This is a genomic window from Paenibacillus arenosi, from assembly GCF_014841135.1.
GTDB lineage: Bacteria > Bacillota > Bacilli > Paenibacillales > Paenibacillaceae > Paenibacillus_B > Paenibacillus_B arenosi.
The window spans coordinates 1-109,085 of record NZ_JACYTN010000017.1 but is presented as its reverse complement, the minus strand read 5'-3'; the positions used below and the strand labels follow the sequence as shown (position 1 = coordinate 109,085).

Here is a 109,085-nt window from a genome sequence, read left to right as displayed (position 1 = left end):
AATGGACGACAGGGAAAAAGTACGTAGATCTCAATGCGTACCATACTTGGCGACGTCCTCAAACCAAATAGTGGATAAACCATTTTGACGGCGAGGAATTTACACATAAATATGGACTTGACCCTAAAATGGGCATTTTCCCTTTAAATAACTGCATTTTTGTCCACAGTCTATATCTACTGTCTATTTTCTATTGCCCACTGTCCACTCTCCACTCTCAAAATCTCGCATCCTCACGACACCATTTCAAATCAAACCACCACCTATAACAGTTTTAATGCCTGCTGTTGTATTTCATACCTAGCAATCCGTTTCCCACCAGGCTCTACTATTGCGCAGAACAGACCTTTCGCTTGTAATGATTGCAGCAACCGCACCGCAGTACGATGACTGACTTCTAGATGACTTGCCACATCCACAGGTTTGAGCGGACGGGCTAGTCTGCAAGCGAGTCGGATCACCTCATGCTCGACTACTTGCTTTAACTGAATCGGCTCTGCCCCTGAGAGATAGCGACTTAACACCATACGCAGCAGCGTTTTGCAGAGCTCAGGCTTATGAGCAATGTCATCATAAGAAAATGAAATAACTTGATAGCCCATAGCCACTAGAAAGGTTTCTCGATTCAACTCGTAGCTATATTTTTGCCGATCCATATCTCGCACATGCGGTCCAAATCCCTTAATTTCTATAATCAACTTCACCGCCGGTGACAACCATGCAAAATCACAAAAATAAGGTTGACCTCTCCAATCTACCACTTCGTATTCAGGATGCAAATGATCAAACTTCCCTTGCAAGGGCCACCATACAAGTTGACAAAACAACTTTTCTGCATGCTGATGACCACGTTCTAGCCTCCCTCTCCTCTCGCCAGTTCTTCGCTTTATATGGCTCTGAATAAATTCATGATGTGCTTCCTCAAAGTTCATGGTAATCACCTTCTCCATGTAACGATTTTTACCTTATAACAAAAAAACGTCCCGCTGCATTCTACTTGAGAATGAAAACGGGACGTTCTTCGTCTGTATGATATTATAGCAGGATTCGATCGTTTGCTCCAGATAATAACAATTACTTTCCCTGAATTCACTCTACCAAATAAGCTATACTGAATGAATTCTGTGATAGACCTTTGACCTTGAACCTTTGTGAGCAAGGCATACTACATGTACTTACGAAATGCTCTCGACTAAATCCTCTCAACTAAGTCGAACACCACTAAGATGGGTCCTATTAAATTGAATTTTACTTATTAAGGGAGCGCTTGTAATTTCATCTCATCTAAAGATTCTAACATTTATCTCAGGCTAAAATCTATCAATATTTCTCAGACACCAGCTTCGCCTGCGTGAACAACAGCAAATAGTCTCTGCCGCCAGCTTTCGAATCCGTACCCGACATGTTGAAGCCGCCGAACGGATGAACACCTACTAACGCGCCTGTACACTTACGGTTGAAGTACAAATTGCCGCAATGCATCCGTGCACGTGCATACTCCAAATGCTCTCGTTTTGCACTAAATACAGCTCCAGTCAAGCCATATTCCGTATCGTTGAATATGGCAATTGCTTCTTCAAAGCTATCCGCTTTACACAAAGCAAGTACAGGACCAAAGATCTCTTCTTGCATAATACGTGCACGTGGAGCCACATCAGCAAATACGGTAGGTTGAATGTAAAATCCGTTACCCTCTGCGATAGAGCCACCAGCGACTAAACGACCTTCTTCCTTGCCAATCTCAATATATTGAAGGATTTTTTCATAGGCATTTTGATCAATAACAGGGCCAATCGCAACATTTTCCACAGCTGTACCTACTGCCAATGCTTTCGTTTTTTCGATGACAAGTTCAACAACAGCATCGTACACATCAGCATGGATAATTGCACGCGAGCCTGCAGAACATTTTTGACCTTGGAAGCCAAATGCGGATTGTACAATCGCAGTAGCCGCTTCTTCAACCGGCGCACTATTATCGACGACAATACCGTCCTTGCCACCCATTTCAGCGATTAGACGCTTGATCCAGATTTGACCAGGTTGAGTACGAGAGATACGCTCATTAATCCGTAAACCTACCTCACGCGAACCTGTAAAGGATACGAAGCGAGTACGCGGATGATCGACAATTAAATCACCGATTTCTGCACCTGAACCAGGAATAAAGTTAATAACGCCAGCAGGAAGACCAACTTCCTCCATCAGCTCAACGAACTTCGCTGCAATTACAGGTGAAGTAGATGCTGGCTTCAGCACGACCGTATTTCCAGCAACAACAGCAGCAGCTGTCATGCCTGCCATAATCGCCAATGGGAAGTTCCATGGTGGAATAACGACGCCTACACCTAGTGGGATATACGTCAATCGGTTATCTTCGCCTTCCAGCACTGTCAAAGGCTGTGGCCCACTTAAGCGAATCATTTCTCGACCATAGAACTCTAAGAAATCTATCGCTTCTGCAACATCTGCATCCGCTTCTCCCCAGTTCTTGCCGACTTCATAGACGAGCCAAGCGGAGTATTCAAACTTCCGTCTGCGCATAACAGCCGCTGCCTTGAACAGATAGCCTGCACGCACTTCTGGATCAACATACTGCCAAGTCTGGAACGTAGCATCTGCAACTGCGATCGCACGCTGTGCCAGTTCCGCATCTGCTTGAGAAAGATGCCCGATTACTTCGTCTTTATTACCAGGGTTGATCGAAATAACCTGCTTCTCCGTTACGATCTTCTCTCCATTTATGATAAGTGGATACGAGCGTCCAAGCTCACTTTTCACTTGCTTCAATGCTTGCTCCATCGCTTGTCGATTAGCCTCTACCGTAAATGCTGTGAACGGTTCGTTGCGAAATGCTGCTATTGTCATCGATAAATTCCTCCTATGAATTCATTATGATTTGAATAAGGACTTCAGTACGAATAACACATTAGCGGGACGTTCAGCCAAACGACGCATAAAGTAGCCATACCAATCGTCCCCATAAGGCACGTATACACGCATGGTGTAACCTTCATCAGCTAACTGCTGCTGTGCTTGCACCCGAATGCCATACAACATCTGAAACTCGAATTGACTCTTCGGAATGCCCTTTTCCTTAACGAACTGCTTCACATGCTCGATGATAGCTTCATCGTGTGTGGCGATAGCTGCGTAATTACCGTCAAGCAAATGCTGCTCGATGATTCGCTTAAAATTGCGATCCACATCTTCTTTACGTGGAAAAGCAACCTCATGCGATTCCTTATATGCACCTTTCACTAGACGCAAGTTAGGACGATACACGGCAAGCGCGGAAATATCATCTGCACTCTTATAGAGATAGGCTTGAATAACAAGTCCAATCGTCTCTCCGTATTCCTTCCGTAACTGTTCAAATATTTCGATGCTTACACGGTTACGCGCGTAATCTTCCATATCGATTCGCACAAAGTTGTTGTACTGCTTCGCTACATCCAAGATCATGCGCATATGCTTCATGCACAGCTCCACAGATATATCAAGCCCTAACTGCGTCATTTTCAAAGACAAATGAGAGTTCGCACCGCTGCTTGCAATCTCATGCAAGGTACGGATGCAATAATCAGTTGCTTCACGCGCTTCCTCTGCTGTCGTGATGAACTCTCCAAGATGATCGAGTGTTGCGACGATACCTTTCGCATTCAATTCTCTAATCGCTGTAACCGCTTCCGAAATTTGCACGCCAGCGACGAATCGCTTTGCTCCAAAGCGGAGCCCATACTTTTTGGCTGTGCGGTTTGCAGCTCTATTTTTAGATAAAAACAAAAAGGTGTTCCGCAATAGACTTTCCATCTACTAAAACGCCTCCTAGCCCTTTCAATAGTGTTTAATTTTTGAACACTTTTTCAGCTATTGATTAATTATAATCACATGTGGTTTATTTTGTAAATACATATACAGGAAGTAATTCATTTCACAATCTACGGAAAGTGGAAAGACCGTTGCAAACCAATACTACGTTTGACATAATATGGACAACAGCTTTTGTGGGAGAGGACATATGTGATATGAAGCTAGAAATGAATCAACAGGAACCTGTCCAATCATGGACAGCGTTAGAACAGCATGCGTTGCTTAATGGACTGCTCGACACGATAAATGATGCAGTCACTGTCGTGGATAAGGATGGAATCGTCCTCTACTGGAATCATCAAGCAGAGATTATGTACGGCATTTCTCGTGTATCGATTATTGGAAAGCGTATTGCAGCGTTTTTCCAACGGGAATCGATTATGCTGTTTCAAGTAATGGAGAGCGGGACGGAGATTCGTCAGCTTTATCATGAACCACGCCCAGGCGTACACGTCATGATCAATACGAGCCCCATTTTCGACGTGAAAGGTCAACTACTTGGAGCAATCGCAATCGAGAGCAATATGACCTCATACGTCAAATTAAGCGCGGAAATGTATCGAAAGTCCGACGGTGAAAAGTTTGTTTCTGTAGTGGCTCCATTTAAGCCCGAACAACTGAATCGAGCAAGACTCGTCGTGGAGCGTAAACGTCCACTGCTGCTTGCAGGTGAAGTCGGATCAGGAAGACGCAGCTGTGCGGAGTGGATATATGATCAATTAGAATTGGAAGGTCTTTTCGTCACCATGAGTTGTGCGAACATTCCGGAGGGCATGCTCGAAGCCGAGTTGTTCGGCTATCAAGGCGAAGGTGATAGCGAGCGGCCAGGGAAGCTAGATCAAGCGGAGAACGGCATCCTATTCCTTAAAGATGTCGATCAGCTCCCCCTGCCTGTACAAGAGAAGCTGCACGATATGCTGACTAGCGGCAGCTATAGCCGCATGAAAGGCAGTGTGCAGCTCACTTGCCGCTGCCGCATCATCGCAACGTATACGGGTGCAGCGCAGCGCGAGGAAGATGCCGAGCTGCCGGTAACTTGGCTGCCTGCGCTGTACTACACGTTCGTGCAGCACCATGTGCCTGCTGTACGCGAACGTGTAGAAGAGCTGCCGCAGCTGTGCAATTTGTACATTGCGGAAGCCGCAGATAAGTACGGCTTCCCGCATCCTGTGCTCCAGCACGATGCTATGGCACAAGTTGCGGCCTACGATTGGCCGAACAACTTGCCGCAGCTGCGCAGTGCGATGGAGCATGCTGTCCTCGCCGCCCAAGATGCGGGCGCGAGCGCTATTTCAGCGAAGGAGCTGCCGGACTATGCACGGCTGACGACGCTCGCTGAGCTAACCGAGGATGAGCTGCCATTGAGCGCTCATTCCGAGGAGATGGAGCGCAGCCGCATTGGTGATGCGCTGAAGCGCGCCCAGGGCAACAAGGCACGAGCTGCCCGGATGTTGGGAATATCGCGCGGCGCTTTGTATTACAAGCTCCGCCAATATGAGCTTGAATGACAGAAGAAGAACCACCACAACAAATGATGGGTTCTAATGAAGGTTGTCATCATCATTTGTTGTACAGACTGAAATGAAGCCAAACTTGTAGGTAGAATGAATTTCTATCACAAGATAAGAAGGCCACCCTGCTCTAACATAACAGAGCTGGATGGCCTTCTTTCATACTATTACTACTTATTTAGAATCTATTAGCTTCTTCAAGCGCAGTAGCAGCGTTGCCGCCTCCGCGCGAGTAATCGCTTCTGCAGGTGCGTATCGTCCATCCTTCTTGCCTTGAATGACACCATGCTTCTGTAATGCTAGCACAGAACGCTTCGCCCAATCGGGTATAGCAGCAGCATCTTGGAACGCACTTTCCTTCCCCTGCTCCTCGCTTACCGTATCCCATTCCATAACACGCGCCACAATGGCTGCCAGTTCAGCACGGCTAACTTGTTCTTCCGGGCGGAAAGTTCCGTCCTCATAACCAACGATCCAACCTTTTTCCACCGCTAATTTGACCGCTGCAATTGCCCATGCAGCAATATGCCCACTGTCTTTGAAGCGCAATGTCTCTACTTGCTTCGCCTCCACACCTGACAATCGCGCCAGCAGCACAGCAAACTCTGCTCGTGTTAACGTTTGCTCAGGCTTAAATGCAGCATCCGTTATACCTTGCACCAAACCTTGAGCATACGCTTCACAAATACGAGCGCCTGCCCAATGCTCGCTCACATCTAAAAATAAACAAGGCTTCAGCATAGAGGAATCTTGCTTATCAGGTCGATCAGACGTCTCTTTGCGTACAATAAATAGAGTGTAGTCCGACTTATCGCCATTTTCGGCTTTCACCGTAAACTTAAATTCATTTTGTCCCAGCTTCAACGGCAACTGCTTCTTGCCTTCCCACTGCTTGCTATCTATCCAAACCGTGGCTGCCTTATGATCTGGCTTTACTTCCATTTCGATTTGTTCTTGCACCGTTGTGAATTCATAGCGTCCTGCTACCTGGCTCCATACTGCTTCCGACGCTGTGTGCTTTCCTTGTTCGAACAACTGCACGGAAGCAACAGCCTTATTACTGGATAATGCTGCCCCACCAATCGGACCTCCATAGGAAGGCTGTTTCCGTGGTTGAACCGAAGGCTGATTAGGCAAGGTTACTTTAACGATTAACGGCACCCCTGTCAGTCCCGTCTTATCCTGCGCCGTCACTTCGAATTGATATGTCTTACCAGCTGTTAAGCCGCTACTCCATGTATGCGAATATACTTGCCCTGTAACCGTCACAGGGGATAACACATTGCTTGTCTCACGAATCCGATAGGCTGCCACACCATCTGTATCGACAGCAGCTGGCCATAACAATGTTAACGTGCTTTCACTCACATCTTTATATTGCACAATAGCTCCTGCTGACCATTGCGGTGCTTTTACTGGAACCGTGACAGGCGGATCAATTGGCGGCACGACCACATCAGGCAAAGTGACGACTGTTAGGAGCGGTGCACTAGGCAGACCTTTTGCATCCCGAGCCTTTAATTCAAATTGATACGTCTTGCCAGCCTCAAGTCCGCTGTTCCATGTGTGCGAATATACTTGCCCTGTGACTGATACTGGAGCCAATGCTCCGTTCGTTTCGCGAAGCTCATAGGCCAATATCGCATTTGCACCTATGGCAGCTGGCCATGACAATGTCAACGTGCTTTCATCTACATTGGATGGATGCAGCGACGCTCCTGCCGGCCACTGTGGGGGCAGTTCATCTGGTGGATCGATTGGTGGAACTTCCACAGTAGGCAATGTTACCAGCTTCGTCAAAGGTTCACTTACTGATCCTTTTTTATTTTTCGCCCTCACCTCGAACTGATACGTACCTCCTGCCAACAATCCTGTGCTCCAGCGATGTGCAAGTACGTAACAAGGTACGCTTACTGGCGGTAGCAATCCATTTTTCTCGGTAATCAGATAGTTTGTAATATCCTCTTTCCCTTTCGCTGCTGGCCATGACAGCGTCATGGAGCTTGACGTTACATCAAGCGGCATCAAAGCTGCCCCCACAGACCATTGTGGCGGGTCCTGTTCATCATCTTCAATCTGAACAACTATCTGGCTCGGCGAGCCAAGCTTGGCACCGCGGGTTGGTGATGATAACTTTACAGTGAAGCTGCGCTCAGCATTACGCCTGTTATTATCGATTACCGGAATGGTTATCGTCTTCTCCGTCTCACCCGCTGCGAAAGTCAATACACCTGTCGAAGCGACATAGTCAACAGCCGCCAAGCCCGTACCGTCAACAGTCTCATATACGACACTCGTCACACTTTGTCGATCGCCAACACGCTTCAATTGCAATTGAACTTGTCCTGCATGTTCCTGTACTTTGATTACCTCTTGTCCGAATTGGAATGTACTTGAAGAATAATTTGCGGTGTAGAGGAAATGTTCATCCAAATAGCTCGCATCAGCAATGGAAACATCGAGTTTTCCGTCACCTGTAAAGTCTCCAATTGATACCATGGACCTAGAAGGACCAAAAGTATTCAACTTGTCTAGCAAAGTGGAAGAAAATGAGAACGTTCCATTTTCATTAAGCAATACCTTGAATGCTGTATGAGTAATGAGTAAGAGGTCTGGTTGACTATCTTGATTGATATCATGAGCAATAATGGATTTAATATGATAGCGATCTTCGCGTAAAGATTTACTCCGTAGGAAGGAAGAAGAAGCGTCTCCATAATAAATTTCAATGTTATCTTTTGATAATGCCACAATATCATCATATCCATCTTTGTCAAAGTCTTCTGTAGTCACACTTGTTAAACTTGCATGCCTCAATTGCACTGCTTTCGCAAATGTTCCATCGCCTTGATTCGTGTATGCAGTCAATTTATTGTTAGTGGAGACAACAACGATGTCCTCTTTCCCATCACCATTCCAGTCTCCACTTCCTTGTTCATAAAGTGATCCCGTTGCCTGAGAACGAGCTATCTCTGTAAATGTATAATTTGTACTGCCTTGCAGCAATACAAGCTTATGATCTATAGTACTATATAGAATATCAGTTATTCCATCATCAGAAAAATCTGCTACCCTGAGTGCAGTAACATTAGGTAGCGTAAGAGTTGTTTTTTTCATAGAACTTGCATTCGTCATGTTCGCTTCAACAATACAGATTTCTGTATCATGCCTATAAATGAAATCCGCAATCCCATTACGATTCCAATCGGCTGTACTATGAATACTCCCTCTACAAGTACCAGACGCTACAAATATACCCTCTGTCGGTAACACTTCAGCATAGTTGAGCATTTGATATGTTTTATCATGGCTCTCTGTAACAAAATCTTCAATTCCATTTCCATCGATGTCCGCTGTAAACACGGTGGATTTCACCCAATTTTTCGAGTATAAGTACTTTAAATAATTAAAGTTCTTTTCAGGCAGTGTTGAGGTATCACCAATCGTAACCACTTCTGATAATGGTTCGCTTTTTTCACCTAATGTATCTACAGCAACCACTTGGAACTGATAAACTTTTCCACCTTGCAATCCACTTGTCCACGTGTGGCTGTATACATCCGCTGTTACCGTCTTAGTCGGGAGGGCTTGATGTACTTCACTAATCTCATAAGCCTCGATTCCATTTGAGTCCAAAGCTGCTGGCCAAGCCGCTGTTAACGAAGAAGAGCTAACATCTCTAATCACGAGCTTTCCATCACGTGGCCAATTCGGAGCAGTATCTACAGGTGGCGTCGTATTATCGTCTTGAATATGAATCATGATTGAGGAATTGCGACCTAGAGTATCACCTGCATTAGGTTGCGATAAATGTATAGAAAAGTTTCTTCCTTCACTAGGAATGTCACTGCCTAGCCGTGGAATAGATATCCAAGCCTCAGTCTCACCTGCTTGGAACTCTAAGATTCCTTTCTTGTACAAATAATCTTTTCCTGCAAGAGCCGTATCATTTTTTGTTTGGTATCCTAATTTCGTATGTGGCTTACTTCCTCCCGTTCTCACTACTTTGACTTGCACCGTTTTACGATTCTCTGATACAAACTGCTCACGGCTTTCGAATTGAATTCTCCCTTCCAGTGGTTTCATATTTATAAATACTTCAATGAAAGCAGATGTAAATCCTATAATGTCTGTTTTTCCATCCATATTAAAGTCTGTAAATATTTTGGGCTCGTAATAGTTCGAAGGAAATGTAATTGGAAACGCTGGAACTGTTTTTTGTCCATTATGGTTCCAATACAAACTCCATGAATTATTTTCCTTTACCATAAAATCGACGTATCCATCGCCGTTATAATCACTAAGGTCTACAATGTCTCCATTTTGCGTGAAATCGATTGTAGTAACTCGTTGAAATGTAGATTTTTTATCCCCGTGATAGATAAGGAGCTCGTTGGAAGGTGGATTAAATACAATGTCATCTAGTCCATCTTGATCAACATCCTTTATATCTAGGAATGATTTCTCATATGCCTCTATTCCGATATCTTTCACTGCAGCCTGCTGGAAGGATCCATCACCTTGGCCCGTAAAAGAAAACACATAGCTATGAGGACCCTGGTAGTTAACAAATGCAAAGTCTACAATACCATCCCCGTTCCAATCTCCTGTTGCGATACGACGAATATATGAATCTTCATAGTAATTATTATATTTATGTTCACCTATCTTCTCGAATGATAAATTGCTGCCACCTTTGTAATATTGCACATGAGAACCGTTGCTTAAAATAATATCCTTTACCTTATCGTTATCGAAATCAACGATTACAAAACTTTGAACATAGTTACGTGCTTCAGATGGAGGAATAGAAATGGTATGTTTCAACTCATAAGAACCGCTGTTATTCATGCTAAAAACTACGATCCCTTCGCTATCAATATTAATAATCTCCAGTCTTGAGTCACCAATAATATCACTAAGTTGAATCAACCTTGCTATATGAGGCGCTGGAACTTGAATCACTTCTTTAACAGTTGTACCATCTATCTGGTTTTTACTCACTTCAATAGCCCTGTTATTTAACTCGACAAAATCGCTAACGTTATTACCATCAAGGTCACCAACAGTTGAAAATTCAAATTTTTGGGATTGAGCAAATTGATGCTTGAGCTTAAATATTTCATTCGATATACTGGCCACCTGCTGCGGCTGTGCCTTCTGTTGTTGAGCCTGTACCAAGTTGGGCGGTAATGCGATTGTAAGCATCATGAGGACTGAGAGCATGAGTGAGATACGACGATAATAACTGCTCTTTGACATTCTACATTTCTCCTTTTCTCTTTTTATTACGATACATTCCGTAACAACAGTCTATTCACCCCAAGAAGATAAAAATTATACAAACAAGTATAAAAATGTGTCGGAAGTATAATAACATATTCACTCTTACATATGTATATATTGTCAAAAATAGTGATTAAATCACATAATTCAGCATTAATTTTGTTTTTTATCGATTCAGGCATGTAAATCTTGCTACTAATGGTCACTATGTAGTCCAATTCCCGTGTGCCATACATTGTTGCATGAACTTCGAACGGTTAAAAATAAATAAAGAACAAAAATAACCGCTTCCCGATAAAATGCCGGGAAACGGTCACAACATAAAAGTATGTTTTTCGTAGTGTCTACTAGACAGAGTTGTTGCCACTAGCAGCTAGCTTTCGTGTTTACCGATGTCAATGTTGATGGCTATGAATGTGTTCGTGACTATGTCCACTGTGATCATGACTATGATCGTGAGCGTCTCCCGCTTGCGGCCCAACTTTACAAATCAAATCCCCATGCTCAACTGAGGAATCTTCAATTTGAACCGCAGTATGTGTAAGCTCATACTTGTCCTTCAAGAGCCTTAGTACCTCATTTAACACAGGGTAACTATCCGTCCCGTCTTTGACCTTCAAATGGCAGCTCAATGCGTCGAATCCTGAGGTTACCGTCCAAATATGGAGGTCGTGAACATGAATAACACCTGGAATACCTGCCAGTGTCTGGCTTACTTCCTCCGTATCTATTCGAGAAGGAGCACCTTCCATTAATACATTAACCGAATCCCTCGTCACACGCCATGCACTTATAATAATTAGAATAGCTACGATAATACTAATAATCGGGTCTGCTACATACCATTCGAACTTCCACATAATGAATCCAGCTACAATGGCACCAATCGAACCGAGCATATCACCAAGTACATGCAAATAGGCACTGCGCATATTCAAGTTGTTTTTAATATCGCCTCTCATCAATACGTAAGCGGCTGCAATGTTTGCTAATAGACCAGCAAATGCAATCCCCATCATCGACAAGCTCGCTACTTCCTGCGGATTTATAAGTCGTTCATAAGCTTCCCATAGGATAACGCCAGAAATAAGAACGAGTGTAATACCATTTATAAATGCAGCTAAAATTTCAAATCTGTAAAATCCATAGGTCTTCTTCGGCGAAGGCTTTTTTGCTGCAAAAATCATCGCAATCAAGCTGAGCAGCAGCGATGAAGCATCGCTAAGCATATGCCCTGCATCCGACAATAACGCAAGGCTATTTGTAATGATGCCCCCCACCACTTCCACGATGAGGAAGACGAATATAATAATTAAGGACCAGAACAGCGCTTTCTTATTCGCGCCCCTTCCATGTGAATGCCCATGATCGTGTCCGTGAGCATGGCTATGTCCGTGATGCAAGCCCATAGTAAGTTCCCCTTTCGTTCCATAACATTTCCTTTTGTTACCCACATTATACCGTTTGTTATTATAATATTCAAGTAATTGTTTGATTGTTGTTGGAAAATTGATTTCTTCCCCATAGTTAACCGTCCTCATAAGCTTTAGCATTTACTCTTTGATCCTTATTGATCCCTTAATCTTTAGTATTTAATCTCTAGTACTTAACCTTTGATTTTTAACCTTTATCTCCCGCAACCGGTTACAGCAAAAAGACCGTCACTTATCGTAACGGTCACATTGTTGAATTACCTTATCATTTTAAACTCATCTTCTTCACGCTCTCAAAGAGGCTTCCTTTTTATGAGCGTGAAGATTGGATAGGGTAAACCGACTGTGTGGCAAAAAACATTCCTGCAAAAGTGCAGGTTTTTAGTACTTCATTTCCATTTATAAGGACAAAGCCTGCATTTATGCAGGCTTTTAGCCCAATATGGTGAGGATTCAGCGCATTTGAAGGCATAAAGATGCACATTTGCATCTTTTCACCTATAATTGCCACCTCATGCCTCAAAAGGATGTACATTTGCAGGAATAACACTTTCATCCCCATCAATCCCAAATAACCTATTTCGCATCCACCAAATCAATAAGCGAAGAGTATCTCCGCTTATCGAGTGTATCGCTTATCTTCGCGTACTCTTCGTCCAAAAGCCGCCGTGTAACTGCGTCGGTTCATACGTTACAATAAACGCCTTCGGTTCTATTTCCAATATCGACTTGTACAGCTTCTTTTGATTTTTTCGCTTTGCCAGCACTTCATACATCATACGATCTCCATCACGTCCATGCCCGATCCAAGTCGTGACGCCATAACCGGAATCACGAAGTTTGTTCGCTAATTGGGTGGTCTCTGGATCGTTCACGATTATGCGCAAAGTCACGTAACCTAGCGCTATCTTTTCTTCTATCCATGTCCCAACAAGGACACCAAGACCGTAACCTACCGCATAGACGATCAAACTAATCGGCTGATCCAAATATTGCAGCACCATATTAAGCCCCAATACATAAATCGTAATCTCAATACAACTTATGCCTGCTGCATAATATCGTTGGTTCTTCAATGTCAAAATCATTCGCAGTGTGAAGAACGTGACATATACAATTTGGATGACAAATATGGAAATAAGGATTTCAATCATAAATCTATTCGCTCCTGTCAATGATCACTACTGTTCGCTACATTACCCCACTTAAGTGTTTTCTAACCTTGTAAAATAAGGAAACGAAGCACTTTCGCAAATAACTAGCTCAACACTAGAGTCAATCAAGAGCATCCACCGCCTATCTCTGAATCTGAATCTTTACTGCATTATTTACATGCATCTTCACATGAATCTATACTGCATCATTTACTGTATCAATGATTATAGAAATGAATTATCCATTTTACGCCGATAACAAGAAGCATTAATCCGATCGATACGGTCAGCTCACCCATAGCGCCGTATATATCACCAGATAATCCGCCGATCCTTCGCTGGACCACACAAGCTATCCAATGCGTTACACTAAGCAGAATAAGAATAAGTATTAGTGAACCAGCAATTCCCCATATCCATGAATCCTGCATAGTAATAACCGCCAATATCGTAGTTGGTTCATACAGCCCCGCGTACGAAAGAACAGCAGTGATAAACACACATATGCCAAATAAAACTAGCATAACGATTGCTGATACGAGCAAATGCGTACGGTTCGTCCCCATAAAATAGCGACCTAAACCAGATTCCGCTTCGGTATGTGGATACACGACAATCGCCCATACCATGACATAGCGGCTCATAATAAATGGCAGCGCGACAAGCGGACTCCAACTATTCATTTCGAATAGTGCACCGATAAATGACCATTGCATAAGCAGAATCAGTACACAAGCAAGTACACCCATTGCACCTACTCGACTGTCCTTCATGATTTCGATAACTTTGTCACGATCACGGTTGCTTAACATGCCATCTGCTGTATCCATAAGCCCATCCATATGCAGCCCACCTGATAACACCACCGCAAAAAATACGAGCAACGCGGCCGCTGGATATGCTGGTAAAACTAGCTGGAGAAGCGCTCCTGCAAGCCATATGCACAGTCCAATTGCGGCGCCTGCCAATGGAAACCAGATGGTGCTAAGCTTAAGCACTTCAGGCGTGAATGGTACTTGCTTGCGGATAGGGATCCTCGTCAGAAATTGCAGCGCAGCGATGGCACTATAGAAATGAGTTTTCATAGCTGTACCATCCTGCTCTTCAGTTCAATCGGTATCCCAGCTGTAACAAGATACACCTCGTCAGCCAATGAGGCTACGCGCTGATTCAACCTGCCCGCATGATCGCGGAATGTTCGTCCTAGCTCGTAAGCAGGCACAACACCACTGCCTACTTCATTTGTAACGAGAATAACAGTCCCTTGTTTGCTAAATTGCCCTACAGCCTCTTCTAATTGATCAATTCGATCAGCTAGCAATTGATCTCTATCTGGCCGCTGCTCAACGGCCAACAGCTCATTCGACAACCAGACTGTGAGACAATCAACTAGCACATAAGAGGATGTTTCCTGCCGCAGCTGCTCTGGCAAGTCCACGGAACATTCTTTACCACTCCAAACATAACCACTGCTGGCTCTATCCTGTTTATGCCTGTTTATACGCTCTGTCATTTCCTGATCAAAAGGCTGTGCAGTAGCATAGTAACAACTCCCTGCTGGAGCTAACTTCATCATATACTTCTCAGCAAATGTACTCTTTCCGCTGCGAGCACCGCCTGTTACAAGGATAATGCGATGGCTGCTCATGCTTCCTTCCCCGATACACCAGCTTGAGCGAATGTAGCCATTTCGCGCATAATCGAGCAGGCAGAATCAAGCAACGGAAAAGCAAGCACAGCTCCTGTTCCTTCACCTAGGCGCATATTCAAGTGCAGCACAGGCTGTAGTTCCATTTCACGGAGAACGGCTAGATGCCCTCTTTCCTCTGACAAATGAGAACTTATCAAATATGGATGGACATCAGGAACAAGACGAACAGCCGCAAGTGCAGCAACACTTGAGATGAACCCATCAATAACTATTGGTACACCATGCTTCGCTGCACCAATAATGACACCGACCAAACCACCAATTTCAAGCCCGCCCACTTTAGCTAGCACATCCAAAGCATCATTTGGATCTGGCGTATTTACATGTAATGCTTGGCGCACAACATCACATTTATGCTTCCACAACTCATCACCAATACCTGTCCCTCTGCCAACTGTATCTTCAGGATGCAAACCTGTAAATGCACACAGCATAGCTGAGCTTGCAGTCGTATTGCCAATTCCCATTTCCCCAGTAGCGATCAATCGATAGCCTTCACCAATCAATTGCTCTGCAACTTCGATGCCCACACGGATCGCTGCTTCCGCTTCTTCGTGGCTCATAGCTGCTTCCTTAGCCATATTCGCTGTACCGCGCTTTACTTTGCGTGACAATAGATTAGGGTGCTCCAAATCAGCATTTACGCCAATATCAACACAATACACATCCGCACCTGCTTGTCTTGCAAGCACATTAACAGCGGCGCCTCCATGGACAAAATTCATCACCATTTGTGGGGTTACTTCAGCAGGGAAAGCACTCACTCCCTCGGCACATACTCCATGGTCACCCGCCATGACAATGACAGCACGCTTTTCGATATCAGGAACAAGCTGCCCTGTGATTGCAGCAAGCTGCATCGACAACTGCTCTAACACCCCAAGACTTCCTTGCGGCTTCGTCAATTGATTCTGATGATCAAGTGCAGCTTGGCGCACTTCATCATTTAATTTTGGAATAGCTGGAATCCAATTTGTTTGCATCATGTTCATTTCACCTCATCAAATTCTTTCACCTAATACCATTGCATTCCACGATAACCAAAAAAACTACTCTACCGACGTATATAACTCTTCTGGACAAAGAAGCACTTGCGGACGATTCACTTTCGGATGACTGACAATTTCAGCATGAACATGAAACACCTGCTCGAAGCATTCCCTCGTAATCATCTCTGCCGCACTTCCTTGACCATGTATAATTCCTTCATTTAGAACCGCGATTCGGTCACAATAAAGCGCGGCCAAATTAAGATCGTGAAGAACAGAAACTACAGTCAATCCGCATTCCTGCTGCCAATCGCGAATAATATCCATAAATTGCATTTGATAATGAATATCTAAATAAGTCGTCGGTTCATCCAGCAAAATAATACTCGGTGATTGAGCCATCAGCTTGGCTAGTGCGACACGCTGACGCTGCCCCCCACTCAATCGATCAATTCTGCGATCTGCTAATTGTTCCAACTGCAGCCGTTCCATAATATGATCGATAAATGGACCACTATCTTCATTTTCCGTTCCCCACCACGATTGATAAGGAAACCGCCCCATTTCGACAACTTCACGAACGCTATAGTGCAGTGGAGGAATCGTTTCTTGCTGCAATACTGCCATTAAGCGAGATAGCTCCTTGCGCTTATACGCCCCTAAAGGGCGACCATACAATTGAACTTCACCAGATGTCGGCTGTTCAGCACGGGATAAAATAGATAACAACGTTGATTTCCCGCTACCATTCGGACCAATAATCCCTAACCATTCACCTTTGCGTATTTCCAGGGAAATATCCTGTAACACAGGCAGCTTACTATAACCATGCGTAATAGCCTGTGCGGATAAAATGACCTCTCCTAGAGGAGCTGGTCGAGCATCGGCCATTTGAGCGAAGTGGTTCATGCTGTTTTGCTCTCTCATAGTCATCCCTCCTGTGACTTACGCTTGTTGCGGATAAGTAAAAAGGCGAAAAATGGCGCGCCAAGGAATGAGGTCACGACGCCCAATGGAATTTCTGTCGGAGCCAGCAGCGTACGAGCGATCGTATCTGCCCACAGCACATATAAGGCACCTCCCAATGCGGACATCGGAATTAGGAAACGATAGTCGGCCCCAATGATCAATCTTAGCAAATGCGGCACGACTAGCCCTACGAACCCGATCACACCCGCAACAGAAACGGCTGCCGCCGCTACAAAAGTTGCTGTCAGCAACACAATCCATTTCGTCCGTTCCACATGCAGTCCCATATGCGCTGCCTGTCGCTCTCCCAATGCAAGCATATTTAGAGAACGGGAGTATGCAATAAGTACAATAAGCCCTCCGACAAAATACGGCAGCAATATTCCCGCATATGACCAACCTCGCATTGCCAGGCTGCCCATTGTCCAGAACAAAATTTCATTAATTCCGTCTTGCGACATAGCAACCAAGAAAGAGACAATCGCTCCAAGGAAGGACTGCATGACCACTCCAGATAAGATTAGTGTCTGGATCGGCAGCTTCCCATTCTCTCTGGCCATTCTTAATACAACAAACAAAGCCATAACCGCTGTTACAAAGGCTGTAACTGGAATTGTCCATTGCCCCAGAAATGCATATTGCAATCCAAAATAAATCAGCAGTGCTGCTCCTACAGAAGCACCCGAAGATATGCCTAGTGTATATGGATCAGCTAATGGATTGCGCAGCACACCTTGAAACGCAGCACCCGATACACCAAGCGCACCACCTACTAGCAGCGCCATAATGACTCGCGGCAAACGAACATGGATCATTATTTGTGCCGAGGAAGGGTCCCATGTAACAGGAATGTATTCTCCTACCCATGGCAGATGGTGCAATAATATACGGACGATGTCTCCAAGCGGCAAATCGACAGATCCAACCGCTAAACAGATAACAATGGACAAGAGGAGCAGCGAAATACCCGCTGCTCCTGCTCCAATACCCCTGTGCTTTTTAATCCGTGCATGTTGTTGAGTAAAAGTTGTCATTCGTCTGTCATCCCAACTTATTTTACTTGATCCGGGTGGATAGCTTTAGCAATCGATTGCAGCGCATCAGCCAATCTTGGACCTGGACGGCTAATCGTGTCATCCTCGATACCGATCACTTGATTATTTTTCAGCGCATTCATCTCGCTCCAGCCTTTACGCTCACGAATAATCGTCTCAAGTGGCTTATTTGTATCGTAATCTTTCACGCCTTTTCCATATAAAATAACGTCTGGATTTTTCTTAATAATCGTTTCTTCATTGATTTGGAACCAACCTGTTTGATCAGCAGCAATATTAACGCCGCCAGCGATTTCAAGCAATTCATGCATGTACTCGCCGCTTCCTACTGTCCAGCCTGGGGAGAATTCCATATATACGTTCTTTTTAGGCGCATCTTTTACGCTAGCTTGTACATCCGCACGGACTTGCTTCATATGATCCGTTACTTTCTTCGCATCCGCTTGACGGTCCGTAATGAGTCCATAAGTTTCTACGCTGTAAATGACACCGTCATATGATTTGGGATCCAACTTGAATGTACGGATTCCCATATCACGGAACTTGTTAACAGCCTCATCCTTCATTGCAATGCCTGTAAATACAACATCTGGCTTCGCAGCAATAATAGCTTCTACATTCGGCTCCAAGCCGCCCATTTTGGGCTTCGTTGCAGCTGCTGCTGGATAATCATCATGATCAGATACACCTACGATCTCTTTATCCAAGCCAATTGCAAATAGCATTTCCGTATCTGCTGGAGAAACAGACACAATTCGTTCAGGTGCCTTCTCAAATGTGAACTCCTGCCCTGTCGCATCTTTAATTTTCAGAGGATAGGTTGTCTTCAATTCTTGGTCAGCAGGCTTCGACTCCGGAGCTGGCGTCTCAACTTGACCTTTAGTCTCAGCTGGCTTCGCCGTATTTGCTCCACCGCAAGCCATAACTGTTAATGATAATGCCACAATAGTTAGTACACTAAGTATGCGTTTCCAATTTCCAAGCTTCATAACCGGTTTCTCTCCTTATTTTCCATGCAATGTAGTCATTCTGTCGTCTCAAGATGCAATATATACACGAACGCAATTGTTTCGACTCTTATATTGTAGATGAAAATTTCAAGCCTATGCAACTCCCACCCTACTTGAATACATGTTTGATTATAGTAAGTACCTTTCGTTATGACAAGGAAAATGATCATATCGCTAGTCATTTTTCCAATTTATAATAAATAAACAGCAAAAACCTCGCTGGTTCCTTCATACTAATCGCTACAATTATTGCTACAAAGGAATGTACCCATCCAAAGTTATGCCTGAGGCCAAAACACTGCAACCTTGTACAACGAATAGCGTCAAAATAATGAAAGGGGCGTTTACATCGAATAATGAATAAAGAAATTTGTACTTCTTCACTACATCTGCATACCCTCTAGAAAACGATCATATATCTAAGACGCAGTAAAATGCAGTGCCGCACCCGGCCACTTGCGCACCTTCATTTCAACTTCTACTTCTTTGCCACAGTCACTTTTTCATTTCATCCAGCAATCCAAACTTCGTATGATAAGGAAGCGCTTCTAAATAAGTATTTTCAAACTAATCTCATAAAAGCGCTCACTATAACAACTCTGTTAAATGTTGTATAATAATAAGACTTTCTTTATTCTGCTTATCTATCTGTTTATTCATCTGCCTATTAATAAATCATCATTACCCATTAAAGGAGGAGCCACCTATGCCGGTGCAGTACAAGACAGCTTGGGCTTCACTAAGCGCCGCCATTCTCGTTACCGTCTATTATTCTTGGAATCTTCTTGCTCTTAAAGGAAATATAACGCTGCATAGTTCAGAAATGATGTCGTTAGCACGTAACGTATTCGGATTCACGATTATTGTCCAAATGCTAATCATATTCATCCATTTCGTTTCCAAAGATGAGCCTGATCTCAAAGAGCGAGCTCGTTTTATATCCCTTCGTTCGGGACGTATAGCCCTCTTGTTTTTAATTGTTGCTGTTGCGTCTTGTGCCGCTTATCTCATTTATGTCGCAGATACACGTTCCCTGCTGCTCTCGCCGCTTATTAGTGCACATTTGCTCGTTAGCGTATTGCTTGCAGCATGGATAATAAGATACACCGCTGAGCTATGGATGTATCATCGTGCACGGCACCTGAGCGTAGAGACCCCAGCTTCACCCAATGATTCTAATCCATTTCTAACCTAAGGTGCTTCAACTGTTGAAGCACCTAACATAAAAAAAGTCCCTGTTCACCACCTATGGTGCAGGGACTTTCACATGTATGATCCAATTAAAATTCAGTTACCAATTCTGCTGCTGTCTTACGCGGGCGTACAGGACGCACCTCATCTGGATAACCAATAAAGAGATTGCCGATAATCTTCTCTCCTGGCTTAATACCTAACGCATTTCGGTAAAATGGCAGATTGATATAGGCGCCGGTATGCCACAGCATGCCTACCCCTTCTTCCCATGCGAGGAGTTGAAGATTTTGTACAAGGGCACTAACTGCCATCACATCTTCTTCCCAGATGTTCGGGCGAGGATCTTCAGGCATGACAACGACAAGAAATGCAGGAATATGATTCACATAGTCACGATACTTTTGCTTTTGTGCTTCATCTCCTTCTTTGAACTTACCTAACTTGATAACAGACTCCACTAGCTTATCTGAGTATTCCTGCTTCCCCTGCTCACCAACAAAGATAAACCTCCAAGGCTGACGCAAACCATGATTAGGAGCATACACAGCGTCATCCAACCAACCGAGAACCTGTTCTTTCGTAACCGGTGTATTTTTAAAATCATAAGTAGAGCGACGACCACGAATCGTTTCTTTAATAGACATTACGATAAGCCTCCTTATTTCTCCTCTTACTCCATTATATTGATAACGATTATCAATATCAAACTATGTTTATGTTTTTTTCGATATGGACTACAATATAAGTATATATGCAAAGGAGGCACCCATCTTGAAATTTATTGATAATCAAGGAATTACCGATCCACGTATTAATTTAGCAATTGAAGAGTTTGTGCTTAAGCACCTTCCAATGGATGGAGACAGCTATCTTCTCTTCTATATAAATGAGCCGTCGATTATTATCGGGCGTAATCAAAATACAATTGAGGAAATTAACACGGATTATGTCAAAGAGCAAGGTATTCATGTCGTTCGCCGCTTATCCGGCGGTGGCGCTGTCTATCATGACCTTGGCAATTTAAACTTCAGCTTTTTAACAAAGGATGACGGCGAATCCTTCCACAACTTCCGTAAGTTTACGCAGCCTGTTATCGATACACTTCGTTCGATGGGCGTAGAAGCTGACCTCACAGGTCGTAATGATATTCAAGTTGGCGAGCGTAAAATTTCCGGAAATGCTCAATTCTCAACTCGTGGCCGCATGTTCAGTCATGGGACACTTTTATTCGATTCGCAAATGGAGCATGTTTCATCCGCGCTTAAGGTAAAAGCAATAAAAGTCGAATCCAAGAGCACAAAGTCCGTTCGTTCTCGTGTAGCGAACATCACGGAATTTATGTCGGACAAGCTATCCATGGAGGAGTTCCGCGATTCCTTGCTGCGCCATATTTTCGGGATCGAGCCTGAACAAGTTCCCCAGTACAAGCTGACGGAAGAAGACTGGGCAACCATCCATAAAATTTCGGAAGAGCGCTACCAGAACTGGGATTGGAACTATGGCTACTCTCCAAAATTCAATGTACAAAATGCCAAGAAATTTACGGGCGGTATCGTAGACGTTCGCCTAGATATTAAAGACGGACTCATCGAGTCGCTAACGATTTTCGGAGATTTCTTCGGACTTGGTGAAGTAAAAGACATTGAAGAACGTCTTGCAGGCGTTCGTTACGAAGAGCAAGCTGTTCGTGAGGCACTGGCTGATATGGACATTCCTTACTACCTTGGCCGCGTTGAGCGTGATGAATTTATTCATTTGCTCATGCTAAATGACTAATCTTTAGAGGCTTCTAAAATGAACAGTATGTAACCCAGAGGTTTGGTCAGATAGAAGGTACCTACCCTTCCTGACAGCTTCTGGGTTATTCCGTATTCTATTACTTGTAGAATACATCTATTCGATCATCATCCACATCGCTATAATAGAAATGGACCTTTATCTTTCCGCGTTCATACATTGCAGGCTTCTCTAGTGCGTACAGATAAATGTTTGAATAACCTAACAGCTTATGAGTGTCGGAGGAGACTATAACGCCATATGAAACGCGATTGGATTGTTTACGTGACTTTGTTGTTCGTCGCCTTTATCTGGGGAGCGAGCTTCATCGTCGTACAGGTAGCTGTACAAACGCTGCCCCCGTTAGCTTTTAATGCAGTTCGTTTTATCGGATCAGCCCTATTATTTCTAGTTGTCCTGCTCTGTTCACGAGTCAAGCTGAAAGATAGACTTTCACCAAAGCTAGCCTTGCACGGAATGATATTAGGTGTCTGTTTATTTGCAGCGTATGCCTTACAGACCGTGGGCTTGCTTCATACGACAACGACCAACACTGGATTTATTACAGGAATATCGGTTGTACTGGTGCCTTTTTTTAGCGTCATTCTCACACAGCAAAAGCTAGCTTTACCTACTTGGATCGCTGCTGTACTAGCACTTGTTGGACTCTATCTATTAACGTTTAACGGTCAAGCGTTTCAATGGAACTATGGCGATATGCTGGTACTGCTTTGTGCAGTCTGCTTCGCGCTTCATATTGCTTTCACGGGGATATACGCATCCTTGCATGACACTATTGCCTTAGTTACGATTCAATTAACTACAGTTGGTGTGCTTTCAATGATAAGCTCGCTTCTATTAGAACCGCTGCAATCACCAGCTGAGCTTATGGAGGCTGTATTAGATCCCCAAGTATTATTCGCCTTAGTTGTATCGATAGGGTTATCGACTGCATTCGCTTTCTGGGCACAAACTTGGTGTCAGAAGCATATTTCAGCTGCCCGTGTTGCACTTATTTTTGCAACAGAACCTGTATTCGCCGCCATTACTGGCATCGCATTTGCAGGAGAGAAGTTGGGCACATTGGCGGTATGGGGGTGCATTTTTATATTTTTCAGCATGATTGTTGCAGAATGGAAATGGAACCGGCACCGAGATACAATAGAAAAAGAAGCTTCCATGTGATTAACATAAATAACCTATATAAAGTATAGAAAGTATAGAAATCAAAAGCAGAGGGAGAAACCTACTATGTACAAATTAATTGCTATCGACGTTGATGATACATTGATTACTGATGATAAAGTCGTTACGGAAGGTACGAAACAAGCCTTAATCCAAGCGATTGAGCAAGGAACAGCTGTTACACTCGCTACGGGGAGAATGTACGCTTCTGCGCGCAATATCGCGCTGCAAACAGGATTGAATGTGCCGCTTATTACGTATCAAGGCTCTCTTATTAAAAATGTCATTAGTGGCGAAGTACTTTACGAGTGCGCAGTACCTGATGATGCAGCTATGAAACTCTTTGAATATTGCGAGGAGAAGGGGCTTCATTTGCAACTTTATGTGGATGACCAAGTATACGCACAAGAAAAAAATGAGAAGCTAATCGCTTATTGCGAGCTGTCTAACATTCCTTATACGATCGAGCCTGACTTTAGAGGGGTGCTGTCACGCTACCGTTCAACGAAAATGCTTATTATTGACGATCCGGCTCTGCTAGATGAAGTTGCAGCACAACTTCGCGGCTTGCTTGGGCCAGATGTTCATATTACTAAGTCTAAGCCGCATTTCTTGGAGATTACTCACCGTGAAGGTACAAAAGGCCATGCACTTCGCTTCTTGGCTGAGCATTTCGGCTGCACATTGGCAGAGACAATCGGGATTGGCGATTCATGGAATGACCATGATCTTATTGAGACAGCAGGACTCGGTGTTGCGATGGGCAACGCTGTTTCTTCCTTGAAGGAAATTGCCGACTATATTACGCTGTCCAACAATGAAGAAGGCGTACGTCATGCCATTGAGAAATTTGTATTGAACAGAAGCGAAGCGTAAAGCTACAACGTTCTCCGCTATAAAAAAGAGCCTTCATGATTCACAACGGCAGCATCCGTTCATTCGTTGCTGCGCGATTGTGATTGTGAAGGCTTATTTGACAATGAAGATGTGCCTTAACGCTGAAGATTGTTATTCATCTGCTTAATTTTCATTCTCCAATAGCCATTCATCCCTAGCCAAATAACAAGGTAACTTCCAATAAAAATAAACAGCATGCTTAGAAAAGCTTCTCCTGTGAGCTTCGACCATCCATTCATCACATTGACAGCTACGTAGCTGGGAAAAATAATTACGAAATGCGTGATCGTCTGTCTTAGCAACGACCATTTATCAATACGGAAGCAAAGCGAAGCTGGACCGAAAACCGCACCTAATAGGACATATCCGCGCATACATCTATTGAGCCAATCGTAGCTAACTAGTTGCCCCTCCATCGTTTGGATACTTATGAATGTATGAATCATAGCTGCTGCTAATCCAAATACTGCACCAAACACTATGCGTTGAATTTCATCGGTCACTTCACTGCATCTTATCAGTACCGTCGTTTCTTCACATCGTTCATCCAATTTCACTTCAATCTTCATGATAAAACCGCCCCTTCTCTCTAGGCCTATTATAATCAGTAGCGAATTTGAAAGATAGAATTGTAACACAAGCGGAAATTATAGAGGCATAAGATGTCGTTTAAGCAAAATGAAAGGAAAAAACGATCTCCTCGGCTGCTGGCTGCGTCAATATCAATTGCAGCGCTATGCGTACCATCAGAGATCGTGTGGTTTAGGGGCTATGCAGTTTAGAAAGCTCTCATTCTCATATCTTACTCTAAACTTGCAGCTCCATTCCAAATGACGCAAGTTTCACATGAGTAGGCAGCTGATAATCTGCGCGAACGTCTACACCATGTGACATATGCGTAAATATCGTTCGTCGTGGCCGAATCCTTTCAACTAACTCCAAAGCCTCGACCATATCATAAACAGAGCGTGTGTGATACGCAAAAGGCTCCTTATAAAAATTTGTACCGATGATTAGCATATCTAACTCCTCAAAATGCGTAAGTTCCTTTTCACCTAGATCGATCGCATCCGAAGCATACAGCCAGCTAACCTTCTTCTCTTCCCCACCAGTGTCGACGTTGTTACGATCAAAACGATATGCATAAGAGTAGCCGTTTTTACCATGGTTCACTCGAATTGGTGTTACAATCCAATCTTCCCACAACCACACCTCTTCGATAGCGGTAAATGTAATATGAGCTGACAGCCACGGATACATCGTTTGTATCGTTTGCAGCACTTCAAGCGGCGCGTATACTTGTCCACGTCGTTCCAGCCAACGGCAGCAATCTGCATATGCAGGTAAGCCGGCAATATGATCTTGATGGGCGTGCGTCACTAAAATACGATCGATCCACCGTTTACCAATACGCTCCATTTGTTCAGCCCAATCGGGCCCGCAATCAATGAGCAGATGCGTATGGTCATTGTCTGTAGAAGCTGTGTGTTCCAATAAAACGGAGGAACGAAGCCTGCGATTCAAGCGGCTGTCTCGCGCCTCTGCACACACTTCACATTCGCAATATACTCGCGGTACTCCAAGCGAATCACTTGTTCCAAGAAACTGTATTCTCCACAGGGAAGAAACATCAACAGGATATCCTGCTATAGAAAATGAAGAATTCATTGATTTCACTCCTTGTCTTGCTAGTCACCATTTCTATCACACATATTGCTTTGAACAACGCCGTAAATTGTATATCATAATTAGTATAAACGGTTGTAAATAGAAACAGAAGCTCCAGCTCTTTAACGGAGACGATACAGTAGGAGGAGAATATAAAGATGAAAGTAGAAATTGTAGCTCACCGCGGATATGCTGGGGTATTTCCTGAGAACACGATGGAAGCGTTTCGTCGTTCCTTGTCGCTTCGTGCAGACAGCATTGAGTTAGATATTCACCACTCACGAGAGGGAATTCCTATCGTCATTCACGATGACACACTGGATCGCACAACAACCTCAATAGGAGTGATTCGCTCACTTCCTGTGTCGGAAATTCAAGCAGCAGATGCGGGTAGCAAGTTTAAAGTTGAATTCTCAGGTTGCAACGTGCCACTGCTAGAAGAAGCATTGAAGCTGTGCCAAGATTGTGAAGCAGGTTTGCAGCTGGAGATTAAAGAACAGATCAATGAAGATGAGGCACGAGCTCTGCTGCACCTACTATCGGTCTACAACATGAGCAAACGCACCATGATCATTTCTTTTTACAAACAAAATTTAGACCTGCTGCGTCGCCTTGACGTGAACATCGAGCTGGGCTTTCTAACGACAGATCCGATTGCATTGGAAACATTAGTTCCACTCACTCCATCCTGTCTTTGTGCCCACTATCCGTTGCTGCTGGAACACCCTGAGCTAATACAACAAGCACGTAAGTTGAATGTGGATGTAGCCGTTTGGACAATTCGTGATATCGAGACAGCGAAGCAGCTTGTAGAACTAGGCGTATATCGACTTACATCCGACATTCCATTACATCATCAAGATCTGCAACAATGATCGAATGGGTGACCAGTATCGTAGAACACCGTATCACTGAGACTGAGTCCCCCGCACGAGAGCTGGCCTAGTTGATCGTGAATAAGTTACACAATCCTATTTTTGATAAAGAAGGAGATTATCATGAATTACGTAGTTGTAACAAATCATAGAACGGAGTACCCTAATCCCCTCTTATTACATAAAGGCCAGTCTATAACGATTGGTGAAAAATACATGGGAACGGAAGAATGGGATAACTGGTACTTCTGTACAACATCGGACAACGAAAATGGAGGCTGGGTTCCAGGACAATTGATTGAATTCAGAGAAACACAAGGGATTGTGTTAGAAGATTATTCTGCTAAAGAATTGAATATTAATGCAGGCGAGAATGTTGTCGGCCTAAAAGAACTCAACGGTTGGGTGTGGTGTGTAAGAGAGCTTAACTCCGAAGAGGGATGGGTACCAAAAGAAAACCTAAAATCCTATGATCTCCTCTAAATGAAATTTGAAAGCAAAGCGCCAAGTCTTCTCCTTGGAAAATCGGGAACTTCCCATAAGGAGTAGCTTGGCGCTCTTTTACGTTCATCAACTAGGATCTATTAATACCAGCAAGTACCTCATACCAAATTCCTCGTCTGCTGTACAAGGTGTTGCGCACTTCGTCCCAACCACCTAAATCATCAATCGTGAACAACCCTGCCGGTTCTATAAATGTACCTGCCAATTTCGCTTCAACTTGCTCATTCACTGGACGGAATCCCGCTTCAACCCACAGCTGCTGAGCCTTTTCACTGCGTAAAAATTCAACAAATGCTTCTGCTACTTCACGAGTGCCATGCTTATCGACATATCGATCAACAATAACAACCGGATTCTCAATACGAATCGTATGCTTAGGAACGATAATTTCATAGTCTACACCTTGCTTCACTCGTGCTTTAAGCTCATTCTCATACGTCACAATTGCGTCACCCACGCCATATTCGAAGGCTGCCATCGAAGCACGACCGCTCTTATCCATTGAGATAACTCGATCGTGTACTTGATGCAGCAGTTGCTTGGCATAGTTCGGTCCATCGACTCCTTGTTCAGCAGCCATTTTCAATCCTGCACCGTATATCGCATTAATATCCCATTGTGCCCCACCAGACGTCTTCGGATTCGGGTACAACACATCAACATCAGAACGGGTAAGATCCATCCAATCTTTAATATGAAGTGGATTACCCGCTCTCGTACCGATCACGGCGATGGAGCGCGTCACCATTCCTTGATAAGGGTCTCGCTGTTTCCAATCATGTGGGATCAGCTCTGCATCAACAAGTTTGTCGATATCCCCTTCCATAGCCAACAAGGCTACATCTGCCTCCATCCCGCTTGCGATCGAACGCGCTTGAGTGCCAGAAGCTTCATAAGATTGCTGGAATTCTACCGTCTGCCCCGTTTTCTCTTTCCATTCCGCTTGGAACGCTGGAAGAATAGGCTGAAGTGCATCTCTTGCCACGGAATAAGCACCCAGGACAAGCGTCACAGAGTTGTTGCCACTATTAACGGGCTGCACATCAACGGCTTCATAGGCCGAATCAGCCGCAGGGGAACTGCAAGCAGTGACGAATACCAATAAGAAGAGCATGCATACTTGCATGAACCGAGTACAAACACGTACTGCTTGAGGCTCCATCTGCTAATGCTCCTTTCCCTCGTTAGATCATGATAGGCATCGGATCTTCTTTCAGTGTGTTCTCTACTACCGAATGGCTATCGCCATCAAATACATACACACGATGTATTAGAACTTGCACCGTTTCCCCTATATGCAGCACAGGACTTTCCAAGCTGCGATATGTCTTTAATAGCAAGTCTCCTACAGCAACCTCGATCATCCATTCACTTCCGCGGAAGTGCATCGCTTTTACAATTCCATTTTCGCTCGCGGATGCAAGCTTCAATTCACCAGGTTGACCTACTTCAATATATTCAGGTCTGATCAACACTTTCGTATTCGATTGTGCTGGCACTTGCCCGAATCCTTTCAGCTGCCCGATACTTTCTAACAACGTAGACTCTCCTATAAACTCAGCCACAAACGGTGTTCGTGGAGACTTGTAAATGTCCCAAGGCGTACCCTTTTGCTCAACAGTACCTTGCTGAATAATCATAATTTCATCAGCGACTTCAATCGCTTCATCTTGGTCATGCGTAACGAAGATAGACGTAATGCCAACACGTTCAATAAGAGACTTTAGCCAACTGCGCAGCTCTTTGCGAATCTTAGCATCGATTGCCGCAAACGGTTCATCTAATAACAGCAGCTGCGGTTCTGGGGCAAGTGCGCGTGCAAACGCAACGCGTTGGCGCTGACCGCCCGACAATTGGTGCGGGTATCGCTTCTCCACACCGCTAAGCCCTGTAAGTTCAAGCAGTTCGGCTACTCTTGCACGAATACGTGCTTTGGGCCACTTTTGAATCGTCAATCCGAAAGCAATATTGTCATAAACCGTCATATGCTTGAATAAAGCATAATGTTGAAATACGAAACCAATGCCGCGTTCCTGAGGAGGAACATCGTTCATCACTTTTCCATGAAATAATATCTCACCGCTATCAGGGTATTCCAAACCTGCCAACATACGCAGCACCGATGTCTTGCCGCCCCCGCTCGGACCAAGTAGACCGATCAACTGCCCTGTTTCAATCGAGAAGTTGACGTCACGTACAGCATGATATTGTCCGAACCATTTATTCAAGTCGCGTACTTCAATGTGCATGCGTATGCACTCCCTTCCGTCTCTTCGCCCATTCCATTACAAGTAACAGGGTTATCGAACATACAGCAAGCACTAATGCCACACTGTTTGCCGCGGCAATATTGAAATTGTCTACATCTTGATACACGAGAGTTGTCATTGTCTGTGTCTTATTCATGATGTTTCCTGATACGACGAGTACAGCTCCGAATTCGCCCAGCGAGCGTGCTACCGTTAAAACGACTCCGTAAGTAACCCCCCATCGAATAGAAGGCCACGTTACTTTCCAAAATGTCGTCCAACTGTATGCCCCCAGCATGGATGCCGCTTCTTCTTGCTGTGTACCTATTTCCTGTAATACAGGTGCAATTTCACGAATCATTAATGGAAACGTTACAAATAATGTAGCGAGTACCATGCCTGGAAAAGCATATACGATAGGCATGCCTAAGTCTGAGAAGAAAGCGCCCATAACAGTCTGCGGTCCAAGCAGCAACATAATCATAAACCCGCCAATTACGGGAGATACGGCAAAAGGCAAATCTATCATACTATTTAAAAAACGTCTGACTCGAGAACTGAGCCATTGTCCCCGAACGAGCATAATAGCTGTCAACACACCAAACAGTGTATTAAGAAGGGTAACGACCACTACAACAGATAGCGTTATCCACATGGCATGAAGAGCCTCAGGACGAAGTAAAGCCTGAAACAGTGATTGTACGCCATGATTAAAAGCTCCAATGACAATCTGTACGAGCGGGATAATTAACAACAAAATAAACACAGAATACGTAATCAAGATGAGAATCTTAGAAGAAGTAGATGATTTCTTAGAGGTTAATGTAGTTGGTGCAGTTGACATCATCGTCCCTCCTTCGCTTGCAAGGTATTAATAAACCATAATACAAGGAACGACAACGTTAATAATATGACAGACACAGCCGCAGCACCTTGTGGATTGTCACTCTCGATCTCTCCGAAAATATAAACCGATGCAATCAAGGTCTTACCAGGAATATTACCTGCAACGAGAACAACTGCGCCGAACTCAGCCATAGCTCTTGAGAAGGCAAGCATCCCACCGCTAATAATGCCAGGGCGCATCTGAGGCAGCAGCACTTGGTAGAATGTACGCCACTTAGAAGCACCTAATGTATGGGCAGCTTCCTCCTGCGTCTTATCTGCTTCTTCCAACAAAGGCTGTACCGCTCGAATGACGAATGGAAACGTTACAAATACCATGGCGACTACAATAGCAGGTTCCCCGAATACGATTCGGATACCTATAGCATCTGCCCACTGACCAACAGAGCTGTTGGGCCCAAGCAGAAGCAAGATCATCAGCCCACCAACCGCAGTCGGCAGTGCAAACGGCAGATCGACTAAACTGTTCAACAACGTGCGACCTGGGAACTGATAGCGATGTAGTACCCATGCTGTGATTGTACCAATCACCATATTAATAACCATGGCTAACAAAGATAATCGGAGCGTCAGCCACACAGCTTTCCAAGCTAATGGATCTGAGATACTCTCCACAAACATATTCCAACCAGCTGATAATGAATGAGCATATATTCCTGTAATCGGTAAAATAATGAGCAAGAACATATATAACAGCAGCGTTGTCCGAAATCCCCACAACGCTCCTTTATGGTTCAATACTGCATTCATGAAACATCCCCACCCCACATGGTTCTAGATTCATATATCTTTATACATAATAATTCCTACCAACTTACTTGGAAATTGTATTATTAAATATTACCAACTCGGACGGGATTCGTCAATACTTTTAAGCAAACCTGATAAAAGGTATTAGTCGTACTTATACATGTATCTAAAAATGTACATAACAAAAAACAGCTCCCACCCATTCTCTTACAAAGTAAGCAAGAGAACCGAGAGCTGTTTAATACCTCGCTGCATCGAATTAATATGGCGTTGGCTGACCTTGGAGCTGGTTAACTTCACGTTGAAGCCTCCGAACCTGAGCTTCCAACAACGACACTCTACGCTCCAGTTGATAATAGTTCACTGGAGGTGCTGGTGGTACAGGTGGTGGCGGTGAAGGTGGGTATCCAGGCTGAATCGGAACGGGAATGTCCGGTCCAACTGGTATTTTGATAACCTGCCCTGGATAAATAATTGCATTCGGACCAAGCCCATTCACAAGCGCAAGCCTTGCAACAGATACCCCAAAGCGATTCGCTATTAGGGATAACGAATCACCAGGCCGTACTACATAATCAATCACTTACAATGACCTCCTGCCCATTTCAATGTATTGCTTTGTAGCAGCATCGCAGCAATACACTAAAAAGAAAGGATGCGGCGATGCTGCAAGATGCTCTACTCCTATACAAGCAAGTGACATGATACACAGCAATTGAATGAAAGGTAGATTTAGCAGACGTTATGGATGACGCAAATATACGTCTCTTTATCGTCCCTATACGATATGTGGGCAGATGCCATTACGTGAATCCTATGCGATGCGGGCTGTATCGATGATGATGAACACTATTAGTGGAAACTTAGTCCACTCGTACGTTCAACTATTCCATCTGTAGAACATGTTATTAAGCGGATTGTGCTGCTTCTTCAAGCGCTCTTCTGCACAAAAAGCGAACATGAGCGGCCGCAGCTGGCTTAATCTCATCAAAGGTGACTTGATCTTGAATGTAGAAGGAAATGAAGCCGTGTATGGATAAAAATAAACTTCGCGGGATATGGTGCCGTTCTTGCTCAGTTCTCAACTGACTATGAAGCGACTGCCTCACAATCGTAGAGAACATCTCGAGACATCGTCCTTGCTCTGCGCGAGCATAGCATAACAGTTCCTCGTCTCGTGTCATAAACATAATTTCATAATGATGTGGATTATTAAGACCAAATGAAACAAATTCAAGCATAACCTGTTCAAGCTTTGACATACCATCTGTTGGTGATTGGTTAATAACTTTTTCAAACAAACGGCCCAATCGCTTGAAGTCATCTTGAACAAGTGCGGAGAACAGCTCCGCCTTGTCCTTAAAATGATAATAAAGCGAACCATGACTATAGCCTAGTTGCTGGCCAATACTGCGCATTGAGATTGCTCGATACCCTTTTGTAACGAATAGGTGCCTTGCCACTTCCAAAATACGATCACGCGACAACTCCTGCTCTACTGCTTTTCTTGGCATAGCGGATTCTCCTTATTCTCCCTCAATGTAGTACACAGCTTCTCCCCTTTGAATCATAGCTTGACCTTGCGTTAAATCGGTCATCCAAGCAATGAAACGATCTGCTTCGGATACGACTGGCAGGCAGGTCAAGATGACTTTATCAGTAAACTGTGTCTCGCCCATTCTCGTGCCTCGATTGCGCAATTCATTTTCTAATTTGCCTAGCCATGTATAATCAACTTCGACTAATACTTGCTGGTGCAGCACCTTTGTGATAGGACCTGCTCCTTCAATAGCAGCTACCGCACCGTCTGTATAAGCACGGATAAGCCCCCCGGCACCAAGCATAATACCGCCAAAGTAACGCGTAACGACGATAACAACATCTTTTCGATGCTGGTTCTTCATAACTTCCAGAATTGGTTTGCCTGCTGTTCCGCTAGGTTCACCATCATCAGATGCCTTCTGAATCTCATCTCTCTCGCCTATTATATAGGCTGAACAGTTATGTGTGGCATTCCAATGTTTCTTCTTAATTTCTTCAATAAATGTAATTGCCTCTTCTTCTGTCTTAACCGGCTTGGCATAACCGATAAAACGAGACTTCTTAATAACGATTTCTTTACTGCCGTATTCACGTACAGTCTTGTAAGTTTCTAGCATGACTTTCACCTTCCACAGATTGCCAAGAAAGCAGCTCTCCTTCTGACTGGAGAACTGCTTTCTGCGGCAGATTGTGTATCTAAGCTGTATATCTAATGCCGCTGGCCTATCTTCTCCGTCTCAATTAGTTGGATAGACGTGCTTCAAGCTCGGCTTTTTCTTTCTCATATCCAGGTTTGCCAAGAAGCGCAAACATATTTTTCTTGTACGCTTCCACACCCGGTTGGTCAAATGGATTTACGCCAAGTAAATATCCGCTAATACCGCATGCCTTCTCAAAGAAGAGAACGAGTTGGCCGAATGTGTACGGTGTCATATCAGGAATCGTTACGATCAAGTTAGGTACTTGTCCATCCGTATGAGCTAGCATCGTTCCTTGGAATGCTTTCTTGTTAACAAAGTCCATCGTCTTGCCTGTCAAGAAGTTCAGGCCGTCCAAGTCCTCTGGATCTTCGTTGATCGAAATATGATGCGGAACCTCTTCAACTTGGATAACCGTCTCGAACAGGTTGCGTGTACCTTCTTGAATAAACTGTCCCATCGAGTGCAAATCTGTAGAAAAATCTACGGATGCTGGATAAATCCCTTTATGGTCTTTACCTTCACTCTCACCGTATAGCTGCTTCCACCATTCCGATACATAGTGCAAGGACGGCTCATAGTTAACGAGAATTTCTGTCGTCTTGCCTTTACGGTACAATGCATTACGCACTGCTGCATATTGGTAGCTCAAGTTCTCTGCTACATTCGGATTGCTGTACTCCGTTGCTGCGTCTTGAGCACCTTTCATCATGTCATCAATGTTAATGCCTGCTACTGCAATTGGAAGCAAGCCTACTGGTGTCAATACAGAATAACGTCCGCCAACATCATCAGGAATAACGAATGTCTCGTAGCCTTCCTCATCAGCCAACTTCTTCAACGCGCCCTTCTCACGGTCAGTCGTAGCGAAAATACGGTTCTTCGCTTCTTCCTTACCGTATTTCTTCTCCAATACTTCTTTGAAAATACGGAATGCGATCGCTGGCTCTGTTGTCGTACCAGACTTGGAAATAACGTTAATCGAGAAGTCTTTACCTTCGATAAGTTCCAATAGATGCGTTACGTACGTAGAGCTGATGTTGTTTCCTGCAAAATAAATTTCCGGTGTCTTACGCTTGTCCTTCGGAAGCATGTTATAGAACGAATGTCCCAACATCTCAATCGCTGCGCGAGCACCTAGGTAAGAACCGCCGATACCAATGACGATGAGAACCTCAGATTGCTGTTGAATGCGAGCTGCCGCTTCCTTCACACGAGCAAATTCTTCTTTATCATAGTTAAATGGAAGGTCGATCCAACCTAAGAAGTCAGATCCAACTCCCGTCTTATTATGTAGTTGTTCATGTGCCAAGCGAATTGGCTCAGCGAAGTAATCAAGTTCATGCTGTCCTACGAATCCAAGTGCTTTGCTGTAATCAAAGTGTATGTTGTTCGGCATATCATACACCCTCCTTCAATTTGGTTGACTTTGCCACTTTAACCCATGAAAATGAATATACGTTAAGGATACTGGATTTCGAAATGAAACACAAGGGAACAAGCCGCCTTGTAAGGGTTTACATGATAAAACATATTTATTATTGTTCTTAGACTCGTACTTTTCGAACATGCGTGGATAGCAACTTGAAAAATATCACGCATACGCGCACACGCGTAAAAATGTTCCACCCACCATATGTTTGAGTATACAGGAACGAGCTGTGTTACTATAGATGTAAGTTCATTTCAATTACCTAGTTACTATGCGGTTTTATTTATCGTCATGCTGCACGTTAGCCACTCCCATTATGGAGGCCAGCATACCGGCATACAAATACAATGAGGTGACCAATGATGAAAAAAGTAGCTGTTCTTGGCATGGGCACAATGGGCGCCCCTATGGCACGCAACTTGCTGGAAAAAGGATTCGAAGTAATCGTCTATAATCGAACGATAGAAAAAACGACCCCGCTAGCTGCATTGGGAGCATCTATCGCCACCACACCTAAACAAGCTACTGCTGAAGCGGACGTTGTAATAAGCATGGTCAGTGATGATACATCTATTACTCATATTTACGATGGACCTGAGGGAATTCTTGAAGGGCTGCGTCCTGGAACTTATGTCATCGACAGTAGCACCATTTCACCAACACTCGTTATGCGATTAGCTGAAGATTGTCATACAAAAGAAGCGATATTTTTAGACGCTCCTGTAACAGGAAGTAAACCTGCTGCAGAAGCTGGCACACTGCTGTTTATGGTTGGCGGTGAATCTGCTGCTCTAGAAGCAGTTCGTCCTGTGTTCGAAGCGATGGGCAGTAGAATTGTCCATATGGGTGCGACAGGTAACGGTTCTATTACGAAGCTTGCCCATAATGCCATCGTAGGCATTAACAACGCTGCATTAGCAGAGGGATTCTCTATAGTAGCCAAAACGGGTGTTAACCCAAGTGCCTTTTTAGAGGTTGTACAAAATGGAAGTGCCGGTAGCAAGGCTGCAGATTTGAAAGGGCAAAAAATTGTAGACGGTAACTTCGACAATCAGTTTTCCTTGCAGTTAATTCTCAAAGATTTGAAACTCGCTTCTGTACTTACAGATTCGATCCAAACCCCAACTCCGATGCTGGAAGCTGCAAAAAATATGTTCCAAATCGGACATGCATCTGGTTATGGGGAAGAAGATCTCTCCGCTGTTGTTAAAGTATACGAACAGTGGCTTGGCCACAAAGTAAACAAAGAACATGAGCCAACATCGGAATAGCAATATAGGCGATATAGTAACAAGAAGAAGAGCCCGGTATGCATTATGCACCGGGCTCTTTTCATTACTGCTTATATATGATCCTATTGTAAAGTGAACCGTTCATCCGATGTCTGTCTTAGCTGTTTAGCCGGTTCTGCCTGTACAATTCCACTATTCCGCAATGTAGGAACAGCAGTAATCTGTTACTTCGTGCACCCGCAACTTGAAGCTTGCATTCGCTGGCACGTAGAACTCGCCTTCACCTTCGATGCTCAACCACTCTGTCTGATCAGGCAGCAATATATCTAACTTGCCTGCTTGAATCTCCATTAACTCTTTTACATCTGTACCGAATTCGTAGTCACCAGGCATCATAATGCCAAGTGTCCTCTTCGTTCCATCTGCGAAAAGAATCGTGCGACTCGTAACTTTACCTTCAAAGTACACATTCGCTTTTTTCAAAACGGTTACTTCTTGATAACGATCTGCAGCAACAGTTGAATTTGACATCGGAATCGGCCCCTTTTTATATAGGAAATGGATTATCGTTTATGTTTCAATAGCGAACTATCGGAACTACGAGAACAATGAATTATAGCAAGCTTTTAACGCGGCTTACTACGTTTTCAACTGTAAAGCCATATTCGCTCATTACGCGGTCGCCAGGTGCAGATGCGCCGAATGTAGAAATACCAATGATGCTTCCTTTGTCACCTACATAGCGATCCCAGCCAAATGGGTGACCCATTTCAACTGCAAGGCGTGCTTTAACTTCTGGAAGCAATACGGAATCTTTGTATTCCTGAGATTGCTTGTCGAATAGATCCCAGCTCGGCATGCTGATAACGCGAACTTGGATGCCCTCTTCTGCCAATGCCGCTTGTGCACGAACAGCAAGCTGTACTTCAGAACCCGTTGCAATAATTTGTGCTTGTGGTTTGCCGTCTTTTGCATCAGACACCACGTAAGCACCACGCTTAATACCTTCGCGCGCATTTTCAACGGAACCTTCCAAAATCGGCAAGTTTTGACGAGTTAGTACAAGCGCCACTGGGTTCGCTTTGTTCTCAACCGCATAAGCCCAAGCTGCAGACGTTTCATTTGCATCAGCTGGACGAATCACTGTCAAGTTCGGAATTACGCGGATAGAAGCCAATTGCTCGATCGGCTCATGCGTAGGACCATCTTCACCAACAGCGATACTGTCATGCGTCAATACATACGTTACAGGCAAGTTCATCAATGCAGATAGACGAACTGCTGGACGCAAGTAATCTGTAAATACGAAGAACGTACCACCGAATACTTTAACACCACCATGCAATTGCATACCGTTCATAGCTGCAGCCATTGCGAATTCACGAACACCGAAGTAGATGTTGCGACCATCGTATTGGCTTGCATGGAATACTGGAAGACCTTTCAAATGCGTCATTGTAGAGCTTTCCAAGTCAGCAGAACCACCAGTTAGGTAAGGTACGTTTGGCGCAAGACCGTTCAAAGCATTACCAGAAGCAACACGAGTAGAAACTGCGCTGTCGCCTACTTGGTATTTTGGAAGGTTCGCATCCCAGTCCGCTGGAAGTTCGCCAGCAGCAGCAAGCTTGAATTGCTTAGCAAGCTCTGGATGAGCTTTCTCATAGCTGTCAACTAGTGCATCCCACTCGCCGTTCGCAGCGATACCAGGTTGCTTAATTGCAGCGTTGAAGTGAGCATAGATTTCTTCAGGAACGAAGAATGGCTCGTGCTCCCATTGGTAGAACTCTTTCGTCAATTGTGCTTCGTCAGCACCAAGCGGAGAACCGTGCGTACCGCCATGGCCGCCTTTACCTTGCTTGTTCGGGCTACCGAATCCGATTACCGTCTTCACTTCGATAAGTGTCGGCTTGCTTGTCTCAGCTTTAGCTGCTTGAACAGCTGCCTCGATAGCAGCAAAGTCGTTGCCGTCTTCAACAAGAAGCGTTTGCCAACCGTATGCATCGAAGCGTTGACGTACGTTCTCACTGAAGGACAAGTTCAACTCGCCATCAAGAGATATATCGTTGGAATCATATAGAACAACCAATTTGCCAAGCTTCAAGTGACCTGCCATGGAAGCTGCTTCGTGAGAAATACCTTCCATCAAGTCGCCATCGCCGCAAATTGCGTAAGTATGATGATCAATCACATTGAAACCTTCACGGTTATAAGTAGCACCCATTTGTGCTTCTGCCATAGCCATACCAACTGCCATAGCGATACCTTGACCCAATGGACCTGTTGTAGCATCTACACCAGCAGTATGTCCGAATTCTGGGTGACCAGGTGTCTTGCTTCCCCATTGGCGGAAGTTCTTAATATCGTCGATAGATAGGTCATAGCCGCTCAAGTGGAGCAAGCTGTACAACAGCATCGAGCCGTGTCCTGCAGACAAGACAAAACGGTCACGGTTAATCCAAGTTGGGTTAGCCGGGTTGTGTGTCATTGCCTTTGCAAATAGATGGTACCCCATTGGTGCTGCCCCCATTGGCATACCTGGGTGTCCGGATTTAGCTTTCTCAATAGCGTCGATTGCCAGCGTACGAATCGCTGCAACAGAGCGTGCATCAAGGTTAGATTGCGCTGCTGTCATTATTGATTTCCTCCTTCTATGTCTACAAGAGATTCCAGCACGATAGGGGACTCGTATACACGATGACCCATAACATTTTGCATTATTGTAACATTAGTTGATTCGCTTTTCCACTTCAAAGTGTTAATGAATATGTCGTTTTGACAAATTCACTTTGATAAAGTCAATTATACCTTATTAAACTTGATTTGGCTACTCGTTTATCGTTTTCTGGGGCGACCTCTAATATACGAGCGTTTTTACACATTATACTAATATAATAAAAGCTGCTTTCTATATGAAAGCAGCTTTGGTGCAACGTTGCCAAACTACTTTGTTGAAAGATCGAATCTTTCTCATGGTTAAAATGGATGGAATTGGCGGCATGAAATCAAAAACCTACTTCAACATATCCAATGATTTGAGAATTTCTTGAATTAGCTTTTCTTGCTCTCCTAGGAAAGCCGTGAAATCTGCGGAGTTCTTGTAGCCGTCTTCCCATCCATTCGCCTCAAGCTCTTTTTTCCACTCCTCAGAATCTGAAAGCTGCTTGATTTTCCCTTCCCAATATTTCACCTGTTCCGCATTCATATCCTTTTGACCGAACAATCCACGCCAAATAACGAATTCTGCATCAATTCCTTGCTCTTTATAAGTTGGGATATCCTTGAACTCACCTGACAGACGCTCAGGAGCAGAAATACCAAGCACTCTTACTTGCCCTGCTTCAATAAACTCACTTAATCCGGAAATATCAGAAGCAAGCACATTTGCAGTACCACCTAACAGCGCAGTCAAAGCTTCCCCACCACCATCATAAGAAATAAACTTAATTGTCCTCGGATCAACACCTGCCTTATAAGCAGGCAGCATCGCAATCAAATGATCCTGAGAACCTGGTGCAGAGCCTCCTGCCAAAATAACGGAATCAGGGTTAGACTTCAAATCTGCAATGAGTGACGGCAAGTCTTTGTATTTTGAATCCACTGGAACCGCGATAGCCCCATAATCTTTGGTCAACTGGGCGAGAGGTGTAAGATCTTTATGGGAATATGCGCTTGTGCCTTCTTTTTTGTAATGATTGATAATGATTGGCGCTGAGGGTAGGAACAACTTGTAGGGATCTTTTTTGTCTTTTGTGATGTAATCCGCGAGGCCGACTGCTTGTCCTCCTCCAGGTCGATTCTCTACGAGGATAGGTTGTTCTACTAATTTCGTGTTAGCCAAGGATTTAGACAATGAACGTGCAGTCAAATCCAATCCGCCTCCAGCACCCGAAGGGGCAACAATTGTAAATGGCTTCTCTGGATAGTTTGCAGCTGATGAGTTTGAACCACTTGGAGAGCAGGCTGCAGTAGTTAACGTCACAACTGTGATCATTAAGGAAATCCACCAAAAACGCTTATTACGATTCATATTTATTCATCCTCCCCAATTTAAGCAAATCTCAATGACAACGCTTTCAAAGATTGGATCGATGATAACACACTTGCAAATCATTCCAAGTATTTTGTTCATTTTGGACATAAGTGTTTTAAAAATAATATATTTCTTTTTGCTCACACCGCATTTCAAGCCTTGAGCGATCTTGGAAGTGCTATAATCGTGCCATATACAAAAAATCACATTCCACAGACAAGGTGTGTTGCAGATGGCCCTTCTCATTCGTATTTATGCCGTAATTTTCGGGATAGAAACAATGCTGTATATGACGCGTCCGACTATCTCCCTGCTCGGCACACAGCTTGGAGCTAGCACATTCGATATCGGAATGCTGACCGCTTCCTATGCTTTTTTACCTGTCATATTTGCCATTTACCTAGGTAAAATGACAGATCGTATCGGGGATAAACTCCCTAATATGGCGGGTGTAATAGGAATGATGATCGGACTATTTCTCCCCTATGTTTGGCCTTCATTGACTGCTCTATATATTTCACAAATGATTATTGGCATCTCACGGATTATGGTAACGATCGCTCTTCAAAATATGGTCGGGAGAATTGCTCCCCCCGCACAGCGTGATCAATATTACGGCTGGCTCAGCATGTCTGTAGCTTTAGGTGGTGTGTTCGGTCCCATACTCGGCGGATATATTGCGCATCATACTTCTTATGTACATACCTTCTTCATTTCCGTTCTAATCGGAATCATCCCATTTATACTATCTTGGTTTATTTCTGGTCAACGGGAAGAACGCTCACTACCAGCTATAAATGCCAAAATAAATCGTTCAAATACAGATGGATCATTTGGCTTACTTCGAAGCTCTACGCTGCGCAAGGCACTCTTGTCGAGCGCTTTAGTCTTATATTCTCGCGATATTTTTGTCGCCTACTTCCCTCTTCTAGGTGCGGAGTGGGGAATGTCCGATATTGGAATCGGATGGATTATCGCAATCCAAAGTATGGCTATGGTGGCTGTTCGCCTGTTCCTGTCTCCACTAACGAAAAGATACAGCAGAGAGCTTGTTCTAATTGGCTCCATTTTAATTGCCGGCATCGCATTTATGCTCGTTCCGCTCACGACTCCTTTTATTTTAATGGCGATCATTAGTACTATAATGGGTCTGGGCCTTGGATGCGGTCAGCCGTTATCGATGACTACTATATTTAATGCATCACCACCTGATCGTACAGGTGAAGTTCTTGGATTGCGCTTATCTACCAATCGCTTGTCACAAGTGATTGCACCATTATTTTTTGGCTTCATTGGTACGTCCGCTGGCATTGTTTCCGTATTTTATTTAAGCGGTGTCTTTCTCATTGGAGGGGCAATCCTTACTCACACACCTTCATCTAAAGTTAAGGAGCGAAGCAATAACAGAGCGCTATGACTATTGATTTGACTTATGGAGTTTGGTGCTGGATTGGTAAAATGAAAATAAGTCCAGCACCTTTTCAACGGGGCTGGACTTATGTACGTGTATGTAATTACTCCCCTTACCATAAGCACTCTTTTACAAAGGAAGCATGTTCTGACGTTCTGCTTTTGGCCGGCAATCTTTGCACAAGCCAACGATAGTACCATTTTCTCTTGCATAGAAAATCAGCTTCTTGGATGGAGTTTTACAAAACGAACATTTTTGTCCCGTCTGTTGCAACGGTTTCTCTTTCGATCGTTTCGTAATTGGAATGACGTTTGCCTGAGAACGATCTCGCTGCTTTTTGACCACCACACCATATACGACAGCTGCGATGGCACATACAATAACAACAAGCCATACAGTTGGCACGCAACCTCCCCCTTTCCTCTTGCCAAAGAAAGAGCCAGACGATCCTATAACACATTTCGTCCGGCCCATTATTTCAAACTTATTCTTTCCTAGCTGCTAATTAAAAACAACGGTCTTGTTCTGATGAACAAGAACACGATCTTCAGCATGCCATTGAACAGCACGCGCTAATACGACACGCTCAATCGTACGTCCAATTCGTTTTAGCTCATTTACATCCGCACTGTGTGTAACACGGCTAACGTCCTGCTCGATGATCGGACCGCCATCCAACTCTTCCGTAACAAAGTGAGCTGTAGCTCCGATCAATTTTACCCCACGTGTGTAAGCTTGATGGTATGGTTTACCACCAACAAACGCAGGAAGGAAGGAGTGATGAATATTAATAATTTGGTTTTTATATACCTCAATGAAACGAGGCGAAATAATCTGCATGTAGCGCGCCAAAATAATAACATCTGCTTTACCTTCTACTAATTCGATCTGGCGACGCTCTGCTTCTGCCTTTGTATCAGGCGTAACTGGAATGTGATGATATGGGATGCCAAACGACTCTACGTAGTCTCGCATATCATTATGATTACTAATAACCATAACGATCTCAGCATCCAAGTCCCCTGCTTGCCACTGCCACAATAGCTCTACAAGGCAGTGATCTTCTTTGGAAACGAAAATAGCAAGACGCTTCTTATCACAGACTCGTGTAATGCGCCACTGCATTTCGAACGATTCCGCAATCCCTGCAAAGTCCTTCTTCAACTGTGCAAGGCGCTCTCCCAGCTCAGCCATATCGAATTCGATACGCATAAAGAACATGCCGCCATCTGGATCCATCGTATATTGATCAGATTGAACAATATTTGCGTCATACTCAAACAAAAACTTAGACACCGCTGCGACAATCCCAGCTCGGTCTGGGCAAGAGATCAGCATTCTACCGCGATTCAAACGCTCCCTATCTGCTTCCAGACGAGCTTGTGTCATTGTATGTTGATGTGTCATTTATTTCTCCCCCACTGGATAACTTCTTATTTAGAAATGACTTTGCTGCCAGCAAACCAAACGCTCAAACGCTGATTCACTTCTTCTTCTGACAGTTCCGGGAACAATCCAGCTGCCATAATGGTGTCATATAGACGCTCCATTGGCTCACGTGGGTCAGCTTTGCGTGCCTTCGCATCGGACTTAATAACATCCCAAGTATCCAGAACAAAGCCACGACGATCTAGGCCCTCCTTATTCATCAAGGTGTCAATGCGCTCTACATCCTCGATGATGGATGAACCAAAACGCTCCAATACATTGCCGCGCAGAAGCGCGATCTCAGCTTCATACATCGGGCGCTGTTTCTTCGGATCTTTACCAATCCATGGAGTCTCCAAAATAAATGGACGTCCTTGCAGCGCTTCATGGTGAACGATACGATGAATGCCTTCAAACCCAATCCATCCTGCTCCGATTGGTGCATGGCGGTCTTTGCGAGCTCCTGTTGGATTTTTGCTATCATTTAAATGCACAACTGCAATACGATCCAGGCCAACGAGGCGATCAAACTCTGCTAATACACCATCTAGATCATTAACGATGTCGTACCCAGCATCATGTACGTGACAAGTATCTAAACAAACGGTCAATCGATTGTTTAACTCTACTTTATCGAAAATCGTCGCAAGCTCCTCAAAGCTACGTCCCATCTCTGTACCTTTGCCCGCCATCGTCTCCAGTGCAATATTAACATCCGTGTCTTGAGTATTACTGAGTACTTCATTAAGCCCTTCAGCGATACGAGCCAGTCCATATTCTGCATCTTTATCTGTATACGCACCAGGGTGAAGCACGATTTGCTTCACACCAATATGATGCGTGCGTCGAATTTCTTCTTGCAAAAAGTTCACAGCTAGCTCGAACGTGTCCGGCTTGTACGAACCAAGATTAATAATATACGGAGCATGAACGACAATTTCTTCGACGCCGTTCTTCTCCATAAGCTGCTTGCCTTCTTCAATATATAGGGACTCGATAGGTTTGCGTCTAGTGTTCTGAGGTGCACCCGTGTATATCATGAACGAGCTGGAGCCGTATGAAGCAGCTTCCTTTGCCGCTGTGAGCAATCCTTTATCCGAGAATGATACGTGAGAGCCAATTTTCAGCATAATACAACTCCTTTTATCAACTAATTGTACCTATTTTACAGGTTATATCGAAATAAATCTAGGAATGCGGTATAATTCGAAGTGTCATATGTAAATTCAGGAAATTCACAAGAGGTGAGCCTAATGCACATCATGTTTTCTTTATTTCCTTTAGCGGCAACTCGACCTAGTGACGGGTTTCTCAACACGATCACCGTATGGACGTTTATTCTAGTTGGCCTAATGGCCATTGGCGGCTACTTTATGTTTCGCAAGTTCCTTAAAGTTCTTCCTATGCGCGATGGCAAGTCGAAGCTCGATTGGCAAAATTATTGGGTAGAACGCAGTCGTCCATTATGGACAGAAGAGTCCAAGGCACTGCTAAATCTATTTGTTGATCCTGTACCCAACGCATTTAGAGACATAGCCAAGCATACAATTGCTGCTAAGATTGGCCAACTTGCAGTGGAAAGCGGTGCCTCACAGGTAACTTATGACCATTGTATAGAGGGCTATATCAAGGCTACCCCTCAGCGCGACTATAAATACCTAATCAAGAACTTGAAGCGCCACAATATTGATTACAGTGCTTACGAGCACTTACTGCAATCATAATTTTATCAAGTAGATATGTGCTTATAGGCATGTCTACTTTTTTGTTGTGATAGACTGTAACAAACACTAAAATTTGGTGCAACACTTACTGAATTGGTTATGAATTTACTATCATAATCGTTAGGGAGTTGGTTTCAATTGAAAATGTTACTCAGCGGCGGTACAGGTCTAATTGGAACAAAGTTAGCTGAAAAATGGCTGCACGAAGGACATGAAGTCATCATACTAACCCGCTCTGTGCCAGCAGTTGACCACTCATCTCGTACACGCCAATCGATTTATCTCACATGGTCTCAGCTAGCTCAAATGCCAGCCATTGTAGAAGATGTAGACGTAGTTGTGAATTTAGCAGGCGAGACTATTAATCAGCGTTGGAATGATAAGACGAAGGACCGAATACGCAAGTCTCGTCTAGAACCAACAAGACAAATAGCGGACTGGGCTTCTAAGCGCAATGGAGTTCTGCCCTTATTAATTTCAGCTTCTGGCTCTTCCGTATACGGCAGCTCTGATAGGGATACATTCGATGAGCAGTCTCCTCCAGCAGGACAGGATTTCTTATCCGATGTAGTCCGACAATGGGAAGCAGCAGCCGATCAAGTACCCGCTCAACGCACAGTAAAACTTCGCATCGCTCCTGTACTTTCCACTGAAGGAGGAGCCTTTCAGAAAATATTACTTCCATATCGACTAGGGTTCGGTGGCCGGATCGGCAGCGGCCAACAGCCATTTTCTTGGATTCATATCGATGATATCGTTCGCTTGATCAACTTTATTGTTCATGACAAAACGTTAAGTGGTGTAGTGAATGCAAGTGCTCCCGAATCCATAACCAATGATGAATTCGGACGTAAAATTGGCTTCATTTATCAAAAGCCTCATTGGCTTCCTGTACCTGCTGCCGCTTTGAAACTATTACTTGGTGAAATGTCCATTCTAGTCTTAGAAGGACAACATGTATTCCCTGCGAAGGCATTGCAGCACGGATTCCAGTTCCGATACCCATCTGTAGAACAAGCGCTGCTTGCCTTGAAAGAAAGGTAGGATGGCCTCACCCACGTTAGACTCCAAGACCACATCCAATTTTGAACATCGCTTAAACTCAACAAAGAAGCCCTACATGGCCATTGTGCTAACATGCAGGGCTTCAAACAATTATAAAGAAACATACTCTCGTTTGAGCTGAGATTCATCCACCCCAAACACCTATCCTATGTGCGGATAGGAATCCGCTGTGGCATTTTCATAATACTTATCCTCAGTGCATGTGCGATGCTCTAGACGCACGTGCTCTTTTCATACTCACCCGATATACATAATCAATGATTCGAATATGATCTCCTTCGTGGAGCGGATATTTTTTATATGGGATCAGCATATCATTTTGCAGCTCAGTTCCATTTTTTGAGCCTAAATCTTGAATGACATAATGATCGTCATGCCTATTCAATTCACAGTGCATCTTTGAAATACCCATCAAGGACAATGCATGATGTACCCCTTGAGCTCCCCTTCCAATTATGAATGGCCACTCCGTAATCGTAATCACTTCTTCAACCGTTCTCTCGTCAGAAGCAAGACGTTCAAGTGCAAAGATAATCGGAGCATTTGATTCAAGATTCCCCACAGAGGAATCAAGTAGCGTAGTTGCATCAAATTGACCTCCGCTCATCAAGGTCGTATGTTCTGACATATCATTATAATGAGATCCAAGAGATACTGGCTCCTGTGATCGAAGTGGCGGCACAACAAATGCTGGTGTAAAGTTAATATTAGTTTTTTTATAATCAGCCGTGGGCGTTGAGGGTGACAACAAAGTTGACGGCAGCTCTACCGATGCGAAATCAGGAAGCATGCCTGTTGCTGGTGTAACAGACCACTTTTTCTGCATGCTCTTAGCTTTGTCACGATTGTTGCTATTTCGGAACCAGCTCACCATTCCTAAGAACCAACCTTTCCACCATGCAAATCCCATAAAGAGAGCTACTGCTGTAGCAGCGGAACTCAAAAGCATGCCAATGGAATCACGACTCTCCATGTAACCGAATTTCCAACCCAGTACAGATATTATGACTGCAATAGCCACCCCGATAATTGGCGATTGTGATTGTAGTGGTTGAAGCTCACCGCTATTTTCTTCAGCATCAGGCTCCGGCCATGCAAGTTGATTCTGATACTGTAATTCAGCAGAATCTAAATGGGCAGATGAATTGGTATTCGAATCATTCATTGCACGTGTAGTAGTCATTCGATTAGCATTCATTTGATCTGACATCGAGGGACGAGCATCTGCTATATGCTGCGAATAGGAGTGAGCTATTCCGTTCGTTGAAGGCTTAGACTTAGCGGATGGAATAGAGTTGTAACTTTCATTGCTAGCATGTGGATTCCTAGATAAATCCCCCATAGTATTTATTTGACTAAAGGATGTACGCTCAGTTGTAATCCCCGAAGAAGCAGCCGTACTGCTATTCCATGTACTCGCACCAGCCAATGGATTAGCGATAGCCGATTGGACGAATTGACGTACTTGAGTTATGGAATAACTGCCGTCGTGCAGCATACGAACCATCTGCTGAAAAGTATCCCCTTGCCAACTTGATACACTGCCTGATAGTTGAATGGCAAGACGGCAAATACTCTCCATCATACTGTTCTCGTTCAATGCCCCTTGTATCGGGATATAAGGCACGTGCAGAACTCCTTGCGCAATGCCCCCTTCAATAAATATAAATTGTTCATGAAGCAGCAATTGATTCGGATGCAGCATGTATGAACGACAATCTTCTACCATTCGCATCAATTGTAGTAACCACTCATATAGCTGCATTTCTGTTAACTTTTCACTACGAAATAGCTGCTGAAGCATTTTTTTACCGCTAATATCGAAATAGAGTTCTACATTAAAATCGATTTCTCGTACATCAAGGGTAAGCATCTGTGGAATAGGGTGCCGCTGCATCATCTTTATAGCATGCATGTCCAATTCGTCTGACCGTATCGCTGGGTCACGAACAACTTTCATCATTACTTTACCATCATGAACAAAATCCGCCTTATACCCGTACACAGTAGAACTCCTTTCTCGCTCTCAACTTGCCCCTCAAACCATGCATCGACTGTTACACAACATACAAAGAAAATGAATATGCCGTTACAGCTGCCGGAGCGACCGCGATCATAAATGGAAATGTAGCTGGTTGACGAATGACATCCTTAATCGGCTCTAATGACTTCAATCCGATGAACAACAGCAAGGATCGCAGCAACCTTTTGCCTAATGTACGATATTGATATAGGAGAATCGCTAGCGCAATTAACCCGCCGTATATGATCGAGAGCATAAAAGTATCCCAGATGAATCCCCCTCCCATCCATGCGCCCAGTGCAGCAAAAAACTTCACGTCGCCTGCTCCAACTGTCCGCATCACATATAACAGAAATAAAGGAATAAAGCCAATCATAATGCCCTTAAACACAAATAGTAATCCTTCCATTCCAGTCATGATGGAGTGGAACAGTAAGGCACTAACAACAGCAGTTACTGTGAGATAATTCGGTATGATTCGCTTCCGAACATCTGTTACACAAGCAAAAGCTACTAAAAAAGCCCCTATCAGATCAGCACCATTCAAATGCCCAGCACCTCACTTCATTTTTTTCTCGACGTCGAACATCATCGTGCTAGAACGACCATCAGCCGTCCGTACTTCCAGCTTCCAAGTACCCGGCTGTGTATTCCCTGATATATGCCAAGTCCAACTAATATTGCCGTTGGCATCAGCTTCAGCCCAGCCAACATGCTTTGCCTCGCTCTTCCCGCTTTTCCAATAGACAACAAGCTCTACCCGTTCATTTGGTTCAACTTTGGCATTTAGACTTGCTTTCCCTCCTGGGTGAAGTGGCTGAGGTGATAACGTTCCTAATTGAGGCGGCGGCTTATCTTTGGATGATCCCGCTTGTCCGTTATTTGAATTTGGAGGAGGTCCATCCCCAACCCATACTCGCTCAGACGCTCGTGCCGTTAACGTCACTTTCTCCATCGTGAAAGGCACCCTCATTGGCAGATCATATTCAATTTGCAGCGAAATAAAGGGAGACTGCTTTCCTTTGAGATCAGGGAGCTTCAAATGCGTTACTCGTATTCGGTCAGCTACTAGTACATGTTGTATACCGTATCTCGCCAAGAGCGGTTGAAATATAGCTTGACCAGCAGGCGCTTGTAATTGTTCGCCAAGGGAATGAACCTGATTACCTACCCAATCCTTGCCAGAGACCACCCAACTGGATACGGGCTCTGGCAGTGATACTCCAAATGTATTTACAAATTCAGTGATGAGAAGCTGAGCATTAGCAATTGGAGGTTTAGACATGATTCTCCCGATTGGCCCCGTCTCCCACACAGGCGGAATCGCTTCCGCTGCTAATGCTACCGGATACATATGTGTCGCTACCTGCTTTACACTATTCGTTGCTGCGGACTGCAACGCGGTAGATATAACAGCAGCCTGTATCATATAAATAAAGAACAGAAATAACAGCAGTACCATTGGTAGTAGCAACGCCGCTTCAACAATAATGCTACCATTCTCATTATTACGTAATAATAGACGTTGTTTGGGGTAAAGGGGTCGTACTTGTAGTCGATGTCTAATAAGAAAATACAGATGTTTTACTGCTCTCGTACTTTCCATTAACAATCTGTCCTCCTAACATCCCACTGTGCCCCAGAAGCTTCATCAGCCCTGGCAAAAACCATAATTTCATCTTCGTCCTCAATTGAGTCTCTGCATAAGTTCCGCTTGTTGTAGGATTTGTACCTGTGTTGTAGTGAATAAGCCCCAACATACGCTGAAGCATATCCTCTCGATCTCCATGTACCATCATAAAGATCCGTAAATGATCCGAATAAGTAAGCTTTATATTCGGTGTATATTTAGATAGTGGGATTTGGTTTACTGTCACTAGTAATTGCATGTCTAAGATAGCTTGTGTAACCCCATACAGGATAGCTGCGGCAGTAATGAGCAGTGGATGAACAAGATGTCTATTCTCCACGAATCCCTCCATCGTTCGAATAGCTAATCGAGTAGCAAATATCTCACCATAGGCAGCTGCAATATTACTAAAATGATGATCTAATCCATATAGAATATACTCCAACTCTTGATTATGAACGCCTAATGATTCGACAACGCTATTCGGTATATTCACTCCTGAAGTCATAATCGACTGCAGTTTGGTAGGATCATAGGAAGTAAAATACAAAAACGCATACTCATTGCGATACATTCGATCTCTACTACTTGCTAAAACATCACCCATGCCGTTAAACAGCGTGGTCATAAAACTCATAGATTCTGAACTTGCCTCGCTAGCATCCTTGTTAGGTTTAGAAATTCCAGCTTGCTTCATTTCCTCAGACGCATTGAATTGGCGTATGGCCTCAACTTTCTTTCTAACATCTGTAAAGCCTTCTTTGTTCGCTTCCATCTGGTTACCCAAGTTAGTGAAACTGGACAATAAAGCGGCTGCTTCCATCATCTTCTGATCCGCCGCTTTTTTGGTACGTGCAATTTCACTGTCCTTCGCTTTAAGTTCTGCCAACTCTTTTGCACGCTTGTCAACCAAATTAGATAGGGCTACGTAGTCTTTATCATACTTCTTCCATTGCTGTGCCATATTAAACACCGACTGAGCTAGTGAAAGCTTAGTACCCGCCCCGCCTAATAATTGCCCCACTAAAGAAGAGAAGCCTTTAATGCGGTCATCCAAATTACTAACTAGTGTCTTTTGTTGAATCAGTTCACGTTCATATTCAATAAAGAATTGATCTCTCATTACAAGTTGGTCCGCAGACTGTCTTATTTGATTAAGCACGTCTGCCTGTGAGGCAGTACTTCCTTGTTGGGTAGGAACATTTGCACCTCCAACTTGACTATAGCCGGGAGGAGGTCCATTAAGGCGTACTTGAAGTACAATTGTACTCATCTGACTATTAATCGACTTTGCTTCCTCCAGATTCGTAATAGAGCGATTAACAAAGTTCTGATGCCTATTTTTCATGTACTCTGACATTTGCTTTAGTTCAAGCGTTATAGAGTGGGAACCACTCTCATATTCTTTTATTTCACTTTGGTGCTGTTTATCCTTATCTTTCGCAGTAGCTTGATCAGATGCATACTTAGTAGCATAATCGTTATACTGCATCGCAATATCTGCAGCTGTATTGATGGTTCCGATTGGATTACTAGCTATATGCTGAGGGTTATAGAACACTTGAATCCCATCAATAATTTTTGTATCTAACTGCGCATCGGAAAAAGCAATACGGGCGGCTTTTTGATCTTTAATCACTTCATCCAACAAATGATTGCGTTTGGTGTACATCTTCTCTAGCTTCTGCATTAGATCCATGACTTGCGAAGCCTCACCCATAGCATTCGCCATCGGCTTCATTCTCCCGAATATTTCATATCCGAGCTGAACTGGAGCTTTATATTTCATGTCCTCCATAATTTGATGCTCAAACTCTTCTAATTGCCCAAGAGGACGAGTCACTCCCGTGGAATGACTGTCCGCCTCGAGCTGAACCCACGAAAATGAACTCTGAGAATGCTGTGGTACATGTTGACGAAGTACTTCCTCTACGATCAACGCAGGTTCTGTCTCACCGTACGCAAACAACCCATAACGCTGCTGCAAAGCAGGATCAAAAGCCGACATAACCGAACGAGCTGCCGATTGAGCAATTACTTCCGAACGCCATTCCATTGCTGCAATACGTGCATAGTCTATAAATACCGTCATGACCATGAATACGACCATAACGATAAATATTAAAAAAATAGACACCGCTCCCTTCTGTCGCTTCCAGAACCGTCTTCCCCATATGCTAAGTTTGCGTACTCGTTTCGCCACATTAGTACCGTTCATCAACACTGCCCCCTACTCATCCCGTTCAACAAATAGAACCCCGATCAATAATCAAGAACGCCTTCACATTTGAAATTAAGTATAGTTCCCTTCTATGGTGCGGCAGCTCTTTGTATCATAGAACCTGCCTCTCTTGGAGTTGCCCCAAGCGTCCCACTCATTTCTGTAAGTTTAACTTGCATATATCTAACAAATTGCACAGTACGAATAAACTCCGCAGGTTCAACAACCGCTGTTACTGCCGTCCCATCAACCTCAATGCTTTTTCCTGACAAACGTTCTAGTACGTTATCTTTAACTGGCTCTTGCAAATAAGTTGTTACTGTACGTTCTACTAAGCTATTTCCATATTCCATGCTCCCTTTGTAAGCATTAGGAATATGTTCGGCGCTTAATCCTAGCTTCTTCTCAGCCAAGCTACCAGAAGATCCTGTATTCGGTAGTGCTATGGAGAAGGCGCTATCAGCGCCGCCTCCTTGAAATACTCGGTCTATTAACTTGTCGTCGAGTGCCCGCCAATATAATTTATCGTAGGTGTGCTGTGGAAAAGCACCTGTTAGCGGATGTTTGTTACTATTACTCCATATAACTCCCGCACGCTCCGAGCTGAGAACAGCACCATGTGCAGTAATAGCTTTGAGGTAAATCATGATCCCTAGAAATAGCATAATTAACGTGCACAATAGTATGATAGGAAATACAATCGACGCCTCTATTATAATAGCTGCCCCATCTTCTCGAGATAGCCAACGCCATTTTCTAAATACCTTCATCCCATCATTTCCCCATTAAATCTGTTGTCTTGCTTTGAGCTCCTGTAATAATGCTCGAAATAAAACTAGAAATTTGATTTCTAAAAATCAATGCCAAGAAAACAACCACTGCAATAATAACGACTAGCTCCACCATTCCCAACCCGTCTTCTTCTTTCCAAAAACGTTTCCATTGGAATTTCATTGCTTGCAACATATAAATCTCTCCTTTTCATGTTCAAATGGTAAGATATACTGTCAGTTAACCCATCATCATAAGTGCAGGTCCACCGACAACCGCTAACACGACAAGGAACATCAGCATCATCGGAAATATAAGCTTCGTTGATGCCTCTTCTCCCCTTTTGCGCGCAACTGCCTTACGCTTGTCCCACAACTGCCTTCCCAAATCCTCCATCGCCAATACGAACGATGCTCCGCCTCGCTTCTGATTCATCAAAATCGTGGTCGTAAACATTGCAGCCTCTTGAACCGCGCAGCGCTTGGAAAATTGCTCTAGTGCCTGTGCAAATGAATAACCATTCTGCACATCTTTCAACATGCGATTCAGTTCTATGTACAACGGATGATTCAAGTGCTCGCCTTTACGATGTACACATATAGCAAGCGCCTTTTGGACTGTTTCTCCTGCTTGAACGAGCAAGCTTAATTTGCTAAGAAGCTCAGGTAGCTCCATCTGTATGTCTTGTTGTTTTTGTACAGACTTGTTTATAAGTTCCTTTGACTTCACCAACGGAAGAATTAGCGTCAACATCCATGCACCCACGAAATTAATGGCACTACCATCAGTTACTGCAGGCAACAGCAACGCTACCATAGTGCCTATATATACGATTAGCATTACCTCACCTACGAAGAGACGATATCGAACATAAAAAGCTTGCGGACCGTGCAATTGAAAAACAGCCTGTCTAAGAGAGACAAATATCGGATGCGTATCCAAAGTTCGTTGAATTTTTCCTGTCAAATGCAAAGCAAATGCTAACCACGCTGTGAGCTTATACGAAGGATCCACCTGACTAATAATTTCGTTATGCTTCCCTCTTGCTTGCATGTGACCGGCAATAAAAATGACCAGCATCATAGTAAATGCTGCGAACCATAGCCATTGTCCCAACATCCACAATCACCGCCCTAATTGGTAACGAACGAGTTATACTCGAATGTTCATCATTTTCTTTAGAAGCCATATTCCTATAAAGAGCAAAGCTAATGAGACCGTTGCAAGAATTCTCCCACCGCCTTCATATAAAGGAGCCATAAAATCTGGTGAGCTAAAGTTAATAAATCCAATAAAGAAAAAGGGTGCCACCATCATCGCTTTCATTTCCAGCCGTTTCTGGGCTATAAGCACCTCAATTTCTTGTACAATATCCATCTTCTCGCTTATAACGGTAGATGTTCTTCGTACAACTTCTACAAGGTCACCGCCCAATCGTTTGCAAGTTACGATAACATCAACAAAATTCGAGATATCATCTTGATTAGCACGTTGACTAAAATCCATCATGGCCTTTTCCATAGGAACTCCGTTTTCCATCCTGGCTCGTATAATGCGGAGTTCCCGCATCATATCAACTTCGACACCAGGATACAGCATCTTTAAATCATGTGATGCTTCTTTAAGAGCATTTTCAATTGATCTTCCCGCAGACAATGAAGAAGATATAGAATGAAGCGCCTGTTTAAACTGAAGTGTCAATTGTGCCCGACGGCGCTCTATCAGTCCACGACCTCGTATTCGCGGATAATATAAGCCAAGCGCACCAAAAATAATGACCCCTATGAAATGCTGATAAAATAAATAACCCACAAATGACATACAGCTTATACCTATCACTAATCCAAAAACATATTCTCCAACAGACTGTTGATATACCGTGTAATCTGGCAAGCCCTGCTCCTTGGATTTGTTCATAGAAAAACGTTTGTTAGGTTCACTTTGCATCATCCCCCCTCCTCATTAGGGCAACGTAGTCCGGCCATTTGCAGCTTCCAGCGTTCTTGCAAAGAACCTTTGCATGTTAATCTTCCATGCACAACCCCATCTACTTCGCCTTCCTCATCAAATGTGTACAGAGGAAAGAGCACAATCTCACCTCCTTCCATACCACTCACCTCCGCAATCTCCAGCACTTTGCGCGATCCATCTCGAATACGGGCTAGATGGACGATAATATCAAGAGCGGACGCAATTTGCTGTCGTATAACAGGCAAAGGAAGGCTCGCCCCACTTAGTACCATCGTTTCCAAGCGGCTCATCATGTCGCGCGCACTGTTCGCATGGCCAGTTGATAAGCTCCCATCGTGCCCAGTATTCATAGCCTGCAGCATATCAAGAGCTTCAGCGCCACGGACCTCTCCGACCACAACTCGATTGGGTCGCATCCGAAGTGATGCTCGAATCAGATCTCGCATCGGAATGGCACCTTTTCCCTCGGTATTGGCATTCCGCGTCTCCAAGCCAACTAGATTCGGCACCGTTATAATTTGCAACTCTGCAGCATCTTCGATGGTAATAACTCGCTCACTAGAGGGAATATATTGCGACAATGCATTTAAAAATGTTGTCTTGCCCGAACCCGTTCCTCCGCTAATAAAAATGTTATATTTCGCCTGAATGAGTGTCTTCAAGAGCTCTGACGCTTCTACTGTAATGGCACCCCGCTGTACTAAATCATCCATCGTCATAGGTTGAGTAGGAAATTTACGAATCGTCACAGTTGGGCCTTTGAGTGCTATCGGAGGGAGCACAACATGCACCCGTGAACCATCCGATAGCCGTGCGTCTACAATCGGTGAAGATTCATTTACGACACGATTCACTTGAGATACGATCGCTTGAATAATGTCTTCAAGCTTCTCTCGGTTCTCAAACTTCATCTCCAACTGTTCCATTCTTCCATCCCGCTCAATAAATATTTCCTGATGACCGTTAATCATAATTTCTGTAACTGAGGGATCATCCACTAACGGCTGCAACGCATCTAGCCCCCGGAAGCTATGAAAAACACGCATTACAATCGAATGCATCTCTTGAGAAGTCAGTCGCTTCATTTCAGGAAGTGTAAAAAGAACCTGCTCGATTCGAACCTGTAATTGTTCATCTTCGAGTTCCTCATCCCATTCCATCTGCTCTCTAACCCGTTCACGAACGTTAGCATATAAATGCTCCGTATCACGAAGCTCTCCAGTTTGTTCATATCCCACTTGTATATGAGTCATTTCTGCTGCCTCATGGTGCTCATCACGCTTAGACCGAAAAGGAAAGGAGAGACGACTCATATAGCATTCATCCATTCGCGCCTAGAGAGCCAAGGCAGATGGGTTTGAATCATTTCTTCCAATGCAGCTTGATACACAGCTGAACTGAACCACTGCTCATGACGATGAAGCTGTTTCCACTGCGGAATGTAAGGCAAATAGCAGTCAACTGAAAGGTCATTTCGTTGCCAACGATTAAGCATCACACCCATATAACGATTAACGATGATCTTACCCTTCATGAGCAATTGCTCATAACAAGAAGGAGATTCTGATTGCCAGTCATTAAAGCAACGTTCCATCTTGTTCATCTGCACCATATCGTCCACAACAACCCACAGCAGTTGATCACTATTCTGTATGGCTGCTTTATTGCGAGTTACATTCGCATCTACATCCAACACAATAACGTCGTATCGCTTCGAACTCTTGAGCCAATCAATGACCTGCGCAATACGCTCACCTGTCAATGCATCCCACTCAGCCTGTGGAATATTAGCTTCAAATGTATCCGCCCGCAGAATGGGAATTGAAACGGTATAGATAGACGGATCCAAATCTGATGTACGCATACGCTGCAAACAGTAAAGCAACTGGGAAAAACCATTAGTAGGAAAAATAGAACTCTTGTCTGAGGGGAGCGTAAACAAGTCCCATTCCGCATGGGCTGATAAGCTCCAATAAAACACTTTCTTGCCAAGTTCCGCTGCATAATGAGCAATCTGAAACGCTAATGTCGTCTTACCAATTCCTCCACCGCTAGAGCAAACCGTCACAACTTTGCAAGTACCCCCGTACGTGTTGCGTTGCCCTTGAGTGCTATCCTCGCCGTCGCTACTATATCGTGCACCACCTTCATATACCGTCGATCCTTGACGCAGCCCCTGCTCAAACAGTTTATCGAGCGGTTGATAAGGCGTCGCTGTCGCAACTCCCGCACGTTGAATCGATACAGGATCATCCGTCAAAACGAATATATTTAGCTTGGATAAAATGTGCGTAGTTTCTTCATCAGCTTCCAATTGATTAAGCCAATCGACATCAACAACAAACAATCTGCACTCTGGCTGAAGCTTCACATACTGCCAAAGTGTGTCCCACTGAGAAAATACTCGCAACTGCAATACTTCACTATATTTGCTATGCTTCCAATAATCGATAAGCCGTTCTACCAGTTGCTTGTCTGGGAGTGCTACGACCCAATCTTGCTTCAATCGACGCATCGCATCCGCCGCCTCTCCTTATAACTAGTCATACATTTCCGCTCAACTTTGCCACGCAATTTATCAATAGACACTAAAGAACGCAAAAAAACCGCCACAAAGTATCGCATAAGCAATACCTCGTGACGGTTCTTCCGTTCACCATTTGAAGTTGAGCTAACTATATCATATATGGCTAATATTAACAAGGTTTTTTATGTAAATTACCATCACTCTGATCATCAGCACAATTGTTGCATTCCTTCTCTCCAATCGGCATACTAGTACAAGAAGGAGCGATTCTCATCATGATTAAACAACCAAACAATGATTCAACTGTAGTATCCAATCCCTACATAACCCGACTAAGAAATCGAAAGCACCTTGTACTTGGGTTGGTTATTCTTGCGTGTACCCTGCTTATTACGCAGGGATGTAGCACAAATGCAGGTACAGCATCCGATGATGCATTCCACAAAAGCATTGTTGCCCAATATCCTGAACTGAGCGGACAACCTTTTACAAAAACAAAAGTTAAACGCATCGTGGATGGAGACACATTCGTCACGAGCGAAGGGGATAAAGTAAGGCTTATCGGAGTCAACACGCCTGAGACCCATGGTAAAGTACAGTATTACGGTCAAGAGGCCAAGGAGTATACGGATAATCACTTAACAGGTAGCACCGTCTATATGTTCCAAGATGCTGGAAATACAGACAAGTATGGCAGACTGCTACGATACATTTTTATTGAAGATGATAACGAGATGTTCAATGAACGGCTTATTCGTGAAGGTTATGCCAACACAATGACGATACCGCCTAATGTACTTTACTCCAAGACATTTACAGCATTAGAACGCGATGCAAGAAACAACAATCGAGGCCTATGGCAGTCATCTAAGTCAAAGTCATCATCAGGGCAACAATCCAAGAGCAAAGAAACCGTTTCAACTGCTGACGATAAGAAGGTAGAAAACAGCTCACAAAGCGGAAACAAAAACGCTAAAGGTACAGATAGCTTAAGCAGTTCCAATCAAGGCACTTGTCAGACGCCAACGATAAAAGGAAACATTAACAAAAACAAAGATAAAATTTATCATCTGCCTGATGGACGCTACTACGAGCAAACAAAGGCAGAAATGATGTTCTGCACCGTAGAGGATGCTGAAGCAGCAGGCTTCCGCGCTTCATCGAACTAGACTTACTTAAAATGGCATTAGCAAATTACAACTAGCTCATTGTTCAAAATAAAAGACCTTCCTTGTTCTAGCAGTGTGCATCGTTACTTGCCACTTCACTCGTACGCTAGAATGGAAGGTCTCTTTATATTCCTTAACTAATGAATATCTTCAAAACTAATATCTTTATACACAGAAATTAAAACAAGCGCCGATTCCTCACCTGTGTTCGTCACTTTATGCGGAACACTCGCATTCCAACTGAATGAATCTCCAGCCTCCAACACTTCCATATCCTCTGCCTGCTCAGCAACGATTTTACCTTTCAAGACGAAATGACATTCTTCCCCCGCATGCATATTCGTTCCAGTAGTAGCCCCTGGCGGCATTTCACAAATCATCATTCGTAATCCGCCCTTTGCAGAGAGATGTTCTACTTTTAAATTATCGCTGCCTGCTGTCGTCTGCTGACGCTCATCTTTACGGACTACATGCATACGCTGTTCATTTTTCAGCAGCAAATAAGGGAGCGGCACATTCAAAAATGTTGCAATGCTCTCTAAGGTTGCAATGGAGGGCGAAGTTTTGTTATTTTCCACATTACTAATAAATCCTTTCGACAATCCCGTGCCTTCACATAACTGAGAGATCGTAATCTTTCGCTGTTTGCGTATAGCTCGAATCGAAGCGCCAATATCCACTTGAGTCTCCCCTTTTGTTCACTTCTAAAGATAATAGTTTCATTATACTAAAAAAATAATTGACTCATCAAATCAGTTTTGATATGATTTGTTCACATTAGTGAATTATTATTTTTATAACAAAACAAAAAGAGGTGTACAAATGATTTATGCCTATTTTTTTCGCATAGAAGTTTTGCAATAGCGAAATTATATCTACAATAATATAAAATCGAGAGGGTTGGAAAAAATGAATACTACAGTAAGAATGAATGTAATTGCAACCGTTATGCGCGTCATATTAGGAATTATTTTCACAATGCACGGTCTTGATAAACTTCAAATGGGGCTCGGAAATACAGCTGGTTGGTTCGAGAGTATTGGCTTACCTGCCACACTTGCATACGTCGTCGCTCTTATTGAATTACTCGGTGGTATTGCCATGATTGTCGGGCTATTGACGCGATACGTATCTATTGGCTACGCTGCAATCATGATCGGCGCTATTGTTATGGTCAAGCTGCCTGGAAGCTTGATTGGGCCGAATGGATATGAGCTAGATTTGGCATTGCTTGCTTTGGCCATCTACTTTATTTTTGCAGAACATATCGGTTACGGTGTAGATCAATTGTTGTTCCGCAAGAAGTCGAATCAAGAGCAAGTGTAACATTAAGGCGTAAAAAAGGTCGAGTGCGAGAGCAGCCAAGCAATCATGCCACGCTCCTCAACTCGACCTTTATCCATTCCCTTCCAACCCTTTTATCGCACTGCCTCTCGTAAATGAATCATATAGCGCCAGCGAATGACGAAGAAATAAACAATCTGTGCAAAGGTGAAACCCGCCAACACTTTAACCGTTTGACCAACGATAGATAGATTAATAATGCTTTGCAGCGCTGTAAACGCAAATGCACTATGAATGACGGCTACGATAATCGGAATAAAGAACAGCAGTAGCAGTTGGGTTGTTGCAATTTTACTAAGCTCCCGATCGGTTAACCCAATTTTCCCAATAGCTTTGTAACGTTCCTTATCCTGCTCCAAGTCCGTATATAGTCGGAAATATAGGAAACTGCCTGATGCAATAAAGAATACCGCACCAACAAGCAGTGCCGTGAACATCATAATGCTGAACATTTGCCTCTGAACGGTAACAGATGCCGCTAACGAACTGAATTCAAATAATATTTCTCCATTTCCAGTCCTCAACGTCTTTACAGCTTGGTCATAGTCTTGCACAATGCCTGTACCAACTCCAACTGACTGCTCCCAATCTACCGTTTTGTATCCGTAAATAACTCCCTTTTTCCCATGCTTGGACAATTCTTTGTACTTCTCATCTGACACAATAAGCGCTTCCCCTATTAACCCTTGATTCGTAATAGGGCCTTCTACTTTATCCGTTGTAGTCAGCTTAATCGAGCTGTCAGCTATATGCACAGTCTCCGCTTCGAAAGGAAGTTTGAAATGAATCGTATCCTTTAGATAAGGAATCAACAGCGCTTGTTCACCAGTTACCGCCACACTTGGACGCTGCAAGTCAGCCGCGGCTTTGTTGTAACTCGATTGTGCAAACACCGTCCATTGGGATTTGCTTTCTTCTGTCTTCACCGTTACATATTCATAGGCGGTCTTGCTATATTCGATTCCTTTCAACTTAAGCAGAGATTCAACTTCAGTAAGATGAGCCTGCTCCATCTGATTGCCCTTCTTGCTCACATAATTCAAGTCGTAAACATGTGACTGCACCAGCTCATCTTCCATAACTCCGAACGACGCCAGCGTTCCAACTGCACAGAAGGCAACAGTGGACACAATACAGACCATAAAGAACATTCGTGCATTGTCCTTCATGCGATAGGCAAGATCAGAAATGGTCAGCATATTTGTATTGCGTAGAAACAACCGATCGTTGCGCTTTAACAGATGAACAAGGAACACACTTAACTGCGTAAATAAGAAATAGGAACCAATGATCGTCATCAATACTACAGGGATCATGAGATAGCCGATCGTAGCCGCCTTTGCCGTATAGGACAACACATAAGAAACGACGAGCAGCACTGCCGCCAGCAAGGACAGAATTAGTGATGCCCTCGGCTCTGGCTTAGGTTTGTTCGTCCCTTGCAGCAGTTGCTGAACTTTACTCTTGCTCACCATAAATTGAGTTAAGCATGATATCACAAAGAACAGTACAACAAATGAACCCGCTGTCATGACCAAAGCCGATATAGAAATATGATAAGGCAGCTCTATGCCTATCGCACTCCCGCCGATCATAAAGCCTACTTTAGCAAGTAGCAGACCTGAACTAATGCCTGTCACAATCGCACCGAATCCGATAATCATATTTTCTAAAAAAATAAGTCGATTCAGTTGACGCGGTGACATGCCGTGTATCATCAATATGCCAAATTCATGATGTCTCGTCTTTAAAAACGCCCCTACGGAATAAAGGATGAAGAAGAACGAGAACACGTATACAATCCATTTCGCTATTCCCATCGCCAGAATAGGCAGCATGTGAGAAATCCCGTCTTTCATCGCAGGATGGGAAGCAATGACTGAATAGATGAAGAAAATCATGACTGAGAAAGAGCTGCTTAGAAAATAAGCGGCATACGTCCGTTTGTTGCGAAACACATTATTAAACGCGAACTGTCGAAAATTCACGCTCGTCACCTCCAAGCGACGCTAGCTCATCCATAATGTGTTGGAAAAATACATTCCGATTGCCGCCCCCCGAAATCTCATTATAGAAGCCACCGTCTTTCATAAAGACAACCCGATTACAGTAACTCGCTGCATAGGCATCATGGGTTACCATCACCATCGTCGTACCATCCGTCTTGTTAATATTCTCTAATGTCTCCATCACATCGCGTGAAGCTTTAGAATCCAAGTTGCCTGTCGGCTCATCTGCCAACAACAGCCTCGGACGATGAATGATTGCGCGAGCAATCGCCGTGCGCTGCATTTGTCCGCCTGATATCTCATAAGTTCGCTTGTCTAAAATGGAGGAAATACCTAGTCTTTCAGCCAGCGCTTGAGCATCCTGCTTCATTTTACGAATGTTTACGCCTTCAAGCGTTAGCGGAAGCATTATATTTTCTCGAACCGTCAATGTATGAAGCAAGTTAAAATGCTGGAATACAAAACCGAGCTCCCGACGTCGAAAAACAGCCAGCTTTTCCTTTTTAAGCTGGTGCGGATTCATTCCATGAATAAGCACTTCCCCGCTAGTAGGTGAATCAATCGTGGAAATAATATTGAGGAAGGTCGTTTTCCCTGAACCAGAAGGGCCCATAATTGCTACAAATTCTCCCTTTTGTATCGTTACGTTTATATTTCGGAGCACCTGCGTGGATACTCTTCCCTCATACGTTTTTTCTACATGTTTAACTGTTAACAGATCGGATACCATACCTATTCAACCCCTACCTATAATGTTGGAATTGCTGCGTTTCAACCTTGTTGCAATCAGCATACGAAATTTGGAAACAAACTGCCGTTGATTTCCCTTTCAAATTCCTTACACTTTTGTCACGTTACTCGCGATGCATAAGCAAACCAACTTCCCCAAATACTAGTCGAGACCAATCAAAGCTCAACGGAGCATATGAAAGTCCTATTAAGCATGACATTAGGGCTAGGAACGATAACGCTTATTGGCAGAAAGGTTGACGGGCATGAACATATGGGGATTAATTGGAATAGCAGGGCTATTACTTATCGGTTTTTTGTGCTCAGAAAATCGCAGTCGAATTCATTGGCGTCCAGTTCTGATCGCACTTGCGATTCAAATGCTGTTTGGATTCATTGTATTGAGATGGACAGCTGGGCGTAACGCTCTGAAAGCTGTATCCAACGGTGTTTCACAAGTCATTGCCTATGCCAATGAGGGGATTGCATTCGTATTCGGCAGTGCGATACCTCCAGCAGGACAGGGCTTCATCTTTGCTTTCCAAGTATTGACGATCGTCATCTTCTTCTCCTCCCTTATTGCGGTGCTGTACTACTTAGGCATCATGCAATGGATCATTCGGATTATCGGTGGGGGCTTAAGCAAAGCGCTTGGGACAAGTAAGCCTGAGTCATTATCTGCCACAGCCAATATTTTCGTGGGGATGGTCGAAGCGCCACTGCTGGTAAAACCTTATTTAAATACGATGACTCGCTCTGAATTATTTACTGTTATGACTGGGGGAATGGCTTCCGTATCAGGCTCTGTATTGGCAGGTTATGCTTTGATGGGGGTACCTTTAGAGTATCTGATCGCAGCCAGTTTCATGTCAGCTCCAGCTGGTATTTTAGTATCAAAGCTGCTCCTCCCTGAAACAGAGGCCTATCATCATCACGAAAGCAAAGAGGAAAGTGTGAATGAAAAAACAGCCAACGTTATCGATGCGGCTGCTGCTGGAGCTGTTGACGGGCTTCAAATCGCATTAGCTGTCGGCGCGACCCTAATTGCCTTTATTGGATTAATTGCGCTGTTAAATGGCTTGCTTAGTGGAATCGGAGGTTGGTTCGGTTTCCCGAATCTTACACTTCATAGTATATTGGGATGGATTTTCTCACCTATCGCCTACTTAATTGGTATTCCATGGTCAGAGGCTCCTATAGCAGGAAGCTTAATCGGGCAAAAAGTGGTTGTTAACGAGTTCGTTGCATTTTCCGAGCTGGGGAAAGTGATCGATCAAATCTCTGCTCGCACGTTGATGATTACAAGCTTCGCCTTATGTGGATTCGCCAACTTAAGCTCCATCGCAATCCAAATTAGTGGACTTTCCTCGATGGCACCTGACCGTCGAACACAAATAACGAAGCTAGGGATGAAAGCCGTGCTTGGCGGAACATTGGCCAACTTGATTAGTGCTGCAATTGCTGGATTGTTCTTTGCAGGTTAAAACATCAAACAAAATACAAAGCAGCCCGGGCCTCCTGTATGGATGATCCGGGCTGCTTACTTATTACTTATAACTCACTAGGAAGAACTAACCTGTTCCTGTGTCTGCTCTTCCTCTTCTGAATGATACTGGAATTGTGACAGCGACTGCTGCAGTTCATTGGATACCGATTCAAGCTGGTTCGACAAGCCGATAAGCTGCTTGGATACGTTAAGCTGCTCCTGACTAAGCGATGCCACTTCCTCAGACGTAGCAGAAGACTCTTCGGATACAGCACTTACGTTGCTCATCGCATCAACAATGATGCTTTGTACCCGGTGAAGTTCTTCGACAGATTGGCCAACTTCATCTAAATGTACATTCATATCCGTCATGCGTTGACCTACTTGCTTGAAGATTTCATCCGTTTCCTGAACCGCTTCCTTCTGCAACTGGAACGTCGGGAACGCTTCATGCAGCGTCTCAACGGTATCCTTCATTTCTTGTTCAATCCGCTGGGTTATATCTGCAACCATGTTAATAGATTGTCTGGACTGGTCCGCCAAGTTATGAATTTCATCTGCAACAACTCTAAAACCTCGTCCCGCAGCACCTGCACGAGCTGCTTCAATCGTTGCATTCAAAGACAATATATTCGTTTGCTTCGTCATATCTTGAAGCACCTTCAGCACATTGCGAATCGATGCCGTACTGTTACTCAACTCATTGACTCGATTCGTCAACAGACGGATTGTATCTTCTACCGCGTCAGTACGTTCCTTAAGCGAGGACATATAAGACGCACCAAGTCGACTCGATTGCTGCACAAGGCTTGCAGACTGCTCCATCTTCTCATTCGCATGAATGACGAGTTGGGTTTGGGATGCCATCTGCTGGGTCAAATCATGCCCACGCTCTGCTTCAGAGGCTAGACTAAGTGCCCCTTTTGCAATTTCCTCTGTAGCCAATGCAATTTCCTCAGCGGCTACTCCAGTACTCTTGGATGCATTAGTCAACTGCTGAGCTGTGTCTAATACATGACGAGCGCTGCTGTCCGTGTGCTTCATAAGCTGGGTAATCTGTTCCATCATTTGATTGAATCCACCAGAAAGCTCACCGATCTCGTCTTTGGAGTTCACGGTTGCACGTACGGTAAGCTTACCGTCTGCTGCTCGACTCATTAAGTTACGCAGTGCAATGAGTGGCGAAGCAATCATTCGTGTAGCAACAAAGCCAATAACTAGCGCAAATATAGCAGCTACGATAATACTGACAAATGTAACGTCGAGAATGATACCTGCATCTTCAACCAATACTTCCACTGGAATCGTTCCTACAGTTGTCCATTTATTCTCTTTCGACTCGTGATATACTTTCAGTAAACTTGTGTCGTCACTTGAGAGAACATGCTCCGTTCCCGACCACATTTCTTCTTCTTTATCCGCTGGTAAGAGCCAGTCTGGAGCAGGCTTTGTTACCATTGCCGCGTCAGGATGATAAATAAATTGACCATTGCGATTCACGAGCGATACGCTGGTGCCTTCCCCCATATTGATCGTATTGAACATTTCAGCAAGCGATTGCATATGTATTTCAACGACAACGACAAACTTTTGTTGCTTGGAAAACAAATCTGTCATCAAACGAGCAACAACAATTGTCGGCTCATGGGACTTATTCACACCGGTTAGCAGCGTATCTGACCATACCGCTCGCCCTTGATTCTTCACGACTTGCTGCATCCAAGAAGAGTTTATGATCTCATCTGACAGCTGCACTGTCGATTCCGTAGAAAATGCTTTATCTTTAGTACCAACGGGAATTAGATAAATATCCTCAAGTGCATTTTGCCCCGCTGTATAGCCTTGCAGTACTTCGCGAATGTTGTTCATCGCTTGAACTTGCTCGTAGGAATGCTCTGGCGCAGACAAATATTTTTTAATCCAATCGGTTAAGTTAGGATCAACCATAATCTGCATGCTCATTTTGGAATACGAATTGAGAACGACATCCATTTTTTCTACTGCTTGCGTAATCGTCTGGTAGCTTGTTTCAGACACTTTTTGCTCAATAGCCTCTCTAGAAACGTAATACGATACAATGCCGACTGCACTTACGAATACCATAATACTGATGACAAACATGAGAAATAGCCTAGTTCCTACAGATCTTGAGGGACGGTATTTCGCATAAGAGGCAAGCGGCCTAAGCTTAATGCCCTGCATCTTCCGTCGCAGCATGGAAACGAATTTCATAGTGTTACATCTCCCTTAACTATGTATAGGTGCCTATCCAACTATGTCGTTATCGATATCTGCAATGATTCTCTTGTACTATATATCGGTTTTTCTTAGCAATAAATGTATGTATACATGCATTATATATTCGTAAATCAGATCGCCAACCTTGCCCATTCTTCCAACTGGACAAGGTGTATATCGTATATCTTTTGAACTAGGATTGAGCGGCCAATTCACGATCAAACGCTTCTACCATATTCACTTCAGCCATTTCTACCTCACGGTAAAATTGAAAGTCAGGATGCTCTTCAACTAACTTAGTGCGCGCTTCTTCACCAACCTGCTGTGCAGTCATAGGTTCATCAGAACCAATGACGACTTGGTCAACACGTTCGATCTCTTTATGATCAAAATCAGTAACACGAGTCGTCACATCAGCAATGTGTAAATATCGACCAGGATGGTAGCCTACGTGTTTGAATTCTTTTTTTATAGCAGTATATTCCATAATCTCTGCCACTCCTTTTCCATTTCTGTATTTCATCTATTTCTTTATACAACATCCTCTGCTTAATATCTATGATTTATACGATTATTGTAAATACATTCATATCAAGTTAGTCGTATAAGCAATATTTTCATACCTAGAAACACATTTACCATTTAAAATAAATATAGCAAAAAAGCGCATTTGCTCCTCAACAAATGCGCTTTCGCCGCCGTGTGTTCCTTCATTCGATATCGGGGGATACGAACGTATTAACACACATTTGAGTAGATCACCTGTCCTGCCGGAAATAAGACGGTGCTGAATGGAAATGTAATCGCATTCAGTTACCCTATCTATATTTTGCCCTAACATTTACCTGCTCTAAAAGTGGACAAATTAAAGTTTCAGTGGACGAATTATAGCTAATTTGCATCTGACTGTAAGAAATGAATGAGCTCATCCAAAAGCTGTACAGCATGCTCAGATTGACTAAATATATGATCAGCCCCATCCAACCACACGAGACGCGATCCAATTACTTGGTTGTGCAGCCTATGAGATATATATGGTGGTACTACACCATCATTAGTACCATGAACAATCAATACAGGTATATGAATTTGTGCACAAGTATCATGTATACAGAGTGCAGCACTATCATCAAAGAAGCTTTGACCGATCTGCTGACCATACAATTCCACCCATCCCTGCTGCAGCAGATGATGCAATTTCTCTCCTTGCAAATCTCTTGCCAATATATCTTGGAAACCAACTGCCGGACATAGCAGCATCAAACGATCCAACTCATCACCAAGCTGTTCGGCTGCCAACAACGAAACGACTCCACCGAGACTGAACCCGAGTAAACTGACCCGCTTCGGATTAATTCCATCCATTACCTGAACGGCATCCCATACTGCCAGCATGTCCTGCACTTCCGTAGAAACGGTCATCTCAACGAACTCACCATCGCTTTCACCACTACCCGCAAAATCGAATCGGATGGTTGCATAGCCGCACTTGGCCAATGCGTCGCTCAACCGCTTAAACATGAAGTTGGCTTCCGCTTTATGTCCCGTGAATCCGTGACCGAATATAATCGCAGGTACCGAATGATCAGTGACCGGCATGGTGACGATACCTCGTAATGTCACATGCTCACGACGCCATTCTAACGTATGCTTGCGAATCGAATACCTAATAGGATTACTTTCATTCATCGTTTGTCACACTCCTTATCTCGTGTTAACTTCAAGTCGTTCAGCCCATAGAAAAATGCCAATGGAGATAATAAGCAGCCATCCACCTGTAACAAACAACCCTTCCAAACCATAATGATGATACAAATATGCCCCAATAATACTTCCAGTTACCGCAGCACCAATACTCATAATCATTTGCAGCACCGCTTGGCCGCTTGCACGAAACTTATCCGGTATCGTATCCATCATATATTCCGCTACATATATAAAGAAGAAAGCAATCGCGATCCCTTGTACTGCTTGCAGCAGCATAACTACAACTAAAGAATCGGTCCAAGCTAAAATAAAGGAGCGAACAGAGAAAATAACGGCTGAAATCGCAAGCATCGGCAGTGGACGCAACTGATGCCTACTACGCCCCAGATAAAGAAAAATAACTACTTCAACAGCCGCTGGCAGCATCCAGCCTAGACCAATATGAAAAGAAGTACCATTTAGTTCACGGACAAGAAATCCAAAATATTGATCATTGAATGAAAATGTCATCTGATAAACGATCATAGCAGCAATAAAGAACATAAACCTTGGTGTCATCACATAAGGAGCAAGGTCACGGATTCGCACTTCTTGTTTTGCAACAGCTTGTCCAGTCTCCTGCTCTTTTTCCAACGCTTTCTCTTGTTCGCTATGTACATATTGAGGAGATCGAGGATCTTGAATCAAGCAAAGCGTCAGCCATGTGCATCCTATTAAGCCAATAACAATCCATCCCATCGTTGACTCACCGGGAAGCAAATCCAATATCCACCCAATGATTCCAGCTGCAACAGCGAATCCCGCTGCCCCGAAGCCCCGTATCGTTGCAAACGTCTGATTCAAGCGCCTCGCCGAGAGCATCACCATACTATCAGTCAAAGAAGACACGGGCGCCCATAAAAATTGAAACAACAGGACAAGTCCCATCATCAGCCACAACGATGACACGTGAAAAATAAAATAAATGACAACCATCAGCACTAGCATAATCGTCATTAAAATGGATTTAATTCGCGAGCGCTTATCGCTGATTAGACCAAACAAGAAACTCCCCATCATGCCTACGATAGGAAGCAGTGCATTTTGTAAACCATACATGGCATCCGTATAACCCGAATCCCGATAATACAAAGGAAAAAATGACTGAATTGCGGCGGCTGGCGTATAAACCATGAACATGTAAACACACAAATAGCGAAACTGTAATGTATGGAAACGTTCAGCCCGATTCACATGCGATTGCACTGCTTTTGAACGCTGTGTGGACATTTCAACCATAGTTAAAACTCCTCTCCTAAACTCCTATCTCCCTGTCATTTTCTGTTGTTATTTTCTATGTCTATCATCGTCTGATCCATATACTCTCATATATTGTACAGCTTAGCACTACTACTGTATCATATTTCTTCCATTTAGAAAGATTAGGTACTGGACAATTTTTCCTGATCATGTACTCTTTCCTCATTCCTTCGTTTGCAGTATACTTTTTAATAATTAAGGTAACAGGATGGATGAAAAGTTCCTGTTTATACTCGTATTCTACGAAAACCCGAACAATATAAATATAAACTCACGTATATGTGCAGGAATTGGCCTGCATGTCTCTACCTGGTCACCGTAAATGATCGGACTACGGGGTTACACTTTCATGGTGTATGCACTGCATATATCTAAGTACAACGATGCACTTCTTACAGAGTAATGATGCCGATAACTGCACGCATAAGTAGTACAGTTATATCTCAATCATCCCATTACTCCATTGTTCATCAGTGTACTACACTTGAAAGTTCCCGCAGCCCGATAGACCGGCATATACATGCCAATGCTATCGGGCTTTTTGCTATTGATACGTCCACACCGAGGAGGATAACGCGGCATGAATCTTTTAAAAGACAAAATTATATCCGAAGGCATCGTACTGAGCGACACGGTGCTCAAAGTCGATTCCTTTTTAAATCATCAAATGGACCCGCAGTTGATGAAAGCCATGGGTGAAGAGTTTGCTCACCGCTTTGCTGAAGACAAGATTACGAAAGTATTGACCATCGAATCTTCAGGTATTGCACCTGCTCTAATGGCAGCTTTGACCTTAAATGTTCCACTTGTATTTGCTCGCAAACAAAAGTCGCTTACGTTGCGAGAGGATTTGATCGTGGAGAGAGTGCATTCCTTTACTAAACAAGTAACGAATGATGTTACGGTATCGCGCAAATACTTGTCCCCTAATGACACCGTCTTAATTATTGATGATTTCCTTGCGGTAGGTGAAGCTGCTCAAGGATTAGCACGCATTACAGAGCAAGTAGGCGCTAAAGTGGCAGGAATCGGGATTGTTATTGAGAAGTCGTTCCAGACTGGACGACAAACTTTAATAGAAGCTGGCTATCGGGTAGAATCACTAGCACGCATCGCATCTTTACATGACGGAAGTGTTCAATTCATAGAAGAATAAAACTCGTTTTTTAATTTGCAGAGCGATAAAGGAGAATGGTTTCACATGCCTACAGAAGATCGAGTATTTGCCCGTCACCGTCATCCCGCTAAAACCATTTCTCTTGGTATCCAGCATGTGTTAGCCATGTATGCAGGTGCAGTCATCGTCCCCCTCATTGTTGGTGGAGCTTTAGGATTTACATTGGAGCAATTGACGTATCTCGTCGCCATTGACTTGCTTATGTGCGGTGTTGCTACTTTACTGCAAGTATGGAAGTTTGGCTGGTTCGGCATCGGACTTCCCGTTGTTCTCGGCTGCGCCTTCCAAGCCGTTATGCCTATGATTGCAATCGGTAAAGAGTTCGGAGTTAGTTATATTTACGGCGCAATAATTGTATCTGGACTATTTATCATGTTATTTAGCGGCGTTTTTGGCAAGTTGATCCGTTTCTTTCCTCCTATCGTCACCGGTTCAGTTGTTACGATTATTGGTGTCACGCTTATACCAGTTGCATTCAACGATCTAGCTGGTGGGATGGGTTCTCCAGATTTCGGAAGCGGGGAAAATTTAATACTAGGGTTCGGAGTGCTCTTGTTCATCGTTCTGATGAATAAGCTATCGACTGGATTTCTCCGTGCGGTGTCCATTTTGATCGGGCTTGTAGCAGGTACGATAGCTGCTATCTTTATGGGCAAAGTCAGCTTTGCAGAAGTACAGGATGCAAGTTGGTTCCATATGATGAAGCCATTCTACTTCGGAATGCCTGAGTTCAATGCGACCGCTATTATTACAATGATCATCGTCGCCATTGTCAGTGTCGCTGAATCTACAGGTGTTTTCCTTGCACTTGGTAAAATAACAGAACGTGAACTGACTAGTAAAGACTTGGCACGAGGCTATCGTGCAGAAGGTTTGGCTATTATGCTGGGCGGTATATTCAATGCCTTTCCTTACACGACCTATTCGCAAAATGTCGGCTTGCTGCAAATGAGCCGCGTAAAAACACGTGACGTTATCGTCGTCGCTGGGATATTCCTTATCCTGCTCGGCTTTGTACCAAAGATCGCTGCGATTACGACCTTGATTCCAAAGTCCGTCCTAGGCGGCGCTATGGTTGCCATGTTTGGCATGGTCGTCTCCTCTGGATTGCGCATGCTTGGTTCTCAAGTTGACTTGAACCGTCACGAGAACTTGCTCATTATCGCCTGTTCCGTCGGCATGGGACTTGGTGTTACAACTGTGCCAACCATGTTCGCTCAACTGCCTGAGATGGTGCAAATTTTGACTGGTAACGGGATTGTAGCAGGTACCTTTACAGCCATTGTGCTTAATCTTGTCTTTAACGGATTTACAGGAAGCACACAAGACACTGGTAAGCCTTCTAACAACAACACACAAGCTGCCTAACAAAGACACGCCGACTGCCGCATAACTTCTTATGCGAACAGTCGGCGTTATTCATTGGGTGCTATTTACTCGACTTTGGAGGAGGCACAATAAGAAGCGGCTTCCATGTGAACCCTTTACCCGTTATTTTCCTGCGCAGTTCGGACACTTCCTTCAGTGACGCCTCGCGCTGCTTCTCCAGACCACGAATCGTCGCTGTACTCTGTACGCTTATATCCGTACTTGTACGTTTAATCGTAAGAGCGATAGCTTCCTTAGCATCCGCAGAATCATCGGTTACAGCCTTTACCTCGCCTTCATGAAGCTCAGCATACTGCTTCTTCGCTTCTTCTAACGTGCTGTCACCTCTATTATGTTTCCAAACAGGACTATGCAACGTATCTTTATCAGACCCACGCTTTAATTTCCACATCGGACCATGCAAATGATCTTCATCTACCGTATTGCTGAGCTTCCACGCAGAACTGTGTAGTACATCTGGATCAATGTCACGGTTGTACTTCCACATTGAGCTATGCAAACGATCCTCATCAATCGCTGCATCGTATGTCCACATCAAACTATGCAACACGTCTGGATTACAAGCCCGCGCATATTTATTCATTGCTTCATGCAATCGCCCCTGATCAACAGCGCGTTCATAGCTTTCTATTTTTTTCATCATTTTTTTGTTTTTACTGTACTTCTTCTTTAACGCCTTAATATCCGCCTCAAAATAGTTATCCCACTTCTGCAAATCCTGTTTCACCTTGACTAACAACTGCTCGTACTGCTGATGACTGCGCTCGAAATATTTTCTATAATCATCGTCAATGGAATCCTGATAACTCCCATACTCAGCTGCTGTTTTCTTATTGTAAACTCTATATTCATCCCACACTTGCTGCATCCATTGTGTATCCGCTACAACAGCAGCTTGAGCAACTGGCAGCATAACAAATAGAGCAGCCAACATACTGCACACAGCTACCGCTAACCATGACTTACGTCTTGAAGATCGTATCATATGCAATGATTCACCCCGATAATAAGTTAATTTATTTTGAAATGTATTATATATCACCATTTTATATATTCCAATATTTTCAACATAATTGATTCCTAAGAACTACTACCAAATACTTACCGATTCACAAACCCAGCTTCAGCTGCAGAAACCCACTCGGACTACCCCCTTAACCTTGTATTTGGAACGTATTTTCGCAAGAAGTGCTGCTGGGACTGGATGCAAGTGAACCCCTTCATTTTCCGCAAAAAATACCAGCTTTACACACAAAAGTTGCCAAACTGGTATCCACAGTTCATCCTATTTTTCTATCCGCTCGCTAGGAAGAAACGATCAATTGTAATCACTGCATGTGAGCCCTAACTCGATCTCTAGCTTCCATAAATACCTTTTGTTATACTGTTGCCTTTTCGCCAGACTGAACAATTTCCACAATGTATTTCACATAATCAATGGCACTTTGCTCAATTTGCTCATCTGTCAGATGATACTCCGCTCCATACACCGTAAAGATAGGAAGGAAGTTCATCCCTGTGTAACTGCATGTTGCTTGAAACGGTATCGTGATCTCATTAATCGTGAACGGAATATCTCCATCTTTTCCAAAATCCGATTCTTTGCCCCCTAATGAAATGGCGAGTCCCAGCTTTCTATTACGGAGCTTATCTCCTGTAGAACCATACGCCCAACTGTACGTAAACACTTCATCTAACCACTGTTTTAATAATGGCGGAGAGCTGTACCAGTACAATGGAAACTGAAAGACGATATTGTCATGTGCTTCAATAAGCTTCTGCTCCCGTTCCACATCGATTTTTCCATCTGGATACGTACTGTACAGCTCGTGAACTGTCATCAACTCTGAATGCTTGCGCAGTTCTGCTGCCCATCTTTTATTAATGCGAGAAGTCTCTATGTTAGGATGAGTTACAATAACGAGTGTTTTCATGTATATCTTCTCCTCTTCACTTGGATTAAGCATGAAATGGATTCACATATTCCATTTGCGCTCCCGTAGTGATATTATGTGCTACACATAGCAAGTTGTTAAGTACGCACTTCAAAGTGCCATACTTACTTAGAAGTATGGTAGGTACTTTCAAGTACCTATCGAGAAGAAAGCATCTTTTTTACACAGCCAAATAGCAAAGTTACCGAACATATGCCAGAAGACCCTTAGTACATAACAGCACTCCCCAAGCTTGAGGGAATTTTATAATTCATTGGAGGTCATCTCATGAAAACCTATAATTTTGCAGTTGAAGCCACGCTTGATGTTATCGGAGGCAAGTGGAAAATTGTCATCCTATGCATCCTTACGAGCGGAACCAAGCGCACGAGTGAACTAAAAAAATTAATTCCCGAGATCACCCAAAAAATGCTCACCCAGCAGCTTCGTGAGTTAGAAGCTGACAATATTATTGCTCGTACCATTTATAATCAGGTACCACCCAAAGTAGAGTATTCCTTAACGGATTATGGGCGATCATTATCAAATGTTCTTGATCTGATGTGCTATTGGGGAGATGTGCATATTAATCATCTACGAAGCAATGGCGAGGAAATTTCGGTTTTGTATGAGGAATGATGGTACAAAACTACTACTGAACCCAGAACAGAAAAAGTTCCTACCTTAAACGCAGGGGACTGACCCCAGTAAGATAGGAACTTTTCATTTAACTATTCACACGACTATCGGTTAGCCGATTCACATGTTTCCCAAGTAGAAATCCTATTACACTTACACTGTAAACGAATATAAAACTAACCATCGTGAATAAAATATCCGCTGGCATATTAATAAAATATCTTAAACCATATAAAGGACCAGCAAATAATAATGTAACAGGGATAAATACGATACTTAGTTTTGCATAATAACCACACACAAACAACGAAGCTCCTATCCCCCAATATAATGAGCTAAGCTTTATAAACCGCATCCCTTTTCGAGCCATGAAGAATGCATGAAGTAACCAATAAACGATGAACAAAGAAGAACATAGAGCCTGTGAAAAGCTTGGTAAATACCCTTTTAGATAAGAATCAAAATTTACAACGCTACAAATTAATGAGATGATTACTATCAACACAAGCTGCTTAAAGTTACTCTTCATGATATCCACCTTTACATCACATCAAAGTAAATTTAATTCTGTATAACGAATAATTTCCAAGCTAAAATAATGAGTTATGAAATACATGTATATTCTAGAAGTAGTGGAAGATTAGTATTCAAAACACGAAAGGGCTTAAGAGCAGAAATACAAAAGGAAGGAAAAAGGTGCTGGTGAGTGAGTATCTATATTGACTAAGCATCATGGTACCCATTTTCAAATAATCACGAATACCTTATTCTTTATTTGATAGGGATTGTGACTATAAAACAAAAAAAAGCCTCTCAAAATAGAAGACTTGTTACTGAAGTAATTATGGTGCGGTAGACAGGATTTGAACCTGCACGTCCATTGGACACTACCCCCTCAAGATAGCGTGTCTGCCGTTCCACCACTACCGCACATTTATAATAAAGTGTCCACATCTCACCAGTCTGAAATAAAACTGGTGAGCCATGTAGGACTCGAACCTACGACACCCTGATTAAAAGTCAGGTGCTCTACCAACTGAGCTAATGGCTCTTGCAAGAAAAATGGTGACCCGTAGGGGATTCGAACCCCTGTTACCTCCGTGAAAGGGAGGTGTCTTAACCCCTTGACCAACGGGCCTTGTTCACTTCAAGTTACTGTGTCGCTCATCGGCGACAAGTAATACTATATCAGACACAAACAAGATTGACAACCCCTTTTTTATATCCTTTTTTAACCAGGAAATACCCTCGCAAATCATCTCCTCTTCTGTATTATGCACATGATAGAAAATGCTATACAAACGCTTAATTTTATCTATATAGAACACTCACCTGACCACCACTACCTCTTCACATCTTTTCCAAAGAAAAAAGGACCGGAGATGATCTCCTGCCCTTTGAATGTTGACCTATGCAGCCATGTATCGAAATTTCATAACAATAAAACAATAAAATACAAGGCCCTAAAACGCAAAAAATCCCTCTCGGGATCTGCGAACGAATGTATAAAGTTAAATGGCGGAGAAAGGGGGATTCGAACCCCCGCGGCTGTAACACCCTAACGCTTTAGCAAAGCGCCCCCTTCGGCCTCTTGGGTATCTCTCCGTATGGCTCCCCGAACAGGACTCGAACCTGTGACAACTCGATTAACAGTCGAGTGCTCTACCAACTGAGCTATCAGGGAAAGACATGAGTAAATATATCATGCCTAATCTATTGTGTCAACCCTCTTATTCACAACACGCCAGTTGTGGTTCACTCCGCCTTCAATTGTACCGCGCTCCATAATGTAAGACACGATAAGCTCAGCCATTTCTGTCGGAATATCTTTCACAACAGGCTTGCCTACGAACATGGGATAAGAACCTCCGCCACCAGCACGATAATTGTTCATTGCTACATCAAAATGAGCTTCCATCTGGACCGGAGAACCTTCAACCTCTAAAAGCGTAACTCGCTGCCCTTCTGGTCTAGATATATCCAACTCATACTCGATTCCTTCCCACATATCATAGTTGTAATGTTGAGGCTTCGGATATAAAAATGAATCGTTTACCGTTATCTCCCCATCATCCGATAATTTGAAATAGCGTGCAGACTGCTCAAGGGCATCTTTTATATCTTGTCCCGTAATGCGTATAACCCGCAGCGTATTTGGATAAATGTAATTGGATACAACTTCACGCATGGTAATATTTGTAGAGAAACCAGGTGAACGATTATCAAATAAGGAGGTGCACGAAATACGCGTCCCACCATAGTGCATTTGAACCGTATGAATAAACTCAATTAACGGATGTTCCTCGATACGGGCTTGCATCGCATCCAAAATACGCATATCGCCGTTCAACTTACCAATTGGCTTATCGAGCCAGCGCTGTGTTTTCACCTCGTATGGACGCATCAGTTCAATGATATCGAGATCTGCGCAAACTCCTTCAACGCCAAGCAGTTCGACCCGTTTATCTACGACTTGCCACCCTACTGAACTATGCTCCAGCTCCAAATCAATTTGAGCCAAATAACTTCCCTGCATACCAGGTTGAACAACAGATACACCATGCACTTCTGCCGCTAGATTGCGATGTTGGTGACCCGTTATCAATACATCAATGCCTTTAATCTGCTCACATAATTGAAATCCTTGATTTTCCCCTGTATCTTCCTCTGTCAGTTCGCCTGTTATAATATCCCGCTCAAATCCTCCATGATAAGCAGCAACTACAACATCCACCTGCTCTTGTTCACGCAAATGCTTAACCCACTGTTGGGCTGTTTCTACCGCATCTTTGAACTCCAATCCTTCTATATGAGAAGGCAGTTCCCAATGCGGCACATATTGTGTAGTTAACCCAACAATACCAACGCGTATGTTGTTTGCAAACGTCTTTACGATATAAGGAGGCCCGAAAGATGGCCGATTATCCTGCTTATTTACGATATTAGCAGATAGCCACGGAAAGTTGGATTGTTTCACAACATCTCTCAACACATCCAAGCCATAGTTAAACTCATGATTGCCAAGCACACCTGCATCATACTGCAATGTGTTCATACATTTTACTAGCGGATGTATAGCATCACGTTCAATCTTCGTATGTATGTAAGATAACGGCGTCCCCTGTATTAAATCTCCATTATCGATGAGTACCGTATTTGAATTTGAACTGCGAATGCCATGAATAAGAGTTGCCAACTTGGCAAGTCCAGATTGCTGTAAAGAATGATCTCCGTAACTCCAAGGCATCACTGCTCCGTGTAAATCACTCGTTGCAAGTATCGTTACTTTGCATGAGTTCTGTCCGTTCTTCATCATCAATTCGCTCCTAGTCGAAGAAAATTTTTCAGTCAACCCATCTATTTCATTCGAATATTTTCAGCTTGAGGCACATCTAATAAAACGATAGCAACGATTTTTATATCCGTCTAGAGACCTAGTTCATTTTTAACAATCCATGTACTTTTTTTTACAATTCGCTCGCAAAGTTAATCTATTCCTGCATAACATTTAACAAATCTGATCCATTCGTTATGTTTAGACTATGCTGCACTTCCATTGCCTACTACATTTGTTAACCAAAGCTATGCCAAAATGACTAGGAGGTTGTCTTATGTTTAAGAAAACAGCGGCCATCACGGTTATGACTCTTATCCTTGGATTAAGCTTACTTACTGCTTGTAGCAACAGTTCCACAGCCCCCAGCTCCTCCAATCCATCTAAGGGCACGGAGCAGACGAAAACGTATGTACCAACTGAACTAAAAGTGCAATTTGTCCCATCACAAAATGCGGAAACTTTAGAAGCAAAGGCAAAACCATTAGAAAAACTGTTAAGCGACCAACTTGGCATTCCCGTTAAAGTAAGCGTATCCACGAACTACAATACGATAATCGAGGCATTGGCATCCAAACAAGTGGACATCGGTTTTTTACCGCCTAATGCCTATGTTCTTGCTCATGACACAAAGAAAACGGCTGATATTCTGCTGCAAGCGCAGCGTTTTGGTGTAGAAGATGCAACAGGAGCCAATACGACAGAGTTGGTGGACTACTACAAAGCAATGATTGTCGTAAAGAAAGATTCTCCTATTCAAAAATTAGAGGACTTAAAAGGCAAGAAAATCGCTTGGCAGGATGTCACGTCTTCAGCAGGTTATGTATGGCCAGCCTTTGAAATGAAAAAAGCAGGGGTCGATCCTGACGCTGATGTTACAGGTATAACGGTCAAAGGTCATGACAAAGCCTTGCTCGCTGTGTTAAATGGCGATGTGGATGCCGCAGCGGTCTTCCAAGATGCCCGTAATATTATTATTAAAGACATCCCTGATATTATGCAGACCACTCGTGTCGTTGCCTTTACCTCCCCCATTCCAAATGATACGATCTCTGTTCGTAATGATATGAGCGAAGAATGGCGTACCAAAATACAAGATGCTTTCATCGCGATCGGTAAAGATTCCGCAGGGCAGCAAATCATTTCAGACGTATATTCACACAAAGGTTATATTAAATCTGACGACTCGAAGTTCAATATTGTTCGCGATGTAGCAAAAGAAGTTGGATTGAAGTAGTGAATAGAAACATCATATACAGCGACTGTTCAAATTCTGATTCTAAATGAGATGAAAAGAAGCCTCCATTCCCGCTAATTCAGCAGCGGTTTGGGGCTTCTTTACGTACTATTTCACAAAAAATCTCCTGCTAACCATGGAAAAATTAAAGGCCTTTTACAAAATGTCTTAGATCGGCATTAAAACGTTTATCCGCTTCCCAAAATGGTGTGTGACCAACATGAGGATAAAATGATGTTTGCGCATGTGAAATGAGTTCGACATGGCGCTGTGCGGCTATTTTTGTAACGACTTTATCTTCTAACCCGTGAGTAATCAAAGTAGGTAGCTTTAGTTTGGAGAGCAAATCCTGATTGTCTACCGTACGAGCGAATAGCGCTGAATTAATATGAGGGGGGACAATGGCGTTGAAACCAAGAAAGAAATAATAATCTTGTGGTGAATGTTTCTTATATACACATAATGCTAAAAACTTCTCTAGAGAACCAATCCTTGTAGCAGCATCATTTGATGAGAGCAGTGGGGCCAGATCCAACAGTTCTTTCGTCGTTTCATCTGTGTTATTCGAGGCTATAGTTCGTGTGCACGCCCCAACAAGTTGTATGCCGCGAACATCAGTTTCTCCATACCTCCGAATATAGTCACATATAACATACCCCGCATACGACCAACCAATTAGGACCGGACGGTTAAGCGATAATGAATGAATGACCGCATGAGTATCTTCGGCCCATACACTTGAATCTGCATATGCATTTTCGGGCTTATCAGACCAACCATGACCTCGCAAATCCATGGTTACAATGCGAAAGTCGTTGGCAAGCTCGGAGTCTATTTGTTTCAACCAGCATAAGCGAGATTGTAGTGCACCGTGAATAAATAAGAGCGGTGTTCCCCTAGGATTTCCATACTCCTCCACGTGAAGATTTGTACCATTCCCACCGACTACTTTATACGTTTTTAACGGTTTTTTACTACTCATGCTAGCTATTCACACTCCTTTGCTCCAATTCATTAAAAGAACTATTTCCTACCATTAACCGGTCATACTAAACTGTCTATACGATCTTTCGCCGCACATAATTTGAAATGATATCAACAACACTTACCGTTATGATGATACCTAGCAAAATAATGCCCACCCGTGACCAATTGCGGCTATCCAAGGCGAAAATTAAGGGTGTGCCAATGCCTCCCGCTCCAATAATTCCAAGTATCGTTGCTGAACGCACATTGATTTCAAATCGGTACAACGTATACGACATAAATTCGGGCAGCACTTGTGGAATAACCCCGTACCACAACACTTGCAGTCGATTGGCCCCACATGCAAGCAGAGCTTCAGCTGGACCACGGTCTATTTTCTCAATGGCTTCCGCATACAACTTGCCGAGCATACCTATCGAATGCAATCCGAGAGCAAGAATACCAGCATACGCACCAGGACCAACCGCCTTAATAAACATAATCGCCATTACAATCTCAGGAAACGTGCGGATAAAGCTGAGTATGAACTTACCCACACCGCTAGACCATTTCCAACGATTCATATTGGTCGAGGCCCAAAAGGCAAACGGAATGCACAGAAATGCTGAAATGAAGGTGCCTAGTAGTGCAATTGCTAGCGTATCGATCATCCCCCTTAGCAAATCCTCACCTTCTGCCAAGTAGACATAATCCCAATCTGGACTAATCATCCCCTGTAAAATGGCCACTGTAACCGTACCTGCATTTTCACGTATTCCCGAAAATTCAATGCCTGTGAATGACCATACGTACAAACTTACAATAACAACCGCAACTAACCACCAACGAATATGCAGCCATGGACGCCGAATCAATGGATTGTTTTTCATAGCAGTTTCTCCTGTACGCGATAGCTAATATAGTCAATCACCAACACAATAACGAGTGTCAATAAAATAATCATACACGCCCGATCATACCGCAGCTGATCCAGCACTCGCGTTAGCAGCAAGCCAATCCCGCCCGCTCCTACAAGTCCAAGTACGCCAGCCGCACGTACATTAACCTCGAATGTATATAGTAAGTAGCTGATGAACTGCGCTGTCACTTGCGGAATAACACCGAATCTGATCCATTGTAGCTTGTTGGCACCAACAGCCGTCATCGCCTCAAGCGGACCTGGGTCAATCGCTTCAATCGATTCATACAGTAGCTTAGAAATCAAGCCAAAAGAGAAGAGAATCAAAGCTGCCACTCCCGCTACAGCTCCCAATCCAAAGATAGCGACAAAGATAGCTGCAAACAATAAATCAGGAACGGTGCGTACAAGATTAAGCAGCAATCTTGCCGGAATATAGAGCCATTTGCTCCTCGTTACATTTCCTGAGGCCAACAGTGCTATCGGTATAGCCAACAAGGCACCAATTGAGGTACCCAGCACAGCCATCTGAACGGTCTCCATCATAGGTGCCCAAATCGTCGTTAGGTAACTCCAATCAGGCGGAAACATTTCGACGAGCAACTTGCCCATCTCCGGCGCTCCCGTCACGAGCTGTGTTAATGTCGCGTCTGTACGCTCTGCACTTAACCAGAGCAGAACAATAATGAAAGCAGCGGTCATAATAGACTTCGTGTGAGATGGCTTTGCCATGGATGGCGCCCCCTCATCACCACTTCTTCCCTCATTCGTTGGCGGCGGCGTTACGCTTATCGGGCTCATAAAGCTTCACCCCCGATGCTTGCCGCCTCCTCGCGCAGCGACCGACCATAAATGTGAGTAAACCGCTCCTCAGTCGCTTCACCGACAGGACCATCAAACACAATCTCACCTGCACGTAGACCAATAATTCGCGTAGCATATTGCCGCGCCAGATCGATATCGTGCAAATTAACAACCATTGTAATGCCTAGCTCTTGATTAATTCGGCGCAAGTCATCCATCACTTGCCGCGTCGTCAATGGATCAAGGGATGCCACTGGCTCATCGGCCAATATAATCTTCGCCTCTTGTGCTAACGCTCGCGCAATGGACACTCGCTGCTGCTGGCCTCCTGACAGCTGATCAGCCCGGATGTAAGCCTTCTCCTGAATATTGACTCGGGCTAACGCATTCAATGCCAACTGGACATCTTCCTTTGGAAATAAGCCAAGCAGCGTACGGATCGTTGAATGATAGCCTACCCTTCCCGACAGCACGTTTCGTATAACCGAAGAACGCTTAACAAGATTAAAGCTTTGAAAAATCATACCGATACCGCGCCGCATATGACGCAGTTCTTCTCCACGCGCATGCGTGATCGACTTGCCGTCTACGACAATATCGCCAGCAGTAATTTCATGCAGTCGATTAATCGAGCGCAGCAGCGTCGACTTTCCCGCACCAGACAAGCCAACAATTACGACAAATTCTCCACTATGTATGGTAACATCCACTTCCTGCAAGCCAACTGTTCCATTTGAGTAAAGCTTAGAGACGCGACGAAACTCAATCATCTTGCACGCTCCCCCCTGAAACTTCTTCAGAAATAAAAAATGAAGCGAGTCCTCTCACGCAGACTGGATGCAAACATTGTGCAAACTGTATACTGGAAGAGACTCGCTTCATTCAATTGATGGATGATATAACGATTTGATACTATTTAATATCTGTTATCAAAATTATGGCGTAACCGTAATCGAATTAGTCACTACATTCGATTTGCCTGAGCGCAAACGAATGGATGCTGCACCTGTTTTAGTAGGCTCTGTTCGAACCGTAATTGTTTTGCAGCCATTGCCAAGACCATCTGTCTGGAGTGAAACAGCTTGATAGCCATAAGTCGTTGGCCATGTACCATCTGCATTTTGAATTTGCCCAATCTGCTGGCCTCCAGCTACATAAATGCCTAGCTGTAAATCCAGCGTTGTATTCGGAGCAGCTTTACTTACTTTTACACAAACACTGAACGGTTGCCCTGCCTTTACTGATGCTGGATATTCTAGTGTGTATGCTGGGTTAACAGGACCCGGTCCTGGGCCAGGATTGGTCGAACCTGTGTAGCCAAATGCCCCTGGCTTGAAGGAGGACTGATCCCACCACTTGTAGCCAGTGGCTGGAACTGCCCACGGTTCAGGCTTCGGTTCTGTACTTTGTTGAGGAATTTCATAGTTGTGCAAAGCTGTCGGCTGGTCTAATTGCAAGCCAGGTACTTGCGTAAAGTTCGTATACGCTTCGTCATGGGACAGCCAATTCACAACGTTAACGAGCAATTTCGCGTCGTCGACTTCTTTAAAGCCGTCATAGGTCTTTTTCGTTTGACCGTTCTCTTCGCGTAAGTATTTAGGCGTAATATCTTCTACAGGTGAAGAATCACCAATAAATGCCGCCTTACCTTTTGTTACTTTGGATATCGCAACATATGGACCTTCTGCAACACCACCGCCGTTGTAAATACCAGCATCTACAGCATGCGGCCATTTGTCGGTCGTTTGCGGGAGATATACAATTCCCTTAGCGATTGATGGATTCGTAACAGCCAATGTGGAGCCTGCATGCATCGCTACGCCTTGCACACCTTCTGTAATGCCAAATGATTGCTCTTTCGGCACAATGATATTAGCTGTCACGTTGCCAATGGAATTGTAACGGAAACGCACACCAAAGTTGTCGGCAAGCCAGTCAGAGCTGCTTACGTTCTGCATCGCCACAGAACCTGATTCTTCTGCACTCATGCCTTTAGCTGGATTTTCCCAAGCTCCACGACGGTAGCCGTTAAACACTTCAGAAGAATCCCATCTATTTTTGTTGCGATCTGCATTGTAGTGGTCGCTAATAAAAAATATGCTGCCACCTTCTTGAACATACTTAAGTAATGCTGCTTGTTCGGAAGTTTTGTAAGGGTTGTTTGCTTCAGGAATAACGAATACATCATAAGGTTGAAGATGTTCGAAGGTAATCGGTGTGGATTGACGAAGCTCTTTCACGTAGTAACCAGAGGCTGCTAGGGCTTGGGCAAAATCAGAAAATGCACCATCGATGACCCAATCTGCTGCTCCTGCTGTTTGACCGTGTGTGTTGTCAAACAGTACTTTCTTGCCGTTGGCCGTTCCAACGGGATTAATAATTGGTGCTGGATCGAGCGGTCCCTCTGCCGAGGCTGTCCTTGCATCACTTGCCCATATAGTAGTAAATAGGGAGAAGGTAAGTGATAAAGCGAGGAATGACTTGAAACATTTTGAAGTTATTTTTTTGACCAATAACAACACCTCCAAGTGGATAAATAAGGTTCTTTCTTCTTAAATGTAATGGATATTTACATGTTGTCAATATCAACGGCTACCAGCTCTTACAATAATGTAAAGGACACACTAACATGTTATCGATATATTAACCATGGTTTGATTAATAGAGTAGAACAGCTTATTATTTGTCAGTACTATTATCGTATTACAAGTAAAGGAGATAACCTTATGCACATTCGTTCGAGAGCACGACTCGGCTTTTTCTTATACGTAGGAATGCTGCTCTATTTTGATACGGCTTATTCATTTATGACATTCAATCTGTTTCTTGCTTTTGCAGCACTAGAGCTTTCCTATTTACTGCCGTTATTCAAAGTACAATCAAAAAGAGAACTACCTATCAGTTTTCTTTTCTATCTCATTTTCATTCTTATGTCACCCAATGTATTCTATGTCGTCACCGATCTCATTCATTTAAAAAGATTTGATTTTAACTACCGTCAAGGAATCGTTGTGATGGAGTGGTGGAACTTTTTCGTATTAGTGAGCGGTGTATTGCTGGCCATCTGCTTCTATGTTCTAATGACAGACCAGGTCCGTCGTTTACTGCAATCGTTCCAATTGCGAGCAAGCACGGTCACGTTCGGGATGTGTGTATTTCTACTACTTACTAGCTTTGGCATCTTCATTGGCCGATTTTTGCGCTTTCACTCGATCCACTTGTTTACAGAGCCATGGTCATTAATTGAGCGTGTCTGGTACTCCCTAGATCAAAATGCACTATTATTTATTTTCTGGATGACCGTGTTGCAAGCTATTATCGTGTGGATGTTCGGGCGCAACGAGAAAAGGGGTGGAGAATGATGATTGAAGAATATAAGGCGGGGTTCATGCGTAGTGAAGCCTATAGCGGAGAAGACTTTCTAGTACTATTTTTCTGCCTCTGTGCTGCCATACTCCTCTCCCAACTTTATATTGCACGATATATGTATCAACAAGAAAAGTCTTGGTGGTGGGCTCTCATAGGCGGATTACTGCCATTCGGGCTGAATATTTATCTCTATCAAGTGTTCAAATTCGAAAAACAGATTGGATATAACTTCGATCACGTACCACCGCAGCAGCGTAGAAGTTGGCGAGTGATGTATACGTTGGCATTGTTGCAATTTATGCTGATGTTCGTCTTGATTGGCTGGCTTACGTCCCCATAACCGAAGTGAAGTGGTAACTACTTCTCCAGAGTGAGGCTCAAGTATGCTAAAACCGTTTACTTGAGCCTTTTCTGTGTTTGCATAGCAAGCATTAGGTAATAGGTAGGATGATAACACTTATGCTAAAGCTAGCTTGCTGATCCTTCCTTCGAAAAAATCATTATTTCGTTAATACGGATACTTTGTCGCCATCCCATACCACCTGCGCACCAAGCTGTTCGGCTAGGCTTCTGACAGGCGCATACGTGACACCATCAATTTCAATGCCGTTATTTACTACCTTGCCATTAACATTAATTTTAATCGCTTTATGTGAGCTTGTGGGCTTGCCCTGTTGTTTCTGAGGCTGCTTATTGTTCATCGCAGTCAGCTTTAAATAGGCAGCAACTCCTTCTACATGACCTTCAATTAATGCTTCTAGAACTACATCTTGCTTCAGTTTACCTGCATCTGACGCAACATCGACAAATAGATTCTCCGTCAATACCGCTGGCATTTTCGATTCACGACACATATGCAGATCACCGCGTTTTTGTCCGCGATCATTAATACCGAGCGGCGTTAAGCGCTTCATTATCTCGGTATGCACCGCACTTTGAAAATTAGATGTAGCCGACTGTCCTTTACTTATTCCGTTATAAATAAAAGATTCAAAACCACCCGCTCCACCTCCTGCATTGCAGTGAACAGAAACAAGCAAGTCAGCCTTAGCCGCATTGGCTTTGTTTGTACGCTCAGATAATGCCAAATACACATCATTAGATCGAGTAAGAAGACAGCTTACTCCCTCATATCGTGCTTCCAATCTACGAGCCGCCTCATTCGCGATATGCAGTGCAATATCCTTTTCTTTTATCCCATTCGCTACTGCTCCAGGGTCTTTACCTCCGTGACCAGCATCCCAGACAATTAACTTAACCATGACTATCATTTCCTTTCTTCTTGGAAAATTGATAAGCTCCTGTAGCGGATAACCCTACTACCGAAATCAGGATTAGCTTCTGCTGAATGGATTCTGGCACTAAAATAAAAACAGCTGCCACAAAGACAGCTGCTACATGCGTCCATTTATCTTTCAATCCGAAGCCACGGGCTACACCAACGTATGCCGCCACGAGCGCAGCAAGCGCCATAATATCATTTGACATCGTGATGTCCATTCCCTACACCTTCCCGTCTAATACTAGTCGTACAAGTGCCAAAATAACGGCACCAATTACGGTTGTGCTTAGCCAAAAGATAGTTCGATCAATGCGATCAATTCGGTAATGCGCGGACCTCACCGATTGCGACGCTTCCAAGCCAATATTTTTCGCCTCTAGCGCCGTATCATAAACATCATGCATCGAGTCCAATTTCGTCTCAACACGCACGATCCGTTCACGAATTTCTGCTAGCATTTGTGTTTGTGGGTCCATATTCATATCTCCTCTTGCAAATTTTAGACATAAAAATAGCGCTCATGCTGCGCATGACGCTTTATTGTATCGTTTTAGGGGGAACGATGCGCCAGCCCCATCGATGTTAATTAAACTTTGTACTCCAGATGGATCCTCTACTCGATAAATGTGAGCTTCAACCCATTAACCGTCCCTGATTGATCATTCAAAAAATGTACACTTGGACAGTTGTTAGCGGTATACCCCAAAACTAATCTGCCTACATCACCGTTTTCATTTGGGAACATATGCAAAAAGAACTGGAATTTACCCCAATCACTTTCGACGTAAGTTTCATGTAAGCTAGACAATGTGACGTGCATCGGGGTGCGCCACTGGTCAGAAAAACCGCAACGGTAATACCCGTACACGCGACTCGGTGTGAAACCTAAATCACCTGATGAAAAATAAGCAGTAGCATAGTTCCCACCACAAGATATACGATCCTTGTTAAATCCTATATCACGTTCTGCAACGCGTTTACCAACTTGCAACGTACCATTAACCCCTAGGATATTAACACCTGCTCGGATGTGCTCGGCTCTGAAGTTCGGGGCAGGAGCTGTAACCCACACATCACCACGGTACGCACCCGCTGTAGGTTGGAAAAATGCACGGTCTCCTTCCCAAACGGTATGCGCTGTTGACGGAATGTGACCACCTGAGAATTCTGCCATCGTGCCCGTCTGTACAGCATTGTTTATCCCAGATGTGAAAGTTCTGCCCTGTAAAACATCATGAGCTGCTGCATTACCCTGCGCCCTGACTGCCGTACCTCTAGTATTATTAATTACCATGCCGTTAATAATGTTTTCTGGGCGGCAATCAGCTTGAGTAACCCATAACTCGGGGAACCCTGATCCTTCACTTTGTCGATATGCGCCATGTGGTATTCTAAAGTACGATATATTTGATGCAGTGTTGTGTCCGTAGGACTCTGGCTTAATGACGCTTGGTCGATCAATCATCGTACCAATCACTAATCCATTATCTGTACCGACGGTTTTAGGGGCTACGACATCACCAGCAACTGCCGTTCCATATTCCCCCCCTTCACCCTGTAATATAAAATTTACGCCGTTATAACGCATGGTATGGACACTACCGACTTTGAGCATGCCTGATATTACATCACTGCCATTGGATCGTTTGATTGCCTTAGCTCCTAATCCGTTAACATTAAGCGTGGATGCTGCTGTATTTTGAACATTAATCTTTACTGCCACAGCCATACCCTCAACATATGATTTGATTATCGGAGCAAGTGTAACAGCATACGTATTAGCTCCCCCTGTTGCTGCAGCATACAGGATGTGTGCTGTTATATCAGCAGCATGCTGGTTCAAGTCATGACGAACATCAACAGTCTTAGCCTCGTTTAACAACAACCAATCATCTTGCCGTGCATCTTGTGCCATGTTATCAGCGACATTTTGAACTGTGTCTGATAATACTCCACTAATCCCTGTCGTATATGATGCGGTAGCATTAATGACGTTTGCAGATGCAATCTTTACGATCTGACCTTCATCATTACGATAATAACCTGTATCGACTTCAATTTGATTAGCTCCAGCATGCCAAGCCAATCCTCCGACGCTTATTTGTTCCTCTATTGGATTAGCAAGAATGTAACTAGCTTCAGCCCAACCATTCCAACCCTTGGCTTTATTTACGGACACCCACGCTACAGTATTTGTTGTAGGTGCGCTACCGTCAAGTATCGATACCCACGATGTATAAGCACTGCCGTTGTTAGCCGACGCCATCCAACCATTCATGAGCGCCTTCGCTGCAGCAACAGTTGGATCAATAGCATCGATCCATCCACTAAGGTTGTTGGGGATAACGATATGAAACAAACCATCTCCTGAAATTTGGATTGTATCTGTCACTCCACCTGCGGTTGTCTGGTTCAGCATTTCTTTACCATCGTATCTAGTAGCAACTATACCACCCGAAATTGACCCTTTTGGAGCTGTTTGAACCACAAGTCGCTTGACACCCGCAAATTTTCCGTTGTTATACCAATCTAATGATCCGTCAAGCATGAATTCTCGCTGGATCGACCTCAATACCTTCCATGAGCCATCACGCCAGTAAATACGGTCTGCAATAGTTCCTAGTTTTGCAATTGTTACAGGCAGGACAACACTTTCGTCGTTTGGAGATTCATAGTGAGATGCTTCGCTTCCTGCTTCCAACTGAATAAACTTATATCTTTTTGTTTGTTTGGCACTAGACTCAACCGATCCATAAATAAATAGTAAGATTTCTGTCTCGTTAGCTGTATTAAAAGTATACTTCTTTTTACCAGCACCCATAATAAATGGCGTTAGTACCCCTCCGTCAGATTTTCGGACTGCAATTGCTGGCGGGTCGTCTCCTGATAGATTTTCAGCTTCGTAACTTATTGTATATTGAGTGTTCTGCTTAACTTTATAAGCAATACTTCGAGCAAAATTGTAAATGCTTCCGCCGGAATTAATTTCGATACCACTCGGTATTCTTGTGTACGTTGCATTACCGCTAGTTCTATCAATCTCTCCTGTATAGATATTTTTCCCTTTCTTAGTAAGCGAAACACCTGCAATATGCTTTGTTCCCTCTAAATGCGGAAAATACTGACGAATATTATTTTCGTTAATTGTTGTGCCAATTGCGTTGTAAAGCTCGTCGGATATCTTATATAACGAAATATTTTTAAAAGCAACCCAACCAACCACACCAACTCCGTTCCGGTTTGCTGCGGCCACATAAGCATTGGCAGCGTCTACGGTAGCCGTACCTTTTCCATAGATAGTTCTACTTGTCAAGGTATTTGCGTAAAACGTACCATTACCCGTCCCCAATGAGAAAGATAATCGGGCGTTAGATGTACCATCAGATAAAACATCAGCTATTAGGACAAATTTTTCCCCAGTTTTAACGGTAAAGTGTCCTATAGGGTTATGAGTTGCGATATACCGTTCATCAATCTTCTTGTCCGTTGATAGTGACTCTATTTTCTGATACCCGTTTTCTACTGTATATTTACCTTCGCCTGTAGATGGAGCACGCCAAGGACCATCTGCAATGCCATCACCATTGACATCTTTAATAGTGCCATAGTCTTTTGTAATGTTCGTTAATGTCATACCCTCGATATCCACCGTTAACGGACTTGCCATATCAGTTGTAATTACATTAACTCCATTCATAATAGGTGATGTGATCGTAACCTCATTAAATGATGGAAGACCATCAATGACTTTATGAGCGTCAACTAACCCTTGCTCGATACGGTTTAAATCTGTCTCTTTTACTAACTCGTCATATTTCCAATTTGTTTTACCCGCGTAGGCCATACTATACCTCCTTAATTCTATCGCCATCACTTAAAGGCACAAAAAAATAGCCACCCAAAATGATTGGCTGACCTCATCACACAAAAAGCGCTCATCTTATTAGAACTTGTTAATTTCGTTTATTTTGTTGAGATATCAGCATCGCCGTAAGTTCAGCCACTGACCGTTTGAGCTGCTCAATTTCCTCCTCTGCTGTTGCTGGTTTTGGATCTTCTGGGGGTTTATTAACCAATATCACTTTTTTATTCACAACATCTATGTAGATCAGTTTATCCGCTGGCGTATTTGATATCTCTGTGGGTAGAGTCCTTAAAACTAGAAAATCTAATCCATCGTAAGAGGATTTAACTGTAATTGTTGGTAAATAGCCAATGTATGCTCCATCGGGCTTATAAAAAACTACATATTTCATAAGACTTCTCCTTAATACGCTGTGTCGTAACTAATTGTCAAGTTTCTGATGCGTGCCCTTTCAATAAAAAAGTATATAGGTGTAGGATTTAAAATGTGGTAAACCTTCTCTACCCATACATATCCAGTGGTGTTATTCGTATTAATAATTTCACCCATTCTATAGCTCACTCTCGGGTATCCCATTACTGTACCTAGCGGTATTCTCCAATCAATAGCGGCGTGGTGAGTCGATCCTCCATTATTTGTATGGCTCATCCCCCCCGCACTAGGCGTGTTATAATCAAGACTTATACTGGATTGATCCACATAAAGTCTCCCGCCATATGAATACGTCGCTTGTACCTCGGCTCGTATAACGATTTCACCAGTTGTAACGGGTACAAACTTTCCTACTAACATATATTGATATTCTTGAGTGCTCGTCCATTCCGGAAAAGTATGTCTAACTGTATGACTTGCGACATATACCCCACCACCCACTGATTTCCACTCACTTCCATTCCAATATTCTAGTGTTTGACCATTCAATCTGACGGCTGCTTGGGTTGTTCCGCGCAAAACGATGTCTCTGTCGATATGGATACCTTGTGCGTTTACATGTCCCACTTTCACGTTATTTGCCATAACATTAAATTCGCCATCGCGTGCCCAATTAAACCCAGTATCACCGTCACCAATAGCAAGCGTGATGGCTGGATCGGTTCCGATACCTAGAGGACCGGATAATCTTCCACCGCCTCTTGGCAAACTTGCATCTTTAGCACGTTGCTCAGCTTGATTAGCCTTGGTCTGTGCCCCTGTTGGTGTTTCTTTCGTATCCGCATGTGTTTTGGCCGCTGCGAGTGCTCCATCTGCTTTTGCTTGCGCGCCAGCAGGCGTTTCTTTAGCATCCCAAACTGCTTGCTTTACTGCTGTAACGTGTAGATCACTATCCGTAGTATGCAAATCTAAATCATGTCGGACATCAGCAGTCTTTGCTTCGTTTAACAGCAACCAGTCATCTTGCCGTGCATCTTGTGCCATGTTATCAGCAACATTCTGGACGGTGTCTGATAATACTCCGCTAATCCCGATAACATATGAAGCAGTAGCATGTGTAATATTTGCAGATGCGGTCCGTTCCATTTGCCCAGCCGCATTGCGATAATATCCTGTATCAACCTCTATTTGGTTGACTCCACTATGCAGAGCTAATCCCCCAACGCTTATCTGCTCTTCTACTGGAGCAGCAAGCACATAGCTAACCTCAGCCCAGCCTTTCCAACCCTTAGCTTTATTTACGGACACCCAGGCTACTGTATTTGTAGGAGCAACACTACCGTCAAGTATTGATACCCAAGATGTGTAGGCGCTGCCGTTATTGGCTGTAGCCATCCAACCGTTCATACATGCTTTTGCCTCTGCAGCAGTCGGATCTATCGTATCAACCCATCCACTAAGATTGTTTGGTATAACGATGTGATAAACGCCATCTGCGGTTATTTGGTTAGTGTCTGGCAAAAAAGCAGCAGTGGTTTGATGCAAAATTTCTTTACCATCATATCTAGTGGATACCAGTATGCTCCCTAACGATGGAGAGCCTTTTGGAGTAGTCGGAACAACAAGCCGCTTGACACCTGAAGCTTGTCCACTTTGGGACCAATTTAATGAGCCATCAAGCACAAAGTCTCGTTTAATCGATTTCTGTACCTTCCACGCGCCGTCACGCCAATAAAGGCGATCTGTAACATTCCCTAGTTTTGCAAGTGTAGTAGGCAGCACAACCGTATCATCGTTTTGCGGTTCAAACGGCTCAACACTAGAACCAAGACTAAGTATTGTATCGGCAATTTCGTAAGTTCCATCGGGCATAGAATCTGGACTAAACAAAATAGTAACTGACTCACGATTACCAGAATTAAACGTCACGGTTTGTGCCTTCGTATAGTGGACAATAGCACCGCCACTTAAGACTGGAGTACCATATACAGCAATCATTGCATTATGCTTGGCTGATAGTGTGTATGTTGTATTTTTCATCACTGCTACTACTAAACTTAGTACACGTTTATCGGACGATAAAATCACACTTGCATCGTATGAAGATTTGATCGTAATAGGAGCACCCTTCGTATCCCACTTTGAAAAAGGTGGTAACAAGTTTTTACCACGCTTAGTAATGGAGACACCCTCAATACACTTCGTTCCATCTAATTGAGGTAGATACTGTCGAATGTTACTCTCGTTGATCGTTACTCCAATCGCGTTATAAATTTCATCCGAAACTTTGTACAAAGAGATATCTTTGAATGCAACCCAACCAACTACACCAACCCCGTTCCTATTAGCAGCCGCCACATAAGCATTGCTGGCATCTGAAGATACTGCACCTTTCCCGAAAATCGTCCTGCTTGTCGTAGTTATTGCATCAAATGAACCGTTTCCAGTTCCAAGAGTACAGGAAATCCTTGCATTGGATACACCGTCAGTCTCTACATCAGCGATCATGACAAACTTTTCGCCCGCCTTCACGCTAAAATGACCAGCGGAGTGATTCGTCGCTATGTACCGTTCGTTGATTTTTGTATCTGTGGTTACTGATTCTATTTTCTGATACCCATTTTGAACTGTAAATTTCCCATCACCAACAGGAGAGGTCCGCCATGGTCCATCCGCAATTCCATCTCCATTGTTATCTTTTATCGTTCCGTAGTCCTTTAAAATATTTGTCAATATATTACCTTTAACTTCAATCGCCAATGGACTGGCCATATCGGTTGTAATTACATTAACTCCATTCATAATAGGTGATGTGATCGCAACCTCATTAAAGGATGGTAAACTATCTATGACTTGATGAGCGTCGACTAATCCTTGCTCAATACGATTTAAATCTGTCTCTCTTACGATCTCATCATATTTCCAGTTTGTTTTACCAGAATAGGGCATGCTACACCTCCCTAATTTTAATGCGCTGCAATAGCAGCGTATCTGACGTTATAGGCACATAAACATTATTCGTGCTGATCACTTTATCGTTTACATCTCGCAAGTCGATTTTATTTACTGCCTGCACCGTGCCTTGCCGCACCATATATTTAATCAATAAGTCACTAGCTGTCGCTTCTTTTATTTCAAATTGGTCAATGGTATGGGTGTCATTGATAACTACCTTTGTAATCCGTGTATTTGTGTAAACTGCTAGATCATTCAAATAGCTTGCTGTTATCATTTGACTACCACCTCCTGCCCCGAAGTTGAGAATGGTGTTGTACCTAGCTTCCATGATGTAGATAACTTCATTCCTCGATGTAATACCTGTGATGCAATACTCTCCTGCATAGTAATCTGATCTTCGAGTGCCGTAGATTGCTGATAAACAATGTTGGCCGGAAGGATCGTCTTGATCGTATGCTCGACTTCCTTAAATAAGCTGGCATCATCAATTGCAGTCGTTACCGTCAAAATGAATGTTTGCACATCAATCGTAGCAAGCGCCCGGCCAGTACCGACCAGATAATCCAACCTTTCCTGCAAATACCTTATCGTAAATGGCGGCTTAGTAGAGTAGCGATTAATGATTCGCTTACGCCTAAAGTCTAAAGATTCTGCAGTAGGATCAGCCTGTATTTTGAGTATGCGCTCCCGCCGCCTTATTCCATCTTCACTTGCCGTAAGTACGTACTGGTCATCTAGCAACTGTTGGACAGCTTGTCTAGCTACTTGCAGCTCTATTTCTTCTGTTTTCGTTAACTCGATCATTTCGAGAATATCTTCATATAAACGGGGGAGGTAATCCATTAACTTAGACACTTATGACCACCGTCCCCAATTTTGGAATATCGTCTGTGCCTAACGTTATATTGGATACAGCACCATTTAGCTTGGTATCCATGACATCTTCAACACCCGTTACAGTTAACAACCGTGCATCAATCTGAGCAATACGAACCACTAGTTGATTTTCATCTTTCCATGACTTGCATAGACCTAAAAGATAGTCTCGAATTGCTTTTTCAATGTCCGCCTGTACTTGTCCCACTGTCACGCCTTGTTGCAGCGTAACTCTTGTCGTTACATTTACAAGGGTGTTCACTACAGCCGCGATTGTAACCTTGTGTCCAATAGGAGCAAGCCCATTTCCAAGCCCACTGCTAACCGTCGGATCTACGAATGTCTGTACTTGTGTCACCAAAGCAGGATCTGGTACGTTGTGTTCACTTGTAATAATCGTACATTTGACAGTGCCCCCACCTTGCCATGTTGGATACACCTTTACTCCACCGACCCCGTTTATTTCCTCTATTTCTCGTTTATAGTCAGCAATATTGCCCCCGAACGGCTTTTCGTTTACTGCGTTACTGTACCTAGCACGCAAAATATCATCTGTTTCTTCATCTTCACCTGGTACTAACACATCCGTTAGTTCGGCACGAGTTAAGTTGGCAATATAATCGATAGGGAGCATGGCCCCAAACTGTTGATTTCCCTGTACCCCTGCAACTTCACACTCCAGTTGATATTGACCTGGTAATATCTTTTTCACAGCTACGAAATTTAAGCCCTCCAATGAAAACCGACTTCCAACTGGAATATCCAACGGAGCATTGGATTCTCCATAAAATAAACCTTTGCGCTGTGCTTTGGTGGCTGCTTCTCGATTGATTCCGAATTCTGCAGTTCGACGTTCCAAAAATGTCCCGTATGCAGTATCTGCATAGGACAGGTTTCGATTTTCGTCTAATTCAATATAGATTTGCGCCAATTCCGCTGCCGCGGGTGCTAGCGCATCATAAATGATCGATCCCTCGCGCTTGTCTATGCCGTCAGGCACACGGCTTAAGCTGCGCTCCAAAATGCGTTCATATGTCATATCTGCATAATAGGTCATGTTAAATGGTCACCTCCTCTTCGATACGCACTTGTCCATAAATAGAAACGACAGTAAACTCTACTGCCGCTGTACGCCTATCTACCAATTCAATATGAAAATCTGTTACCTCTGTTATGCGTTCATCTACTAACAGCGCTTCTGTTACGATACGCTTGAGTTCACTGCGCATAACCGCTTCATTTGCCCCCAACACTTCATCTAATTCAATGCCGTAATTCCAGCTGTAAATGAGATAAATGAATCGTTCCGTCTGCAGCACTTTATATACGGCTTGCTTAATCGCTTCTATTTCATCGACAAAGCCTTGAATACGCCCCTTATCCATATCAAGCCGATACGTACGGGATGTCTGCTCTTCAGGCAACTCCAGCTCTACAGCCGTGATCGGAATGGCTGTGCCGATCTGTTCTGGAAGTAAAGACATGGCTACAACCTCCCCAACACGACAAACTGCTGCCCGCCATTATTGCGCAGCAGAATGACAGAGTCGCCAACAAGAAGTTCCGGCAGGTCACGAGACATAATGACCATATCCCCATCAATGACGAATCGACTATCTACTAATATGTGAATCGGGGACACTTTCTGCACTTGTCCAAACATAACGCTAACTGGCACACTAGCTGTATTGGCCTGCATAGAAATGAGTTTAATTTTGTCACTTAGCATTACATCACCACCAGCTTTAATTTCATCGTTTCCTTCATTACATCATGCTTGCATTCTTCGACAATGTACCAGCCGGACAGTCCAACCCCACTTATTTCTACAAAGACACCACAACCGGCACGTACCTTCAAATTAGCCAGTGCATCCACACTGAGCGATTGCTCTGGACGATTTTTTAATAGAAGCATGTTGTCTGCTTGTTTTTCAATTTGTGCTTTATTCAAATTTTCATTTACTTTTTCATAATGCTGCAGCACGCCCCACCTTGCCATGGAAGTAGTATCCTTCGCTACGTATACATCTCGTTTCCCTGTCTCTTTATTGTCACGGACAAGCTTAATTTGGTTCGCCGTTTCACCATCTATATCGCTGCTGTAGTCATAGCTGGTGGCTAGACTGTTATCGCCTATGATTAAATTAAGATGACTTTTATCTGTATTCGAAATACGGATCTGCCCAAAGTCATCCCACAAATAAAAATTTTGCTTGTTGTTAATCAACGTAAGATACAGCGCCTTTAAAATGATGTCGAACAGTGATTTGCTATCCTCAACCATGGAAGGAATGACGTAGCCCGTATTGCTTAGCTGGCCTGTCTTCAGCTCAAAATCACCCGCGATTTGCGCAACGATTTGATCGGCACGCTTGCCTTTAAATACGTACGTATCTTTGTTTTTCAAATAGCGCAGTTGATCGTACGCAACAACTTTCGTTTCACCTTTATCCGACTTCGAATATTTGAACACATAGCCGTGAAACAACCCCTCTTTGCCTATGAAAAACGATACGATACTTCCATGATCTATTTTGATCTGCTCATCGTTCATCATTGTAAATTCAAAGGAAGCAGGCGAACCAGCAAATTTCGTATTCCAATTCGCGTCGGTAATTAAAGTTGTTATGTCGTAGCCCTTACCTGTCTTATTGTTCTGAAAACGAACTCGGATCACAGTACCAACACCTGCCCCGGATAGATCGTATATTTCGGCAAGCCTGTACCCTTGTTCCGTTTATCCATTAGCGCTTTATTCTTCGCATACAGCTGAGGATACTTGCCTCCATCATCGTAACGTTTCTTGCAAATCGCCCATAAGCTTTCCCCTCTGACTACGGTATGCGTTTTCGATGCTGAAGGACTGCCTGGACGCTTAGCTGCACCAGCCCGCGCTTTATTGTCTTTGGTCAGACCGAGCGTTTTTGCTGAATATGGTCTCCATTCTTTCAATTTCAAACGGTAATAGATATCACCAACCTCACCGGCACGCTCATCATAACTCAACTCTTCAATACCCATTTTGATATTAATATCTAAATCAGTACCCGTCAGGAGAAACTGAATAGGCCTGTTTACTTCTCGAAATAGTTGAATGGTCCGAATACAACGGATAGGCTCTGGCAACGTCTTGTCCGTATACACTGGCTTTATTGACGATGCCTGCTTTGTCTGCTTCACTTGCTCTCCAGAGTCCTCGGCCTCCACCCGTTCAAATAAAAAACCAGCTACATAAGGTTCATAATGTGCAGGAAAAAAGGACTCAAACGAAACTTCACGGAGTCCTTTACGTTTTAACTTATTAATCTCGCCAATTCCTAATACCGTTACGGTTTCATTGTGCCCAGGAGAGCTTATTTCCAGCTTTTCAGGTAAGACAGGAATTTGAAGTACCTTGTCCTCGAGCTTCAAAAACATTTGATAACCCATTTTTGCAACACCCTCTTTAATATGCTATTTATGCTTTTGGATACACTCCTTCAGCAGACATGGCAAGCTCATTATTAAGAAGGCGCTCCATCTCAGCCATTACGTAGTTAACATCCACTTTCTCACTAATGTTAGCGTTCATCGCAATCGTTGGCGTCATCGTTACAAAGTTTTGCACATAGCGCATTTCCGCTACATCTTTCATCATCTGCAAATCTTCTTCCCCAATGTTCACTTCGCTGTTAATTTGGCCCACTTCGCCGACTTTTCCAACATTCGGAATCATGCCTGCCCCTGATCCTTTGCTAGGCCCTTTATCTACTCCGTTTTCTTCCTTTGCTTTGCCGTCAAACTGAGAGGATATTTCCTTTATCTTATTTTGCATCCCTTTCGCCATGTCAGAGCCTGCTTGATAGCCCTTGCTGCTATATTCGGTAATCGACTTTGTCTCCAATTTTTGCGTTACCTTGTAGCCTTCTGGCATTTCACCCAGCCAATCGTCCATCGTCTTTTGAAGCCCCGTGACACTACTTGCCAAATTTGACCCAAATACTGCATCGATCGCCCCAGCAATCTCTTTCACAATATCAAGTACCGTATTCGCTAAATTCACAAATAATCGCTTAATACTATACACAGGATGGTTAAACACATTCGCAAAAAACTCTGCAAACGATGACCAGATGTTCCATACTTGGATTACTATGTTATAGAAGAAAGCATATAACCCAAACAATGCACCGCCTATAAATCCAAGGACTTGATCAAAGGTAACACCCATATTGTTCAAGATGACAATTAAAATACCAATGGCAGCACCAATGAGCAAAATAGGCCAGTTCGCTAACATAAAGGCCGCAAACGCCCTAAATCCATTTATGAGAGCTGCACTTCCCCATGCCCATAACATCGAGATAGCTGCTGCTCCCCACGCCCATATTAACGAAATTAAATACGTGATGGCCATGACAGCCGCTACCGTTAAAATTGGACCAATAATTGCCCAATTGGACTCTACAAACGAAGCTATGGTCGAGATTAAGTTGATCAATCCTTCCACACCACTAGCAATTGTCGCGATCGCCACCATAATGCCAGTAACCATCGCAGAGCCGATATCACTATTCAAAAAATTGCTAATGCTTTGCATGACACCGGCAAACGACATAGCGGCAAAGTTTTTGATCCGTGTCCATGTACCTTCAAAGGTACGCGGCAGCGCCTCAAACTTTGCTTCAATCTCATCTGAAGCCGCTAATAATGCACTTTTCATAAGGTCAGCGGAAATTAAGCCTTCGGCAGACAATTTTTTCAATTCTTCGGTTGATTTACCCGTAAAATCTGCGATCGCTTGCACCATCATCGGCGCACTTGCCATCATGGATTCGAACCCTGCCCCTTCCAGCTTGCCCGACGCCATCGCTTGCGTCACCTGATCCATCCCTGCTTGCTGTTCCGCGGCTGATGCCCCGTTCACGGCAAATGACTTCTGCATCAGTTCTGAGAATGCAACGATTTCATTGTTCCCGTTAAAAGACCCCCCCGCCGACAGTGCGAGTTTAGAGACCGTTCCAACCATGTCGCTATAACCAGTCCCTGATCGCTGGGCAGCACCAAACACCATCTTCTGCAAATTTTCATCCGGCTTCTTTTCATCTTTGATTCCATTTAGACGGGCGTTATTGTTTGTATACGAATCAACCGCCTGCATCGCTGAGCCTGCTCCCGTAGCCAAACCTGCGACAGCTGCGACCATAACACCTCTAACCCCACTCCACGCACTTTTTACTTGTTCGGCGTTTTTGGCAGCTTCTCGTTGTTTCTTGTTCAGCACATCCAGCCGTTGACTTGCCCCACTGATCGCACTGCTCGTACCCGTGAACATCCGCGCAGGGGATGTTCTTGCACTTTGCGTCTGCAATACTTGCATGGATCGAATGACACGCTGTGTGCCTTGTGCCGCACGGTTCAACGTATTGGAGAAGTTATCGCGTATCGCAAGCGTTGCCGCTACTACTGACATTCGCTCACCTCCTTAACGCTTTCGTTTCGCTTTGTCAGCTTGCTTTTTTTCATTTTCAAGCTGCAAATCAATGCTTGCATAAATAAAAGCCCGGACGTGCACAGGCTTATCCATGAGCTCATCCGGGCTAATTTTTAATCGGTGCAGGGCATAGTGCGCATAATTCGCTTCACCGTTGCCCTGCCGGATTAGTTTTTTGCTTCTTCTACCAACTCATTAATATCGGTCTCGAATCCGTTCAGCTGCTGTACACGCTGTACAAGCTCTGCATATTGACCTGGATTGAACAACTTATCAATAAGCGCTTCTGCTCCTAGAACACCGAACTTCTTCTGCAAAGCTGCATCTTTAAAATTCGGCTCCACACAGCAGGCGATCAAAAGACGGTTCGCATACAAGTCCGCATCCGTTTCCACATCTTTCTGATGTGTTCTTTTATTAAAAGTAGCTTTTTGACAGCTTTTACGAATCTCTTTATTTTCTGCCTCAGTAATACTTTTTAGCACAAACGGAAACGGAAACGGCTTGATGCTCACTTCCGTCTGTACCTCCGCCTGCACGTCACTATTCATTAAAAAATCTTGTAGTTTACCCATTTACATAGCCTCCTTAAATTTTGTTAAACTCTTTTGCAATGTTAAAGTCTTCAAACGTGAAGTCTGCTTCTTCATCGAGCGCATCGTCAGAATCGCCATCCAGCTTCGTCAAAATGGTAGAATCGAGGTTAACCCCAAACAAATTCACTACTTGTTTGCCTGCTGCACTAGCTGGGTCTTCATTTTCGATCATCATATTAAAATAAACGTCTTGTCCTTTATCCTTATACTGCTTCAGCAACGAACGGAACAACGGCGTCATGTAGTAGATGGTCATGCTACCAGTACCCGTAATCCCCGTTGTCTTATGTCCTGTCATACGTTTACCAATCGATTTGATTTCGGATTTGTTTTTCTCAATCGTTGCTTCAATCGTCTTAGCAAAAAACAATTCCTCGTTATTCCCGTCAATTTGGGCATACGCTCTGCCCTCTTTACCATTAATCGTATCTTGTGCATGTAATTTTGCCATCTATATATCCCCCTCTCCTACACGACTTGAACTGTCATGTAGAGCTTCTCCATACTATCGTTAGGTTGCAGCACGCTATGTACAGCTACATCACGTTTGCCAATGCCTTGCTCAATCGTAATGTCATCACTATCAAAGTTGCTAATCGCACCAATTCCCTGATACTGAAGTGCCAAGGCAACCAGATCCGATTTAAATAATTGGCGACCTGTATCGTTATTCGTAACAAGACCGATATAAGACGCGCCGAAAATACGTGCAACATCGTTGGCCCAACCATCCATCACTCGCATCACACGATTGCTCGTCCAGTCCGGTGACTTACCGCCACCAAACGTAAGCAAGCTGTTAATGTCAGAAAGCACGCGTGCTTTGCTGCCTTCGCCGTAGAACACGAACTCTCCCGCCTTGATCGCCGCTTCATACTGACTCTTCGTATATTTGATATCGACATCGACAGCACCGTCATAGGTCGTGTTTGTTAAGCTTTGATTGATTTCCGCTGCTGCTGTAGCACCCGCTACCCACGCTACCGCTTTATCACCAGAAACAACGGTTGTATCTTCAAGAACGACACCGTTCTTTACGTTAATAATACCTTCATGATCAGCAGGCTGATTGTGAAGTACACACACTACTTTTTTACCTTCATCTTCACGAAGTCGCTTCGTAAACGCCACAAACAACGACTTCACACTCGTATCTGTACCTGGATAACCTAGTACGTTAAAGTTCTCAACTTCAAGAGCCGTCAAATAGCTACTGTATGTCGTTCCGTTAGCTGTTCCATTGGTACCGCCAGTTAATGGAGCTGCCGCAGCTGCTGCAAGCGTTCCTGTAGGACCAAATGTAACGAAATCGTTCGCTACCAAGTTAGCAACAGAAGTTACCGTTTGCTTGTCCACCTCTTGCATGCCTAAGTAAGTAACAACATCAAATCCACCAGCAGGATTCGTCAATACTGCTACTCGAATATCGTTGCCGCGCGTTCCGCTATATTTGGCTGTTGCCGTAAGGCCACCTGTCGTCTTTGTCGCCTTAGCACCGCCACTATTTACACGATAGACAAGCAATGTTTTTGCTCGTTTAAAACACTCGCGAATAAGCAGCAACTCTGGCGCAGTCGCATCATAACCAAATACAGTTAATGACTGTTTATTAAAATCAGCCGCATCCATCTGAATAAGCTTGTCTTCAGTACCCCAATTCAACTGTAAAGGCAATGAAGCAACACCGCGAGCACCCGCGGTTACACCGCCCCCGGCAGACACAAAGTTAATATATGCGCCTGGTAACACTTTATTTTGTAGCGTAAACGCTCCTCCGCCAATCGGCATATTAACACACCTCTCTCATCATAAATGTTTGAATCATTTTGTTTACATCTGCTAACGTGTACAGCTTCTCATCTTCCAGCAGCGCATCCAGTACATCTGGATTGAAGTCACTGGAGTTGTGATCTTTAAGCTGCCACTTATAAAAAGAAGGCTCTGACAATACGTCAGAACCTTCTTTCTTGCTCTTCTTTATCGCTTCTGTCATGGCGAAATCCCCCCTATCATCTGCAACTTGCCCATTACTTCCGATGGCTCCACCGCTTTGGGCTCTATTTGTCCACTTAGGCTGACGTCGAATGTAAAATGAAACACCATGTCTTCACCAGGCTCAGCTTGGGCTTTGCTCACGTGGACAATTTGTCCATTAACATCCAACTGCTCAAAAGCGAAGTATAGCTTTTCCACCCAATCGTGAAAGGCCATATTGTCTTTTGCAGACTTAAAATGCAGCACCTCAAAGCTGTACGTTCGCATACGTCTTCGTCCAAGCTTCGTTTCATGCTTCTGCTCTAAGCAGCGAATGAAATGATGGCCATCTGCGTTTTTTGGAATTTCATCTACATAGATGAGTCGGTCGGGATAAACGGACTTTAAGCGTTTGGCGATTGCTTTGATCAGATCGTTAACGGTCACTCGTCACATCATCCCCTTTCGAAATGCTGTTTCAATTGGCTGCTGAATTTGCGCTGCAATCTCGACTGCCTAGAAGCCTCCGCTTGCTTCATTGCACGACGAAGGATATAGCGCCCTTTCACAAAGGAACCGGACTTCGTACGGCGACCATATTCAATGACGCGTGCATACGGCACGTTGTTGTATACGTCAATTTGATAAGTCATGCCGGTTGTCCTCGGCTTGCTGCCATCATATTCTTTATTGTTGGCATGAGCACGAGTGCGATTACCCGTATGAAAATGATTGCGATAGCGTCCCGTATCAACAGCGTCAGGGTTGCCACTGCTTGCGATTACTTTCGCTTGCCGCGCTGCATGTTCCCCTTCTTGGATGAGCAGCTTCTGCGTAACCTTTGGCGCTTCGCGCTGCAAGTCGAGGAGCTTTTGGCGATATTTGATAAGCTGCTTAACGTTTGAGCCCATCGTCCATACACCACCTTTACTTCAAGCCATTGTATCCATTTCCCTATCATGCCAACTCTTCCACCTTTAAGCGCACCTCGTTGTGCGTTGCATATCGCTTAGGGACACCTACCACTTCGTAAATGCTGGACAACTGGGCTTGTCCAAATCGTTGGACCGTCACACGATCTCCCGCTTGAATAGAAACCGTTGGCGCTACATACAACTTCGCTTCGTGATCAATTCTGTGCTCTGCTGCTGTTTGATTGCTTCTGTCACTGCCAGCGGAAAATGCGCATGCGAGGTTTGGATAGACGTCCGTCCATGTTGTGCGGACGATGCCGTCTGCATCTTCTATAACAGCCATCCGACTTACGCTGCAAATATCCTCGTACGTCAATTCGAGCGCAGTTCGTTCAGCTGTTGCATGGCCGAACATACGGAAATGCAGTCCCGTTGCAGCCATAGCAATACGTTCCAACATGGCTACCACCTCAGCTTTCGAAACGCCTGTAATTGCACTTTGTAATTGTCAACAATGTCCTTTACCCCACGGATATCTCCAACCGACTTCGTATCGAAGCTAGTAGATACGTCCCCGCGGCTTACAGACTTCGCTGCTGGCGGAAGTTGTTCGCTGCCGTACCTTTCGGAGCGCCACATATCCGCCGCCATACGAACAGCAACATTTTCGAGCATGATTGGCATCTGGTCTAGGTTGCAGTAATTAAGCACCTCATCGCATACCGTCTCCAGCACCAATTGCAAAAGGGAATCTTGCTCAGCGCCCGTAATTCCAAGCACCTGCTTTAACTTGGTTAGCATCGTTGTTGAGATTGTTGAAGTCATAAGGATCACACTCCTACCTTACGATCCGATATTTACCCACACACCGTCGATCTTGTTATCTGGAATCCACAAGTCATGGTATTTGCGATAATCCAATTTCCAAGCGTCTGCTTTCTGATTCGTATTCGGCTCAAAAATACGTACTTTCTCTGTTTTAGAAACCGCAATTGGGCTGCGGCGTACTGTAATGATCCAGTTAATCGGTTTAGCGCCTGTTGCTGGCACAAAGCCACCATTTGTTTGCCCTGTTGTCGAACCGTCATGGAACACATAAGCCGTCTTCATACGAGCGGAAGGAACACGGATAATTGGGTTGTTGTCGAGTACTTTTACTTTTCGGGAAATGTTGCCTTGCGTAAACTCAGCAACCTCCAAGTTTTTCTCCACTTTATCCGCAAGATCAAGCTGTTTCGCGGCATGCGTGGACATCGTGATGACCATTTGCTCATTTTCACCAATAATATCTTCAATTGCAGTAATATCATCAAGCAGCTTGTCATAAATCGTTGCCGCAGCTGGTGTATATGCCGTTGTATTTACTTTGCCTTTTGCGTTAGCCATCGCGTAAATTTTGCTATAGCGATACGCATCAATTTCAGGCACAACTAATGTGCGCTGGAACTCGCCCATCACATTAGCAGCAGTCGCCGCAAAGTTAGACTCATCCACATCCATCGCATCTAGCTGGAACGTACGACCACGGTCCTGTGTCAACGCATATGTACCATACGTTAGGGATACGGAACCTTGTACGTAACCGCGATCACGGTCATAATCACCAAGACCGTCCATCGCGATTTTCGGGATTTTCACCTCGTTGCCGCCAGCATATTTCACTTGTGCTGCATTTTCTTCCATCCATCCAGACGTCGCCAAAGCAACCATCTGCTCATCCAGCGAAGCTTGAAACAGCGTCGCGTATTGGAGTGTATTAATTGACATGTACATTCATCCTTTCGAATATCGTTGTTAAAAATAGAATCGTTGAAGCAATTGCCATAGAACGCTGTTGGTTACCTACAGCGTAGGCAAGCCCATTGCCGCACGCACTGCCGTTAGATTAGCAGCTTGCGAGTTAGGCGTGATGCCTGGATCGGCTGGTCTCGCCCCATGAATGGCTGGCAAGGTTAGGTTTAGAAGCTGGTCCTGATTGAGCATTGCGGGGTTAGACTGTAGTTGTCCCGCTTGTTCCCCATGGATCTGGATTTCCTGAGCGCTTCCACCCTGCAACTGCACAGCTCCTTGTAGACCGTTGAGAGGTTGCTGATCGATAAACAAGTAAGGCTTCGCTACACGGATTGGAGCAATAATCTCTTCCAAGTCCTGCTTCACATTGCCCGCTTCATCCAACTCAATCTTGTCCATATCAATGAGATTGATCAGGTCTTCCGTGTCATGCACCTTACCTGCAAGGGCCATGCGAATAGCAGCCGTACGCTGAATCGAAGCAAGCTCAGACTGGTAATTACGAGCAAGCTCATCCAGCTTGCCTTGTGCCACGATAACATCCGTTGCAATCTTGGAAGGATCGCCGCTGCCGCCTATCGCTCTTAGCGCTTCTGCAGCTGCCTTTAAGGCTGCCTCTGCGCTCGCCTTGCCTTTTGTTACGGCATCAAATTTTTCTGCGGGCACGTAACTTCCATCGTTGCCCACGACGAGGTCAACATCTTTCCCCTCCTTTCCTTTGCCTTGCAGTGCAGTTTCCACTTGCAAAGCTAGCTCCTCACCCAAAAACATTTTGATTGACTCAACAATCATCTTCTTGCTCCTTCCCGGCTGTTTATATAGCGACTTCCACGCTCATTGCCTCCACCAGTATGTCTAGGACTGGCTGCCTGAAATGGGTATAAAAAAACCACCGTCTCTTGTTAAGAGAACGATGGTTTAATCATCAGGTGTATAGTTGTGATATGCAGCTCATTGAGCGTATTTCTTAATTTGCTATATTACTATATTAATGCCTAATTGACCGAATGACCTGCACCGATTCTGCATATAATCTGCAAGATGTCTGCAATGGTGGAAGTTTTGTGATTTATTATCCCCAGCTACGGAATTGTGCTGTCCATCGGTACTAACCTTGAAAATATTTAAATCAAGTTTAAAGTGGGATTCACACAACGACGAACGCTGACACCACTGTGGCTTGATTTCGACTGACTCCTCATCTCACACGTTTATGTGATATTATTCAATTGAGCTAGTAAGGTATCAATTCGAATTAATAGCTTCTTCTGTTCTTCTTCTACTAACTGCTCATCACGAATATCTGTCACATTAAATAGTTGCAGTTCCTGTTTAATTCTCTGCATTTCTTCTATCTGCGTATATTTAAGTTTTAACAAGTTCTCCGCTAGTGTTACATACACAATTATTTTTTCACTTAATGTATTTGTGCAGTCTCGCTCAAAACGTTTAAGTACCTTAGTAACTATCTCTTCATCACTTAAATTACCCGTATTGATTTGCACGAAAAACCTATTAACTTCATCTGTCAACTCTTCGTAGTGCCAGCATACCCTTGGGTAATAATCCGACGGCATTACTTCTAATTGTTTATATACTTGTTCCTCACGCGATATTAAATCGATATATTGTTCCCGCGTTAATTTATGATCCTGTTCAATTAATTTTAAATCTAATTCCAATAATGTTTTCATCAAGTAATCTTTGAAGGTACTCAGAACTTTCGAATGAGAAACTAAGATTTCTGCAATTGCTACACTAATGATTGCTTTATCTGTCTCACTATTTTTCATTAATAGATCGTATTCATTAAACGTTCTTGCAATCGCCTCTTTATTACTCATTTTTTCATCTTCTTTATATTCGTAATATGACTCATTTATATATTCTAAATATTCTTCATAAGAGTAAGCCATTTTATAGAAACCTCCGATATTTATTTTGAAGTTTTAGGTTGAACTAGCACATCACCATTATGAACAACTTCCATTGTAATATTAGGATATTTTTCATCAAATTGCTGAATGATCCTATTACAACTACCACAGGTGTCCTTTTCAGTAAATAATTTAATTTTACCAGTTACATTTGGATTGTTACCTAATCTTATTACTAAGTCATTTAATATTTTATACTCTGTATCACCATCCCTTAAATAAATATTTCCTGCATTATCAGGAGCTTCAGTTGCCTCAAAGATTGGATTTTCAGGTTTGAATGAGAATTCCTCGGTTCCTGGGATTTTTTTAGCTGGATCATGAATCCCACTATGTGCGTAAAAGTCTGTCTTATCAACACCTGTAATATTTACTTCTGCATATGCAAAATTACCACTTTCTTTGTATCTTTTGGATAAACCTTCCCTAGCCAGAGCTACTTTATCAATAATATGTTTATCTACTATAGGAGAAATTAATCTAGTAGGGAATCTTTTAGCAGTTTGTCCACTATCAACCCGGTCCTTATACCACTGCTCATATGTATTGGCCTTGGGTAGATGTTCACCACCCAAACGCGACTCATCCATACCATCAGCAACTTCTATCGTAGTCGAACGGCAACGCGGATGCATAGGCGGATAGTTTATACGTCTTTGCGCATCCGATACGTTAAACCTCTTACCATCCAAACTTTGACAAGTATCACTTGTACGTCTATCTAATTTTGCCACATATTCATATTGCTTTACACCAACCGCATCGTATGCCAGCCGAATCGCTTCATTATGGAAATACGCACTTTCTCCCTGCACGAGAATCTCTATATGCTTAAACGATGCTCCCATTTGATCGGACAGTTCTTTTGATATCTCGTTGCTACCTTTGCCATGACGCCATCCTTGCGAGACCGTTTTTTCCATTTGAAAATGCAACATTCTGATATTCTCTGCCATCCGATCCGCAAAGTTAACACCACTCCACGGGTAAGATAATACATCATTCATCTCTGAATCGAGCTTCTTAAACTCTCTTAACGAGCCATATCGCTGCTCAATATCGAATATTTTCTTATAGTACGCATCCGAATACAACCCTTCAAATGCATTCCACATTTGACGAACAATTTTAGCGCTCAAATCATCCAGCACGATCCGCATTTGTCCAGATACAAGGTCAAGCCGAGTACGCGGAGAAGCACTACACTTCACCATCTTCAGTCTAGATTGCAGCAATCGCTTAGCAGCATCATCCTTCTCCTCATCGATGCGCTTCGCCCAGTCCTCTACACTATCCTTCCATTCTTGCATCTCTGCTGTATTTAGCAACTTGTCTGCCCTGTCGTGAGCAGAACCTTGTTCATCCTCATAGCGAACCAAAAAATCATTAACGCTAACCCGAATCTCTCGCGCCGCCTGCTCATATTGCTTGAACAGTTCCCGCATTACCTCAGAGCCGACTTCTAAACTTTCTTTCTCCAGAGTTAACGCACGTTCCAGCCATTGCTCATCATCGTCCGCCAATTCTATCACCACCTGTCTGTTCCCCAGCCTTATAATTGGACAGCAAAAAGACACCTTCAACAGTAAGAAGGTGTCTTTACATTCAGCCACTAGGACTGTCATCTATACACTATTTAAAAGTTATGATTAATCTTCTAGCTCATCTTCACTATCATCAAAGAGAGCCTCGAACTCTTCATCGGAATAATCTCCATTACTTGATGAATGATAGCGTTGAGGTATTCCATTATGATCTAAAACATGATCTACAATACCTTCTTCATCTGAAATAACAAAAGTAATTTCATCTTCGCCTTCATACTTTTTTGGCCCTATGTCAGACAGCACAACCCAGGCACTACCTTTAATTCTGTAAAATTCACTATAAAACTTTACCGAGTTATCTTTATCCTCATGTATAGTCCCATATAAATTATGTTTTTTTTGATACTCTTTAGCAATTTGAATAGCCTGACCTGATGTTAACTTTGTTTTCATTTCTTCACTCATTATTCCTCATATCCTTTCCAATCTGGTAACGGCCATCGCTCATTCCTAATGTAAAAAATATATCTCTGTGCTTCATATATTTCTTGGAAAGTAAATATATCTTTATTTTTCATAATTTCATTATAAACGTACTCTTCCCTCTCTGCTCTTGTTTGCTTGAGGTAAATTTCTTGTCCAAGTTTCTTATATTGCTTTGCATGATAAGATTCATGAAGAGCACTTAAATATGACGCATGAGGTCTCAAGACCATTTGTCCTGTATAAGGATCAAAGCCTCCTGCAACATTTATAGGAAGTATTCTTCCTTTTTTGTCCATAACAACTTTAAACCCACTTTCGTTCATGTCGCTCTTAAATTTTTTTAATTCGCGAATGCTCATAACCCTTAATCCATCTGCTGTTAGGCGTGTTTGACCACTAACGGGCATTTCTTCCCATTCTTTATAATCTAGATTACCTGTCCCTTCATCACACTCAAGCGTAATCGAACGGCAGCCTGGATGAAGCGGAGGAAAATTAACCCCAATCTTCGCATCCGACACGTCAAATAGTAGACCATCCAGCTCACGACATTCAGCACTTGT

Annotated in this window: 103 protein-coding genes, 5 tRNA genes and 1 riboswitch; of the genes, 20 read left to right on the top strand and 88 right to left on the bottom strand. The window is 43.7% G+C overall.

What is annotated here, in order from left to right; all coding sequences use genetic code 11:
• Positions 1 to 263: 263 nt before the first annotated feature.
• The 3 genes from IFO66_RS17325 to IFO66_RS17315 form a co-directional block, all read right to left on the bottom strand.
• Complete coding sequence (locus IFO66_RS17325; RefSeq protein WP_192026362.1) at positions 264 to 932, bottom strand: DUF559 domain-containing protein; 669 nt, start codon at positions 930 to 932, stop codon at positions 264 to 266.
• A gap of 388 nt (positions 933 to 1,320) precedes the next feature.
• Positions 1,321 to 2,868 (bottom strand): L-glutamate gamma-semialdehyde dehydrogenase, encoded by a 1,548-nt coding sequence (pruA, locus tag IFO66_RS17320; RefSeq protein WP_192026361.1) that lies wholly within the window; start codon positions 2,866 to 2,868, stop codon positions 1,321 to 1,323.
• 24 nt (positions 2,869 to 2,892) lie between these two features.
• Positions 2,893 to 3,813: a proline dehydrogenase family protein gene (locus tag IFO66_RS17315; RefSeq protein WP_192026360.1), complete on the bottom strand. Its 921-nt coding sequence runs from the start codon at positions 3,811 to 3,813 to the stop codon at positions 2,893 to 2,895.
• Positions 3,814 to 4,028: 215 nt separating this feature from the next.
• Here IFO66_RS17315 and IFO66_RS17310 point away from each other — a divergent pair, with 215 nt between their 5' ends.
• Complete coding sequence (locus tag IFO66_RS17310; RefSeq protein ID WP_225445845.1) at positions 4,029 to 5,381, top strand: sigma 54-interacting transcriptional regulator; 1,353 nt, start codon at positions 4,029 to 4,031, stop codon at positions 5,379 to 5,381.
• A 177-nt stretch (positions 5,382 to 5,558) separates the two neighbouring features.
• On the opposite strand, the gene IFO66_RS17305 is transcribed toward IFO66_RS17310, so the two are convergent.
• The 9 genes from IFO66_RS17305 to IFO66_RS17265 form a co-directional block, all read right to left on the bottom strand.
• Entirely contained in the window at positions 5,559 to 10,646 is a 5,088-nt protein-coding gene (locus tag IFO66_RS17305) for an FG-GAP-like repeat-containing protein (RefSeq protein ID WP_192026359.1), read from the bottom strand.
• A 419-nt stretch (positions 10,647 to 11,065) separates the two neighbouring features.
• On the bottom strand, positions 11,066 to 12,079 hold the full coding sequence (locus IFO66_RS17300) for a cation diffusion facilitator family transporter (protein ID WP_192026358.1): 1,014 nt from the start codon (positions 12,077 to 12,079) through the stop codon (positions 11,066 to 11,068).
• Positions 12,080 to 12,738: 659 nt separating this feature from the next.
• Positions 12,739 to 13,257 (bottom strand): DUF2179 domain-containing protein, encoded by a 519-nt coding sequence (locus IFO66_RS17295; protein ID WP_192026357.1) that lies wholly within the window; start codon positions 13,255 to 13,257, stop codon positions 12,739 to 12,741.
• A gap of 218 nt (positions 13,258 to 13,475) precedes the next feature.
• A complete protein-coding gene (gene cobS, locus IFO66_RS17290) occupies positions 13,476 to 14,342 on the bottom strand; it encodes an adenosylcobinamide-GDP ribazoletransferase (RefSeq protein WP_192026356.1) in 867 nt (288 codons plus the stop codon).
• Positions 14,339 to 14,905, bottom strand: a complete 567-nt coding sequence (gene cobU, locus IFO66_RS17285) for a bifunctional adenosylcobinamide kinase/adenosylcobinamide-phosphate guanylyltransferase (RefSeq protein WP_192026355.1) — start codon at positions 14,903 to 14,905, stop codon at positions 14,339 to 14,341. Before cobU ends, cobS begins: the two co-directional genes overlap by 4 nt.
• Positions 14,902 to 15,960 carry a nicotinate-nucleotide--dimethylbenzimidazole phosphoribosyltransferase gene (gene cobT, locus IFO66_RS17280; RefSeq protein ID WP_192026354.1) on the bottom strand — a complete coding sequence of 353 codons (1,059 nt, stop codon included), beginning with the start codon at positions 15,958 to 15,960 and terminating at the stop codon, positions 14,902 to 14,904. The genes cobU and cobT overlap by 4 nt, the downstream gene beginning before the upstream one ends.
• A gap of 57 nt (positions 15,961 to 16,017) precedes the next feature.
• Positions 16,018 to 16,866 (bottom strand): ABC transporter ATP-binding protein, encoded by an 849-nt coding sequence (locus tag IFO66_RS17275; RefSeq protein WP_420488679.1) that lies wholly within the window; start codon positions 16,864 to 16,866, stop codon positions 16,018 to 16,020.
• 20 nt (positions 16,867 to 16,886) lie between these two features.
• Complete coding sequence (locus tag IFO66_RS17270) at positions 16,887 to 17,960, bottom strand: FecCD family ABC transporter permease (protein ID WP_192026352.1); 1,074 nt, start codon at positions 17,958 to 17,960, stop codon at positions 16,887 to 16,889.
• 17 nt (positions 17,961 to 17,977) lie between these two features.
• A complete protein-coding gene (locus IFO66_RS17265; protein WP_192026351.1) occupies positions 17,978 to 18,970 on the bottom strand; it encodes an ABC transporter substrate-binding protein in 993 nt (330 codons plus the stop codon).
• A gap of 727 nt (positions 18,971 to 19,697) precedes the next feature.
• Between IFO66_RS17265 and IFO66_RS17260 the strand changes: the two genes are divergently transcribed.
• Complete coding sequence (locus IFO66_RS17260; RefSeq protein ID WP_225445843.1) at positions 19,698 to 20,186, top strand: phosphatase; 489 nt, start codon at positions 19,698 to 19,700, stop codon at positions 20,184 to 20,186.
• A gap of 85 nt (positions 20,187 to 20,271) precedes the next feature.
• Here IFO66_RS17260 and IFO66_RS17255 read toward each other — a convergent pair whose 3' ends face one another.
• Positions 20,272 to 20,829, bottom strand: a complete 558-nt coding sequence (locus tag IFO66_RS17255) for a nitroreductase family protein (protein ID WP_192026350.1) — start codon at positions 20,827 to 20,829, stop codon at positions 20,272 to 20,274.
• Between the two features lie 127 nt (positions 20,830 to 20,956).
• Here IFO66_RS17255 and IFO66_RS17250 point away from each other — a divergent pair, with 127 nt between their 5' ends.
• The 3 genes from IFO66_RS17250 to IFO66_RS17240 all read left to right on the top strand — a co-directional run bounded on the left by IFO66_RS17250 (position 20,957) and on the right by IFO66_RS17240 (position 24,022).
• A complete protein-coding gene (locus tag IFO66_RS17250) occupies positions 20,957 to 21,961 on the top strand; it encodes a lipoate--protein ligase (RefSeq protein WP_192026349.1) in 1,005 nt (334 codons plus the stop codon).
• A 261-nt stretch (positions 21,962 to 22,222) separates the two neighbouring features.
• On the top strand, positions 22,223 to 23,146 hold the full coding sequence (locus IFO66_RS17245) for a DMT family transporter (RefSeq protein ID WP_192026348.1): 924 nt from the start codon (positions 22,223 to 22,225) through the stop codon (positions 23,144 to 23,146).
• Positions 23,147 to 23,212: 66 nt separating this feature from the next.
• A complete protein-coding gene (locus IFO66_RS17240) occupies positions 23,213 to 24,022 on the top strand; it encodes a Cof-type HAD-IIB family hydrolase (protein ID WP_192026347.1) in 810 nt (269 codons plus the stop codon).
• 116 nt (positions 24,023 to 24,138) lie between these two features.
• Here IFO66_RS17240 and IFO66_RS17235 read toward each other — a convergent pair whose 3' ends face one another.
• Entirely contained in the window at positions 24,139 to 24,612 is a 474-nt protein-coding gene (locus IFO66_RS17235; protein WP_192026346.1) for a DUF3021 domain-containing protein, read from the bottom strand.
• Positions 24,613 to 24,850: 238 nt separating this feature from the next.
• Entirely contained in the window at positions 24,851 to 25,711 is an 861-nt protein-coding gene (locus IFO66_RS17230) for an MBL fold metallo-hydrolase (protein ID WP_192026345.1), read from the bottom strand.
• A gap of 158 nt (positions 25,712 to 25,869) precedes the next feature.
• Here IFO66_RS17230 and IFO66_RS17225 point away from each other — a divergent pair, with 158 nt between their 5' ends.
• Together IFO66_RS17225 and IFO66_RS17220 are read left to right on the top strand one after the other, a co-directional pair.
• Positions 25,870 to 26,586: a glycerophosphodiester phosphodiesterase gene (locus IFO66_RS17225; protein ID WP_192026344.1), complete on the top strand. Its 717-nt coding sequence runs from the start codon at positions 25,870 to 25,872 to the stop codon at positions 26,584 to 26,586.
• A 123-nt stretch (positions 26,587 to 26,709) separates the two neighbouring features.
• Positions 26,710 to 27,069 (top strand): SH3 domain-containing protein, encoded by a 360-nt coding sequence (locus IFO66_RS17220; RefSeq protein ID WP_192026343.1) that lies wholly within the window; start codon positions 26,710 to 26,712, stop codon positions 27,067 to 27,069.
• A 91-nt stretch (positions 27,070 to 27,160) separates the two neighbouring features.
• On the opposite strand, the gene IFO66_RS17215 is transcribed toward IFO66_RS17220, so the two are convergent.
• The 8 genes from IFO66_RS17215 to IFO66_RS17180 all read right to left on the bottom strand — a co-directional run bounded on the left by IFO66_RS17215 (position 27,161) and on the right by IFO66_RS17180 (position 34,634).
• On the bottom strand, positions 27,161 to 28,252 hold the full coding sequence (locus IFO66_RS17215; protein ID WP_225445842.1) for a sulfate ABC transporter substrate-binding protein: 1,092 nt from the start codon (positions 28,250 to 28,252) through the stop codon (positions 27,161 to 27,163).
• 22 nt (positions 28,253 to 28,274) lie between these two features.
• Positions 28,275 to 29,339 (bottom strand): sulfate/molybdate ABC transporter ATP-binding protein, encoded by a 1,065-nt coding sequence (locus IFO66_RS17210; protein ID WP_192026342.1) that lies wholly within the window; start codon positions 29,337 to 29,339, stop codon positions 28,275 to 28,277.
• A complete protein-coding gene (locus IFO66_RS17205) occupies positions 29,329 to 30,183 on the bottom strand; it encodes a sulfate ABC transporter permease subunit (protein ID WP_192026371.1) in 855 nt (284 codons plus the stop codon). The genes IFO66_RS17210 and IFO66_RS17205 overlap by 11 nt, the downstream gene beginning before the upstream one ends.
• Positions 30,183 to 30,995, bottom strand: a complete 813-nt coding sequence (gene cysT, locus IFO66_RS17200; RefSeq protein WP_192026341.1) for a sulfate ABC transporter permease subunit CysT — start codon at positions 30,993 to 30,995, stop codon at positions 30,183 to 30,185. Before cysT ends, IFO66_RS17205 begins: the two co-directional genes overlap by 1 nt.
• A 259-nt stretch (positions 30,996 to 31,254) precedes the next feature.
• On the bottom strand, positions 31,255 to 31,578 hold the full coding sequence (locus IFO66_RS17195; RefSeq protein WP_192026340.1) for a LysM peptidoglycan-binding domain-containing protein: 324 nt from the start codon (positions 31,576 to 31,578) through the stop codon (positions 31,255 to 31,257).
• A gap of 325 nt (positions 31,579 to 31,903) precedes the next feature.
• On the bottom strand, positions 31,904 to 32,509 hold the full coding sequence (locus IFO66_RS17190; RefSeq protein ID WP_028593160.1) for a TetR/AcrR family transcriptional regulator: 606 nt from the start codon (positions 32,507 to 32,509) through the stop codon (positions 31,904 to 31,906).
• Between the two features lie 12 nt (positions 32,510 to 32,521).
• Positions 32,522 to 33,154, bottom strand: coding sequence for a YigZ family protein (locus IFO66_RS17185; protein WP_192026339.1), 633 nt, complete (start codon positions 33,152 to 33,154; stop codon positions 32,522 to 32,524).
• 124 nt (positions 33,155 to 33,278) lie between these two features.
• The gene (locus IFO66_RS17180; protein WP_028593162.1) at positions 33,279 to 34,634 is read right to left on the bottom strand and encodes a glucose-6-phosphate isomerase; all 1,356 of its coding nucleotides are present in this window, start codon (positions 34,632 to 34,634) and stop codon (positions 33,279 to 33,281) included.
• 395 nt (positions 34,635 to 35,029) lie between these two features.
• On the opposite strand from IFO66_RS17180, the gene IFO66_RS17175 reads away from it, so the two are divergent.
• Positions 35,030 to 35,938 (top strand): NAD(P)-dependent oxidoreductase, encoded by a 909-nt coding sequence (locus tag IFO66_RS17175; RefSeq protein ID WP_192026370.1) that lies wholly within the window; start codon positions 35,030 to 35,032, stop codon positions 35,936 to 35,938.
• A gap of 153 nt (positions 35,939 to 36,091) precedes the next feature.
• Here IFO66_RS17175 and ppnP read toward each other — a convergent pair whose 3' ends face one another.
• From ppnP to IFO66_RS17160, 3 genes are all read right to left on the bottom strand, one after another.
• The gene (gene ppnP, locus IFO66_RS17170) at positions 36,092 to 36,430 is read right to left on the bottom strand and encodes a pyrimidine/purine nucleoside phosphorylase (RefSeq protein WP_192026338.1); all 339 of its coding nucleotides are present in this window, start codon (positions 36,428 to 36,430) and stop codon (positions 36,092 to 36,094) included.
• 82 nt (positions 36,431 to 36,512) lie between these two features.
• Positions 36,513 to 38,531: a transketolase gene (tkt, locus tag IFO66_RS17165; RefSeq protein WP_192026337.1), complete on the bottom strand. Its 2,019-nt coding sequence runs from the start codon at positions 38,529 to 38,531 to the stop codon at positions 36,513 to 36,515.
• A gap of 378 nt (positions 38,532 to 38,909) precedes the next feature.
• The gene (locus tag IFO66_RS17160) at positions 38,910 to 39,926 is read right to left on the bottom strand and encodes a Bug family tripartite tricarboxylate transporter substrate binding protein (protein ID WP_192026336.1); all 1,017 of its coding nucleotides are present in this window, start codon (positions 39,924 to 39,926) and stop codon (positions 38,910 to 38,912) included.
• 235 nt (positions 39,927 to 40,161) lie between these two features.
• Between IFO66_RS17160 and IFO66_RS17155 the strand changes: the two genes are divergently transcribed.
• Positions 40,162 to 41,346, top strand: a complete 1,185-nt coding sequence (locus tag IFO66_RS17155; RefSeq protein ID WP_192026335.1) for an MFS transporter — start codon at positions 40,162 to 40,164, stop codon at positions 41,344 to 41,346.
• A gap of 123 nt (positions 41,347 to 41,469) precedes the next feature.
• Here IFO66_RS17155 and IFO66_RS17150 read toward each other — a convergent pair whose 3' ends face one another.
• From IFO66_RS17150 to IFO66_RS17140, 3 genes are all read right to left on the bottom strand, one after another.
• The gene (locus tag IFO66_RS17150) at positions 41,470 to 41,745 is read right to left on the bottom strand and encodes a hypothetical protein (protein ID WP_192026334.1); all 276 of its coding nucleotides are present in this window, start codon (positions 41,743 to 41,745) and stop codon (positions 41,470 to 41,472) included.
• Positions 41,746 to 41,841: 96 nt separating this feature from the next.
• Positions 41,842 to 42,747: a formyltetrahydrofolate deformylase gene (gene purU, locus IFO66_RS17145; RefSeq protein ID WP_192026333.1), complete on the bottom strand. Its 906-nt coding sequence runs from the start codon at positions 42,745 to 42,747 to the stop codon at positions 41,842 to 41,844.
• 26 nt (positions 42,748 to 42,773) lie between these two features.
• Complete coding sequence (locus IFO66_RS17140; protein ID WP_192026332.1) at positions 42,774 to 43,898, bottom strand: deoxyribonuclease IV; 1,125 nt, start codon at positions 43,896 to 43,898, stop codon at positions 42,774 to 42,776.
• A gap of 123 nt (positions 43,899 to 44,021) precedes the next feature.
• On the opposite strand from IFO66_RS17140, the gene IFO66_RS17135 reads away from it, so the two are divergent.
• Positions 44,022 to 44,492 (top strand): DUF2621 family protein, encoded by a 471-nt coding sequence (locus tag IFO66_RS17135; RefSeq protein WP_192026331.1) that lies wholly within the window; start codon positions 44,022 to 44,024, stop codon positions 44,490 to 44,492.
• 144 nt (positions 44,493 to 44,636) lie between these two features.
• Complete coding sequence (locus tag IFO66_RS17130; protein WP_225445850.1) at positions 44,637 to 45,536, top strand: TIGR01777 family oxidoreductase; 900 nt, start codon at positions 44,637 to 44,639, stop codon at positions 45,534 to 45,536.
• 214 nt (positions 45,537 to 45,750) lie between these two features.
• Here the strand turns inward: IFO66_RS17130 and IFO66_RS17125 are convergent, their stop codons facing one another.
• The 10 genes from IFO66_RS17125 to IFO66_RS17080 all read right to left on the bottom strand — a co-directional run bounded on the left by IFO66_RS17125 (position 45,751) and on the right by IFO66_RS17080 (position 56,688).
• Entirely contained in the window at positions 45,751 to 47,562 is a 1,812-nt protein-coding gene (locus tag IFO66_RS17125; RefSeq protein WP_192026329.1) for a DUF6382 domain-containing protein, read from the bottom strand.
• Between the two features lie 52 nt (positions 47,563 to 47,614).
• Positions 47,615 to 48,127: an A24 family peptidase gene (locus tag IFO66_RS17120; protein WP_192026328.1), complete on the bottom strand. Its 513-nt coding sequence runs from the start codon at positions 48,125 to 48,127 to the stop codon at positions 47,615 to 47,617.
• A gap of 12 nt (positions 48,128 to 48,139) precedes the next feature.
• A complete protein-coding gene (locus IFO66_RS17115) occupies positions 48,140 to 49,186 on the bottom strand; it encodes a pilus assembly protein (protein ID WP_192026327.1) in 1,047 nt (348 codons plus the stop codon).
• Entirely contained in the window at positions 49,143 to 51,428 is a 2,286-nt protein-coding gene (locus IFO66_RS17110) for an acyl-CoA cholesterol acyltransferase (RefSeq protein WP_192026326.1), read from the bottom strand. Before IFO66_RS17110 ends, IFO66_RS17115 begins: the two co-directional genes overlap by 44 nt.
• 92 nt (positions 51,429 to 51,520) lie before the next feature.
• The gene (locus IFO66_RS17105; protein ID WP_192026325.1) at positions 51,521 to 52,201 is read right to left on the bottom strand and encodes a TadE family protein; all 681 of its coding nucleotides are present in this window, start codon (positions 52,199 to 52,201) and stop codon (positions 51,521 to 51,523) included.
• 4 nt (positions 52,202 to 52,205) lie between these two features.
• Positions 52,206 to 52,397, bottom strand: coding sequence for a Flp1 family type IVb pilin (locus IFO66_RS17100; protein ID WP_028593177.1), 192 nt, complete (start codon positions 52,395 to 52,397; stop codon positions 52,206 to 52,208).
• A gap of 45 nt (positions 52,398 to 52,442) precedes the next feature.
• Positions 52,443 to 53,321 carry a type II secretion system F family protein gene (locus tag IFO66_RS17095; protein WP_192026324.1) on the bottom strand — a complete coding sequence of 293 codons (879 nt, stop codon included), beginning with the start codon at positions 53,319 to 53,321 and terminating at the stop codon, positions 52,443 to 52,445.
• A gap of 33 nt (positions 53,322 to 53,354) precedes the next feature.
• Complete coding sequence (locus tag IFO66_RS17090) at positions 53,355 to 54,152, bottom strand: type II secretion system F family protein (RefSeq protein WP_225445841.1); 798 nt, start codon at positions 54,150 to 54,152, stop codon at positions 53,355 to 53,357.
• Positions 54,149 to 55,426 (bottom strand): TadA family conjugal transfer-associated ATPase, encoded by a 1,278-nt coding sequence (locus IFO66_RS17085; protein WP_420488678.1) that lies wholly within the window; start codon positions 55,424 to 55,426, stop codon positions 54,149 to 54,151. Before IFO66_RS17085 ends, IFO66_RS17090 begins: the two co-directional genes overlap by 4 nt.
• 56 nt (positions 55,427 to 55,482) lie before the next feature.
• Complete coding sequence (locus IFO66_RS17080) at positions 55,483 to 56,688, bottom strand: P-loop NTPase family protein (RefSeq protein ID WP_192026323.1); 1,206 nt, start codon at positions 56,686 to 56,688, stop codon at positions 55,483 to 55,485.
• Positions 56,689 to 56,975: 287 nt separating this feature from the next.
• Here IFO66_RS17080 and IFO66_RS17075 point away from each other — a divergent pair, with 287 nt between their 5' ends.
• Positions 56,976 to 57,869 (top strand): thermonuclease family protein, encoded by an 894-nt coding sequence (locus IFO66_RS17075; protein ID WP_192026322.1) that lies wholly within the window; start codon positions 56,976 to 56,978, stop codon positions 57,867 to 57,869.
• Between the two features lie 137 nt (positions 57,870 to 58,006).
• Here IFO66_RS17075 and IFO66_RS17070 read toward each other — a convergent pair whose 3' ends face one another.
• A complete protein-coding gene (locus tag IFO66_RS17070; RefSeq protein ID WP_192026321.1) occupies positions 58,007 to 58,549 on the bottom strand; it encodes a cupin domain-containing protein in 543 nt (180 codons plus the stop codon).
• Positions 58,550 to 58,778: 229 nt separating this feature from the next.
• Here IFO66_RS17070 and IFO66_RS17065 point away from each other — a divergent pair, with 229 nt between their 5' ends.
• Positions 58,779 to 59,195 carry a DoxX family protein gene (locus tag IFO66_RS17065; protein ID WP_192026320.1) on the top strand — a complete coding sequence of 139 codons (417 nt, stop codon included), beginning with the start codon at positions 58,779 to 58,781 and terminating at the stop codon, positions 59,193 to 59,195.
• Between the two features lie 92 nt (positions 59,196 to 59,287).
• Here IFO66_RS17065 and IFO66_RS17060 read toward each other — a convergent pair whose 3' ends face one another.
• Both IFO66_RS17060 and IFO66_RS17055 read right to left on the bottom strand, forming a co-directional pair.
• On the bottom strand, positions 59,288 to 61,201 hold the full coding sequence (locus IFO66_RS17060) for an FtsX-like permease family protein (RefSeq protein WP_192026319.1): 1,914 nt from the start codon (positions 61,199 to 61,201) through the stop codon (positions 59,288 to 59,290).
• Positions 61,176 to 61,940, bottom strand: coding sequence for an ABC transporter ATP-binding protein (locus tag IFO66_RS17055; protein WP_273015579.1), 765 nt, complete (start codon positions 61,938 to 61,940; stop codon positions 61,176 to 61,178). Before IFO66_RS17055 ends, IFO66_RS17060 begins: the two co-directional genes overlap by 26 nt.
• A 277-nt stretch (positions 61,941 to 62,217) precedes the next feature.
• Here IFO66_RS17055 and IFO66_RS17050 point away from each other — a divergent pair, with 277 nt between their 5' ends.
• Complete coding sequence (locus IFO66_RS17050) at positions 62,218 to 63,435, top strand: NupC/NupG family nucleoside CNT transporter (protein ID WP_192026317.1); 1,218 nt, start codon at positions 62,218 to 62,220, stop codon at positions 63,433 to 63,435.
• Positions 63,436 to 63,512: 77 nt separating this feature from the next.
• On the opposite strand, the gene IFO66_RS17045 is transcribed toward IFO66_RS17050, so the two are convergent.
• From IFO66_RS17045 to IFO66_RS17030, 4 genes are all read right to left on the bottom strand, one after another.
• Entirely contained in the window at positions 63,513 to 65,669 is a 2,157-nt protein-coding gene (locus tag IFO66_RS17045) for a methyl-accepting chemotaxis protein (RefSeq protein WP_192026316.1), read from the bottom strand.
• A gap of 199 nt (positions 65,670 to 65,868) precedes the next feature.
• Positions 65,869 to 66,162, bottom strand: coding sequence for a hypothetical protein (locus IFO66_RS17040; protein WP_225445840.1), 294 nt, complete (start codon positions 66,160 to 66,162; stop codon positions 65,869 to 65,871).
• A 404-nt stretch (positions 66,163 to 66,566) separates the two neighbouring features.
• Positions 66,567 to 67,364, bottom strand: coding sequence for an alpha/beta hydrolase family protein (locus tag IFO66_RS17035; protein WP_192026315.1), 798 nt, complete (start codon positions 67,362 to 67,364; stop codon positions 66,567 to 66,569).
• Positions 67,365 to 67,379: 15 nt separating this feature from the next.
• On the bottom strand, positions 67,380 to 68,660 hold the full coding sequence (locus IFO66_RS17030) for an MFS transporter (RefSeq protein ID WP_225445839.1): 1,281 nt from the start codon (positions 68,658 to 68,660) through the stop codon (positions 67,380 to 67,382).
• Between the two features lie 274 nt (positions 68,661 to 68,934).
• A riboswitch (purine riboswitch) is annotated at positions 68,935 to 69,035 on the top strand.
• A 226-nt stretch (positions 69,036 to 69,261) separates the two neighbouring features.
• Between IFO66_RS17030 and IFO66_RS17025 the strand changes: the two genes are divergently transcribed.
• Together IFO66_RS17025 and IFO66_RS17020 are read left to right on the top strand one after the other, a co-directional pair.
• A complete protein-coding gene (locus IFO66_RS17025; protein ID WP_192026314.1) occupies positions 69,262 to 69,837 on the top strand; it encodes a xanthine phosphoribosyltransferase in 576 nt (191 codons plus the stop codon).
• 45 nt (positions 69,838 to 69,882) lie between these two features.
• A complete protein-coding gene (locus IFO66_RS17020; protein WP_192026313.1) occupies positions 69,883 to 71,226 on the top strand; it encodes a nucleobase:cation symporter-2 family protein in 1,344 nt (447 codons plus the stop codon).
• Positions 71,227 to 71,287: 61 nt separating this feature from the next.
• Here the strand turns inward: IFO66_RS17020 and IFO66_RS17015 are convergent, their stop codons facing one another.
• Both IFO66_RS17015 and IFO66_RS17010 read right to left on the bottom strand, forming a co-directional pair.
• Positions 71,288 to 72,232 (bottom strand): hypothetical protein, encoded by a 945-nt coding sequence (locus IFO66_RS17015; protein ID WP_192026312.1) that lies wholly within the window; start codon positions 72,230 to 72,232, stop codon positions 71,288 to 71,290.
• Positions 72,233 to 72,626: 394 nt separating this feature from the next.
• Positions 72,627 to 73,181, bottom strand: coding sequence for an NAD(P)H-dependent oxidoreductase (locus tag IFO66_RS17010; protein WP_192026311.1), 555 nt, complete (start codon positions 73,179 to 73,181; stop codon positions 72,627 to 72,629).
• Between the two features lie 288 nt (positions 73,182 to 73,469).
• Between IFO66_RS17010 and IFO66_RS17005 the strand changes: the two genes are divergently transcribed.
• A complete protein-coding gene (locus IFO66_RS17005; protein ID WP_192026310.1) occupies positions 73,470 to 73,820 on the top strand; it encodes a winged helix-turn-helix transcriptional regulator in 351 nt (116 codons plus the stop codon).
• 88 nt (positions 73,821 to 73,908) lie between these two features.
• Here the strand turns inward: IFO66_RS17005 and IFO66_RS17000 are convergent, their stop codons facing one another.
• The 7 genes from IFO66_RS17000 to IFO66_RS16970 all read right to left on the bottom strand — a co-directional run bounded on the left by IFO66_RS17000 (position 73,909) and on the right by IFO66_RS16970 (position 77,136).
• Complete coding sequence (locus IFO66_RS17000; RefSeq protein WP_192026309.1) at positions 73,909 to 74,349, bottom strand: hypothetical protein; 441 nt, start codon at positions 74,347 to 74,349, stop codon at positions 73,909 to 73,911.
• Between the two features lie 316 nt (positions 74,350 to 74,665).
• Positions 74,666 to 74,750 (bottom strand) — tRNA-Leu (locus IFO66_RS16995).
• A gap of 45 nt (positions 74,751 to 74,795) precedes the next feature.
• Positions 74,796 to 74,871, bottom strand: a tRNA-Lys gene (locus tag IFO66_RS16990).
• Positions 74,872 to 74,883: 12 nt separating this feature from the next.
• A tRNA-Glu gene (locus IFO66_RS16985) sits at positions 74,884 to 74,958 on the bottom strand.
• Positions 74,959 to 75,336: 378 nt separating this feature from the next.
• A tRNA-Ser gene (locus IFO66_RS16980) sits at positions 75,337 to 75,425 on the bottom strand.
• Positions 75,426 to 75,428: 3 nt separating this feature from the next.
• A tRNA-Asn gene (locus tag IFO66_RS16975) sits at positions 75,429 to 75,504 on the bottom strand.
• A 24-nt stretch (positions 75,505 to 75,528) separates the two neighbouring features.
• A complete protein-coding gene (locus tag IFO66_RS16970) occupies positions 75,529 to 77,136 on the bottom strand; it encodes a bifunctional metallophosphatase/5'-nucleotidase (protein ID WP_192026308.1) in 1,608 nt (535 codons plus the stop codon).
• 295 nt (positions 77,137 to 77,431) lie between these two features.
• Here IFO66_RS16970 and IFO66_RS16965 point away from each other — a divergent pair, with 295 nt between their 5' ends.
• Entirely contained in the window at positions 77,432 to 78,391 is a 960-nt protein-coding gene (locus IFO66_RS16965; protein ID WP_192026307.1) for a phosphate/phosphite/phosphonate ABC transporter substrate-binding protein, read from the top strand.
• Between the two features lie 145 nt (positions 78,392 to 78,536).
• Here the strand turns inward: IFO66_RS16965 and IFO66_RS16960 are convergent, their stop codons facing one another.
• From IFO66_RS16960 to IFO66_RS16940, 5 genes are all read right to left on the bottom strand, one after another.
• Positions 78,537 to 79,373, bottom strand: a complete 837-nt coding sequence (locus tag IFO66_RS16960; protein WP_192026306.1) for an alpha/beta fold hydrolase — start codon at positions 79,371 to 79,373, stop codon at positions 78,537 to 78,539.
• 76 nt (positions 79,374 to 79,449) lie between these two features.
• On the bottom strand, positions 79,450 to 80,247 hold the full coding sequence (phnE, locus tag IFO66_RS16955; RefSeq protein ID WP_192026305.1) for a phosphonate ABC transporter, permease protein PhnE: 798 nt from the start codon (positions 80,245 to 80,247) through the stop codon (positions 79,450 to 79,452).
• On the bottom strand, positions 80,244 to 81,008 hold the full coding sequence (gene phnE / locus IFO66_RS16950) for a phosphonate ABC transporter, permease protein PhnE (protein ID WP_192026365.1): 765 nt from the start codon (positions 81,006 to 81,008) through the stop codon (positions 80,244 to 80,246). The genes phnE (IFO66_RS16955) and phnE (IFO66_RS16950) overlap by 4 nt, the downstream gene beginning before the upstream one ends.
• A 65-nt stretch (positions 81,009 to 81,073) precedes the next feature.
• Positions 81,074 to 81,850 carry a phosphonate ABC transporter ATP-binding protein gene (phnC, locus tag IFO66_RS16945; RefSeq protein ID WP_192026304.1) on the bottom strand — a complete coding sequence of 259 codons (777 nt, stop codon included), beginning with the start codon at positions 81,848 to 81,850 and terminating at the stop codon, positions 81,074 to 81,076.
• A 165-nt stretch (positions 81,851 to 82,015) separates the two neighbouring features.
• Entirely contained in the window at positions 82,016 to 83,599 is a 1,584-nt protein-coding gene (locus tag IFO66_RS16940) for a DNA-binding protein (RefSeq protein ID WP_420488677.1), read from the bottom strand.
• A 207-nt stretch (positions 83,600 to 83,806) separates the two neighbouring features.
• On the opposite strand from IFO66_RS16940, the gene IFO66_RS16935 reads away from it, so the two are divergent.
• Positions 83,807 to 84,442, top strand: coding sequence for a DUF1361 domain-containing protein (locus IFO66_RS16935; protein WP_192026303.1), 636 nt, complete (start codon positions 83,807 to 83,809; stop codon positions 84,440 to 84,442).
• The gene (locus IFO66_RS16930; RefSeq protein WP_192026302.1) at positions 84,439 to 84,789 is read left to right on the top strand and encodes a hypothetical protein; all 351 of its coding nucleotides are present in this window, start codon (positions 84,439 to 84,441) and stop codon (positions 84,787 to 84,789) included. Before IFO66_RS16935 ends, IFO66_RS16930 begins: the two co-directional genes overlap by 4 nt.
• Positions 84,790 to 84,949: 160 nt before the next feature.
• On the opposite strand, the gene IFO66_RS16925 is transcribed toward IFO66_RS16930, so the two are convergent.
• The 28 genes from IFO66_RS16925 to IFO66_RS16790 all read right to left on the bottom strand — a co-directional run.
• Complete coding sequence (locus tag IFO66_RS16925; protein ID WP_192026301.1) at positions 84,950 to 85,711, bottom strand: N-acetylmuramoyl-L-alanine amidase; 762 nt, start codon at positions 85,709 to 85,711, stop codon at positions 84,950 to 84,952.
• Entirely contained in the window at positions 85,704 to 85,949 is a 246-nt protein-coding gene (locus IFO66_RS16920; protein WP_192026300.1) for a hypothetical protein, read from the bottom strand. Before IFO66_RS16920 ends, IFO66_RS16925 begins: the two co-directional genes overlap by 8 nt.
• A gap of 3 nt (positions 85,950 to 85,952) precedes the next feature.
• Positions 85,953 to 86,207, bottom strand: coding sequence for a hemolysin XhlA family protein (locus IFO66_RS16915; protein WP_028593207.1), 255 nt, complete (start codon positions 86,205 to 86,207; stop codon positions 85,953 to 85,955).
• A gap of 137 nt (positions 86,208 to 86,344) precedes the next feature.
• Positions 86,345 to 89,575: a hypothetical protein gene (locus tag IFO66_RS16910; protein ID WP_192026299.1), complete on the bottom strand. Its 3,231-nt coding sequence runs from the start codon at positions 89,573 to 89,575 to the stop codon at positions 86,345 to 86,347.
• Positions 89,576 to 89,684: 109 nt separating this feature from the next.
• Positions 89,685 to 89,987, bottom strand: a complete 303-nt coding sequence (locus tag IFO66_RS16905) for a hypothetical protein (protein ID WP_192026298.1) — start codon at positions 89,985 to 89,987, stop codon at positions 89,685 to 89,687.
• Between the two features lie 11 nt (positions 89,988 to 89,998).
• A complete protein-coding gene (locus tag IFO66_RS16900) occupies positions 89,999 to 92,917 on the bottom strand; it encodes a hypothetical protein (protein ID WP_192026297.1) in 2,919 nt (972 codons plus the stop codon).
• Position 92,918: 1 nt separating this feature from the next.
• Entirely contained in the window at positions 92,919 to 93,200 is a 282-nt protein-coding gene (locus IFO66_RS16895; protein WP_192026296.1) for a ketopantoate hydroxymethyltransferase, read from the bottom strand.
• Entirely contained in the window at positions 93,197 to 93,781 is a 585-nt protein-coding gene (locus IFO66_RS16890) for a putative phage tail protein (protein ID WP_192026295.1), read from the bottom strand. The genes IFO66_RS16895 and IFO66_RS16890 overlap by 4 nt, the downstream gene beginning before the upstream one ends.
• Positions 93,774 to 94,859: a baseplate J/gp47 family protein gene (locus IFO66_RS16885; protein ID WP_192026294.1), complete on the bottom strand. Its 1,086-nt coding sequence runs from the start codon at positions 94,857 to 94,859 to the stop codon at positions 93,774 to 93,776. Before IFO66_RS16885 ends, IFO66_RS16890 begins: the two co-directional genes overlap by 8 nt.
• A 1-nt stretch (position 94,860) precedes the next feature.
• Entirely contained in the window at positions 94,861 to 95,286 is a 426-nt protein-coding gene (locus IFO66_RS16880; protein WP_192026293.1) for a DUF2634 domain-containing protein, read from the bottom strand.
• Positions 95,287 to 95,288: 2 nt separating this feature from the next.
• The gene (locus IFO66_RS16875) at positions 95,289 to 95,531 is read right to left on the bottom strand and encodes a DUF2577 family protein (protein ID WP_192026292.1); all 243 of its coding nucleotides are present in this window, start codon (positions 95,529 to 95,531) and stop codon (positions 95,289 to 95,291) included.
• Positions 95,531 to 96,481 (bottom strand): XkdQ/YqbQ family protein, encoded by a 951-nt coding sequence (locus IFO66_RS16870; protein WP_192026291.1) that lies wholly within the window; start codon positions 96,479 to 96,481, stop codon positions 95,531 to 95,533. Before IFO66_RS16870 ends, IFO66_RS16875 begins: the two co-directional genes overlap by 1 nt.
• A complete protein-coding gene (locus IFO66_RS16865) occupies positions 96,478 to 97,233 on the bottom strand; it encodes a LysM peptidoglycan-binding domain-containing protein (RefSeq protein WP_192026290.1) in 756 nt (251 codons plus the stop codon). The genes IFO66_RS16870 and IFO66_RS16865 overlap by 4 nt, the downstream gene beginning before the upstream one ends.
• A gap of 28 nt (positions 97,234 to 97,261) precedes the next feature.
• The gene (locus tag IFO66_RS16860) at positions 97,262 to 99,256 is read right to left on the bottom strand and encodes a tape measure protein (protein WP_192026289.1); all 1,995 of its coding nucleotides are present in this window, start codon (positions 99,254 to 99,256) and stop codon (positions 97,262 to 97,264) included.
• Between the two features lie 188 nt (positions 99,257 to 99,444).
• The gene (locus IFO66_RS16855) at positions 99,445 to 99,852 is read right to left on the bottom strand and encodes a phage tail assembly chaperone (RefSeq protein ID WP_192026288.1); all 408 of its coding nucleotides are present in this window, start codon (positions 99,850 to 99,852) and stop codon (positions 99,445 to 99,447) included.
• A gap of 13 nt (positions 99,853 to 99,865) precedes the next feature.
• On the bottom strand, positions 99,866 to 100,324 hold the full coding sequence (locus IFO66_RS16850) for a phage tail tube protein (protein WP_192026287.1): 459 nt from the start codon (positions 100,322 to 100,324) through the stop codon (positions 99,866 to 99,868).
• Between the two features lie 17 nt (positions 100,325 to 100,341).
• Positions 100,342 to 101,661: a phage tail sheath family protein gene (locus IFO66_RS16845; protein ID WP_192026286.1), complete on the bottom strand. Its 1,320-nt coding sequence runs from the start codon at positions 101,659 to 101,661 to the stop codon at positions 100,342 to 100,344.
• 1 nt (position 101,662) lies between these two features.
• Complete coding sequence (locus IFO66_RS16840; RefSeq protein WP_192026285.1) at positions 101,663 to 101,866, bottom strand: hypothetical protein; 204 nt, start codon at positions 101,864 to 101,866, stop codon at positions 101,663 to 101,665.
• On the bottom strand, positions 101,863 to 102,294 hold the full coding sequence (locus IFO66_RS16835; RefSeq protein ID WP_192026284.1) for a phage tail terminator family protein: 432 nt from the start codon (positions 102,292 to 102,294) through the stop codon (positions 101,863 to 101,865). The genes IFO66_RS16840 and IFO66_RS16835 overlap by 4 nt, the downstream gene beginning before the upstream one ends.
• Before the next feature lie 8 nt (positions 102,295 to 102,302).
• On the bottom strand, positions 102,303 to 102,758 hold the full coding sequence (locus IFO66_RS16830) for an HK97 gp10 family phage protein (protein ID WP_192026283.1): 456 nt from the start codon (positions 102,756 to 102,758) through the stop codon (positions 102,303 to 102,305).
• A gap of 46 nt (positions 102,759 to 102,804) precedes the next feature.
• Positions 102,805 to 103,221 (bottom strand): hypothetical protein, encoded by a 417-nt coding sequence (locus tag IFO66_RS16825; RefSeq protein ID WP_192026282.1) that lies wholly within the window; start codon positions 103,219 to 103,221, stop codon positions 102,805 to 102,807.
• Between the two features lie 2 nt (positions 103,222 to 103,223).
• A complete protein-coding gene (locus tag IFO66_RS16820) occupies positions 103,224 to 103,586 on the bottom strand; it encodes a phage head-tail connector protein (RefSeq protein ID WP_225445837.1) in 363 nt (120 codons plus the stop codon).
• An 18-nt stretch (positions 103,587 to 103,604) separates the two neighbouring features.
• Positions 103,605 to 104,528, bottom strand: coding sequence for a hypothetical protein (locus IFO66_RS16815; protein ID WP_028593228.1), 924 nt, complete (start codon positions 104,526 to 104,528; stop codon positions 103,605 to 103,607).
• A 75-nt stretch (positions 104,529 to 104,603) separates the two neighbouring features.
• The gene (locus tag IFO66_RS16810; RefSeq protein WP_192026281.1) at positions 104,604 to 105,344 is read right to left on the bottom strand and encodes a phage scaffolding protein; all 741 of its coding nucleotides are present in this window, start codon (positions 105,342 to 105,344) and stop codon (positions 104,604 to 104,606) included.
• 419 nt (positions 105,345 to 105,763) lie between these two features.
• Entirely contained in the window at positions 105,764 to 106,468 is a 705-nt protein-coding gene (locus IFO66_RS16805; RefSeq protein ID WP_192026280.1) for an Imm3 family immunity protein, read from the bottom strand.
• A 20-nt stretch (positions 106,469 to 106,488) separates the two neighbouring features.
• A complete protein-coding gene (locus IFO66_RS24245) occupies positions 106,489 to 108,024 on the bottom strand; it encodes a deaminase domain-containing protein (protein ID WP_192026279.1) in 1,536 nt (511 codons plus the stop codon).
• A 114-nt stretch (positions 108,025 to 108,138) separates the two neighbouring features.
• Positions 108,139 to 108,501 carry a hypothetical protein gene (locus IFO66_RS16795; RefSeq protein WP_192026278.1) on the bottom strand — a complete coding sequence of 121 codons (363 nt, stop codon included), beginning with the start codon at positions 108,499 to 108,501 and terminating at the stop codon, positions 108,139 to 108,141.
• Positions 108,501 to 109,085: zincin-like metallopeptidase toxin domain-containing protein (locus tag IFO66_RS16790; RefSeq protein WP_273015560.1), on the bottom strand; the 585-nt coding region annotated here is incomplete at its 5' end. The genes IFO66_RS16795 and IFO66_RS16790, both read right to left, overlap by 1 nt.

Coding starts and splice junctions, on each gene's coding strand:
- IFO66_RS17040 (WP_225445840.1), bottom strand. CDS start 66,162: ATGGAATATACTGCTATAAAAAAAGAATTCAAACACGTAGGCTACCAT.
- IFO66_RS17020 (WP_192026313.1), top strand. CDS start 69,883: ATGCCTACAGAAGATCGAGTATTTGCCCGTCACCGTCATCCCGCTAAA.
- cobT (WP_192026354.1), bottom strand. CDS start 15,960: ATGAACATGATGCAAACAAATTGGATTCCAGCTATTCCAAAATTAAAT.
- IFO66_RS16880 (WP_192026293.1), bottom strand. CDS start 95,286: ATGTCTTTACTTCCAGAACAGATCGGCACAGCCATTCCGATCACGGCT.
- IFO66_RS17220 (WP_192026343.1), top strand. CDS start 26,710: ATGAATTACGTAGTTGTAACAAATCATAGAACGGAGTACCCTAATCCC.
- IFO66_RS16805 (WP_192026280.1), bottom strand. CDS start 106,468: ATGGCTTACTCTTATGAAGAATATTTAGAATATATAAATGAGTCATAT.
- IFO66_RS17255 (WP_192026350.1), bottom strand. CDS start 20,829: ATGTCTATTAAAGAAACGATTCGTGGTCGTCGCTCTACTTATGATTTT.
- IFO66_RS17305 (WP_192026359.1), bottom strand. CDS start 10,646: ATGTCAAAGAGCAGTTATTATCGTCGTATCTCACTCATGCTCTCAGTC.
- IFO66_RS17190 (WP_028593160.1), bottom strand. CDS start 32,509: ATGCCAAGAAAAGCAGTAGAGCAGGAGTTGTCGCGTGATCGTATTTTG.
- purU (WP_192026333.1), bottom strand. CDS start 42,747: ATGACACATCAACATACAATGACACAAGCTCGTCTGGAAGCAGATAGG.
- IFO66_RS17115 (WP_192026327.1), bottom strand. CDS start 49,186: ATGGAAAGTACGAGAGCAGTAAAACATCTGTATTTTCTTATTAGACAT.
- IFO66_RS17105 (WP_192026325.1), bottom strand. CDS start 52,201: ATGAAGGTATTTAGAAAATGGCGTTGGCTATCTCGAGAAGATGGGGCA.
- cobS (WP_192026356.1), bottom strand. CDS start 14,342: ATGAAAACTCATTTCTATAGTGCCATCGCTGCGCTGCAATTTCTGACG.
- IFO66_RS17135 (WP_192026331.1), top strand. CDS start 44,022: ATGCACATCATGTTTTCTTTATTTCCTTTAGCGGCAACTCGACCTAGT.
- IFO66_RS17045 (WP_192026316.1), bottom strand. CDS start 65,669: ATGAAATTCGTTTCCATGCTGCGACGGAAGATGCAGGGCATTAAGCTT.
- IFO66_RS17300 (WP_192026358.1), bottom strand. CDS start 12,079: ATGGGCTTGCATCACGGACATAGCCATGCTCACGGACACGATCATGGG.
- IFO66_RS17315 (WP_192026360.1), bottom strand. CDS start 3,813: ATGGAAAGTCTATTGCGGAACACCTTTTTGTTTTTATCTAAAAATAGA.
- cysT (WP_192026341.1), bottom strand. CDS start 30,995: ATGAATGCAGTATTGAACCATAAAGGAGCGTTGTGGGGATTTCGGACA.
- IFO66_RS17160 (WP_192026336.1), bottom strand. CDS start 39,926: ATGAATCGTAATAAGCGTTTTTGGTGGATTTCCTTAATGATCACAGTT.
- IFO66_RS16935 (WP_192026303.1), top strand. CDS start 83,807: ATGCACATTCGTTCGAGAGCACGACTCGGCTTTTTCTTATACGTAGGA.
- IFO66_RS17000 (WP_192026309.1), bottom strand. CDS start 74,349: ATGAAGAGTAACTTTAAGCAGCTTGTGTTGATAGTAATCATCTCATTA.
- IFO66_RS17110 (WP_192026326.1), bottom strand. CDS start 51,428: ATGAACGGTACTAATGTGGCGAAACGAGTACGCAAACTTAGCATATGG.
- IFO66_RS17085 (WP_420488678.1), bottom strand. CDS start 55,426: ATGACTCATATACAAGTGGGATATGAACAAACTGGAGAGCTTCGTGAT.
- IFO66_RS16875 (WP_192026292.1), bottom strand. CDS start 95,531: ATGCTAAGTGACAAAATTAAACTCATTTCTATGCAGGCCAATACAGCT.
- IFO66_RS17065 (WP_192026320.1), top strand. CDS start 58,779: ATGAATACTACAGTAAGAATGAATGTAATTGCAACCGTTATGCGCGTC.
- IFO66_RS17100 (WP_028593177.1), bottom strand. CDS start 52,397: ATGTTGCAAGCAATGAAATTCCAATGGAAACGTTTTTGGAAAGAAGAA.
- IFO66_RS17260 (WP_225445843.1), top strand. CDS start 19,698: ATGCCGGTGCAGTACAAGACAGCTTGGGCTTCACTAAGCGCCGCCATT.
- ppnP (WP_192026338.1), bottom strand. CDS start 36,430: ATGTCAAATTCAACTGTTGCTGCAGATCGTTATCAAGAAGTAACCGTT.
- IFO66_RS16820 (WP_225445837.1), bottom strand. CDS start 103,586: ATGACTTCAACAATCTCAACAACGATGCTAACCAAGTTAAAGCAGGTG.
- phnE (WP_192026305.1), bottom strand. CDS start 80,247: ATGAAAAACAATCCATTGATTCGGCGTCCATGGCTGCATATTCGTTGG.
- phnE (WP_192026365.1), bottom strand. CDS start 81,008: ATGGCAAAGCCATCTCACACGAAGTCTATTATGACCGCTGCTTTCATT.
- IFO66_RS17010 (WP_192026311.1), bottom strand. CDS start 73,181: ATGAAAACACTCGTTATTGTAACTCATCCTAACATAGAGACTTCTCGC.
- IFO66_RS17215 (WP_225445842.1), bottom strand. CDS start 28,252: ATGGAGCCTCAAGCAGTACGTGTTTGTACTCGGTTCATGCAAGTATGC.
- IFO66_RS16855 (WP_192026288.1), bottom strand. CDS start 99,852: ATGGGTAAACTACAAGATTTTTTAATGAATAGTGACGTGCAGGCGGAG.
- IFO66_RS17180 (WP_028593162.1), bottom strand. CDS start 34,634: ATGCCGAACAACATACACTTTGATTACAGCAAAGCACTTGGATTCGTA.
- IFO66_RS17005 (WP_192026310.1), top strand. CDS start 73,470: ATGAAAACCTATAATTTTGCAGTTGAAGCCACGCTTGATGTTATCGGA.
- IFO66_RS17265 (WP_192026351.1), bottom strand. CDS start 18,970: ATGAAGCTTGGAAATTGGAAACGCATACTTAGTGTACTAACTATTGTG.
- cobU (WP_192026355.1), bottom strand. CDS start 14,905: ATGAGCAGCCATCGCATTATCCTTGTAACAGGCGGTGCTCGCAGCGGA.
- IFO66_RS17035 (WP_192026315.1), bottom strand. CDS start 67,364: ATGAATGAAAGTAATCCTATTAGGTATTCGATTCGCAAGCATACGTTA.
- phnC (WP_192026304.1), bottom strand. CDS start 81,850: ATGATTGAGTTTCGTCGCGTCTCTAAGCTTTACTCAAATGGAACAGTT.
- IFO66_RS16925 (WP_192026301.1), bottom strand. CDS start 85,711: ATGGTTAAGTTAATTGTCTGGGATGCTGGTCACGGAGGTAAAGACCCT.
- IFO66_RS16845 (WP_192026286.1), bottom strand. CDS start 101,661: ATGCCGATTGGCGGAGGAGCGTTTACGCTACAAAATAAAGTGTTACCA.
- IFO66_RS16905 (WP_192026298.1), bottom strand. CDS start 89,987: ATGAAATATGTAGTTTTTTATAAGCCCGATGGAGCATACATTGGCTAT.
- IFO66_RS16860 (WP_192026289.1), bottom strand. CDS start 99,256: ATGTCAGTAGTAGCGGCAACGCTTGCGATACGCGATAACTTCTCCAAT.
- IFO66_RS16795 (WP_192026278.1), bottom strand. CDS start 108,501: ATGAGTGAAGAAATGAAAACAAAGTTAACATCAGGTCAGGCTATTCAA.
- IFO66_RS17295 (WP_192026357.1), bottom strand. CDS start 13,257: ATGATTGAAATCCTTATTTCCATATTTGTCATCCAAATTGTATATGTC.
- IFO66_RS17175 (WP_192026370.1), top strand. CDS start 35,030: ATGAAAAAAGTAGCTGTTCTTGGCATGGGCACAATGGGCGCCCCTATG.
- IFO66_RS17025 (WP_192026314.1), top strand. CDS start 69,262: ATGAATCTTTTAAAAGACAAAATTATATCCGAAGGCATCGTACTGAGC.
- IFO66_RS17015 (WP_192026312.1), bottom strand. CDS start 72,232: ATGATACGATCTTCAAGACGTAAGTCATGGTTAGCGGTAGCTGTGTGC.
- IFO66_RS17235 (WP_192026346.1), bottom strand. CDS start 24,612: ATGAAGATTGAAGTGAAATTGGATGAACGATGTGAAGAAACGACGGTA.
- IFO66_RS17205 (WP_192026371.1), bottom strand. CDS start 30,183: ATGTCAACTGCACCAACTACATTAACCTCTAAGAAATCATCTACTTCT.
- IFO66_RS17075 (WP_192026322.1), top strand. CDS start 56,976: ATGATTAAACAACCAAACAATGATTCAACTGTAGTATCCAATCCCTAC.
- IFO66_RS17240 (WP_192026347.1), top strand. CDS start 23,213: ATGTACAAATTAATTGCTATCGACGTTGATGATACATTGATTACTGAT.
- IFO66_RS16830 (WP_192026283.1), bottom strand. CDS start 102,758: ATGGGCTCAAACGTTAAGCAGCTTATCAAATATCGCCAAAAGCTCCTC.
- IFO66_RS17130 (WP_225445850.1), top strand. CDS start 44,637: ATGTTACTCAGCGGCGGTACAGGTCTAATTGGAACAAAGTTAGCTGAA.
- IFO66_RS16825 (WP_192026282.1), bottom strand. CDS start 103,221: ATGTTGGAACGTATTGCTATGGCTGCAACGGGACTGCATTTCCGTATG.
- IFO66_RS17185 (WP_192026339.1), bottom strand. CDS start 33,154: ATGCTAGAAACTTACAAGACTGTACGTGAATACGGCAGTAAAGAAATC.
- IFO66_RS17225 (WP_192026344.1), top strand. CDS start 25,870: ATGAAAGTAGAAATTGTAGCTCACCGCGGATATGCTGGGGTATTTCCT.
- IFO66_RS17210 (WP_192026342.1), bottom strand. CDS start 29,339: ATGCACATTGAAGTACGCGACTTGAATAAATGGTTCGGACAATATCAT.
- IFO66_RS17050 (WP_192026317.1), top strand. CDS start 62,218: ATGAACATATGGGGATTAATTGGAATAGCAGGGCTATTACTTATCGGT.
- IFO66_RS16960 (WP_192026306.1), bottom strand. CDS start 79,373: ATGAGTAGTAAAAAACCGTTAAAAACGTATAAAGTAGTCGGTGGGAAT.
- IFO66_RS16895 (WP_192026296.1), bottom strand. CDS start 93,200: ATGATAACAGCAAGCTATTTGAATGATCTAGCAGTTTACACAAATACA.
- IFO66_RS16885 (WP_192026294.1), bottom strand. CDS start 94,859: ATGACCTATTATGCAGATATGACATATGAACGCATTTTGGAGCGCAGC.
- IFO66_RS16920 (WP_192026300.1), bottom strand. CDS start 85,949: ATGGACATCACGATGTCAAATGATATTATGGCGCTTGCTGCGCTCGTG.
- IFO66_RS17275 (WP_420488679.1), bottom strand. CDS start 16,866: ATGAACCACTTCGCTCAAATGGCCGATGCTCGACCAGCTCCTCTAGGA.
- IFO66_RS17095 (WP_192026324.1), bottom strand. CDS start 53,321: ATGTTGGGACAATGGCTATGGTTCGCAGCATTTACTATGATGCTGGTC.
- IFO66_RS16815 (WP_028593228.1), bottom strand. CDS start 104,528: ATGTCAATTAATACACTCCAATACGCGACGCTGTTTCAAGCTTCGCTG.
- IFO66_RS17230 (WP_192026345.1), bottom strand. CDS start 25,711: ATGAATTCTTCATTTTCTATAGCAGGATATCCTGTTGATGTTTCTTCC.
- IFO66_RS16900 (WP_192026297.1), bottom strand. CDS start 92,917: ATGCCCTATTCTGGTAAAACAAACTGGAAATATGATGAGATCGTAAGA.
- IFO66_RS16965 (WP_192026307.1), top strand. CDS start 77,432: ATGTTTAAGAAAACAGCGGCCATCACGGTTATGACTCTTATCCTTGGA.
- IFO66_RS17310 (WP_225445845.1), top strand. CDS start 4,029: ATGAAGCTAGAAATGAATCAACAGGAACCTGTCCAATCATGGACAGCG.
- IFO66_RS16970 (WP_192026308.1), bottom strand. CDS start 77,136: ATGATGAAGAACGGACAGAACTCATGCAAAGTAACGATACTTGCAACG.
- IFO66_RS17090 (WP_225445841.1), bottom strand. CDS start 54,152: ATGATGCAAAGTGAACCTAACAAACGTTTTTCTATGAACAAATCCAAG.
- IFO66_RS16910 (WP_192026299.1), bottom strand. CDS start 89,575: ATGGCCTACGCGGGTAAAACAAATTGGAAATATGACGAGTTAGTAAAA.
- IFO66_RS17155 (WP_192026335.1), top strand. CDS start 40,162: ATGGCCCTTCTCATTCGTATTTATGCCGTAATTTTCGGGATAGAAACA.
- IFO66_RS17325 (WP_192026362.1), bottom strand. CDS start 932: ATGAACTTTGAGGAAGCACATCATGAATTTATTCAGAGCCATATAAAG.
- IFO66_RS17245 (WP_192026348.1), top strand. CDS start 22,223: ATGAAACGCGATTGGATTGTTTACGTGACTTTGTTGTTCGTCGCCTTT.
- IFO66_RS17030 (WP_225445839.1), bottom strand. CDS start 68,660: ATGGTTGAAATGTCCACACAGCGTTCAAAAGCAGTGCAATCGCATGTG.
- IFO66_RS16930 (WP_192026302.1), top strand. CDS start 84,439: ATGATGATTGAAGAATATAAGGCGGGGTTCATGCGTAGTGAAGCCTAT.
- IFO66_RS16840 (WP_192026285.1), bottom strand. CDS start 101,866: ATGACAGAAGCGATAAAGAAGAGCAAGAAAGAAGGTTCTGACGTATTG.
- tkt (WP_192026337.1), bottom strand. CDS start 38,531: ATGACAGCAGCGCAATCTAACCTTGATGCACGCTCTGTTGCAGCGATT.
- IFO66_RS17140 (WP_192026332.1), bottom strand. CDS start 43,898: ATGCTGAAAATTGGCTCTCACGTATCATTCTCGGATAAAGGATTGCTC.
- IFO66_RS17080 (WP_192026323.1), bottom strand. CDS start 56,688: ATGCGTCGATTGAAGCAAGATTGGGTCGTAGCACTCCCAGACAAGCAA.
- IFO66_RS16850 (WP_192026287.1), bottom strand. CDS start 100,324: ATGGCAAAATTACATGCACAAGATACGATTAATGGTAAAGAGGGCAGA.
- pruA (WP_192026361.1), bottom strand. CDS start 2,868: ATGACAATAGCAGCATTTCGCAACGAACCGTTCACAGCATTTACGGTA.
- IFO66_RS16810 (WP_192026281.1), bottom strand. CDS start 105,344: ATGATTGTTGAGTCAATCAAAATGTTTTTGGGTGAGGAGCTAGCTTTG.
- IFO66_RS16865 (WP_192026290.1), bottom strand. CDS start 97,233: ATGGGTTATCAAATGTTTTTGAAGCTCGAGGACAAGGTACTTCAAATT.
- IFO66_RS17270 (WP_192026352.1), bottom strand. CDS start 17,960: ATGACAACTTTTACTCAACAACATGCACGGATTAAAAAGCACAGGGGT.
- IFO66_RS16915 (WP_028593207.1), bottom strand. CDS start 86,207: ATGGACCCACAAACACAAATGCTAGCAGAAATTCGTGAACGGATCGTG.